The organism is Campylobacter concisus (assembly GCF_050447485.1).
In the GTDB taxonomy this organism is placed as follows: Bacteria; Campylobacterota; Campylobacteria; order Campylobacterales; family Campylobacteraceae; genus Campylobacter_A; species Campylobacter_A concisus_BQ.
The window spans coordinates 461,374-575,108 of record NZ_JALMFY010000001.1; the positions used below are offsets into that span (position 1 = coordinate 461,374).

114 protein-coding genes, 1 other RNA gene and 4 pseudogenes (2 of these 119 only partly in view) are annotated in these 113,735 nt (G+C 39.6%); 37 read left to right on the top strand and 82 right to left on the bottom strand.

The annotated features are described in order from the left end of the window. Positions 1–1,048: the 5' portion of a class II 3-deoxy-7-phosphoheptulonate synthase gene (locus tag MTT29_RS02355; protein WP_429799649.1), read on the bottom strand. 293 nt of this gene lie to the left of the window's left edge; the window shows 1,048 of its 1,341 coding nt (coding positions 1–1,048); it begins with the start codon at positions 1,046–1,048; the stop codon falls past the left edge of the window. Positions 1,049–1,191: 143 nt separating this feature from the next. On the opposite strand from MTT29_RS02355, the gene rarD (MTT29_RS02360) reads away from it, so the two are divergent. The 5 genes from rarD (MTT29_RS02360) (at position 1,192) to MTT29_RS02380 (ending at position 6,537) form a co-directional block, all read left to right on the top strand. Continuing rightward, positions 1,192–2,079 (top strand): EamA family transporter RarD, encoded by an 888-nt coding sequence (gene rarD / locus MTT29_RS02360; RefSeq protein ID WP_087583165.1) that lies wholly within the window; start codon positions 1,192–1,194, stop codon positions 2,077–2,079. A gap of 16 nt (positions 2,080–2,095) precedes the next feature. Continuing rightward, positions 2,096–2,950, top strand: a complete 855-nt coding sequence (gene rarD / locus MTT29_RS02365; RefSeq protein WP_429800446.1) for an EamA family transporter RarD — start codon at positions 2,096–2,098, stop codon at positions 2,948–2,950. Then, a complete protein-coding gene (locus MTT29_RS02370; RefSeq protein ID WP_429799650.1) occupies positions 2,943–3,395 on the top strand; it encodes a hypothetical protein in 453 nt (150 codons plus the stop codon). The genes rarD (MTT29_RS02365) and MTT29_RS02370 overlap by 8 nt, the downstream gene beginning before the upstream one ends. 96 nt (positions 3,396–3,491) lie before the next feature. Next, on the top strand, positions 3,492–4,754 hold the full coding sequence (locus MTT29_RS02375; RefSeq protein WP_429799651.1) for a DUF262 domain-containing protein: 1,263 nt from the start codon (positions 3,492–3,494) through the stop codon (positions 4,752–4,754). Continuing rightward, positions 4,747–6,537 carry a GmrSD restriction endonuclease domain-containing protein gene (locus MTT29_RS02380; RefSeq protein ID WP_429799652.1) on the top strand — a complete coding sequence of 597 codons (1,791 nt, stop codon included), beginning with the start codon at positions 4,747–4,749 and terminating at the stop codon, positions 6,535–6,537. The genes MTT29_RS02375 and MTT29_RS02380 overlap by 8 nt, the downstream gene beginning before the upstream one ends. Positions 6,538–6,611: 74 nt before the next feature. Here the strand turns inward: MTT29_RS02380 and MTT29_RS02385 are convergent, their stop codons facing one another. From MTT29_RS02385 to gatB, 3 genes are read right to left on the bottom strand one after another with little or no spacing between them, the layout of a single operon-like run. After that, positions 6,612–7,667 carry a glycoside hydrolase family 3 N-terminal domain-containing protein gene (locus tag MTT29_RS02385; RefSeq protein ID WP_429799653.1) on the bottom strand — a complete coding sequence of 352 codons (1,056 nt, stop codon included), beginning with the start codon at positions 7,665–7,667 and terminating at the stop codon, positions 6,612–6,614. After that, entirely contained in the window at positions 7,664–8,554 is an 891-nt protein-coding gene (locus tag MTT29_RS02390; protein ID WP_429799654.1) for an NAD(P)H-dependent glycerol-3-phosphate dehydrogenase, read from the bottom strand. The genes MTT29_RS02385 and MTT29_RS02390 overlap by 4 nt, the downstream gene beginning before the upstream one ends. A 22-nt stretch (positions 8,555–8,576) precedes the next feature. After that, the gene (gene gatB, locus MTT29_RS02395; protein WP_429799655.1) at positions 8,577–9,998 is read right to left on the bottom strand and encodes an Asp-tRNA(Asn)/Glu-tRNA(Gln) amidotransferase subunit GatB; all 1,422 of its coding nucleotides are present in this window, start codon (positions 9,996–9,998) and stop codon (positions 8,577–8,579) included. Between the two features lie 213 nt (positions 9,999–10,211). Between gatB and MTT29_RS02400 the strand changes: the two genes are divergently transcribed. Both MTT29_RS02400 and MTT29_RS02405 read left to right on the top strand, forming a co-directional pair. Then, on the top strand, positions 10,212–11,594 hold the full coding sequence (locus MTT29_RS02400; RefSeq protein WP_148785386.1) for a purine-cytosine permease family protein: 1,383 nt from the start codon (positions 10,212–10,214) through the stop codon (positions 11,592–11,594). After that, positions 11,591–12,364 carry a creatininase family protein gene (locus tag MTT29_RS02405; RefSeq protein WP_107850237.1) on the top strand — a complete coding sequence of 258 codons (774 nt, stop codon included), beginning with the start codon at positions 11,591–11,593 and terminating at the stop codon, positions 12,362–12,364. Before MTT29_RS02400 ends, MTT29_RS02405 begins: the two co-directional genes overlap by 4 nt. Positions 12,365–12,517: 153 nt before the next feature. Here the strand turns inward: MTT29_RS02405 and MTT29_RS02410 are convergent, their stop codons facing one another. The 11 genes from MTT29_RS02410 to MTT29_RS02460 form a co-directional block, all read right to left on the bottom strand. Beyond that, positions 12,518–13,201: a F0F1 ATP synthase subunit A gene (locus MTT29_RS02410; RefSeq protein ID WP_002942300.1), complete on the bottom strand. Its 684-nt coding sequence runs from the start codon at positions 13,199–13,201 to the stop codon at positions 12,518–12,520. A 65-nt stretch (positions 13,202–13,266) separates the two neighbouring features. Continuing rightward, positions 13,267–14,028 carry a TSUP family transporter gene (locus MTT29_RS02415; protein ID WP_429799656.1) on the bottom strand — a complete coding sequence of 254 codons (762 nt, stop codon included), beginning with the start codon at positions 14,026–14,028 and terminating at the stop codon, positions 13,267–13,269. Positions 14,029–14,173: 145 nt separating this feature from the next. After that, on the bottom strand, positions 14,174–14,710 hold the full coding sequence (locus MTT29_RS02420) for a superoxide dismutase family protein (RefSeq protein ID WP_002942317.1): 537 nt from the start codon (positions 14,708–14,710) through the stop codon (positions 14,174–14,176). A gap of 66 nt (positions 14,711–14,776) precedes the next feature. Continuing rightward, a complete protein-coding gene (locus MTT29_RS02425; RefSeq protein WP_107850239.1) occupies positions 14,777–15,544 on the bottom strand; it encodes a TIGR02757 family protein in 768 nt (255 codons plus the stop codon). Beyond that, entirely contained in the window at positions 15,541–17,412 is a 1,872-nt protein-coding gene (gene flgK / locus MTT29_RS02430) for a flagellar hook-associated protein FlgK (protein ID WP_107850240.1), read from the bottom strand. The genes MTT29_RS02425 and flgK overlap by 4 nt, the downstream gene beginning before the upstream one ends. Before the next feature lie 3 nt (positions 17,413–17,415). Then, positions 17,416–17,847, bottom strand: coding sequence for a flagellar export chaperone FlgN (locus MTT29_RS02435; RefSeq protein WP_012001657.1), 432 nt, complete (start codon positions 17,845–17,847; stop codon positions 17,416–17,418). A gap of 16 nt (positions 17,848–17,863) precedes the next feature. Next, complete coding sequence (locus tag MTT29_RS02440) at positions 17,864–18,067, bottom strand: flagellar biosynthesis anti-sigma factor FlgM (RefSeq protein ID WP_429799657.1); 204 nt, start codon at positions 18,065–18,067, stop codon at positions 17,864–17,866. A gap of 58 nt (positions 18,068–18,125) precedes the next feature. After that, positions 18,126–18,425: a rod-binding protein gene (locus tag MTT29_RS02445; protein WP_002942304.1), complete on the bottom strand. Its 300-nt coding sequence runs from the start codon at positions 18,423–18,425 to the stop codon at positions 18,126–18,128. Beyond that, positions 18,425–19,477: a flagellar basal body P-ring protein FlgI gene (locus tag MTT29_RS02450; RefSeq protein WP_429799658.1), complete on the bottom strand. Its 1,053-nt coding sequence runs from the start codon at positions 19,475–19,477 to the stop codon at positions 18,425–18,427. Before MTT29_RS02450 ends, MTT29_RS02445 begins: the two co-directional genes overlap by 1 nt. Positions 19,478–19,533: 56 nt before the next feature. Continuing rightward, positions 19,534–20,100: a 16S rRNA (guanine(966)-N(2))-methyltransferase RsmD gene (gene rsmD, locus MTT29_RS02455; protein WP_429799659.1), complete on the bottom strand. Its 567-nt coding sequence runs from the start codon at positions 20,098–20,100 to the stop codon at positions 19,534–19,536. Beyond that, a complete protein-coding gene (locus MTT29_RS02460) occupies positions 20,097–20,441 on the bottom strand; it encodes a hypothetical protein (protein WP_429799660.1) in 345 nt (114 codons plus the stop codon). Before MTT29_RS02460 ends, rsmD begins: the two co-directional genes overlap by 4 nt. 119 nt (positions 20,442–20,560) lie before the next feature. Between MTT29_RS02460 and MTT29_RS02465 the strand changes: the two genes are divergently transcribed. From MTT29_RS02465 to MTT29_RS02480, 4 genes are read left to right on the top strand one after another with little or no spacing between them, the layout of a single operon-like run. Then, a complete protein-coding gene (locus tag MTT29_RS02465; RefSeq protein WP_429799661.1) occupies positions 20,561–20,956 on the top strand; it encodes a FlaG family protein in 396 nt (131 codons plus the stop codon). Positions 20,957–20,958: 2 nt separating this feature from the next. Next, a complete protein-coding gene (fliD, locus tag MTT29_RS02470; RefSeq protein ID WP_429799662.1) occupies positions 20,959–22,719 on the top strand; it encodes a flagellar filament capping protein FliD in 1,761 nt (586 codons plus the stop codon). 9 nt (positions 22,720–22,728) lie between these two features. Then, a complete protein-coding gene (gene fliS, locus MTT29_RS02475; RefSeq protein ID WP_035143745.1) occupies positions 22,729–23,100 on the top strand; it encodes a flagellar export chaperone FliS in 372 nt (123 codons plus the stop codon). Continuing rightward, positions 23,093–23,320: a hypothetical protein gene (locus MTT29_RS02480; protein WP_012001652.1), complete on the top strand. Its 228-nt coding sequence runs from the start codon at positions 23,093–23,095 to the stop codon at positions 23,318–23,320. Before fliS ends, MTT29_RS02480 begins: the two co-directional genes overlap by 8 nt. 94 nt (positions 23,321–23,414) lie before the next feature. On the opposite strand, the gene rnpB is transcribed toward MTT29_RS02480, so the two are convergent. After that, an RNA gene (rnpB, locus tag MTT29_RS02485) (RNase P RNA component class A) lies at positions 23,415–23,741 on the bottom strand. Between the two features lie 570 nt (positions 23,742–24,311). Here rnpB and MTT29_RS02490 point away from each other — a divergent pair. Then, positions 24,312–25,139: pseudogene (locus MTT29_RS02490) on the top strand (Cache 3/Cache 2 fusion domain-containing protein); the annotation flags it as partial. Positions 25,140–25,166: 27 nt separating this feature from the next. Continuing rightward, positions 25,167–26,219 (top strand): annotated as a pseudogene (locus MTT29_RS02495) (methyl-accepting chemotaxis protein); the annotation flags it as partial. A 110-nt stretch (positions 26,220–26,329) separates the two neighbouring features. Here the strand turns inward: MTT29_RS02495 and truD are convergent. Both truD and MTT29_RS02505 read right to left on the bottom strand, forming a co-directional pair. Continuing rightward, positions 26,330–27,454, bottom strand: a complete 1,125-nt coding sequence (gene truD / locus MTT29_RS02500; protein ID WP_429799663.1) for a tRNA pseudouridine(13) synthase TruD — start codon at positions 27,452–27,454, stop codon at positions 26,330–26,332. After that, positions 27,432–28,253, bottom strand: a complete 822-nt coding sequence (locus MTT29_RS02505; RefSeq protein ID WP_429799664.1) for a thiamine-phosphate kinase — start codon at positions 28,251–28,253, stop codon at positions 27,432–27,434. The genes truD and MTT29_RS02505 overlap by 23 nt, the downstream gene beginning before the upstream one ends. 63 nt (positions 28,254–28,316) lie before the next feature. Here MTT29_RS02505 and MTT29_RS02510 point away from each other — a divergent pair, with 63 nt between their 5' ends. Continuing rightward, a complete protein-coding gene (locus tag MTT29_RS02510; RefSeq protein ID WP_429799665.1) occupies positions 28,317–29,336 on the top strand; it encodes a DUF5644 domain-containing protein in 1,020 nt (339 codons plus the stop codon). 1,478 nt (positions 29,337–30,814) lie between these two features. Here MTT29_RS02510 and MTT29_RS02515 read toward each other — a convergent pair. Next, the gene (locus MTT29_RS02515) at positions 30,815–32,623 is read right to left on the bottom strand and encodes a menaquinone biosynthesis decarboxylase (RefSeq protein WP_429799666.1); all 1,809 of its coding nucleotides are present in this window, start codon (positions 32,621–32,623) and stop codon (positions 30,815–30,817) included. 116 nt (positions 32,624–32,739) lie between these two features. Between MTT29_RS02515 and MTT29_RS02520 the strand changes: the two genes are divergently transcribed. Beyond that, the gene (locus tag MTT29_RS02520; protein WP_021085578.1) at positions 32,740–33,462 is read left to right on the top strand and encodes a lecithin retinol acyltransferase family protein; all 723 of its coding nucleotides are present in this window, start codon (positions 32,740–32,742) and stop codon (positions 33,460–33,462) included. A 180-nt stretch (positions 33,463–33,642) separates the two neighbouring features. Here MTT29_RS02520 and MTT29_RS02525 read toward each other — a convergent pair whose 3' ends face one another. Genes MTT29_RS02525 through MTT29_RS02570 form a run of 10 tightly spaced genes read right to left on the bottom strand, consistent with a single transcriptional unit; the run spans position 33,643 to position 40,933 of the window. Then, positions 33,643–34,008 carry an Imm10 family immunity protein gene (locus MTT29_RS02525; RefSeq protein WP_021085510.1) on the bottom strand — a complete coding sequence of 122 codons (366 nt, stop codon included), beginning with the start codon at positions 34,006–34,008 and terminating at the stop codon, positions 33,643–33,645. A 2-nt stretch (positions 34,009–34,010) separates the two neighbouring features. Next, on the bottom strand, positions 34,011–34,940 hold the full coding sequence (hemC, locus tag MTT29_RS02530; protein WP_103636772.1) for a hydroxymethylbilane synthase: 930 nt from the start codon (positions 34,938–34,940) through the stop codon (positions 34,011–34,013). 8 nt (positions 34,941–34,948) lie between these two features. Next, on the bottom strand, positions 34,949–35,380 hold the full coding sequence (locus tag MTT29_RS02535; protein ID WP_103636771.1) for an FxsA family protein: 432 nt from the start codon (positions 35,378–35,380) through the stop codon (positions 34,949–34,951). Next, a complete protein-coding gene (locus tag MTT29_RS02540) occupies positions 35,377–37,077 on the bottom strand; it encodes a proline--tRNA ligase (RefSeq protein ID WP_429799667.1) in 1,701 nt (566 codons plus the stop codon). The genes MTT29_RS02535 and MTT29_RS02540 overlap by 4 nt, the downstream gene beginning before the upstream one ends. After that, positions 37,067–38,350, bottom strand: a complete 1,284-nt coding sequence (gene hemA, locus MTT29_RS02545) for a glutamyl-tRNA reductase (RefSeq protein ID WP_429799668.1) — start codon at positions 38,348–38,350, stop codon at positions 37,067–37,069. Before hemA ends, MTT29_RS02540 begins: the two co-directional genes overlap by 11 nt. After that, positions 38,350–39,243 (bottom strand): polyprenyl synthetase family protein, encoded by an 894-nt coding sequence (locus MTT29_RS02550; RefSeq protein WP_429799669.1) that lies wholly within the window; start codon positions 39,241–39,243, stop codon positions 38,350–38,352. Before MTT29_RS02550 ends, hemA begins: the two co-directional genes overlap by 1 nt. Positions 39,244–39,253: 10 nt before the next feature. Continuing rightward, the gene (locus tag MTT29_RS02555; RefSeq protein ID WP_149715483.1) at positions 39,254–39,685 is read right to left on the bottom strand and encodes a hypothetical protein; all 432 of its coding nucleotides are present in this window, start codon (positions 39,683–39,685) and stop codon (positions 39,254–39,256) included. Further along, complete coding sequence (locus MTT29_RS02560; protein WP_429799670.1) at positions 39,678–39,932, bottom strand: DUF2018 family protein; 255 nt, start codon at positions 39,930–39,932, stop codon at positions 39,678–39,680. Before MTT29_RS02560 ends, MTT29_RS02555 begins: the two co-directional genes overlap by 8 nt. Before the next feature lie 48 nt (positions 39,933–39,980). Next, positions 39,981–40,604 (bottom strand): HAD family hydrolase, encoded by a 624-nt coding sequence (locus MTT29_RS02565; protein ID WP_429799671.1) that lies wholly within the window; start codon positions 40,602–40,604, stop codon positions 39,981–39,983. Continuing rightward, complete coding sequence (locus MTT29_RS02570; RefSeq protein ID WP_009293722.1) at positions 40,601–40,933, bottom strand: hypothetical protein; 333 nt, start codon at positions 40,931–40,933, stop codon at positions 40,601–40,603. Before MTT29_RS02570 ends, MTT29_RS02565 begins: the two co-directional genes overlap by 4 nt. A 107-nt stretch (positions 40,934–41,040) precedes the next feature. Between MTT29_RS02570 and MTT29_RS02575 the strand changes: the two genes are divergently transcribed. Beyond that, positions 41,041–42,312 (top strand): O-acetylhomoserine aminocarboxypropyltransferase/cysteine synthase family protein, encoded by a 1,272-nt coding sequence (locus tag MTT29_RS02575; RefSeq protein ID WP_429799672.1) that lies wholly within the window; start codon positions 41,041–41,043, stop codon positions 42,310–42,312. A 38-nt stretch (positions 42,313–42,350) separates the two neighbouring features. Here MTT29_RS02575 and MTT29_RS02580 read toward each other — a convergent pair whose 3' ends face one another. The 5 genes from MTT29_RS02580 to MTT29_RS02600 all read right to left on the bottom strand — a co-directional run bounded on the left by MTT29_RS02580 (position 42,351) and on the right by MTT29_RS02600 (position 46,811). Further along, entirely contained in the window at positions 42,351–42,530 is a 180-nt protein-coding gene (locus tag MTT29_RS02580; protein WP_429799673.1) for a hypothetical protein, read from the bottom strand. A gap of 394 nt (positions 42,531–42,924) precedes the next feature. Further along, positions 42,925–43,362, bottom strand: a complete 438-nt coding sequence (locus tag MTT29_RS02585; RefSeq protein WP_429799674.1) for a pyridoxal-5'-phosphate-dependent protein — start codon at positions 43,360–43,362, stop codon at positions 42,925–42,927. Between the two features lie 29 nt (positions 43,363–43,391). Beyond that, positions 43,392–44,633 (bottom strand): ArsS family sensor histidine kinase, encoded by a 1,242-nt coding sequence (locus MTT29_RS02590; protein WP_021093082.1) that lies wholly within the window; start codon positions 44,631–44,633, stop codon positions 43,392–43,394. After that, on the bottom strand, positions 44,633–45,310 hold the full coding sequence (locus MTT29_RS02595) for a response regulator transcription factor (RefSeq protein ID WP_002940190.1): 678 nt from the start codon (positions 45,308–45,310) through the stop codon (positions 44,633–44,635). Before MTT29_RS02595 ends, MTT29_RS02590 begins: the two co-directional genes overlap by 1 nt. Before the next feature lie 97 nt (positions 45,311–45,407). Next, positions 45,408–46,811 (bottom strand): Do family serine endopeptidase, encoded by a 1,404-nt coding sequence (locus tag MTT29_RS02600; RefSeq protein WP_103608857.1) that lies wholly within the window; start codon positions 46,809–46,811, stop codon positions 45,408–45,410. A gap of 155 nt (positions 46,812–46,966) precedes the next feature. Between MTT29_RS02600 and MTT29_RS02605 the strand changes: the two genes are divergently transcribed. The 6 genes from MTT29_RS02605 to MTT29_RS02630 all read left to right on the top strand — a co-directional run bounded on the left by MTT29_RS02605 (position 46,967) and on the right by MTT29_RS02630 (position 50,880). Next, positions 46,967–47,863 carry a DnaJ family protein gene (locus tag MTT29_RS02605; RefSeq protein ID WP_009293707.1) on the top strand — a complete coding sequence of 299 codons (897 nt, stop codon included), beginning with the start codon at positions 46,967–46,969 and terminating at the stop codon, positions 47,861–47,863. A 3-nt stretch (positions 47,864–47,866) separates the two neighbouring features. Continuing rightward, on the top strand, positions 47,867–48,241 hold the full coding sequence (locus tag MTT29_RS02610) for a heat shock protein transcriptional repressor HspR (protein ID WP_002940240.1): 375 nt from the start codon (positions 47,867–47,869) through the stop codon (positions 48,239–48,241). A gap of 3 nt (positions 48,242–48,244) precedes the next feature. After that, positions 48,245–49,870, top strand: a complete 1,626-nt coding sequence (locus MTT29_RS02615) for a cation:proton antiporter (protein WP_429799675.1) — start codon at positions 48,245–48,247, stop codon at positions 49,868–49,870. 80 nt (positions 49,871–49,950) lie between these two features. Then, complete coding sequence (locus MTT29_RS02620) at positions 49,951–50,205, top strand: type II toxin-antitoxin system RelB/DinJ family antitoxin (protein ID WP_087583131.1); 255 nt, start codon at positions 49,951–49,953, stop codon at positions 50,203–50,205. A gap of 2 nt (positions 50,206–50,207) precedes the next feature. Continuing rightward, the gene (locus MTT29_RS02625) at positions 50,208–50,471 is read left to right on the top strand and encodes a Txe/YoeB family addiction module toxin (protein ID WP_429799676.1); all 264 of its coding nucleotides are present in this window, start codon (positions 50,208–50,210) and stop codon (positions 50,469–50,471) included. 91 nt (positions 50,472–50,562) lie between these two features. Then, the gene (locus tag MTT29_RS02630) at positions 50,563–50,880 is read left to right on the top strand and encodes a hypothetical protein (protein ID WP_429799677.1); all 318 of its coding nucleotides are present in this window, start codon (positions 50,563–50,565) and stop codon (positions 50,878–50,880) included. A gap of 238 nt (positions 50,881–51,118) precedes the next feature. Here the strand turns inward: MTT29_RS02630 and MTT29_RS02635 are convergent, their stop codons facing one another. The 3 genes and pseudogenes from MTT29_RS02635 to secA all read right to left on the bottom strand — a co-directional run. Continuing rightward, on the bottom strand, positions 51,119–52,318 hold the full coding sequence (locus tag MTT29_RS02635; protein WP_429799678.1) for an ABC transporter permease: 1,200 nt from the start codon (positions 52,316–52,318) through the stop codon (positions 51,119–51,121). Between the two features lie 51 nt (positions 52,319–52,369). Further along, positions 52,370–52,471 (bottom strand): annotated as a pseudogene (locus tag MTT29_RS02640) (SEC-C metal-binding domain-containing protein); the annotation flags it as partial. A 108-nt stretch (positions 52,472–52,579) separates the two neighbouring features. Next, positions 52,580–54,976, bottom strand: a pseudogene (gene secA / locus MTT29_RS02645) (preprotein translocase subunit SecA); the annotation flags it as partial. Positions 54,977–55,073: 97 nt separating this feature from the next. Here secA and lolA point away from each other — a divergent pair. Next, on the top strand, positions 55,074–55,586 hold the full coding sequence (gene lolA / locus MTT29_RS02650; protein ID WP_012001621.1) for a LolA-like outer membrane lipoprotein chaperone: 513 nt from the start codon (positions 55,074–55,076) through the stop codon (positions 55,584–55,586). Between the two features lie 27 nt (positions 55,587–55,613). On the opposite strand, the gene MTT29_RS02655 is transcribed toward lolA, so the two are convergent. From MTT29_RS02655 to MTT29_RS02680, 6 genes are read right to left on the bottom strand one after another with little or no spacing between them, the layout of a single operon-like run. Then, a complete protein-coding gene (locus MTT29_RS02655) occupies positions 55,614–56,153 on the bottom strand; it encodes a hypothetical protein (protein WP_009293697.1) in 540 nt (179 codons plus the stop codon). Then, entirely contained in the window at positions 56,150–57,469 is a 1,320-nt protein-coding gene (locus tag MTT29_RS02660) for an ATP-dependent DNA helicase (RefSeq protein ID WP_103573359.1), read from the bottom strand. The genes MTT29_RS02655 and MTT29_RS02660 overlap by 4 nt, the downstream gene beginning before the upstream one ends. After that, complete coding sequence (locus MTT29_RS02665; RefSeq protein WP_429799679.1) at positions 57,470–59,485, bottom strand: SH3 domain-containing protein; 2,016 nt, start codon at positions 59,483–59,485, stop codon at positions 57,470–57,472. Continuing rightward, entirely contained in the window at positions 59,482–59,976 is a 495-nt protein-coding gene (locus MTT29_RS02670; protein WP_429799680.1) for a chemotaxis protein, read from the bottom strand. Before MTT29_RS02670 ends, MTT29_RS02665 begins: the two co-directional genes overlap by 4 nt. Further along, on the bottom strand, positions 59,969–60,412 hold the full coding sequence (locus tag MTT29_RS02675; RefSeq protein WP_002940361.1) for a DUF523 domain-containing protein: 444 nt from the start codon (positions 60,410–60,412) through the stop codon (positions 59,969–59,971). Before MTT29_RS02675 ends, MTT29_RS02670 begins: the two co-directional genes overlap by 8 nt. Then, a complete protein-coding gene (locus MTT29_RS02680; RefSeq protein WP_429799681.1) occupies positions 60,409–61,275 on the bottom strand; it encodes a D-amino acid aminotransferase in 867 nt (288 codons plus the stop codon). Before MTT29_RS02680 ends, MTT29_RS02675 begins: the two co-directional genes overlap by 4 nt. Before the next feature lie 104 nt (positions 61,276–61,379). Here MTT29_RS02680 and MTT29_RS02685 point away from each other — a divergent pair, with 104 nt between their 5' ends. Further along, positions 61,380–61,886, top strand: a complete 507-nt coding sequence (locus MTT29_RS02685) for a hypothetical protein (protein ID WP_002940170.1) — start codon at positions 61,380–61,382, stop codon at positions 61,884–61,886. Here MTT29_RS02685 and MTT29_RS02690 read toward each other — a convergent pair. Genes MTT29_RS02690 through rsmH form a run of 3 tightly spaced genes read right to left on the bottom strand, consistent with a single transcriptional unit; the run spans position 61,865 to position 65,024 of the window. Continuing rightward, positions 61,865–63,814 (bottom strand): FUSC family protein, encoded by a 1,950-nt coding sequence (locus MTT29_RS02690; protein ID WP_429799682.1) that lies wholly within the window; start codon positions 63,812–63,814, stop codon positions 61,865–61,867. The two genes, MTT29_RS02685 and MTT29_RS02690, sit on opposite strands and share 22 nt — an antisense overlap. Next, on the bottom strand, positions 63,805–64,098 hold the full coding sequence (locus MTT29_RS02695; RefSeq protein ID WP_002940285.1) for a hypothetical protein: 294 nt from the start codon (positions 64,096–64,098) through the stop codon (positions 63,805–63,807). The genes MTT29_RS02690 and MTT29_RS02695 overlap by 10 nt, the downstream gene beginning before the upstream one ends. Before the next feature lie 2 nt (positions 64,099–64,100). Next, on the bottom strand, positions 64,101–65,024 hold the full coding sequence (rsmH, locus tag MTT29_RS02700; protein WP_429799683.1) for a 16S rRNA (cytosine(1402)-N(4))-methyltransferase RsmH: 924 nt from the start codon (positions 65,022–65,024) through the stop codon (positions 64,101–64,103). Between the two features lie 126 nt (positions 65,025–65,150). Between rsmH and MTT29_RS02705 the strand changes: the two genes are divergently transcribed. From MTT29_RS02705 to ftsZ, 4 genes are all read left to right on the top strand, one after another. Further along, complete coding sequence (locus MTT29_RS02705) at positions 65,151–65,738, top strand: class II aldolase and adducin N-terminal domain-containing protein (protein ID WP_429799684.1); 588 nt, start codon at positions 65,151–65,153, stop codon at positions 65,736–65,738. A gap of 139 nt (positions 65,739–65,877) precedes the next feature. Further along, positions 65,878–67,335, top strand: coding sequence for a SurA N-terminal domain-containing protein (locus MTT29_RS02710; protein ID WP_429799685.1), 1,458 nt, complete (start codon positions 65,878–65,880; stop codon positions 67,333–67,335). 5 nt (positions 67,336–67,340) lie between these two features. Beyond that, complete coding sequence (gene ftsA, locus MTT29_RS02715; protein ID WP_429799686.1) at positions 67,341–68,759, top strand: cell division protein FtsA; 1,419 nt, start codon at positions 67,341–67,343, stop codon at positions 68,757–68,759. Positions 68,760–68,773: 14 nt separating this feature from the next. Beyond that, complete coding sequence (gene ftsZ, locus MTT29_RS02720) at positions 68,774–69,913, top strand: cell division protein FtsZ (RefSeq protein WP_148785420.1); 1,140 nt, start codon at positions 68,774–68,776, stop codon at positions 69,911–69,913. A 290-nt stretch (positions 69,914–70,203) separates the two neighbouring features. Here the strand turns inward: ftsZ and MTT29_RS02725 are convergent, their stop codons facing one another. The 17 genes from MTT29_RS02725 to rpmH all read right to left on the bottom strand — a co-directional run bounded on the left by MTT29_RS02725 (position 70,204) and on the right by rpmH (position 85,581). Next, entirely contained in the window at positions 70,204–70,500 is a 297-nt protein-coding gene (locus MTT29_RS02725) for a metal-sulfur cluster assembly factor (RefSeq protein ID WP_012001609.1), read from the bottom strand. Between the two features lie 4 nt (positions 70,501–70,504). Next, the gene (locus MTT29_RS02730; RefSeq protein WP_429799687.1) at positions 70,505–71,695 is read right to left on the bottom strand and encodes a peptidase M50; all 1,191 of its coding nucleotides are present in this window, start codon (positions 71,693–71,695) and stop codon (positions 70,505–70,507) included. A 1-nt stretch (position 71,696) separates the two neighbouring features. Beyond that, positions 71,697–72,035, bottom strand: a complete 339-nt coding sequence (locus MTT29_RS02735; RefSeq protein WP_429799688.1) for a hypothetical protein — start codon at positions 72,033–72,035, stop codon at positions 71,697–71,699. A 73-nt stretch (positions 72,036–72,108) separates the two neighbouring features. Continuing rightward, entirely contained in the window at positions 72,109–73,149 is a 1,041-nt protein-coding gene (gene msrB, locus MTT29_RS02740) for a peptide-methionine (R)-S-oxide reductase MsrB (protein WP_429799689.1), read from the bottom strand. 76 nt (positions 73,150–73,225) lie between these two features. Further along, the gene (gene purH / locus MTT29_RS02745) at positions 73,226–74,758 is read right to left on the bottom strand and encodes a bifunctional phosphoribosylaminoimidazolecarboxamide formyltransferase/IMP cyclohydrolase (RefSeq protein WP_103609624.1); all 1,533 of its coding nucleotides are present in this window, start codon (positions 74,756–74,758) and stop codon (positions 73,226–73,228) included. A gap of 30 nt (positions 74,759–74,788) precedes the next feature. Beyond that, a complete protein-coding gene (locus MTT29_RS02750) occupies positions 74,789–75,355 on the bottom strand; it encodes a hypothetical protein (protein ID WP_103609625.1) in 567 nt (188 codons plus the stop codon). Further along, positions 75,356–76,081: a TerB family tellurite resistance protein gene (locus MTT29_RS02755; RefSeq protein ID WP_103609626.1), complete on the bottom strand. Its 726-nt coding sequence runs from the start codon at positions 76,079–76,081 to the stop codon at positions 75,356–75,358. Between the two features lies 1 nt (position 76,082). Beyond that, positions 76,083–77,132, bottom strand: coding sequence for an SDH family Clp fold serine proteinase (locus MTT29_RS02760; protein ID WP_002940400.1), 1,050 nt, complete (start codon positions 77,130–77,132; stop codon positions 76,083–76,085). Positions 77,133–77,135: 3 nt separating this feature from the next. Beyond that, entirely contained in the window at positions 77,136–79,325 is a 2,190-nt protein-coding gene (gene purL / locus MTT29_RS02765; protein WP_429799690.1) for a phosphoribosylformylglycinamidine synthase subunit PurL, read from the bottom strand. Positions 79,326–79,381: 56 nt separating this feature from the next. Continuing rightward, complete coding sequence (locus MTT29_RS02770; protein WP_429799691.1) at positions 79,382–80,101, bottom strand: hypothetical protein; 720 nt, start codon at positions 80,099–80,101, stop codon at positions 79,382–79,384. A 74-nt stretch (positions 80,102–80,175) separates the two neighbouring features. Next, positions 80,176–80,757, bottom strand: a complete 582-nt coding sequence (locus MTT29_RS02775) for an NAD(P)H-dependent oxidoreductase (protein WP_429799692.1) — start codon at positions 80,755–80,757, stop codon at positions 80,176–80,178. Between the two features lie 43 nt (positions 80,758–80,800). Continuing rightward, positions 80,801–82,126, bottom strand: coding sequence for a tRNA uridine-5-carboxymethylaminomethyl(34) synthesis GTPase MnmE (gene mnmE / locus MTT29_RS02780; protein WP_429799693.1), 1,326 nt, complete (start codon positions 82,124–82,126; stop codon positions 80,801–80,803). Beyond that, complete coding sequence (locus MTT29_RS02785; protein WP_429799694.1) at positions 82,123–83,232, bottom strand: Jag N-terminal domain-containing protein; 1,110 nt, start codon at positions 83,230–83,232, stop codon at positions 82,123–82,125. Before MTT29_RS02785 ends, mnmE begins: the two co-directional genes overlap by 4 nt. Continuing rightward, positions 83,232–84,785 carry a membrane protein insertase YidC gene (yidC, locus tag MTT29_RS02790; RefSeq protein ID WP_429799695.1) on the bottom strand — a complete coding sequence of 518 codons (1,554 nt, stop codon included), beginning with the start codon at positions 84,783–84,785 and terminating at the stop codon, positions 83,232–83,234. The genes MTT29_RS02785 and yidC overlap by 1 nt, the downstream gene beginning before the upstream one ends. Next, positions 84,786–85,127: a membrane protein insertion efficiency factor YidD gene (yidD, locus tag MTT29_RS02795; protein WP_103651310.1), complete on the bottom strand. Its 342-nt coding sequence runs from the start codon at positions 85,125–85,127 to the stop codon at positions 84,786–84,788. Beyond that, positions 85,124–85,459, bottom strand: a complete 336-nt coding sequence (gene rnpA, locus MTT29_RS02800; protein ID WP_429800447.1) for a ribonuclease P protein component — start codon at positions 85,457–85,459, stop codon at positions 85,124–85,126. Before rnpA ends, yidD begins: the two co-directional genes overlap by 4 nt. Further along, entirely contained in the window at positions 85,447–85,581 is a 135-nt protein-coding gene (rpmH, locus tag MTT29_RS02805) for a 50S ribosomal protein L34 (RefSeq protein WP_002940373.1), read from the bottom strand. Before rpmH ends, rnpA begins: the two co-directional genes overlap by 13 nt. A gap of 285 nt (positions 85,582–85,866) precedes the next feature. Here rpmH and MTT29_RS02810 point away from each other — a divergent pair, with 285 nt between their 5' ends. Further along, positions 85,867–86,358 carry a uracil-DNA glycosylase family protein gene (locus MTT29_RS02810; RefSeq protein WP_242039145.1) on the top strand — a complete coding sequence of 164 codons (492 nt, stop codon included), beginning with the start codon at positions 85,867–85,869 and terminating at the stop codon, positions 86,356–86,358. Continuing rightward, positions 86,355–87,635, top strand: a complete 1,281-nt coding sequence (locus MTT29_RS02815; RefSeq protein WP_429799696.1) for a hypothetical protein — start codon at positions 86,355–86,357, stop codon at positions 87,633–87,635. Before MTT29_RS02810 ends, MTT29_RS02815 begins: the two co-directional genes overlap by 4 nt. 12 nt (positions 87,636–87,647) lie before the next feature. Here MTT29_RS02815 and MTT29_RS02820 read toward each other — a convergent pair whose 3' ends face one another. The 14 genes from MTT29_RS02820 to abc-f form a co-directional block, all read right to left on the bottom strand. Further along, complete coding sequence (locus tag MTT29_RS02820; protein WP_429799697.1) at positions 87,648–88,037, bottom strand: YbgC/FadM family acyl-CoA thioesterase; 390 nt, start codon at positions 88,035–88,037, stop codon at positions 87,648–87,650. Between the two features lie 20 nt (positions 88,038–88,057). Continuing rightward, positions 88,058–88,573, bottom strand: a complete 516-nt coding sequence (locus MTT29_RS02825) for a threonine/serine exporter family protein (RefSeq protein ID WP_021085587.1) — start codon at positions 88,571–88,573, stop codon at positions 88,058–88,060. Continuing rightward, on the bottom strand, positions 88,566–89,348 hold the full coding sequence (locus tag MTT29_RS02830; protein ID WP_103569774.1) for a threonine/serine exporter family protein: 783 nt from the start codon (positions 89,346–89,348) through the stop codon (positions 88,566–88,568). Before MTT29_RS02830 ends, MTT29_RS02825 begins: the two co-directional genes overlap by 8 nt. Next, a complete protein-coding gene (locus MTT29_RS02835; protein WP_103603479.1) occupies positions 89,332–89,811 on the bottom strand; it encodes a DUF4149 domain-containing protein in 480 nt (159 codons plus the stop codon). Before MTT29_RS02835 ends, MTT29_RS02830 begins: the two co-directional genes overlap by 17 nt. Positions 89,812–89,821: 10 nt before the next feature. Continuing rightward, a complete protein-coding gene (gene prmC, locus MTT29_RS02840) occupies positions 89,822–90,634 on the bottom strand; it encodes a peptide chain release factor N(5)-glutamine methyltransferase (RefSeq protein WP_429799698.1) in 813 nt (270 codons plus the stop codon). After that, positions 90,624–91,826: a M48 family metallopeptidase gene (locus tag MTT29_RS02845; RefSeq protein ID WP_429799699.1), complete on the bottom strand. Its 1,203-nt coding sequence runs from the start codon at positions 91,824–91,826 to the stop codon at positions 90,624–90,626. Before MTT29_RS02845 ends, prmC begins: the two co-directional genes overlap by 11 nt. 8 nt (positions 91,827–91,834) lie before the next feature. Next, on the bottom strand, positions 91,835–92,953 hold the full coding sequence (locus MTT29_RS02850; protein WP_429799700.1) for a hypothetical protein: 1,119 nt from the start codon (positions 92,951–92,953) through the stop codon (positions 91,835–91,837). 3 nt (positions 92,954–92,956) lie between these two features. Continuing rightward, positions 92,957–94,330: a sodium-dependent transporter gene (locus MTT29_RS02855; RefSeq protein WP_429799701.1), complete on the bottom strand. Its 1,374-nt coding sequence runs from the start codon at positions 94,328–94,330 to the stop codon at positions 92,957–92,959. Between the two features lie 155 nt (positions 94,331–94,485). Beyond that, entirely contained in the window at positions 94,486–94,926 is a 441-nt protein-coding gene (locus tag MTT29_RS02860; protein WP_429799702.1) for a hypothetical protein, read from the bottom strand. A gap of 652 nt (positions 94,927–95,578) precedes the next feature. Beyond that, on the bottom strand, positions 95,579–97,519 hold the full coding sequence (locus tag MTT29_RS02865; protein WP_021089316.1) for a BCCT family transporter: 1,941 nt from the start codon (positions 97,517–97,519) through the stop codon (positions 95,579–95,581). Positions 97,520–97,644: 125 nt separating this feature from the next. After that, entirely contained in the window at positions 97,645–99,090 is a 1,446-nt protein-coding gene (locus MTT29_RS02870; RefSeq protein WP_429799703.1) for a DKNYY domain-containing protein, read from the bottom strand. After that, on the bottom strand, positions 99,087–100,601 hold the full coding sequence (locus MTT29_RS02875; protein WP_429799704.1) for a DKNYY domain-containing protein: 1,515 nt from the start codon (positions 100,599–100,601) through the stop codon (positions 99,087–99,089). The genes MTT29_RS02870 and MTT29_RS02875 overlap by 4 nt, the downstream gene beginning before the upstream one ends. Before the next feature lie 181 nt (positions 100,602–100,782). Beyond that, a complete protein-coding gene (locus tag MTT29_RS02880) occupies positions 100,783–101,112 on the bottom strand; it encodes a hypothetical protein (RefSeq protein WP_180996248.1) in 330 nt (109 codons plus the stop codon). 1 nt (position 101,113) lies between these two features. Then, positions 101,114–103,045, bottom strand: coding sequence for a ribosomal protection-like ABC-F family protein (gene abc-f, locus MTT29_RS02885; protein ID WP_103599599.1), 1,932 nt, complete (start codon positions 103,043–103,045; stop codon positions 101,114–101,116). Between the two features lie 96 nt (positions 103,046–103,141). On the opposite strand from abc-f, the gene MTT29_RS02890 reads away from it, so the two are divergent. From MTT29_RS02890 to MTT29_RS02900, 3 genes are all read left to right on the top strand, one after another. Beyond that, positions 103,142–104,461, top strand: coding sequence for an MATE family efflux transporter (locus MTT29_RS02890; RefSeq protein WP_429799705.1), 1,320 nt, complete (start codon positions 103,142–103,144; stop codon positions 104,459–104,461). Continuing rightward, a complete protein-coding gene (locus MTT29_RS02895; protein ID WP_429799706.1) occupies positions 104,437–105,096 on the top strand; it encodes a M48 family metallopeptidase in 660 nt (219 codons plus the stop codon). Before MTT29_RS02890 ends, MTT29_RS02895 begins: the two co-directional genes overlap by 25 nt. A 73-nt stretch (positions 105,097–105,169) precedes the next feature. Continuing rightward, positions 105,170–105,655: a tetratricopeptide repeat protein gene (locus MTT29_RS02900; RefSeq protein WP_103573912.1), complete on the top strand. Its 486-nt coding sequence runs from the start codon at positions 105,170–105,172 to the stop codon at positions 105,653–105,655. A 98-nt stretch (positions 105,656–105,753) separates the two neighbouring features. On the opposite strand, the gene MTT29_RS02905 is transcribed toward MTT29_RS02900, so the two are convergent. Both MTT29_RS02905 and MTT29_RS02910 read right to left on the bottom strand, forming a co-directional pair. Beyond that, entirely contained in the window at positions 105,754–107,820 is a 2,067-nt protein-coding gene (locus MTT29_RS02905; RefSeq protein ID WP_429799707.1) for a TRAP transporter permease, read from the bottom strand. A gap of 89 nt (positions 107,821–107,909) precedes the next feature. Further along, a complete protein-coding gene (locus tag MTT29_RS02910) occupies positions 107,910–108,851 on the bottom strand; it encodes a TAXI family TRAP transporter solute-binding subunit (RefSeq protein ID WP_103647990.1) in 942 nt (313 codons plus the stop codon). A gap of 599 nt (positions 108,852–109,450) precedes the next feature. Between MTT29_RS02910 and MTT29_RS02915 the strand changes: the two genes are divergently transcribed. The 4 genes from MTT29_RS02915 (at position 109,451) to MTT29_RS02930 (ending at position 111,358) form a co-directional block, all read left to right on the top strand. Further along, on the top strand, positions 109,451–109,750 hold the full coding sequence (locus MTT29_RS02915; protein ID WP_429799708.1) for a DUF883 family protein: 300 nt from the start codon (positions 109,451–109,453) through the stop codon (positions 109,748–109,750). A gap of 258 nt (positions 109,751–110,008) precedes the next feature. After that, positions 110,009–110,245, top strand: coding sequence for a hypothetical protein (locus MTT29_RS02920; RefSeq protein WP_429799709.1), 237 nt, complete (start codon positions 110,009–110,011; stop codon positions 110,243–110,245). A gap of 183 nt (positions 110,246–110,428) precedes the next feature. Beyond that, on the top strand, positions 110,429–110,584 hold the full coding sequence (locus tag MTT29_RS02925) for a hypothetical protein (RefSeq protein ID WP_181001440.1): 156 nt from the start codon (positions 110,429–110,431) through the stop codon (positions 110,582–110,584). Positions 110,585–110,746: 162 nt separating this feature from the next. Next, the gene (locus MTT29_RS02930) at positions 110,747–111,358 is read left to right on the top strand and encodes a phosphate ABC transporter ATP-binding protein (RefSeq protein ID WP_429800448.1); all 612 of its coding nucleotides are present in this window, start codon (positions 110,747–110,749) and stop codon (positions 111,356–111,358) included. A 26-nt stretch (positions 111,359–111,384) separates the two neighbouring features. On the opposite strand, the gene MTT29_RS02935 is transcribed toward MTT29_RS02930, so the two are convergent. The 3 genes in view from MTT29_RS02935 to MTT29_RS02945 are tightly spaced (at most 2 nt apart) and all read right to left on the bottom strand, a layout consistent with a single transcriptional unit that may run on beyond the window. Continuing rightward, positions 111,385–112,257 (bottom strand): carbon-nitrogen hydrolase, encoded by an 873-nt coding sequence (locus tag MTT29_RS02935; protein ID WP_103567192.1) that lies wholly within the window; start codon positions 112,255–112,257, stop codon positions 111,385–111,387. A gap of 1 nt (position 112,258) precedes the next feature. Further along, positions 112,259–113,185, bottom strand: a complete 927-nt coding sequence (locus tag MTT29_RS02940) for a cation diffusion facilitator family transporter (protein ID WP_429799710.1) — start codon at positions 113,183–113,185, stop codon at positions 112,259–112,261. Between the two features lie 2 nt (positions 113,186–113,187). Then, on the bottom strand, positions 113,188–113,735 hold the 3' portion of the coding sequence (locus MTT29_RS02945; protein WP_429799711.1) for an agmatine deiminase family protein. The gene runs 421 nt beyond the window's last position; only the last 548 of its 969 coding nucleotides appear in the window; its start codon lies beyond the right edge, outside the window; its stop codon occupies positions 113,188–113,190.

Genomic DNA, 113,735 nt, shown 5'->3' on the forward strand with positions numbered 1-113,735 from the left:
GATCGATGCTATAAACGATATTTAGCCCCTCACGTTTTAGCTCTCTTAAAATTTTAGGTAAATTTTCGCCGATCTTGTCAGCGCCCATTCTGATTATCACATTTAGTCTGCCAGCTTCATTTTCTGGATTTAGCTTATTTGCAAGTGCAATGACATCTTCAGCTTTTGCGCTTGGTCCGATCTTTACGCCGATAGGATTTTTCACACCACTTAAAAAATGCACATGAGCGTCGTTTATGCCGCGCGTTCTCTCGCCTATCCAAAGCATGTGAGCTGAGCAGTCATACCACTCGCCACTAAGGCTATCAACCCTAGTTAGTGCCTCTTCATAAGGCAAAAGTAGCGCCTCGTGAGATGTATAGACTGCTGTTTGATTTATAGCTGGGGTATTTGCCGAAGTGATGCCACAAGCTGCCATGAAAGATAGAGTTTTTGTTAGATCATCAGCTAGTTTAGCGTATTTCTCACCGATCTCTGGCCTTTTAACAAAGCCTAAATTCCACTTATGCACCTGATGAAGATCAGCCAAACCTCCTCTTGAAAAGGCTCTTAATAGGTTCATCGTAGAAGCACTTTGATAGTAGGCCTCTATCATGCGTTTTGGGTCGGCAACTCTATCCTGCTCGTCAAATTCAAAGCCATTTATGATGTCACCTCTATAGCTTGGTAACTTAACGCCATTTACCTCTTCATAATCGCTACTTCTAGGCTTTGCAAACTGCCCTGCTACGCGACCTACTTTGACCACTGGACAGCCACCGCCAAAGGTTAAAACTATCGCCATTTGAAGTAAGACCTTAAACATATCTCTGATGTTGTTTGCGTTAAAATTTGTAAAGCTCTCAGCGCAGTCGCCACCTTGAAGCAAAAATGCCTCGCCGTTGCAAACTTTTGCAAGCTCATTTTTAAGACTTCTAGCCTCGCCAGCAAATACCAAAGGTGGAAGTGCTTTTAGTTTTTCTTCAGCCTCTTTTAGCTCTTTTAAATTTGGATAAGTTGGTTGTTGTAAGATGTTAAATTCTCTCCAACTATCTCTGTTCCAAGTCATAAATTTTTCCTATCTTTTTCCTTAATTTAGCGCTGATTATATCACGCAAAACTTAAAAAATAAAAGCCATTAATGGGTTATTAAAGATATTTTGCATACAATCGCTACATTAAATTTACCCAGAAAAAGAGAAGATTTTTTTCATGATAAAAGGCATTTTTTATTCGCTTTTGGCATCAGTTTTATTTAACTGCATCTACTACATGTCAGTGCTCATGAACCCCATCAGCACGCAAGCTCTTATTGGATACCGCATGATCTTTGCCATGCCTTTTGTCATCGCCGCCATTTTTTTGTTAAAACAGCAGCGAAATTTCAAATTTTTACTTCTAAAAATAAAGCTAAAACCTAAAATTTTACTAGTTTTGCTTGTTACCTCGCTCATCGTCTCATTTCAGATGTGGCTCTATCTCTGGGCTCCAAGTAACGGCGCAGCGCTAAAAGTCTCGATAGGCTACCTCATCATGCCAATAGTCATGGTCCTTTTTGGACGGATATTTTTCAAAGAGCACCTCTCAAAAACAAAGTTAGCATCGATATTTTTCGCTGCCATTGGCGTCTTTAGCACAGCAGTCATTAGTGGTGGCATCTCGTGGGAGAGCGCTGTAGTTTTTTGCCTTTATCCAGTCTATTTTACCATTAGAAAGTACTACAACCTTGCAAATTTCTCAAGCTTTGTTATAGAGATAATTTTTATGTTTTTATTCTCATTTTATTTTGCGCTCACAGCCGATATGGACTACGTAATGAGCCAAAATCCAAACATCTACTATCTGCTCATCTTGCTTGGTGCTATCAGCGGCATAGCCCTCATCGCCCAGATCCTCTCAAGCACGCTCGTGCCGATAAATGTACTAGGTTTGCTTACATATTTTGAGCCTATAATGATGCTCTTTGTCTCATTTGCCATCGGAGAGAGACTGGAGAAAAGCTCATACTTTTTGATGATCTGCCTAGCCATCTCTGTCACGCTTTTGATGATAGATAGTATAAATTCTATAAAAGGCGACAAAAATACCAAGACTAAATGAGAGCCAAAAAGGCGTTATTCTCGCGCTTAGCGCCTTTTTTATGTGGGGGTTTTTGGCGGTTTATTTCAACCTATTTAGTAAAGATGTCGATGCTTATGAAATTTTAGCCCACAGGATCATCTGGTCATTTTTCTTGATGGCGGCAGTGCTTTGCATTAATGGCAAAATGGGCGAAATTTTTGCGCTTCTTAAGGATATCCGCTCGCTAAAGGCTCTATTTTTAAGCGGTATTTTTATCACCATAAACTGGGGCGTTTATGTCTATGCGGTGGGTAGCGGCAAAATTTTAGACACGAGTTTGGGATATTTTATAAATCCCTTGATAAGCATGCTCCTTGGTGTCATCGTCTTTAAAGAGCGCCTGAGCAAAGCTAGCGCCATAGCCGTTTGCATCGTCATCGCAGCCGTCTGCGTGCAAATTTACGCCAAAGGTGGCCTGCCACTTGTCTCTATCATCTTGCCACTTTCGTTTGGATTTTACGCGATGGTTAGAAAGATGGCGAAGATTAGCGCATTTAATGGGCTTTTTATCGAAACATTTTTTATGTTTCCATTTGCGCTTGGCTACGTTTTATGGCTGGTTTTTCACTCGCAAAGCCACTTTGGACTAAACGAGGACTCACTTTTAATGATCGCTTCAAGCATCGTAACCATCGTGCCACTTGTCGCTTTTAACGCAGCTACAACAAGGATAAATTTAACGACGATTGGCTACTTGCAATACATCTCACCAACCATCGCGATCCTTTGTGCGGTCTTTATTTACGGCGAAATTTTAGATGGCTACAAAGTCATCTCATTTTGTATGATCTGGATGGCTTTAGCGATAATTAGCGTGGATAAATTTAGAAAAAGGAGTAAAAATGAATAGCGTTACGATTTATTTGCTGCTTGCGTTTTTTGCGGCGCTTATTTTATATTTTCAGATACAAAAACTAACCAAAAAGCTTGACGATGAGGGGGCGGTACCTGCCTATCAAAAGGCTGCGCAAGAGGTTTTAGAAAATTTAAGCAACGCAGAGAAATACCCTAAATTTTGCAATGTCATCTTAAAAAAGATAAATGCTCTAAGGCAGGACATTCTATTTGAAGATGCGCTAAATGAGGCTAGTGACAAAGACAAAGCTCTTGATCAGCTCGAGCAGATAAGAGATAAGCTAGAGGCGCTTTTGAAACAAGAAAACGCAAACTGGGAGAGTGAACTTGTTGAAATTTTAGACGAGATCGATGGCTTTGTAAAGGCAAATTTCAAAAACGGCGAAGATAGAGCCGAAGAGCTAAGGGACGAACTAAAAAAAGAATTTGATGGGTTGTGATGATTTTTGCTTAAATAGAATTATTTTTAAAAAGTTTTAAGACACAAATATAAAAATCAGTTGTGCTATAATGCAAAAAAATTGATAAGGGGAAGCATGGATGCCGGTATCAAAAATCTCTCTGAAATACTTTGTAAAAATTTAAAAATCCCAAACTATCAACGTCCATATACTTGGAGTACAAAATCAGCTCTTGCGCTTTTTAATGATATTTTTAGAGAGTACAAAAACAACAAAAACGAGTACCGCATAGGCTCTACCATACTGCACCAAGAAAGCGAAAATTATAATATTGTCGATGGGCAACAACGTCTCACTACGCTTACAATACTACTAAAATTACTAAGAGAAGAAAATTTGCCGTTATTGAAGCAAACTTTTAATCCTCTCTCTTACAACAGTATTACAAACAATCATAAAATTTTAAAGCAAAGAGTGGAGCTATTAAGCGATGACGCAAAGATAAAATTTAAAAATTTTATCTTAGAAAAATGCACCATGGTTGAAATAGTTGTGACTGACCAACAAGAAGCATTTAACTACTTTGACTCACAAAATACCAGAGGTAAAGCACTAGAAGTGCACGATCTACTAAAAGCATACCATCTAAGGCATATGGCAGATGATGACGAAGCCAAAAAAGTGCAGGTAATATCAAATTGGGAGGATAAAAATAGCGATGAAATAAAAGAAATTTTTAGCAATTTTTTGTTTCCTATTATTAGATGGCAACGTAGAGAAAGCGGATTATATTATTCCAAAGACCACATAGATATTTTTAAAGGCATAGACCATACTTCGCTATACAATGTGACTAAATTTAATAAAGCAGCAGTAACTTTTTTAGAAAAAAGTGATGATTTTGCTTATATTTTTAGCTCTAAAAATAGTAATAAATTTCTACTGACTCAAGATTTGTTAAGTGGAAAACACTTTTTTGATTTCACAGCTCACTATCTAAACCTTTGCCGTGAAATAAAGAAATTTATAGAAACAAAATATGACGATAACGCTATGCCTAGAAAAAAGAGAGGCGATAAATATATAGTAAGACTTTTTGAATGCCTTATAATGGCATTTGCTGATAGATTTGGCTTTGATGAGCTTAACGAAAATATTTGCGCATTTTTTTATAGATACGTTTATACTTTGCGTTTGGTAAAACAAGCCGTATATCTAGAGAGCATAAACAAATATGCACTTGGATATCAAGATGAAAATAACGGATTAAATTTATTCGAAAAAATATCTCATATGAGGTCGCCAGATGAAATTTACAGCGTTGAGCTTTGTGATATCAAGCCCACTGTTAATGGATACGACGATATAAAAATAGATTGGAGATTAAAAAATGAATAAAACTAGCAATCTAGAATTTAGCGTAAAAGCAATTTTTAACGATAAATATCTTATCCCCATATATCAGCGCAACTACGCTTGGGGTAAAGATGAGATAGAGACACTTTTGGATGATATAAGCAGTAATAATAATGAGTATTTTATAGGAAGCTTAGTCGTAAGAGAAAAAAATGGTGTTTTTGAAGTTATAGATGGACAACAAAGACTTACGACTATATATTTGACACTAAGATATCTTAAGCACAACATAAAAGGCGAACTTAAATTTGAAGCTAGGCAAAAGTCAAATGAAACACTAGAAAAAATTTACAATGTTGATAAATGGGCTGATTTACCATCTAGTGAAATAGTAGATGGGTTTAAAATTATAGAAAAATATTTTTCGGAAAATAAAAAAGACGAAAGTTTTAAAAGTAAAATTTTAAATGCCAAGCTTCTACGCGTGCCGGTCCCAAATGATGCCGATCTAAATCATTTTTTTGAGATAATGAACACAAGGGGCGAGCAGCTAGAAGCTCACCAGATCGCAAAGGCAAAAATTTTAAAAAACATAGAAAAAAAAGATAAAAAAATAGCTGCGCTAGTTTGGGATGCATGTGCGGATATGGATAGATACGTACAGATGAGTTTTGAAAAGAAGTTAAGAAAACAAATTTTTGGCGATGAGTGGGATAAAATTTGTGATGAAAATAAACTTTTTGAAATTCCTATAGAAGATAGTGACGGCGCTGAAATGCAGTCATTAAGCAAAATTTTAGAAAATGAAAGTTTAACTTCCAAAAAAATAATGCAAGATGAAGGTGAAAATATAAGATTTTCATCTATCATAAATTTCCCAAATTTCCTTTTACAGGTAAATGCGGCTATGAGCAATAATGCGAGCAGTACAAATGAACTACTTTATGATAAAAAATTGATTGATAATTTAAAAAAATACTTCGACAATAGTGAAAATGCCAAAAATTTTATCTACAACCTTTTAAAATTTAGATTTTTGTTTGATAAGTTTATTATAAAAACTGATGAAAATGATAAAAAAGAGGGCGAAAAGTGGTCGCTAAAAATGCTCAAAACATACCGCAGTAGCAACAAAGATACATTTAGCTATGTGGATACGCTTGATAACAATGGGTTAGTTGTCGCCTTGCAGTCTTGTTTGCGTATCACATACACTTCGCCTCGTACTATGGAGTGGATTTTTACGCTTCTTAAGGGACTTAACGAAAATATAACAGCCAATATGCAAGAAATTTTAGAAACGTATGCAAAAAAGAAGGTAAAAAATGCGCTAGAAAAAAGCATCTCTTATCCTATGTGTGAGAGAATAGTCCTTGCCTATCTTGATTATATTTTATACAGAGAGTGTATAGTTAGCACTAAAAATAGCGAACCAAAACAAAAACTACAAAATGCTTTTGAAGCGATTGGCAATGTAAATTTAAAAAATTTAAAAGAGTGGGAATTTAAATTTAGAGACTCTATCGAGCATTTTTACCCACAAAATCCATCTAGTGATAGTATAGGGCGCATGGATGATAAAATTTTAAACTCTTTTGGCAACTTAGCGCTTGTTACAACTTCTGGTAACTCTAAATTTTCAAATCTCGCCCCATCCGCAAAGCAGACTACATATCCAAACATAATAACGCAAAGCCTAAAACTGATACTAATGTCGGCGTGTGTAAATGGTAACAGCATAGATGAATATAAACAAGCGATTAGCGAACATGAAAAAGAAATGCGAGCTTTTTTACTAACAGATATAGAGTGTGATATTATATGAATACTTTTCTCCTAAAGTATTTTAGGAGATCAAAAATATCTGGTCTTATGCTACACAAAAAAGATCAGATATTTTTACAGCTTCGCTTTTAGAGCCATTATCCTCTTATATGATGCGTCGATTCGCTCTTTGCTGATCTTTTTCTCATTTACAGCATCCACTATGATCTGAGTTATTAGATCGGCCGTTCTTTGGTTATTTATCTTAAACTCACTAAAGAGCAAGATATCGCCACCAGCGTTTATAAATTTCACCACTTTTTGCGCTAAAGCTTCGTCGCCAACGCCTTTCATCAGCATATCATCACTAATGACCACACCGTTAAATTTAAGCTCATTGCGAAGCAGATCGGTTATTATTTTTTTAGAAAGTGTGGCTGGATTGTCCTCGTCGATACCCTTTACAAAAAGGTGCCCGACCATGATGATCTGCGCCCTACCGGTGCTTATGGCGTCTTTGTATGGCAGCAGCGCATCTTTACTTAGCGTGACCTCGCTCTTGTTTTTATGCGAGTCCTCTTTTGAGCTGCCATGCCCCGGAAAGTGCTTGATCGTAGTTATCATGCCCTGCTCTTTAAATGCGTCCATAAAGGCATCCGCGTAGATCACCACTTTGCTTGCATACTCGCTAAACGCCCTTTGCTTAGCGGCGATGATCGGCGAGTTTTCATCGTGCAGATCAACCACTGGGGCGAAATTTAAATTTATGCCGCACTCTTTTAAATTTATAGCCATTTTTGAGTAGAGACCATAGGCACTTTTGATATCAAGCGTGCTTGCGACCTCGTATGCGCTAGGATATGGGCCATCAAAGCTCTTGTCTTTCATGCGGCTTACGTTGCCGCCCTCTTCGTCGATAGCGATGAAAATTTTAGGGCTTTTCTCTTTGATCGCCTTTATGCTAGCTTTTAGCTGAGCCTTGTTGGTGACATTTCTGCCAAGTAGCATCACTCCGCCAAATCTCTCGTATCCAGCGTCGCTTAGCATAGCGCGAAACGCAGTATCTTTTGTGCTAGCTCCGTTAAAGCCAACCATTATCATCTGCGAGACCTTGGCTCTTAGGCTCACCTCTGCGCCGTTTAGCCCAAGAGTAAAAATAACCATAAAAAGTATAAATTTAAAAGCTCTCATCTTCTTCCTAAAAGCGATTTAACGCTCTCAAAAACGTCTTTGCCATTTAGCATATTTTCAACCTCGCTAGCTATGGGCACATATATGCTCTTTTCTTTAGCGATCTTGCTAATAGCCCTTGCGGTATCCACGCCCTCTGCCACCTCGCCAAGCTCATTTAAAATTTTCTCTAGTCTCTCGTGCCTTGCGATGCCAAGACCTACGCGGTAGTTGCGTGAAAGTATCGATGAAGCGGTTAAAAAAAGGTCCCCTGCGCCGCTAAGCCCCATAAATGTCTCATCTTTTGCGCCAAAAAATTTACCAAATCTAGCCATCTCAACAAGCCCACGTGAAATGAGGCTCGCCCTTGCGTTGTTGCCAAGGCCAAGGCCGTCGCAGATACCGCCAGCTATGGCTATCACGTTTTTATAGGCCCCGCACACCTCAGCTCCGATCACATCATCAGATGTGTATGCTTTCATATAGCTTGGGAAAAATGAGGCAAATTTTAAAGCTAAATTTTGATTTTTAGAATTTACCACCAAAGCGCAAGGTAGCTTTTGCATGATCTCTTTTGCAAATGTTGGCCCAGAGAGAAAAGCCAAATTTTCACTATCCACAAAATCCTCGTAAATTTCATTTAAAAATTTAAGATTTGCCGTGTCTATGCCCTTGCTGGCGACTAGGATCTTTTGATCTTTGTTTTTGTAGTTTTGCTTTAGCCATAAATTTGTAGCTTGCGTTGGGATAGTGCAGACTAGGTACTCGCACTCCAAAGCCTCCTCTAAACTCACAAAATTTGGCATCTCTCTTGGCGTTCTTGAACTAATGACGCACTCGTTATTTTCACTAAAAGCGTGAAATAGCGCACTGCCCCACTTGCCAGCTCCGATGACTGCTATGCTCATTTTAGCCCTTTTTTAGCCTATTTTAGCCTATTTTAGCCTTTAAAAGCTCATTGACCTTGCCTGGGTTAAAGGCACCTTTGCCCTCTTTCATCACCTGACCGACAAAGAAGCCAAACATCTTATCTTTACCGTTTTTATACTCTTCTACCTTATCGGCGTTTGCAGCTAAAATTTGATCTATAATGGCAACGATCGCTGAGTCGTCGCTCACTTGTTTTAAGCCAAGCTTTTCGATGACGCTATCAACGTCCGCGTCATTTTCCATTAGATAGTCTAGCACCTCTTTTGCAGCCTTGCCGCTTATCGTGCCATCTTCTATGCGTTTTAGTAAATTTATCATCTTAGCGCTGCTAACTGGGCTTGTCTCGATCGTCACGCCGTTATTTAAGCGGCCAAGAAGCTCAACTATGAGCCACGTAGTAGCAAGCTTTGGCTGAATTCCAGCAGCGATCAGCTCTTCAAAATATCTAGCCATCTCAACGCTTTGAGTTAAATTTAAGGCATTGCTCTCTTTTACACCTAGCTCGCTAACATATCTTGCGACCTTTTGCTCGGCAAGCTCTGGGATTTTGATCGCTTCGTTATACATCTCTTCTGGCACTTCAACAGGCAGCAAGTCAGGATCAGGAAAGTACCTATACTCCGCGCTATCCTCTTTGCCACGCATAGATCTTGTTACTAAATTTGTCGTGTCAAACAGCCTTGTCTCTTGATAGACCTCTTCGTCATATTTGCCATCTTCCCACGCTGCACTTTGGCGCTCTACCTCGTAGTCGATCGCTTTTTGGATAAATTTAAATGAATTTAGGTTTTTTATCTCGACCCTTGTGTAAAGCTTGGTGTCGCCTTTTGGACGGATAGAGACGTTTGCATCGCAGCGGAAGCTACCTTCTTGCATATTTGCGTCACTGATGTTTAAAAAGCGAAGAATCGAGTGCAATTTTTTAAGATAAGCCACCGCCTCGTCGCTACTTCTAAGGTCTGGCTCACTAACTATCTCAAGAAGCGGCGTGCCGGCTCTGTTTAGATCAACCAAACTCTCGTTTTCTTCGTGGATATTTTTGCCTGCGTCCTCTTCAAGGTGCGCTCTGGTTACGCCGATACGTTTTTTAGTGCCGTTTACGTCGATGATGAGCTCGCCACCTTCCACTATAGGAATTTCAAACTGTGAAATTTGATATGCCTTTGGAAGGTCTGGATAGAAGTAGTTTTTTCTATTAAAGACTGATTTTTTATTGATTTTAGCGTTTATCGCCGTGCCAAAGCTGATCGCCTTTTTGACCGCCTCTTTGTTTAGCACAGGCAAAGCCCCTGGTAGAGCTAGGCAGGTCGGACAAACGTGAGTGTTTGCCTCGTCGCCAAAGCTAGTCGAGCAAGAGCAGAAAATTTTAGTTTTTGTATTAAGCTGAGTATGAACTTCTAAACCGATAACGACTTCAAACATATTTTTACCTTTAAATTTATGCAAATTTTTAGTGCGTATTTTAGCGATACTTTCTTTTAAAATATCTAAAGGAGTGCTTTTAAGGAATTTTAAAAACACTAACAATTCGTAACACCAAAGATAAAAATTCAAATTTTAAATTAAATATTTTTCGTAAGAAAAAAATAATATAGCTATAATAAAAAAAGACAAAATTTTATGAAAGGAGCTTGTATGAGCGACAAAGAAAATGTTGTTTTAGAAGATGGCGAACGCATGCTGTCTCCAGTTCCGATGTCCGAGCGACGCCCAACATTTAACCAGATAATGGTTTGGGTTGGTTTTGGCTACGTCGTTACTGGACTTTTCATAGGTGGCGTTCTAGCCGGTTTTGGCGGAAAGCCTGGCGTCTCACCTCAAACCGCCATTTGGGCGATCATTTTAGGTATGGGCTCGCTAAGTATCATCACTGCGCTACTTGGCATAATGGCTCAAAAAACAGGCATGAGCCTAGCTCTAGTTTCTAGGTACTCTTACGGCATAAAAGGTGCAAATTTGCCAATGATCATCATGGCACTGCTCACACTTGGCTGGTTTGCCAGCATCACTGGCATGGTCGGTCAAATTTGGGGTTCATTTATAGGCAACCCAAGTGGCGTCATCGTCTTTGACCCAGCAAATTTTGGCTACAAAGATATCACACCTATCACGCTTGAGGTCTTTCTTGCTTGCTTTATCTTTGGCATCATCTTTACCATCACAGCATACGTAGGTATCAAAGCTATCGAGGCTATCGCGATCCCTATAAGCCCTGTTATCTTGATCATCGCAGTCTATGTTGGCTACGAGATGTTGGCAGAGGGTGGCGGAGCTGCGGCCTTTTTAGAAAAGACCAAAAATATACAAGGTCTTGGGCTTGGAAATGCGATCACAGCTGTCGTTGGTAGCTGGATAGCAGGAGCTGTTATGGGCGTTGATCTATTTAGATTTAACAAATCAGTAAAAGCAGTCATCGCTGGTGTCGTGGCTTGCTTTATACTAACAAACCCTCTTTTAAACATAGTTGGCTACATCGGCGCAGTAAGCGTTGGTCAGTTTAACTACGTAGAGTGGATGCTAACAAAATCAGCCCTTTTAGCTATCATTGGTGTCATCGCTTGGACAGCATCGCTTTGGACAACAAACAATGCCGAGCTCTACTGCAACTCGCTATATACTGGTCCGGTACTCTCAAGTATAAATTTAAATATCAATAGAAAAAAACTAGTACTAATCGCTGGCGTAGTAGGCACTGTGCTTGGCTCATTTGCCTTTTATCAAATGTTTTTTGCGTCGTTCATCACGATACTTGGTACATTTGCTCCGCCTCTTGCTGGTCCGTTAATAGCTGATTATTACATCATCAAAAAAGGAAAGTACGACATCGCTAAATTTAATAGCGAACCAGACTATCACATGGCTGGCGTTATTTCATTTGTCATAGGCGCTTTGCTTGGATTTATCTTCCAGTACTATTTGCCGCTTCCATTTGACCTACCATCAGGTCTTGTAGCGTTAGTTATTACGATTATTATCTATCCGATATTTTATAAAATTTTTAACAAGGAGATGAGATGAAAAAGGTAGTTTTGAACGAATTTAGCGCAAGAGAGCTAAAGCAAAAATTTGAGGCGCACGAGATAGATAGCGCTATCACAACCTTTGGTAGCTGCGAGAGCCATGGCTGGCACCTGCCGCTTGGCCCTGACCTTTTTGTGCCTGAAGAGATCGCAAAAAGAGCAGCTCTAAGACTTGAAAAGACTATCGTTGTGCCAGGCGTGCCTTTTGGTACTTCTATCCACTACAACCAATTTCCTATGTCAGTCACTCTTAGGTTTGAAACCACGATAGCGATCGCTGAAGACATTTTTGAGAGCCTTATAAATAACGGCATAAAACATATCATCATCCTAAATGGCCACGACGGCAACATCCCTGCCCTTGAGATCGCCGCTAGAAAGGTAAAAGATAGACATAAAGACGCTGTTTTGGTTTTTATTCCTGCTTGGTGGAACATCACAGGAGCTAGACTAAAAGGTACATTTGACGTCTGGGACGGACTTGGTCACGGCGGAGAGGGCGAGACTTCTATAACTATGGCGGTTAAACCTGAGCTTGTAAATTTAGAGTACGCAAAGTCACAAGTGCCTCATGATGTTATCGGTTTTGGCGAGTTTAGCACCATCATCTGGGATATAAAAGAGGTAACAGAGACAGGTGCTACTGGAGATAGCACAAAAGCTAGCCTAGAAAAAGGTCAAAAGATGCTTGATTGCGTGACTGACTACGTTGTCGAGATCATTGAAAAGCTTGAAAAAATGGGCTGGAAATACGACCACAGAAAATAAATTTATGTGTGCTAGAGATAGCACACATTTTTACTGCTTAATTCTTCACAAAATTTATAAAACAAAATTTGAAATACTGACTAAAAGTTAAATTTGATAGATAGTAGAAATTTAAAAAAAAAGAAAAGCCATATAAAAATATGGCTTTAAATTTTAATGCTCGTGCTCGCTAATAGCGACTGCACCAGCTAGATAAACGTAAGTTAGCATCATAAAGATAAATGTTTGCAAAACAGCCATAAGCGTTAGAAGCGCAAAGGCTGGAAGCGGCGCAAACCAAGGTGCAAGTGTAAGCATCGCAAGCAAAAATAAGTCATCGCCCTTAATGTTACCAAAAAGACGGAAAGATAGCGAAACTACACGTGAAAGATGTGAGATGACTTCGACTGGAAACATAATAGGAGCTAGAAATTTGTTTGGTCCCATAAAGTGTCCAAAGTATTTGAAAAAGCCATTTTCTCTAATGCCCTCAAAGTTGTAGTAAATAAATACAACCAAAGCCAAAACTAGAGTTAAATTTAAGCTTGAGCTTGGTGACTCAAAGCCAGGGATGATGCCAATGACGTTTGAGAAAAATACGATAAAACCGATAGTTGCAACAAGTGGGAGGTATTTTCTAGCTAGCTTTTCGCTACCTAAAGTATCTTTACCCATAGAGATAACGCCCTCTAAATAAGCCTCAACTATGTTTTGAAGGCCTCTTGGCACAAGCTGCATCTTGCTCCTTGCGATGTAGGCAACGATGAGGATGATCAAAGCTACAAGGCAAAAGTGAAACGCATAGACAAAGGCATGTGAATGGTTTAGCAAATTTGAGAATAGAAACAAATCTTTCATTGATTTACCTTAGATTTAGAATTTTGCGTGATTGTAACAAAATTATTGTTAAAACATTTTTAATTTTAAGCTTTGAAGTAGTCAAAAAGCAGTTTGCAAATGGTCGCTGCAACAACTATCAAAAACATCGTTCTAATAAATTTGACCTCTTTTTTGATGACTAAATTTGAGCCAAAATATGCTCCTAAAATTTGCCCTACAGCCATCAAAAAGCCAACTAGCCAAAGTATCTGCCCGCCTGCTATAAAAACGCCAAGCGCTACGATGTTGCTGGTGAAATTTAAAGCCTTTGTGTGAGCGACCGCCTTTTTTAAATTTAGCCCGATAAGTGCCACCATCGCAAACATCCAAAACGAGCCAGCTCCTGGGCCAAAAAAGCCGTCATAAAAGCCCAAAATGAGCCCAAAGATGACATAAAATAGCCTCTCATTCATCTTTGCAGCCCTATCGCTCTCGCCTATCTTTGGCATAAAAAGCGTGTAGATGAAGATGGCGATTAGTAAAAATGGAATGATGATCTTTAAGAAATTTGCATTTAAAAATAAGATGAGCGTTGCGCCGATGAGGGCTCCAATAAATGTAAAAACTATGCCAATAAAGCACTCTTTATAATCAATCAGCCCTTTTTTAGTGAAATTTAGCGTTGCCGTGAAGCTGCCAAATACGCCTTGAAGCTTGTTTGTGCCAAGGGCAAGATGAGGTGGCACGCCCATTGCCATGATAGCTGGCAAAGTGATAAGTCCGCCTCCTCCTGCGATTGCGTCGATAAAACCACCCAAAAATGCAGCCACAAAAAAGAGGGCGTAGCTAAGTAGGTCAAATTCCATTTTTACTCTTTTGTAAATTTAAGTTTAAAAGCGGATTGTAGTTTAAAGTTTTGAAATTTCATCTTAGAAATGGGAGTTAAATTTGAGCGAGAAATTTAAAAAAGCCTTTAAACGTTAAATTTAAAGGCTTTTTGTGGGGGCTTTATTACTTAATAACGCCGCAAAGCATTCTAGCGCCGCCGCCGCCAAGTGCTTTTGGTTGGTCACTGTGGTTATCGCCACCGACGTGAACCATTAGTGAGTGACCTTTTAGCTCGTCAAGATTTTTTATCTTTGGAGCTAGCACTGGGTAGTTTGCATTGCCCTCGGCATCTACGTAAAGTGCTGGTAGATCGCCTTTGTGACCCTTATCGTCCCATGCGAATGAGTGCATCTTTGTCTCAGCTGGATCCCAGTGACCACCTGCTTTCATGCCAAGGCCTTTCTCAGTCGCGCCACAATCAGCATTTTGGTGAACGTGAAAGCCGTGAAGTCCAGCAGGAAGACCTTTTAAATTTGGAAAAAACGCAACGCCGTAGTTTGTCTTAACAGCCACTACTTCGCCAACGCTCTTATCGCCCTTTTCGCTTAGCTCATTAACAGGTATGACTAGATGCTCGCCAGCCTTTGGATCAAAGTGATGACCCTCGTGAGCAAAAAGCAAAGTTCCTAAAACTGCACTTAGTAAAACGATTTTTTTCATACAAGCTCCTTATGGATAAAATTGTATGGCAAGTCTATCCTAAATTTAAAAATTTAGCAATAATTTTTATTTTTTGAGATTTTTTACGATGGTTTCTAGCTCTTTGCTCTGCCCTATCCTGTAAAGCGCAAAGTCGTATTTAATGGGATCAAGCTCGTCAAATTCTCTAAGTTTTTTTGTAAGCTCCATGACCGCTTTGAAGTCGTAGCTCTTTCTATTTATAAGTCCTAAATTTAGTGAAACCCTATGCGTGTGCACGTCAAGTGGCATCAAAAGCCTATCTTTTGGCAAATTTTTAAATAATCCAAGGTCGATGTCGCTATCTCGCACCATCCAGCGAAGATACATGTTATAGCGTTTATATGGACTTTGCGGCTCTTTGCTAAAACTCTTACCAAAGAAAAACTCATATCCGTCTGAGCGGTAAGAATTTAGCCCATATATAAATTTAATAAGCTCATTTACTGCTTCTATCATCTCGCCATTTTTTGCAAGCCCTTGGCGCAAAATTTCTTCTATGCCGCACTCTTTTTTCAGGCGTGAAAGTGTGATGAAAATTTCTTTTACGTCGTTTTCATTTTGAAAGCGGTATTTGAAATTTGATAGATTTTTCTTGATATTTTGCTCGCTCTCATCAAGCAAGCTAAAATCAAGCGAATTTAGAAATTTCACTATCATTTTTGCGTTGCCATAAGCAAATAACGCGCAAATGAGCGCTATGTTTGGCTCTTTAAATTTAGTAGCTACTTGAAGAGGATCTGGGGCGTCAAATAGCCCCTGGTTTGTATTTTTACTAAGTACGTGTGCGTCTAAAAGGCTCTTTAGTTCGCTCATTGTTTTAGTGAAAGAAGGGTGTCAAGCATCTGATCAACTGTCGTGATGATCTTTGCAGCTGCGCCGTAGCTTGCTTGAAAGCGGATTAAGTTTGTAAGCTCTTCGTTGGTATCTACGCCGCTTGTTGATTGAAATTCCTCTTCAGCAGTCCTTTGCAAAGATGTGTTTGTGTCGTGAATAGTGTTGTTCGCCTCAGTATCGCTCGCCATATCGGTCGTAAAATAGCGGTAATATCCCTCGATCGTCTCATCTCTGTCAAGCGCAGTGCCACTTGAGTAAAATGTCTGCTTTTGGTACTGAAGCTGGATCATCTTGTTTGCAACTTCGTTGTTTCCGACGATTGGCTTTGAGTAGGCACGAAGCTTTGTGTGATCTTGGGTAAAATTTTGATTTATGCCTATTGTATTTGAGTTTGTGCCAGAAAAAAATCTGTTGATGCCAACAACGCCTGGAAAATTTGTGCCGTGATCGACTATTGAGATGCTATAAAGCCCTTGAGCTTGCTTTGGTATGAGCGCAAATGTGCCTTGATGCGTGTTTTTATCATAAAAATACGACGCTTCAAAGAAATCATCGACGTCATTTAGCATGTTATTGTCATTGTTATCGTCTGAATTTGAGTTAAAATCCTGCACAACAGAGTTGCCGTATTTTGTATCATTCATCGTCGTAGTACCGTTTATCTCGATAGTTTTTTTAGCTACGACGTTGCCCTTGTTATCATAAACTATGGCTTCAAAACTGCCGTTTCTTATGCTGTTGTCGTGGTTCATCAGCGTCTTATCGTTTTCTAGGTAGCTGATCGGATCTGAGTTTGAAATTTCAACCGCAGACTCGGCATAGACGTTGTTTGTGCTAGTTATTAAAGTTTTTGAAAATGTATTTAGGTTATCGATATATTTTTGGATGATACCATCGCTAAATTTATCATTATCTGGCTCGTAGTTGCGGCCTCTAAGATCAAGCGCGGCGCCTATCTTGCCATTTGTGATCTTCTCCTCCATAGGGATACGTCTGCCATCTTCTCTTTCATAATAAATTTTAGTGTATTGCCCGCTCTCTGTTGAGCTCATAGAAATTTCATGAAAATTTACACCATCAACGATGCTCACACCGCCGATATTTAGGTTGTAGTATCTTCCTTGATCGCTTATGCCAGTATCTATCCTTGACTCGCTTTTTAGATCGCTTTTATAAACAGCCGTATTTACCAGCTTTGACATAGCAAGCTCTAGCTCATCGCGCTTGTCACGAAGGTCATTTGCATTTATCTTAATACCAGCATCTGCGCCTGATTCAACTCTTTGAATTTGTTTATTGATATTTGCTATTTGCTTACCAAGTGAGTTTATCTCGTTTATATTTATCTTTATAGTCTCATCTATCTGCGTGTGCATATCATAAAGCATCTTTGATGAGCGGTTGATGCTAGCTGTTAAAACGCTAGCTTTATTTATCAAATTTACCTTTTGAGCGCCCTCGTCTGGGTTTGAAGCAAAGTTATTCCACGCTGCAAAATACTCTTGGATATCTTTTACCATGCCGTTATCTTTTAGATCTGGGAAGTATTTTGTCGCCTCTTGTAAAATTCTTTGTTTATAGCCTGTATTTTCTAAATTTGATGATGAATATTTTAGTCTTGAGTAGGCAAACTCGTCATGAAGTCTTGTCACGGTATCTACTTGCGTGCCTGTGCCAACGCCACCAGGGACAGTGTTCATCGCTGGAGATGCAGACTGGACTACACGCTGCCTTGTGTAGTAGTTACTATCGGCGTTTGTGATGTTGTTTCCGGTTGTGCTTATTTGCACTTGGGCTGCATTTAGCCCTGAAACGCCTGTGCCTAATGACATAAAGATATTAGCCATTGTTTAAACCCTTGATTTGTAAAAATTATTATCTGTGCCGCTACCGTCTTGTCCGTATTCATTAGTCTGAGTACCAAAGACTTTTTTGCTAAGCGAGTCGAAAAACTCCTTAACAACAACGACGTGTCTTGCATATTCTTTATTTACTTTATGCAAAATTTCAAGCTTTGAACGCATAAGCACTAGCTTTGACTTCACTTCATCGTCTAAAACGTTTGCAAGTGTTGTAGTGCCACTCTCTTTTGAAACCCTTAGTAGCTCTTTATCCAAAGCTCTTTTGGTATCTTCAAAAGCACGCACAAGAGCATTTTTCTTCTTCACGCTCTCATCAACGCTTGAGTGCTTCGCCTCTTTTATATTGGCGATATCTTGCATCGTTAAATTTATAAGCTCGTCTAGCTCGCCTATGGCCTCGTCCAAAAGCTTCTTTATCATTTAAATTCCTTTAAATTTACAGCAACGCATCAGCCACAGCCTTAGCTGTTTTAGAGATATCCACCTGATAGGTGCCATTTGCTATTGCATCAGCTATCTCTTTTACTCTTGCGTTTTCGTTTGTTTTTACTTCTTTGCTTTCATTTTCAACTCTAGCATCGCTATTTTTATTTAGCATATTTGCCTGGTAGTTTGGTCTTTGGTTCAAAGGAGTTATCATATCCATACCTCTTAAAATAAAATGTTTATATCACTACATCGGCAAAATATAAATTTACTTAAGAGTCTCTCTTTAAAAAATCGTATAAAAGTTCTGAAAAACCTAAATTTCCACTCAAAGCTTTGCTCATAGCATCATTATACATAGACCTATAAATGTCGCTGCCAGCGGCTTTTGGATAGAGTGAGTTCTTATCATCTTCTTTTAAAGCGATATCAAGAACAGCTTTTACCATAAATGCTTCAAAAGCGTCAGTTTGCTCTTTTAAAAGTGCATCTTGTTTGGCATTTGCATTTTTTATCTTGTTTGCTGAGATGTCATTATACGAATTTAGTGCTAGGGTGTTGTCTATTTGCATTATATTATCTCCAGATCGACTTGTATCGCGCCAACTCGTTTTAAATTTTCAAGTATCGAGATGATATCGCTTGGTGTTGCTCCAAGTTTGTTTAGCGCTCTTGTTACGTTTGCAACGGTTGTTTTCTCGCCTGAAATTTTAAGTAGATTTTGACTAGGGGCTACTGAGGTGTCGCTACCTATATTTACATCATTTTGCGCTGCCTCTTCGTAGCTGTTTGGCTCTATCTTTATAGTTATAGCGCCGTGAGTTATCACGACTGGACTAACCACAGCGTTTATACCGCTAACTATCGTGCCAGTTCTCTCATCAACTACGATCTTCTCATCTGGCTTATACTCCACATCAAGATCAAGCACAGCGCTTGCAAGCTCGATGATACTAACGTCATCTGGCTTTTTAATAATGACCGTTCTTGGATCGATCGCCTTTGCAGTATCGTCTGAGATGTTTGCATTTATGGCGTTTTGGATATCAAGAGCGGTTTTAAAATTTGTATCTTTTAGGCTTAGCTTTATGCTATCTTGGTTGTAGATATCATAAGTTACTTCGCGCTCCACAAGGGCGCCATTTAAGATAGTGCCAACGGTTGGGTGGTTGCCGCCGCTTCTGCCTGCACTCTTGCCACCGATGCTTAGAGGGCCCTGAGCTAAAGCGTAGATATCACCATCAACGCCTTTTAGCGGGGTCATAAGAAGTGTGCCACCCTGCAAGCTCTTAGCGTCACCGATAGATGAGATCTCTATGTCAAGCTTGTCGCCATGCCTTGCAAATGCAGGCAATTTTGCTGTCACCATAACAGCAGCTGCGTTTTTTGACTTGATATCGTCTGGATTTATCTTGACATTTACGCCTTGAAGCATGTTTGATAGCGACTGGATCGTAAATTTTGACGTTGAGCCATCCCCTGTGCCGTTTAGCCCGACGACTAAACCGTAGCCTATTAGCTGATTATCCCTTACGCCAACGATATTTGCAAGCTCTTTTATCTGCGTAGCAAAGGCTGAAGTAGCTATCACTGAAGCTGCTACAAAAGATAAAAATTTTTTCATATTTTTTCCTAAAATTTAGCTATTTTAGGTTTTTAAAGCAAAAGATGTTCCAAATTTTACTGAAAATAAGAGAGCGAAGTGGCTCCAAATTTTTTAAATTTAATAAGCTTATACGCAGAAATTTCATCATTAAATTTAAAGTCGCTGTTATGCTCAAAAACTATCATATAAATTTTCTCTTTTTTTAGCTGCGAGATCAAATTTACAAGCTTTTCATAGATATCATCAAAGCCAGCCCTTATGTCAAATGGCGGATCAAGATAGAGTAAAACCTTGCCATTTTGCGAATTTATAAGATCAGGCAAGAGCGCAAAGCTATCGCCATTTATAGCTTTTAAATTTGAACTTTGCAGGCTTGCAAGGTTGCTTTGCGTTATCTTAAAAGCAGCCCTATCTTTTTCGATAGCGATAGCCTCACACGCTCCGTTGCTAACGGCCTCGCTTGCCATCACGCCGCTTCCACCAAAGCCCTCTATAAATGTAAGTGAGTAAATTTCATCTCTGATGACGTTAAAAAAGGACTCTTTTACGATGCTTTTTGTGCTTCTTGTCGTGCTTAGACTTGGTAGCTCAAGCCTTTTGCCTTTAAATTTACCACTTGAAATTTTGGTAAAAAGTTTCACTGATTTGCCCTTAAAATTTCGAGCAGATCGGCTTTAAATTTATCAATTAAGAGTGATACTTTTTGCTCCAAGCCCTTTTCATTTACTATCTGATCTGGCTCTTTTGCCTTTGAAATTTGCGTGGCTGAGTAAAACTCCTCTAGCGTATCAAGAAGAGTGGCTTTGTTAAACGGATGAGAAAGATGAGCGTTCTTACCTATTATAAATAGCGGTTTTTTTGTGACGATCTCGCGGTCACTTACTACAAAATCACAATCCTTATGATGAGCGGCTAAATTTCCACAAGAAAGCAGCAAGGTCTTTTGCAGCAAAATGCAGTCGCATTCAAATGAAATTTTCATATCCCGTCCTATAAATTTTGCTCGATTTTAACCTAAATAATCAAAAATTTATATAAATACTAAAGGAATTTAAAATTTTACCGATGTAGGAGCTAGCGTAAGTTTTAAGGAGTAAAACTATGGAAATTTTCAAAGCAGCGGCAAATCAAACACTTGATGCAAGCATGAGCACGTCGGCTCAGCGTCAAATCGATAGCAGACCTATCGAGCACTCTGATGTCAAAGTAAATGCCGACGAAAATAGTAAAGCAAAAGGTGCAGATGGGCTAGATGAACTTAGCACCGAGGATCTTGCTAGAAAAACAAGAGAGGTCACTGATAGGCTAAACTATCAGATGCAGCAGCTCGATACTAATGTAAGATTTGCTTACAACGAGAAGTTAAATTTAATGGTAGTGCAAGTAAAAGACGCCAAAACAGGCGAAGAGATAACACAGCTTCCAAGCAAAGAAGCTATAAAAATCAGCGAGTATTTCAAAGAAAGTATCGGAATACTTTTTGACAAGGAGAGTTAAAAATGGCAGTAGGTAACATAACAAATTTAGGCATCGGTACAAAAAATAGCGGCCTAAACGACGAGCTTATCAAGAAACTAAAAGAGGCTGATGAGGCTGGACAGATCAAACCACTTACAACAAGGCTGGAGAAAAATGAGCTTAAGCAAAAGGACCTTGCGGCTCTAAAAACTCTTGTTAGCAACGTAAATGTTAGTGGCAAAACACTTGGCGGCGAGGCACTTTATCTAAAAAGAAATACCAATAACGCTGGTAAAAGCGTCACAGCTTCAGCTGCAAACGGCGTTAGCGTGCAAAGCTTTAGTATCGACGTGCAAAAACTTGCTCAAAAAGATACATTTCAAAGCAAGAATTTCAAAAATTCTTCAAGCATGGTGGGTGCGACAAATACTGGCTCGTTTGATGTTGAGATCGATGGACAAAAATTCTCTATCGGTGTGACAAGATCGACAACCTATCAAGATATCGTTGATAAGATAAATGACGTAAGTGGCGGCAAGTTGCAAGCTAGAATTTTAAATGTTGGTGGCGACAAACCAAATCAAATAATGCTTCAATCAGGCAAAACTGGCGCTACGCAGACTATTAAATTTTCAAACGACACAGCTGGCGTTTTAGACAAGCTTGGCTGGGATGATACGCAGTTTCAAGACACAGATGAGAATGGCGCACTATTAACAAATCCTGATGGCACGCCAAAGATGACATCAAATTTGGAGAAAAATAGAATTTTAAAAGCACAAGATGCAGAATTTACATATAACGGCGTAAATATCAAAAGAGATAAAAATAGCTTTGATGATCTAAGACCGGGCGTAAATATCACTCTAAATGAGACTGGCAGGACAAATGTCAGCGTCTCTCAAAACACTGAAGAGGTTGTAAAAGCGGTTGAAGAGTTTATAAAAGACTACAACCTAATGACAATGAACCTTGAGATCGCTACAAAATATGACGAAGAAAAAGGCGCTGGTACTTTCCAAGGTGTAAGTGAAATTTCAAGCCTTAGATCAAACATCGGACGTCTAGTAAATGGTCAAGATAGCGAAGGCAAAGCGCTAAGTAAATTTGGCATAGTGCCAGATAAAGACGGTCAGCTTCAGCTTGATCTAAATAAATTTAATGCAGCTCTTAGCAAAGATCCAGAAGAAATTCAGAAATTTTTCATGGGTTCAAGCAAGACTGAGCCGATAAGCTATATGGGCAACTCAACCGTTAGCGCAGGTGCGTTAAATATCCAAGCTGGCGATCTAACAATAAATGGCAAGTCAGTTATATTTTCAACTGCAGCTGGTGGGACAGCTGAGGACAATGCTCTAAAACTTCAACAAGCTATCAATGACGCTGGCATCGAGGGAGTCACAGCTAGCCTTGATCAAAGCGGCAAGAGGATCATCTTAAAAAGAAGCGATGGCGAAAATATCGAGGTAAAAGGCAAAGCTTCTGCACTAGCAACTCTTGGTATGAGCGAAGCCACTATAAATCCAGTGACTAAAAAAACTGATGGACTTTTCACAAAGCTAGCTAAGATGCTTGATGGGGCTGTTGGCAAAAAAGGCACGATGATTGCTATGCAAAATCAGCTAAAAGATGAGAGTGAATCTATCACTAAAAACAAAGAGAGCACTCAAAAGCTTTTAGATGAGAAATATACAACGATGCAAGAGCGCTTCATCAAGTATAACTCTATCATTGCAAGTTTAGAAAATCAGTTCTCAACTCTAAAATCAATGATAGATGCTGAGATAAACAGTAGAAAATAAGAGAGAAAAATGAATCAAAGCGCATATAGTGCATACGCACAGTCGAGTTTCGGGGGCATCGAGTCCCCGACTAAATTAATAGAAATGCTTTATGACGGAATTTTGAAATTTATATTTCGCACAAAAAAAGCGATCGAAGCTGGAGATATAGAGAAAAAGGTCTATTATATAAACAGAGCAAACGCTATCTTTGTCGAGCTTTTAAACTCGCTTGATTATTCTCAAGGCGACGTGGCTCACTACCTTAGCGGACTTTATACAAGACAGATGCAGCTTCTTGCTATGGCAAATATCCAAAATGATATAGCAGCGCTAAATGAAGTAACAAATGTCGTAAAGCAGTTATCAGAAGCATGGAGGGAGGTAACATCAGGTGAATAGCTGGATCAATGAATTTAAGCTAGCGTTAATAAACGAAGATACAAGAAAGCTAGCTGCACTATCACAAAGCTTTAGCGAAGATATGTTTAAAAGCTTAGCTTCGGCAAAGGAAGCACAAGCGCTAATCGGCGGTGCGATAGAGCTTTTTAAAACTAAATCTTCACACATCCAAAACGAGCTTACAAAACTGCAAAAAGCTCAAAAATACGTAAAAAACTAATCTAATCTCAAACTTTCAAGGCACGGCAAATTTGCCGGTTTTGTCTTGAAAATCTTTTGAATTTACCAACTAATTAAAATTTACTCTAAATTTAAGCAAAGGCACGGCGTTAAGCCGAGTTCTGTCTTGAGCGATCATTTATCTACGCTTGCTTTTACAAACAAGCTCTAGCGAAGGGTTTTAATATAAGACCAAAACCATCCCTTCTTACTGCAAGTTGGGTTTATATGGCCACGCAAGTTACCAAGCGTGCCGGTGGGCTCTTACCCCGCCGTTTCACCTTTACCGCCAAGGCGGAAGTTTGCTTTCTGTTACACTATCCCTTAGGTTTCCCTAGCCATCCGTTAGATGGAACTTTGTCTTATCGCAGCTCGGACTTTCCTCTTTTGCAAGATGCAAAAGCGACCGCTTACCGTGCCAGAGAGTGATTATATTTAAAAATATATAAATTTACCCTGCGACCAAATTTTTCATTAAATTTTGCAAATTTATCTATGAATTTTTTTGATTTTTGAGCCTAAATTTTGTCACAACTTGGTATGAAATTAATTTTTTTATTTAATCTTTTTAAAATTTCTTTACAAAAACAAGAGTAAAACGCTCCAAATTTCACTTTTTTGTTATTTTGCTTTAAACCTTAAACCAATCTAATAAAATAGACTACAAATCAACAAAATGATATAAATTTAAATTTTAATCCCTCAAAAGCGCAAATTTCTAGCTTTTGCCAAACTATAAATTTTGCTTAAAAAGCTAAATTTAAATAGCAATTTTTTATAAATTTTTACTCCAGTTTCATAAAAGTTATAATTATAAATACAAAGCAAACAAAAATTTAAAATTCGTTATTTTTCCCTAAAATTCTATATGTTTTACGAGAAAAAATTTGTATAATAAACCCTTAAAATCTAAACCAAGGAGGATATAGATGAATTTGCGTAGCATCTTAGTCAAGGTCTCAGCGATCATCGCTTTAGTTCTTGCCATTTGTATGGCTTGCTTTGTATTTTTTATATCAAACGTTTTGGAGCGTGAGATCAAGGATGGAGTGGCAACTACAGTTAAACAAGACGTCGCACTTGCGATGGATACAGTTGAGCTATTTGATGAAGATAACGAAGATAATGCAAAACTATATATGCATGTCCTAAAAGAAGCTTTAGGCAATTTAAAGACCACTGGACAAACCATAAAGACAGAAAATGATGATGCTTTAGAACTTGTTTCGGATAAAATGGGTGTGTTAAACAACAACCACGAGATATCTGATAAGATCAAAAAGCTAACAAACGGAGGTATCCCAACCATCTTTGCAAAATCAGGCAATGAATTTGCTGCTGTCTCTACTTCACTTTTACTAGATGATGGCAGTAGAGCACTTGGTATGCTAAACAAAACGATATATCCAAAGATGATGAATAAAGAGACATATGTTGGACCTCTAAATATTTTTGGTAGAAACTATATGTGTGTCTATGAGCCAGTCGTTCAAAACGGCGAGGTTGTAGCAGTTTTATTTATAGGTTACGACTTTACTGAAGGCTTAGAAGATCTTCAAAAGACAATGTCACAAATGAAGTTAGGTGAGCGTGGCTACTTCTCTATCTTTAATACAAAAACTAACAAATTTGAAATCCACCCAACTCAAGCTGGCAAAGAGCTAAATAGTGATGTTAAAGCTGCTATGGAAAAAATAGCGAAACAAAAAGAAGGTGTTGAATTCGCTAATACTGGTGGTGTTGAACGAGTAGTTGCTTTTGAGCCATTTGACAAGCTAAACTGGATAGTGCTTGGCTCAGCTGTTACTGATGACTTCTTAACACCTCTAAAAGTGGTTAGCAAAAACTTCATCATAGCAAGCATTATAGTTACTTTGCTTCTTATCATAGTATCTATCTTTTTGCTTAAAAAGCTAGTTGCAAATCCTATCGATAGACTAGGAGCAAATTTAAATGCTATAACATCTGACTTTACTCTTAAAATCCCAATCTACGGCAAAGACGAGATAGCTAAAATAAGTAATGATATAAATAACTTCATAGAGCGCATAAGAGTGCTTATAAGCGACACTAAAAACCTTTCAAGCGAAAACAGCTCAGTTGCAAACGAGCTAAGCTCTACTTCACTTCAAACAGGCAAACGCGTGGAAGAATCAACCCAGATCGTTGAAGAGACAAATCAAAGATGCAAGTCTATGCAAGAAAGCATGAAAGAGTCACTAGCAGTTGCTCAAGCTGGCAAAGATGATCTTCAAAAGGCAAGCACTCATATAAAAACAGCAACTGACGCTATCAGAGCCCTATCATCTCAGATAGTTGATTCTGCTAATGTAGAAAATCAAATGGCAGGTAAGATCGAGCAGCTTAGCCGTGACGCTGAGCAGGTAAAATCAGTGCTTGTGGTTATCAATGACATAGCCGATCAGACAAACCTACTTGCTCTTAACGCAGCTATCGAAGCAGCACGCGCAGGTGAGCATGGACGTGGCTTTGCAGTCGTTGCTGACGAGGTTAGACAGCTAGCTGAGAGAACTCAAAAGAGCTTAACAGAGATAAATGCAACCATCAACGTTATCGTTCAAGCGATAAATGATAGCAGCGAGCAAATGGGCATCAACTCTAAACAAATTCAAGAGCTAACCCATGTGGCAAGCGACGTTGAAAAGACGATAAATGATATGAGCGCAACGATGAATAACGCCATAGCGATGTCTGACAAGACTATGCAAGACTACATCGTAACTGGTAAGAATGTAAATGAGATCATGGATGGCATCTCAGAGATCAATCAAATTTCATCTGAAAATGCTAGAAGTGTCGAAGAGATAGCTTCTGCAGCTGAACATCTAAATAAGATGACAGACGCGCTAAATACAAAACTAAGCGTCTTTAGAACTTAAGTTTTACCTCTTAAGCTAATATTTTTAGGTCTAGCTTTGGCTAGACCTTTTTAAATTTAAACTAGCTAAATTTAGCTAGGCACGCTTTTAAATCTATCTTTAAATTTAGCCTACTCAAATATATTTTTATGCAAAATTTCTTCTAACACAACTGTGGCATATGAGCCCTTTTGAAGTGTGAAATTTAGACTAAAGTGAGCGTTTTCTTCGTTGTATTTGTAGCTTGTATTTTCTAAATACGCCCAGTTAAAGCGCCTTGAGCCAGTTGTCTTTGAAGTAAGCAAAAACGCCTCAGCGAAAATTTCATCCTCAAGCCCTTTTGCCACGCCGCTTGCTTCATAGGCCTTTGCGCCGACAATGAGACCAAGGCTTGTTATATCACGCCTAGCAAATCTTTGCGCCTCTTGATCTAAATTTTCACACAAAAAGAGCTTGCCAAATGGATAGTGTCCCAAAACCTCTCCAGGAAGCAGCTTAAAAAAGCTCTCCTGCGCCTTCATTGCCTTTAGATCATCTTTGCTAAAGTTTTTGTAAATTTCACCTAGCTCATTTAGGCTAAAGTCGCTTACAAACCTTGAAATCTCAACCCTTTTGCTAAGATAGCGGTTAAAAAGATCACTTTGATAGGCTGAGATCAAAAAGTCATTTAGCTTTACATTTTTACTCTTTTTACCATTTATCGTGCCGTTTTTAAGTAGCTCCAGTCCAGTTGTAGCATTATCGCCAAATTTACCAAAGCGCTGATAGCCAAAGTAGTTTGCATAGCCCATTTTATCGATGCTGACAAAGGCTTGCTCAAGCTTTTTAGCGCTACTTGGCAGCACCTTTTTTAGGCGGATGAAAAAGCTATTGCCCTTTAGATGTCCGATGCGAAGCTTGTTTTTATGCACGTTTAAATTTAAAATTTTCATCTTTTCGTGGCTAAAGTTTGCAAGCGCGCTCTCAAATTTACGAGGCATAGAGATAAACTGCGTCGTCATGCCCTGCTTGTCCTTTAGCCCAGCATAGCCAAAGTCGCGCATTTTTGCCCCTGTAACCTCGCTTAAGGCGTGCAAAGCGTCGCTTGTCGTCATATCTTTTTTAGAAATTTCAACGATCAAATGCTCGCCGTCGCCGCTAAATTCATAAAGCGGTATCTCCCGCACGACAAAATCATCTGAATTTTTAGAAAAATATGCCTCAATGGGCGCATGAGTTAGCGCATAGAGCGGTTTAAAAGTGGTGGCTTCTTGCATTTTGTCTTAACCTTTTGTGTGAAATTTTTGCAAAGATGTTGATCTTTGTCCTAGTTTTTGCGGCGATCCTTTTAATGGCGCTTAAATTTTTAGGGCTAAAAGTAAATAAAACCTCGTACTCCTCGCCGCTACTAAGCTCAAATTTGCTTAGTTTTTTTGTAAATTTAGCGCCCTTTTTGCTAGCCTTTAAAAGCTTGCCAAGGTCGGTATTTAGCCCATCTGAGATATCCATGGCAGAATTTAGCAGATGAGCTGCTTTGTAAAAAAATTTATCTCTTAAAACAGGCTTTTTAAAGCGTGAGTTTTTTGAAATTTGAGCCAGTCTTAGAAGCGAATTTAGCCCCTTTTTGCTCCTGCCAAGCTTGCCAGTAAATGCGACTAGATCGCCAAATTTAGCATTTTTTCTTAGCACTGCCCTGCCCTTTAGCTCGCCGATCACGCTAACGCTTATGTTTAAAATGGGGCTACTTATCGTATCGCCGCCTATTATCTTTACGCCAAACTCCTCGCACGCCCTATTTATGCCGCTACTTAGCTCGCTGATCTGCCGAGGTGTGAAGCTCTTTGGCAGACTAAGCCCAAGAAGAGCAAATTTAGGCTTAGCATTCATCACGATCGTATCTGAAAAATTTACGATCATCGCCTTGTAGCCGATCTCTTCAAGGCTTAGCCAGCAAAGCTTAAAGTGCGAATTCTGCGCAAAAATGTCCTTGCTAAAGACCATTTTGCCGGCAACCGCCGCATCATCGCCGATATATTCGTTACTAAAGCATGCAATCGTAAAATTTTCTTTATCCATTGAGCTATTATAATGAAACTCCTTTTAAATTTAGGATAAAATAAGCCCAAAAAAAGGATATAGATGCAAAGAGTTGAGATTTTTAGATTTGACGCGAAAAGAGATGTTTTGGCATATTTTAAGCCCTATTTTTTAGAAATTTCAGACTTTACAAACTTAAACGAGCTTTTTGCCCACGTAAAGAGCATAGACCCTTACTTTAGCCCATTTGACGGCTTTGTCAAGGTAAATGGTGTCGTAGTTAACACCGCCCAACCACTTGCAAATTTAGCTCAAAAATTTAGAGACGAGCTTTGTATCGCCCCACTTAGCCAAAAAAGAGCGGTTTTAGACCTTGCTATAAATGATGATGATTTTTGGGCGAAATTTGAGTCATTTGCTAGCTTTTGCAAAAAGGCTGACAAAGAGCTTTACGCTAGCTTTAAACCCTATTTCTACGCTGATTTTGTGATAGAGTATGAGCCAAATTTCATAGGAGCTGCCGCGATAATGCTAGCTCATCATCTTTACAAAAATGAGAAAAACGATGAAATTTTAAAGCTTTTGAGCACTAAATATGGCGTTTTGATAGCCTGTGAGCTTGATGATTTGCTATTTGGTGGAAGTGAAATTTACAACGAAGCGATTAAATCTTTCAAAGAAATTTTAGGCGTAAAACCTGCTAAAAAGCACGAAAACGAGCTTGAAAAGATAGAAAAACTTAGCAAATTTAAAGAGTTTAAGATAGCCATAAAAGATAGACTGCCTGCAAATTTAAGCGATTTGAGAGCAAATTTCATAGAGCTAGATATAAAAATTCCTTGTGGATATGATCTTTTAAAGGTCGATGAAGAGCTAGCTTACAAGCTCGCTAGTAAGATCATTTTTTCTGCATTTGATAGTGGGGCTGATTTTCTACTAGCTAGCAACGAGGCTGAGTTTCATATCTTTGACACGCTAGCAAAAAAGCTTGAGAGGTCTGCTAACAGAAGCTTGCAAGACTTTTACGTCCTAAGAGCGAGCGAGCTAATGGCGCTTGAAAATGGCGAGATACCAAACAGCCTAAAAGAGCATGTTTTGAAGGTCGGTTTGGTAAATTTGTGAGCTACTTAAATTTGATCTAAAACGCAAGAGCAAGATAAAAGATGCTGTGAGTGCTAGGCTGGCAACAAAACGGACGACCGCGCGAACCTAACAAACAACCCAAAAGCACATTTAAAAAATTAAATAGCCAAGTTGCGACCTAACTATTAGATTTTTAAATTTAAGAGTCTTAAAACCAGCTGCAAGTCTATTAAATTTAAATTTTTTGCGCGATATTTTTTAAAGCTAGTAAAACTAACAAATTTTGATTTATAGCGAAGCTACAGCTCCAAAAGCAAGATGTCAGTGGTCAAAAAATGAGATTTATTAAATTTGTGGTCAGTTTTGACAATCCACTTCTAAAATTTATGCTTACATTTGCTTTGCAGTACAAAAATCAAAACAGCAGATGATCTTTAAAAAACTTGATTTAGTAAATTTTAACCAAATTTCGGCTACATCTAAATTTATAACACCGCAGCCTATCACACTACAATAGCGCACCAAAAAACAACCAAGCAGATCGCCACACAATGGCATTATCTAGCAAATTTATAAGCCAAATTTACTAGCATTATTTTAGGTTTTCTTATAAATTTGTTTTAAAGCAAAAGACCAGCAGGCAAGGTTTTATAGTTCAACACAAAACAGGTACACCGCCTGACTTAATAATTTGCTAGTTTTTTTTAAATTCCACAAGCTCACTATTTTAAATTTGATCCAATATGCTAACTTTAACTATTTAAATACTAAAAAAGTCGGCCGGCAATGCTTTATATCTACACCCAAATTTATCCAAAACAAACACAACACAGCTTTTAAAAACGCACCTGTAACCTGCTAACTTTATTAAATTTAAAAGTTTTCACACAGCTGGTTTTTTAAATTTAAAAATTTCTACACATATCGTAATAAATCAAATTTAAAATTTCTTAGCACACAACTCCAAATTTTACCTCTCATAAGGCAAAATCATATTATTTTACATAATTTTCTACATATTATTTTTAGTTTTTTTAAGAAAATTGAAGTGCTAAATTTAAAAATTTGCGTTTGCTAGTGTAAAATTTGGCGTAGTTTTTAAGCCAACCAAGCCAACCAAAATTAACTAGAAATTTTCATAAAAATAGTAAGAAATTTTATGTTGTAATATAAATTTTACCTTAAACTAAGCAATTTTTAAGTGTATAAACTAATCCATTTTAAATTTAAAAGCAATTTTATCAAGCCAAAACTACTGAATCAAATTTAAAGCCTAGGATTCAAAGGCTATCAATACGACTATAAGCGAGCTTGAGCGGTCACACTGGCTTTTACACGCCAGTTGAGCCATTTCCAGTGATGGAGGTCATGGCAATAACTAGCAAGCAAGCCCCCCCATCTTTTATACGACAGTACTTGGCAAGTAGGCATTTGGCATAAGTACATGGACTGAACTACGAAGCGCATTTTCTTGCCACTTTTGCGCACGAGCGTGTCAAAGTCACTAGGCTACAACACTACCCAAATATCTCAAATTTACTAAATAGCTCTGGCTCATCTTTTACTACGCCACGCCTCACAAGCTCAGCCACCACTTCGCGCTCACAGTCAGTTTGCATAGGCCAGCCACGAGTATAGCCCTCTAACTCGTCCTTGCTCGTAGCATCCACGCAGAAATTTTCGCCCTCGATATAAATATCACGCAAGGCATCTATATTGTTTGTCACACGCCAAAGCAGCATATATGGGTTTTCTAGGTAGTTTTGCATATCTAGGACAACCAAAAGCTTGAAAAATTCCTTAAATTCTAAAAGCTTACTAAATAGCTCTTTTACAGGGCGGTCTTTTTCAAATTTCACCACACAAATAGGCGTTTTACTCTGCTTTTTAAACTGCCTAAGCTCCTTAACATTTGGCGCAAGGCTTTGAAATTTAGCCAAAAGCTCATCATCACTTAAAACCGCAGGGCTAAATTTACAAAAGTTCTGCGTCGCATCGATGCCTAGCTTGCCGCCAAAGCACGAGTTTGGACTAGCGTGATCGAGCTGGTCGCACACGCCTTGGCTTATCAGCACACTCTCACTGCCAAATTTATCAAGCACAAAGTCCGCAAATTTGTCGTATTCTGCTAGCTCTGGTGCATCGCTACCCACAAAGATCGCATGCTTTACAAAGCTCATCTGTCCAACTCCCCAAAACGCGTGCATCGCCTGCTTTGCGTGGGCTGGATAAAGGGCGTTGATCTTGGCTAGGATAAGGTTGTGAAAGACTCCATTTTCAGGCATATTGTAGTCTAGTAGCTCTGGCACGGTCGTTCGCAAAAGTGGCAAGAAAATGCGCTCAGTCGCCCAGCCCATATACTTATCTTCAAGCGGCGGCTTGCCAACCACGGTCGCGTGAAATACGGGGTCTTGCTTGCTAGTTATCGCCGTGACCTCCATCACTGGAAACGGTTCAACTGGCGTATAAAAGCCAGTGTGATCGCCAAATGGCCCCTCAAGCTCGCTCTTAGCAGTATCGACAAAGCCCTCTATCACGTAGTCAGCGTCGTGCGGGACGTAAATTTCATTGGTTAGCGACTTTACAAGCTTGGCTGGCTCTTTGCGGATGAAGCCGTAAAGCAGCAGCTCAAAGACGCCCTTTGGCAGCGGCGCTTGGCCGCACCAGATGTAGAGTGGATCGCCGCCTATTGCCACAGAGACTGGCATCTTACGGCCAGCACGCTTATACTCGTGAAAGAAATTTGCGCCGTCTTTGTGAATCTGCCAGTGCATGCCAAGGCGATTTTTATCATAAATTTGCAGTCTATACATGCCTAAATTTTGCAGCGCACCATCTAGACTTTGCGTATAGACCTGCCCCATCGTGATAAAAGCACCTCCGTCATGCGGCCATGTTTTTAGCACAGGCAGGCTCAAAAGATCAGCCTGCTCGCCCATAAATTTGACCTGCTGGCACTCGCCCTCGCCCTTTAGCCTTTTGGTAAAAATCTTTCTCATGCTAAAAAGATAGGCCAAAAAGTCAAGCTTCTCTTTGAAATTTTCAGGTTTTTTGGGCTTTAAAAGCTTTTCTATCTCAGCCGCGATCTCATCAGGCTGCACGCCAAATATCAGCTCAAGCGCCCTTTTTGAGCCGTAGATATTTGTAAGCACTGGGGCAAATTTACGCCCAGTTTTTTTGCAGACTGGGTTTGTAAAAAGAAGTGCCTGTGGGCCATCGCGCTTGACCTCGATGTAGCTAGCGTGCGCGATCTCTAGGTCGATATCTACTGGCTCTTCGATCACTCTAAGTAGGCCATTATCTTTTAAAAGCTTGATGTAGTCCATATTTTTCCTTATAAATTTATACTTAGTTATCCAAATTTTAATAAAGTTAAATTTAGCAAATTTGGGCTAAATTTGTCGTTTTATTACGATTTTTAATAAATTTTATAGAGATAGATATGCAAAATTTACCAAAAATAGGCGATCACATCTTCGTAGACAGAAGTGTGCTTGGCGTAAAGCTTTATGAGCATCACGGCATCTACGTCGGAGATGATAAGGTCGTGCATTATAACGGCTTGGCGCGTGGGATCGTGCTTGAAAAAAGCTGTTTTGAGGAGATCTTAAGCAACGTCGTGCCGCTAGATAAACGCAACATCGCAAAGGTAGAGATGACTAGCCTCGAGGAGTTTGCTAGCGGCGATACTTGGCAGATAAAAGAGTATGCAAATGCGCCATTTAGCGGTCAGGAGGTGGCGCTTCGGGCTAAAGAGCGCATAGGCGAGCAAAAATACAACCTACTCATCAACAACTGCGAGCATTTTTGCAGCGAGTGCATATTTGGCGAGCATGTGAGCGAACAGGTGCAAAATGCGAAGCAAAATTCTGCCATTTTTAGCGAGATAGAGCCATATTTGGGGCAGATCATAGGTGAGCTTTTTAGTGCACAGACCAAAGATGAGATCAAAGAAACTCTCGTAAAATCATTTACCGCGCTTGCACAATTTACGAAAGATAGCGCGGAGAAAAAAGCTCGCGAGATGATAAAAGAAAACAGCGACAAGGCAAATTTGCAAATAGAGAAATTTATGGACAAAAATGCCAAAATGAACGCTATGTTTAAAAAGATCGGTGCGGACTTAAAAACAAAGATCGCAAAGGATTTTAATATAAAAATTTAGTCCGACTACGGTTTTGACGCTTGGTCAAATTTAAAAGGCGCTTTTAAATCGCGGCTTTATTTCTCGATATCTTATCCGCGTTTTGGCTTGCAGCATTTAGCACGCTAGGTAGCGTCACGTCTCCTGAAACGGCGGCAAATTTTAGAAAATTTCGTCTTTTTATCTCTAAATTTAAACAAATTATTTTGGTACGCTACACTCTAGCAGCTCGCCAAATATCTCTTTGCTATATCTCATAAAGTGCTCATTAAGCTTAACATCCTCGGTATCTACGCAAATGAGACTATCTTGTATCTCAAAAATGATAGTTTTTTCAGAGATCGCCACCCGCTTGCAGGCGTTATAACAAACATCGCCATTACACTCGGCATATAGGCCGTTTATCTCGGCGTTTTCGTCATCGTCCTTTTTTAGTTTGATCGGTCTTTGAAAGATTATGTAGTTTTTGTAGTCATATTTGTCGTCTGCAAGACCGATCATATAGTAGTTGTCTTTGCTATTTTTGGTGGCGCTTATGGCTTTTGCTTTAAAATTTATCTCAAACACGCTTACGCCATCTCTTCAGCGCGCTTTAAAAGCTCTTTCGCCCCTTTTTCTATAAATTCATGAGCTAGCTCTTTGCCGATGCTTTGAAATTTATCTTTGCTACTCTTTAAGCTATCTTTTATAAACTCGCTTCCATCAGGCAGGCCAACGATCGCATCGATAGAAATTTCATCGCCTTTTAGCCTTGCGCTTATGCCTATTGGCACTTGGCAGCCACCCTCCAAAACGCTTACAAAGTCACGCTCTATGGTCGTTTCTATGACTGCATTTTCATCATTTAAAAAAGAGATCTCATCTAAAATTTGCTTCTCATCTCTAGCCTCGACACCAAGAGCGCCCTGACCCATCGCAGGTATCATCTCGTCAAAGCCAAATGTGTAGATATGCGCCACTTCAGCCTTGATATTTAGGCGGTTTATGCCAGCCATCGCCAAAATGATCGCGTCAAATTCGCCCTCTTTTAGCTTTCTAAGTCTAGTTTGCACGTTTCCTCGAAGTGAGATGATCTCAAGATCAGGCCTCATGATAAGTAGCTGCATCTTACGGCGCAGGCTCGTTGTGCCAACTTTCGCGCCGTGCGGTAGGTCGCTAAATTTAGCAAATTTCTCACTTATCATCGCATCTCTTGTATCCTCACGTGAGCAAATGGCAGCTAGTTTAAGCCCTTCTGGAAAGACTACTGGCACGTCTTTTAGGCTATGCACGGCGATATCAGTCTCACCTTTTAGCATGCTATCTTCAAGCTCTTTTGTGAAAAGCCCCTTGCCTCCGATCTTTGCAAGTGGCGTGTCAAGTATCACGTCGCCTTTTGTCTTCATGCCCTCAAGCACGACCTTCACACCCTTGTGCTGCGCCTCGATCCTAGCCTTGATATGCTCGCTTTGCCAAAGTGCTAAGATGCTCTTTCTAGTTGCTATTTTTATCTCTTTCATCACCTCTCCTAATTTACTCTTTTTGGTTCTTCGATGACCTCAACGTCGATGATCTCGCCATCATCTTTTTTGGTACTTTGCTCGCTAAAATTTTGAAATTTAAACTCCTGATAACTCTCATTTTTCGCTGCATTTTTCTTAAATACTAAAGAAAAAATGACAACGGCGATACCAAAAATATCCGTTAAAATTCCTGGTAAAAAGAGCAGCGCTCCGCCAAAACTAAGCCCTAGCTGACTAAATAAATTTCCACCAAGAAAGCTCTTAAACGCCACTTGAGGCGAATTTAAACTAGAAAATCCAGCATTAAAAAGAAGTGCGATGCCAACAAATCCAGAAACCAGCACCTCAAGAAAGTAGTTCAAAAAGCCAAATTTATCTACAAAAAGATAGATAAATACCGCTTCTATCAAAAAAAACAAAAATGCAAAAAATCTCATAAGCTTTCTTTTATCTTTCTAAAGGCCTCGTCTGCGCCGATCGCCTCTTTGCTTAGCCCATCTCTTGTGATAAACTCAACCTTGCCATTTGCAAATTCTTTACCCACTAGCAGCGCATAAGGAAAGCCTATAAGCTCAAAGTCATTCATCTTAACGCCAAATCTCTCGTTTCTATCGTCGATGATGACGCTAACGCCAGCTTTTTTAAGGCTCTCATAAAGCTCAAATGCAAATTTCACACCTGCTTCATCTTTTAAATTTGAGATGATGATCTCCACATCAAACGGCGCACACTCTTTTTTCCAGATGCAGCCCTTCTCATCGTGGCTAGCCTCTATCATCACAGCGATAAGCCTGCTAATACCAATGCCGTAGCAGCCCATCAAAAATGGCTTTGCCTTGCCGTTTTCATCAAGATATGTCGCGTTCATCGCAGCTGAATATTTATCGCCTAGCTGAAAGATATGACCGACTTCTATACCTTTGCTAAGTTTTAAATTTCCGCCACAAACTGGGCATTTATCGCCCTCTTTTACCTTTACAAGGTCTTTAAATCTCTCCTCGTTAAATCCGCTAACACTAACGCCAACAAAGTGATAGTCCGTCTCGTTAGCGCCGCATATCATGTTATTTGCGCCCCTTAGCTCGTTATCTATAAAAAATTTCACATCTTTTAGCCCAACTGGCCCGCAAAATCCAGCAGATAATCCAGCTTTAGCCACGTCAGCCTCGCTAGCATCTACTAGCTCAAGCGCCTTGCAAGCATTTTGCGCCTTTGTCTCTTGAAGCTCGTCATCGCCCCTTACAAAAAAGACCACGACCTCTTCTTTATCCTCATAAATCGCCTTTTTGATAACAGCTTTTATGCAGTAAAACTCGCTAACCTTGAAAAACTCCGCCACATCTTTTATAGTTTTTGCATTTGGCGTTAGAAATTTAGCCGCGTCTGCCTCTGGTGCCTCAGCCTCGCTAACTCTTGGTTTGCGTCTTGCAGCCTCAACGTTTGCAGCGTATCTGCAAGCCTCACAGCAAAGTATGTCGTCCTCTCCGTTACTTGCAAGCACCATAAACTCTTTACTGCCACTTCCTCCTATGGCTCCGCTATCAGCCTCAACAGCTCTAAAATTTAGCCCCAAGCGAGTAAAAATCTTGCTATAAGTTGCCTCCATAAGGTCAAACTCACGTTTTAGATCCTCTTTGCTAGAGTGAAAGCTATAACCATCTTTCATCGTAAATTCGCGCCCTCTTAGCAGGCCAAAGCGTGGTCTTGCCTCGTCACGAAATTTAGTGTTTATCTGGTATAAATTTAGTGGTAGCTGCTTGTAGCTAGTCACCTTGCCACGCACCAAAGCAACGGCTGCCTCTTCGTTTGTCGGGCTTAGCACAAAGTCATTTTCTTTTCTATCTTTAAAGCGCAAAAGCTCCTTGCCAAAGACGTTGTAGCGGCCACTTTGCTTCCATAGCTCGCCTGAAGTGACTACGCTAAAGCTCACCTCTAGCGCTCCAGCCTCGTTCATCTCCTCTTTCACCACGCGTGAAATTTTATCGTGCATGATCTTTCCAAGCGGCAGATAGTTATAAAGCCCAGAGCCGATCTGCTCGACAAAGCCGCCTCTTATCAAAAACTGATGACTTGGTAAAGATGCATCTTTTGGCGCTTCTTTGGTCGTTGGGGCGTAAAATTTACTAAATTTCATCTATATCTCCTGCTTGAAAATTTTGTTCATCTTTTATGTCAAATAAAAATTTAACTCCGTTTGAAAGCTCGCTCGCTCTCTCCTCGTCTGCAAGCCCTTTTAGCTTCATCGTTGGCTGGTGCAAAAAGGCTTTAAAGACTTGATGAATGAGCTTTTGCGCCTCATCATAATCGCTATGTTTTAAATAGCCCTTTTTCATCGCCTTTTCTAGCTCATTTTTAGCGCAAATTTCAGCCTGCTTGCGGATTGATTTTATAAGAGGCACGCTCATATCTTCTTTTAAAGTCTTTAAAAACTCGCTCGTGTCTTGACCGACGATCGAGTAGGCCTTTTGCGCCTGCTCCTCTCTTAGGGCTAAATTTTTACGCACGATCTCCTCTAGACTATCGACCGTATAGACGCTGATAAGCTCTGTGTTTAAAAGATCGATATCTCTTGGCACGGCGATATCAAAAAAGTATCTGTGAAATTCTCTTGGCTCGATGATCTCGCCTGTGATGATAGCGTGCGGGGCCGCAGTGCTTGAAAAGATGAGATCGTAGTTATTTACGTATTCTTTTAATTTCAAAATGCTATCCCAGCTCGCGTTATCTCCTAGGCTATCAACTAGCTGCTCGACGCGCTCGGAGCTTCTGTTTATGATGATGACCTCTGCGCCGCTTGATATGAGGTGCTTTGCTGCTAGCTCGCCCATCTCTCCAGCGCCCACGACGATAGCCGTTTTACCCTCAAGCGTGCCAAAAATTTCTTTTGCTTTTGCCACGGCGACGCTTGAAACTGAGATCGGGTTTTTAGAAATTTGAGTTTCATTTCTAACCTTGGCAGCGCACTTACATGCGTAGTGTATGATCTTGCTGATATCTTCGCCACATGAGTTGTTGTCATAAGCAAATTTAAAGGCATTTTTTAGCTGGCCAACGATCTGCGTTTCGCCAACGACTAGGCTATCAAGCGAGCTTGCCACGGCAAATAGGTGGTGGGCTGCACCGCTGTTTTCATAGATGTCAGCTCTCTCATAAAGCTCATCTTCAAAAACGCCTGAAAATATCGACATACACCTGATTATGTGAGCAGTAGCGGTCTTTACATCCTCCACGCTTGCTATGATCTCGACGCGGTTGCAGGTGTTTAGCACCATGCTCTCTTTTATGTTTTTGTTTGAGTTTATCAGTTTTAAAATTTGCTCTTTTTTCTCGTCACTATCAAATGCAAGCTTTTCTCTGACTGAAATATCAGTATTTTTATATGTAAAACTTATGTCTAAATAGTGCATCAAAATTCCCTATCTATCATGCTTTTTATGATCCCTTCAAGCTCGGCGTTTTTATACTCTTTTATCGCTTCTATCGCTTCATTTCCAAGCCTTTTAGCTTCATTTATAGCCTTGCTAAGTGAGCTAGTTTTATCGAAATTTTCTTTTAGCCATGAAATTTCGTCCGCGTTTAGCTTCTTTGCCCAAAGTGATCTAAGCTTTACCCTGCCAGCCTCGTCTAGGCTCTTATAAAGATATATGTAAGGAAGCGTTGTTTTACCCTCGACAAAGTCGTTAAGCGCTGGTTTGCCAAGCGTTTTTTCATCTTGAGTTATGTCTAAGATATCATCAACGATCTGAAATGCAAGACCTAAATTTTTGCCATAAATTCCAAATTTCTCACTATCTTTGCCAGCTAGCTTTGCCCCACAAATAGCCGTAGCTTCTATCAAAACAGCTGTTTTATAATAAATCATCTTTAGATATTCTTGCTCGTTTTCATTAAAATTTTCAGCCATTTTCACATCCATCATCTCGCCGATGCTTAGTTTGCTGACCGCATCTGAGATGACAGCTGCGATGCTTGGATCAAATTTTGTAAGCTCAAAATAAGCCTTTGAGTAGAGGATGTCGCCTAGCATGACTGAGTTTTTACTGCCAAAAAGCGCGTTTATACTTGGCTTGCCGCGTCTTATATTTGCCTCGTCTATGACGTCGTCGTGCAATAAGCTTGCGAGGTGGATGAGCTCGATGATAGCGCAAAGCTTAAGTGAAATTTCACTTTCTCCTGCGATCTTTAAAAGAAGTTTTGAGCGCAGCTTCTTGCCTGAGCTTATCTTTAAAAACATCTCAAACGCCTCTTTGTAGCCAAGCTCGTTTATAAATTTGCTCATTATTTCATCGATTTTATCCATTTTTATCCTTCTATTTATCCTCGTGCGGATCTCTAAAACCCACATCCACACGCTTGCTCTCATCTAGCAGCGCCACCCTAAAATGCGCCTTTTTGTCCCTAAAATCAATAAATGATATATAAAGGCTCACGCTCTCGTTTGGCGGCATCATAAAATCAGGCAAAACTCGCTGCATGTAGGTGTTTTGTCCTTGTCTTAGCGAAAAGACCATCTGCCTTGGATAGCGCCTAAAAAAGCTTTGCACGGTGATATTTGTGCTATCAAACAGCGTCCAACGAAAGTCAAAAGTCTCAACTCTTTGAGTTTTTTTCTCGGTTATAAAGACCCTCGCCCACTCATCTTTTTTAAGTTCAAATGTATGCACCGAATTTGGGTCAAAATTTGGCTCTTTTGCAAAAAGAAGAGCGGCTAGCAAGGCTATGAGCGCAAAAATTCTACTCATTTTGGCTTAAAATTTCTCCGCTAAGCTCGATATATAGGTCATTTACTCCGTTATAAACTTTATCTTGCTCTGAGACTATAAAATTTCTGATCTCGTCTTCGCTAATGCCATGCTTCTCGCAAAGTTCACTCATAGCTACAAATTTCTCAAAGATTTTATCTATCTCGTTTTTAACCAAAACGGCATTTGCGTTAAACAAAATGTCATAAAATTTATCTCTCGCACTGCCCTCAAATATATCTATCATCGCTGTTTCTTTGAAAATTTCTTAAGATTATAGCCAATTAAAACTAAGTTAGAAATTTAATATTATCTCCCACGCCTCGCTGACATTTTTAGCATTATAAGTCGCTGTTTTACTCTCCTCGCCAAATCCCCAGCAAACTTGCACATAAGGCATATTTGCGTTTTTGGCTGCAAGCTCGTCTTTTAGGCTATCTCCGACAAAGATCGCCTTGCTGGCTCCAGTTTTTTTAACAGCTAGGTGAAGCATCGCAGGATCAGGCTTTTGCGGTATCTCCTTGCTAGCGCCGATGACCTCGTCAAATAGCTCATAAATTTCATTTTTCTTTAAAATTTTCTCTAGCGTATCATGCGGAGCGTTGCTTGCCAAAACGACCTTATAGTGAGCATCTCTACACTTTTGCAAAAGCTCTTTTACGCCATCATAGGTAGTCGCGCACTCATCATAAAATTTCTTAAATTTCTCTTCAAAGCCCTCTTTTAAGCTCTTGCTTGGCGTATCGATGCCGTAAAACTCAAGTGCCAAATTTCTACCTGGCTCGTTGATCGCTTTTATGATAAATTCTTTTTCAAGTGGCGGCAAATTTAGCTCATCTCTCACTTCATTTACTGTCTTATATATCGCCTCGCCGCTATCGATCACCGTGCCGTCCATATCAAAAATAACTACTTTCAATCCTCATCCTTAAATTTATTTTTATGCTTTTCTTTTTTATATGTCTTTTGATTTTTTAGCTTATCAAGGAGATTTGCCGCCTTTAAAAGCTCATCTTTTGGGGCATTTTTGATAAGCAAATTTATAAAATTTTCTAGCGCCTTTGAGTATGGTTGATCAAGATAAACAGCCTCGACTTTTTCGATGACTTTCGCGTTTTTCTCCACTCTTTGACGAAATTCAGTCTCGTCAAAGTCATCTCTTTTTAGCCCGTTTATCGCTGATTTTGCAAATTTCTCTAGCGCACGAAGATATTTTACACGCTTAAATTTGTCCGTGACTTGGTTCAAATTTTTCCTTTTTTTTGGCAAATTATATCAAAATTTGATTTTATCCCCTAAATTTTGGCTTTGCTAATGTATAATTTACGCCAAAATTACTTAAACAAGGAGCAAAAATGAAGCAAGAAACCGCTGCGATCCACGTAGGCTACGACACTCAAGGGGGCTTTGGCACGATGGCTGTGCCTATTTTTCAAAGCACGGCTTACGACTTTGGAAGTGCCGAGACAGCCGCTGCTAGATTTGATCTAAAAGATAACGGCCACATCTACACAAGACTTGGCAATCCAACGACAGATATCTTTGAAAAAAGGGTCGCCGCACTTGAATGCGGAGCTGCTGCGATAGCGACTGCAAGCGGTCAGTCAGCTTTGTTTTACAGCATCATAAATTTAGCCCAAGCTGGCGATAATATCATCATCGCTAAGAAAATTTATGGCGGCACGACGGTGCTTTTTACGCACACGCTAAAGAGATTTGGCATAGAAGCTAGAGTCTTTGACAGTGACACGGCTGATGATCTGGAGGGCTTGATAGACGATAAAACTAGGGCTATATTTTTTGAAACGCTTTCTAATCCGCAAATTTCTATCCCAAATATCGAAAAAATCGTAGAAATCGCAAACAAATATGGCATCATCAGCATCACCGATAACACCGTGCCAACGCCTATCATCTTTCAGCCACTTCGCCATGGCGTCGATGTTTGCGTGCATAGCGCTAGCAAATATATAAGCGGTCAAGGCCTTAGCCTAGCAGGTGTCGTTGTAAGTGCAAATCACCTAAATGAAAAGCTAAAAGGCAACAAGAGATATGAGCATTTTAACACGCCAGATGCGAGCTATCACGACATCGTCTATGCTGATATGACGGACAACTTCGACATCTACACGCTAAGAATGAGACTTGCTATCGTGCGTGACATCGGCGCTGTGATCTCTCCGTTTAACTCTTGGCAGCTTATACAAGGGCTTGAAACGCTTGCTGTTAGGGTTGAAAGACACTCGCAAAACGCGCTAAAAGTGGCTAAATTTCTAAAATCACACAAATATATAAAAAGCGTGGCATACCCAGGGCTAGCTGACAACGTTGGTCATGCAAAGGCGCAAAGATACTTTAAAGACGGCATGGCAAATGGACTATTTTGCTTTGAAACTGATAGCTTTGAACGCGCAAAAAAGATGCTAGAGCGCGTAAAACTCTTTAAGATCGTGGTAAATATCGGCGATACAAAGTCTCTCATCACGCATCCAGCCTCGACTACGCACCAGCAGCTAAGCAGCGAAGAGCTCATCAAAGCTGGCATCACAAAAGAGCTGATAAGAGTTAGCATAGGTCTTGAAAACGCCGAGGATCTGATAGCCGATCTGGCTCAAGCCTTAGAATAAACAAATTTCTAGCTCATTTTGGGCTAGAAATTTAAAATTTACTCAAGCTTGCCATGTATCCTCTCGCACTCTTTTACTTGCCTTATAAATTTTATAACGATGTAGATGACAAGTAGCGGCACGCTTATATACCAAAATGCAAAAAAGGCGAGTATAAAAAACATAAATAAAAATGTTGCAAAATATACTAAGACCGCAAGGATGATAACATCAAGCATTTTGCCTCCCATTTTGCTAGTGTTTTGGTGATTTTATAAAAAGCAAAATAAAATGAGACTGAACGGATTTGTTTTCGGCTCTAAAATTTGAGCTAAGCGATGAGCGAAGCCAAATTTTAGTAGTCAATTCTTAGGGGTGAGTGGAATTTTAAAATTTGCAAAGACAGCTTGATTAAATTTGTAAATTCTTTTTATTCAAAAGGGAGACAAGGGGACTCGAGTTACGAGGCCGTCCCCTTATCCCCCTTTTTAAATACCCTAAACCCCTCGCACGTTCAAAGTGGCATGCAATCGTGCTGGCGCACTGCATGTGGCTTAAAAACTCTAGTAAATTTTAATAAATGTTTAAAAGAAATGGTGCAAATTTATAGCAAAATCTCTTATTAAATTTATCTCAAACGATATCTTCAAAAACTTCAAATTTATCTTGATTTACAAGCATCTCAAGCAAGACGCCGTAGTTGTCTTTTATCTCATCTTGAAGTTTTATAGCAAGCTCTTTTGCGTCTTTTCCATCTTTTGGATAGGTAACTACTAGATCGATCGGCTCAGCGTTTAAAAACTCTTGTATGCCAGTTAGTAGCTCGCTAGCGCCTCTCTCGTTTGTGCCGTGAAGTACGACCACGTAGTGTTCGTTTTCTCTTATGACAACGTCTGTTTGTCTTAGGATTTTTTCAAAAATTTCGCCGTACTCTTTACTATTTGGCAAAGAAAAATATATCAAAGATAAATTTTTTGCATAGTCCTTTACGTTTTTGTATCGCTTTATAAAAGCTATCTCAAGATCAACTATTGATAAAATATCAACTGCCGAGAAGATTTTTGCCGCCATTTTTACACTCCTTTTTTGCGGTTTTGATTTTACGCCGCTATTATATCTTGTAAATTTTCAAAAATAAAGACATTCATTCCGTTTTTGTATTCATAGCCAAATTTTAGTCCATGAGCCTCAAGGATGTTGCTAACTATATATAAACCTAGACCAAAGCTCTTTTGCGCATCCTCACCTTTTATAAATGGCTGGATGTAAAAGTCAAGGTCGTTTTTTAGCTTCTCGCCTTGGGTTATAAATTTCATATGATCCTTGCTAACCATGATATTTACGTGCTTATCGGTTGAGTACTTTATGCCATTATCTATCATGTTTTTTATAGCGACTGAAAATAGCTTAAAATCAACCATCACCCTAACCTCATCAAGCTCGCTGATGCCAACGTGCTCTTTTTCGATCATCGCTATATCTATCGCCTCATCGATAAGGTCTCTCATAAGGCAAGGCGTTTTGTTTGTAAGGCCTATCTTTGAAGTGATCTGCTCGATCGCCGCAAGCTCGTTTATCAAATTTTCAAGCTTGTGAAAGACAGAGATTAGTCTCTCTTGATTTTTACTTTTTTCTATCATTTGAGCGGCGATCAGCCCCTTTGTGATAGGCGTTTTTAGCTCGTGCATGATATTTCTTAAGAAAAGATGTCTTGAGTCATTTAGTGCTTTGATCTGACAAACAGCCTCATAAAATGCCTCTGAAACTTCAGAAATTTCATCCTTGCCGTTGCCGACATTTTGCACGCCGTCAAGCTCGCCATTTGCAAATTTAACGATCTGGCGTTTTAGCTTTCTAAGCGGCTTTATCTTATAGATGACAAATATATAAGCAGCCAGCAAAATGACCGCAACTACGGCAAACACGGCCTTTATCACCTCATATCTGTAAGGCTGAAATTCTTTATCCATCAAAAGCTTTAGCTCGTCTAAATGCTCGATCTTTAGGTAGTGATGTTTATCATAAAGCAAGATAGCACTTGATCCTAGATCACTTGAAATTTCTTCTAAAACGGCTGCATTTTTTAAAATTTCTTCTTTTTCATTTTTGGCGGTGATCTCTGGCATGTCGATGTTTGAGAGCTGACGGTCATACTGGGCTTTGTTTATGATGCCACCCATGTAGAGCAAATTTGTCCTAGCAACGTTTGAGTATTTGTTATTTAGCTCTCTTGTGTAGTTTTGCTTGTCAAAGCCCATAAGCCACAAAAAGGCTAGAAATATCGAAACGAGCGCAAGTCCAAAGATAAACGTTATCGTGATAAATATAGAAGATCTTGGCATCAAAGAACCAACTTATAGCCGATGCCGCGGATCGCGTGGATGTATTTTGGCTCTTTTGGATTTTCATTTAGTTTTTGGCGAATTCTGCCGATGATGACGTCGATACTTTTGTTTGAACTATCTTCATTTATGCTCTCGCAGTTGTAGATGAGCTCCTCTCTAGTGACCGCCCCACCCTCTTTTTGAAGCAGATATTTTAAGATGTCATACTCCGCTGCGGTTAAATTTAAGACGCTGCCTTTAAATAAAATTTCTCTCTCAAATTCTTTTAAAACCAAGTCTTTGTTTAAATTTCTTGCCTCATTAGCTGGAGCTATGCTCTGCCTTCTTAGATGGCTTTTTATGCGAGCAAGAAGCTCTTGTGGGTCATAAGGCTTTGGTAGATAGTCATCCGCGCCGTTATCTAGGGCATTTACTTTGTCTGTTATATCGTGCCTTGCGCTTGAGATGATTATAGGGATATTGTGCTTTTTTCTTATCTCTTTGCACACCTCTAGTCCGTCCATGCCAGGGAGTGTAAGATCAAGGATAACTAGGTCAAATTCACTTGTATTTAAAGTAGATAGTCCGATATATGGCTCCTCAGCCGTCGTTACTTTTATGTCGTAGTTTTCTAGGTATTCAGTTAAAATTTCAGCAAGCTCCATATCATCTTCTATCATTAAAATTCTAGTCATGATCTTTCCTGATGTAAATTTATTTTTAAGGATTATAGCAGATAAAGGTTTTAAAAATTTAAAAGAGTTAAGAGCTGAAATTTCAGCTCTTAAGTGGTTATTTTATAACAAGGCCTTGCATGATGCCACCGCGGTTTATCCACACTAGCGTCTTTTTGCCTTTTGCATTTTTAACTGTGCTTGCAAATGTTTGAAGATCTTTTATGCTCTCTTCGCCAACTTGAACGATCACATCGCCTCTTTCAAAGCCAAAGTCTTCAGCTTTTGAGCCAGATTTTACGTCAGTTACAAGCACGCCTTGAGTGTCTGGGCTGATCTTATACTTAAATCTTATCTCATCGCTTAGATTACTAACGCTAAGACCTTCGATGATGACGCTTTTTGTCGCATCTTTTGCGTTGTGATCCATATTTACAAGCTTGATTTTTGTATTCATCACTTTATTTGATCGCTCGTAAGTTATATCAACGCTGCTATTTGGAGTTAGTGAGCCGATGAAATTTTTAAGATCATTTGCGTTTTTGATAGCTTTGCCGTTTGCTGAAATGACCAAGTCGCCTCTTTTTAGCCCTGCTTCATCTGCTGGCATGCCCTGCTCTACGCCGCTTATTAGCGCACCCTCTTTATTTGTGTAAAGCTCTTTTTGCTCATCAGTTAAATTTGCGATCGTAACGCCGATAAATCCGCGCTCGATCTTGCCGTCAGTTATCAGCTTTTTAGCGATATCTTTTACCATATTTGATGGTATGGCAAAGCCTATGCCGTTGTTACCGCCACTTTTTGAAAGTATGGCTGAGTTTATACCAACTAAATAGCCCCTGCTATCAACCAAAGCGCCACCTGAGTTGCCAGGGTTTATAGAGGCGTCTGTTTGGATGAAATTTTCATATTGATTAAGCCCGATATCATCTTTATTTAGCCCTGAAACGATACCTTGAGTGATACTTTCGCCCACACCAAATGGATTGCCTATGGCAAAGACAACATCCGCGTCAAGTAGCTTTGATGAATCAGCAAATGTTATCGCATTTAGCCCATTTGCCTCTATCTTTATGACGGCTAGATCGGTCTTTGGATCGCTGCCTATTAGCTTTGCTTTATACTCCTTGCCGCCCTTCGCCAAGGTCACAACGATCTGGTCGCTATCTTCGATGACGTGGTTATTTGTAACGATGTAGCCGTCATTTGAGATGATGACGCCAGAGCCAAGAGAGGTTGTCTTTTCTTTCTCTTTTGGTTTTGCAAAGTTAAATCCAAAAAATTCATTAAAAAACGGATCATTAAACATCTGCTCGATACCCGCGTTGCTTACTGTTTTTGTAGTCGAGATATTTACGACTGAAAGTTTTGCCTGAGCGATAGAGTCGTAGTATGAGAGCACGCTATTTTTATCGCTTAACGGCGAAACTCTAGTTACATCTTGGTTTGCTTCGTTAAATTTAATATCAGCTCCCATTAGCAAAGAAGCCGCTGCTAATGAAATTAGCATAAATTTTTTCATTTTTTTCCTTTAAATTGAAAATGTCTTGAAATTATAAATAGAGCTTAAAAATAAAATCTTAACGCTTTTTTCTCCTTTGTAAATAAAAATAAACTTGACTTGCATAGACTAAAGTTTTGTGATATAATCCGTGTCAAAAAACATAAGGAGAATATATGAGCGAAAGCTTATATGAAACTTTAGGAGTTTCAAAAGGCGCATCAAGCGACGAGATAAAAAAAGCTTATAGAAAACTTGCTAGAAAGTACCACCCAGACATCAACAAAGACCCTGGAGCAGAGGATAAATTTAAAGAGATAAACGCTGCTTATGAAATTTTAAGTGACGAGAAAAAACGTGCCCAGTATGATCAATATGGCGACAATATGTTTGGCGGTCAAAATTTCCACGACTTTGCCAGAGGCTCGGCCGATATGGGCGATCTAAACGATATCTTGAAAAATATCTTCTCAGGTGGATTTGGCGGAGGCGGCGCTAAATTTAGCGGTGGCTTTGGAGGAGGTTTTGAAGGATTTGAAGGCTTTGGTGGAGGCGGATTTGGCTTTGGAGGAGCTGATCTAGATGTAAATGCTAAAATTTCTATACCATTTGACGTGGCTGTAACTGGCGGCGAACACAAGATAAATTTTAATGGCGAAAGCATCAAGATAAAGATCCCAAGCGGCATAGAAGGCGGCGAAAAACTTCGCATAAAAGGCAAAGGCAAGAGTGCTGGCGGTCAAACTGGCGATCTTATACTTGCCATTAGCGTTGAGCCAAGCGACGAATATGAAAGAGTCGGCGACGATCTTTATAAAGACGTAGAAATTCCACTAAAAACTATGCTCTTTGGCGGCAAGATAAATGTGCATACATATAAAAAAGATGTAACCATTAAAATCGCTGAGAACTCAAAAACAGGCACGAAGATCCGTCTAAAAGGATACGGCGTGCAAAATAGAAAGAGCGGAATTTATGGCGATCTTTACTTAAAGGCCAGGGTAAAACTTCCAAATATCAGTGAGCTTGACGAGGGCTTAGTAAAAGAGTTAAAAGAAAAATTACCGGAGTAAAAAATGCAAAATTATGAAGAACCACTTTTTTTAATAAGCGTTGTAGCAAAGGTTTTAAGCATACATCCACAAACTTTAAGACAATACGAAAGAGAGGGACTAGTTGAACCCTCAAGAACAGATGGCAAGATGAGGCTCTACTCACAAAAAGACGTTGATCGCGTCAAAACGATACTAAATTTGACCCGCGAACTTGGCGTAAATTTAGCAGGTGTCGATGTGATACTTCAGCTAAAAGAGAAAATTGACGATTTAGAAGCAACTATTGATGATTTAAATAAAAAATTACACGAAGCTACCAGTCAAACTAGCACCAAAAGATCGCTTGTAAAGAGAAAAAGTAGCTTCGATCTTGTATTTTACGAAGGCAAAAAATAATTTATGGAACAAATTTTAGAAGGCTTCTTGCTTGTCGCTGCGATCTCAGTCGCGTTAAATGTCATTTTTAAGAAATTTCAGATACCAACTATCATCGGCTACATCGTAACCGGCACGCTTATATCTGAGTTTTTCAACCTCAAAAGCAACGATGAAATTTCTCATATAGCTGAATTTGGTATCGCATTTTTGATGTTTACGATCGGACTTGAGTTTAGCTTTAAACACCTGATGAGCATGAAAAAAGAGGTCTTTCTAAATGGCGGTCTGCAAGTTTGTTTAAGTGGCTTTGTGATGGGCGTGATGCTTTATTACGCGCTTCATCTAAAGGACGAGACAGCGCTTATCGCTGGTCTTGCCTTTGCTCTATCTTCAACTGCGATCGTGCTAAAAACGCTAAATGACAATGGCGATGTAAGTAAAATTTATGGTAGAAAGGCGCTTGGAATTTTACTATTTCAAGATATCGCCGTCATCCCTATTTTGCTTATGATAGATATGTTTAGCTCGCAAGATGCCTCGATAAATGAGCTTTTACTAAAGACATTTACAAGCGCGGGTATCCTTATCGTTGTGCTATTTTTGCTCGGCAAATACGTCATCAACTGGATATTTTACAAAGTCGTTCAGACAAACTCTCAAGAGGTCTTTATAGCTACGATCCTCTTTTTAGTAGTTGGCGCCAGCACGCTAGCTCACTTCTTTGGCTTCTCATACTCTCTTGGTGCATTTTTAGCTGGCATGATGATGGCAGAGACGCAGTATAAGCACCAGATCGAGGTCGATCTCATACCTTTTAGAGATCTGCTTCTTGGACTATTTTTCATAACCGTTGGCATGCAGATAAATTTTGTAGTCGTGCTCTCAAATATCTGGCTAGTTCTAGGTCTAGTCTTTAGCATAATGGTCGTAAAAGCTATCGTCGTTTTTGCCGTTTTAAATATCTACTTAAAACGCAGGGTCGCTGCTAAAACCGCACTTAGCGTCTGTCAGATCGGCGAATTTGCACTGGCTGTCTTTGGGCTGATGACTACTAGAAATCTTCTTGATGTCCAAACAGCTCAAATTTTCATCGCAGCCTCTGTTATATCGATGTTTGCAACACCTTTTATACTTAAAAAGCTTGACGTCATAGCTGATCTCGTCGAGCGCGAAATAGTGATCGAGTCAAATGACACCCTAAAGCCACAAAAACTAAAAAATCACATCGTGGTCTTTGGCTATGATAGGCTTGGTCAAGAGGTGGTTTTGAGACTAAAAGAGACAAAGCTTTTATACATCGTACTTGATAATGATATCAGCCTAGTTGAGCTTGGCAGAAGCCGCGGGGAAAATGTATTTTTAGGAAACGTGCTGCAAAGCGACACTCTTGAAAATGCCTGCCTAAACGACGCAGCAGCCGTTATCATAACAGTTAGCAACGAGCAAAGAGTTGAGCTCATCGCTCAAAAGATAAAAGACTACGGCGCAAATATCCAAACGATCATCAAGGCAAACGGCGAGGGCAACAAAGAGATCTTTGGCGAACTAGGCGCAAATTTCCACCTAATAAGCGAAGAGCGCGTCATGGCAAAAACCCTTGTTCACGAAGCACTTCAATGCAAGATCGACCACGACGTAAGAGCGTAGTAAATTTATATAAAAAACTATACATCGTAATTATTTATAAATACAATGTATGATATTATAATTGCAAAAAAGGATAAACAATGGCACAAATTTGCTTAAGAGTAGAAGATAATATTAAAAAATCAGCCGAGGCGATCTGCAAAGAGATGGGGCTTTCTATGTCATCAGCTGTTAATATTTTTCTTACAAAGCTAGTTTCTGAAAGGGCTATCCCTTTTGAAGTTTCAGCTCCAGATCCATTTTATAAAGACGAAAACATAGCCTATCTTGAGAAAAAGATGAAAGACTTTAAAGAAGGAAAACTAAATTTTAAAGAGCAGGAACTACTAAGCTAACAATGAGCAGAGATATAAAATGGGATTTTGACGCTTGGAAGGACTATCTATCTTGGCAAAACCATGATAAAAACACCTTAAAAAGGATAAATGAACTCATAAAGGATACGACTAGAGATCCTTTTGATGGCATAGGCAAGCCTGAAGCGCTAAAAGGAAATTTATCTGGTTTTTATAGCAGAAGGATAAACAGCGAACACCGCTTGGTTTACGCAGTAGATGAAACTACGATCTACATAATAGCCTGCAAAGGACATTATAATTAATATTTTTGCTCCTAATATCTCTTCATAAGTATTTTTAAAATACAACTTTATTATAATCACATTGTTTTATAAAATTTAAAAAGGATATATTATGAAAAAATCAATTTTAGTTGCAGCACTTTCTGCTTTATTGATTGGAGTTTTATCTGGATGCGGTGGCGAGGATAAAAAAGTTGAGGAACCTAAAACTGGCAAGTATTACAAAGAGCATATTGATGAAGCTATAAATACATTTTTGGATTGTATAAAAAATAATCAATACAGAGATGAGGGGGCAAATAATTATAAAGCTAAAAATTGTCTAACTGCAACGTCAACGCTTGATTTAATGAAAATATATAAGCCGTTAGAGGATACTTTAACCATAAATGGAAAAGATATAAAGATTGATGAGCTATTAAAAAAATAAAAATACTCACAAAAATTATGTGGACAAAACGTAAATGACACTCAAAGAGCTTTCACAAATAACTGGCATTCCATACGATACCTTGTTGCGTTGGAATACAACTAAAAAAGATAACTATCGGCGAGCCCTTGTAAGGCTCTTAAAAGAAGCCGATAGATCTATATTTTAAAACTATAAAATGCATATTAGATGTTAAATTTCTAATACACATTTCTAAAAACTAAATTTGACTTTACGATTACTCATTTCTCAAAGTTTGAAGGACATTTATCTGGGTTGCTTTTTTGGCTGGGTAAAATGACGAGATAGCGACGATAAAGACAGCTCCAACGATGATAAGCGCAAGATCGATGGTTGAGAGTTCAAGTGGTAGTTTGCTTGAGCCATAGACATCAGCTGGCAGGTCTATGATGTTGAAATTTCCAAGTAAAAATAGCCCCAAAAAGCCAAGCACTAAGCCAAATATAATGCCACCTCCGCCTATAACTAGCCCTTGATAAAAAAAGCTTCTTTTTATCTCGCTTTTACTAGCACCAAGCGCTAAAAGTAAGGCGATCTCCTGCCTGCGGTTCATCACGGTCATTAGTAGTGAGCTTATGATATTTAGCGACGCCACAAGGATAATGAGCATCAAAACAATAAAAAGTGCCCTTTTTTCAAGTGCTAGCGCTGAGAAAAAGTTGCCATTTTGCTCCCACCAGCCAATAGCAACTGTGCCAGCTGGAAGCCCCTCGCGCACCCTTTTTATATCATCAAATGGCTTACTTGAAAAGATGTGAATTCCATCATAAACGCCTTTTGGGTAGTCTAAAATTTTCCTTAATGCATCAACCGAAGTATATGAAAATGCCTTGTCATAGGCGATTAAACCAGACGTAAATGAGCCGCCGATATCAAAGCGCTTCATCTTTGGCGTTAGCGAAAAGCCAGCAGGATCAGCCTTTGTAAAGATAAGCGTTAGTTTTTCATCGTTTCTTAGCCTAAACTCACTCGTTATGCCACTTCCCACAAGTATCTCAAAGCCCTCTAGCTCTTTTTCTTTCAAAGCTTCATTTACAACTGAATTTATCTGCTTTTCATCTTTAAAATTTACGCCATAAATTAGCCCACCTTCAAGCGCATTTGCCGAGCGGTAAATGACCTGCGTGCTGATATATGGACTAAATTTAAGATCACTAAATTTAGCCTTTAGCTCATCTACAAAGCCATCATCGATCGATCCTTTAAAAGCGCTTTGAACAGTTATTGGATAGTTCATCGTAAAAAGTTTGCGCTCAAATTCTTTGTCAAATCCGTTCATAATAGCCATCGCAACTATTAAAACCATAAGACCGATGCTAACACCAAGAAAGGCAAGCAAGGCGCTTAGAGCGATAAATGGCTGAGTTTTATCAAATCTTAAATATTTAAAAAGTAGATACTTTGGTAAGCTTGTCATCAAATAGCCTTTAAAAGATTAAGGCGCTTTGGCGCCTTAAAAGTAGAAATTTTAAGCAAATATGCCTTTTTTAGGGCCACTTTTGCCGTGGCAATCTTTATATTTTTTACCGCTTCCGCAAGGGCATGGAGCGTTTCTTGGTATCTTTTTTTCTGACGTGAAATTTTCATCTTCGCCTTGGTTATTGTAGTTTAGAGGCTCATTTTCAGCATTTTGACTAGCTTCTAGCATCATCCTAGCTTGCTCTTCTTGCTCCTCACGGCTCTTAAATCTAACAATCTGAAGCGTCTTAACGCTCTCAGTTTTTAGTCTGCCAACTAGCTCCATAAAGAGGTTATAGCTCTCTTTTTTATATTCAACTAGCGGATCTTTTTGATTATACCCTCTTAGACCGATGCCCGTTTTTAGGATATCCATCTGATAAAGGTGCTCTCTCCACGCATTATCAAGCACTTGAAGGTATAAAATTTTCTCTATATCTTTTCTTTGCTCTTCATTTAGCACGCTCATTTTTTCGTTATATCTAACCTCTAAAATTTGCGCTATTTTTTCTACTAGTTCATTATACTCTAGCCCTTTTAGCTCGCTCTCGTCGATCTCTTCGCCGCAGTCCGCAAGGATGATAGAGCATAAATTTTTAATATCGTAGTCATCTTTCAAACCGCCATGGAAAATTTCAGCCGTATCAAGTAAATTTGTAGCGTATTCAACTCTATTTTGAGCTATTTTTTCGCTCATATCGTAGCTCTTATCAAGTAGCTCATCGCGGTATTTATAGATGGTCTTTCTTTGCTCATTTGCCACGTCATCATACTCAAGCAAGTGCTTTCTAGCCTCAAAGTGCAAGCTCTCGACTTTCTTTTGAGCATTTTCAACAGCTCTTGTCACCATGCGGCTCTCGATGCTTTCGCCCTCATCGATACCAAGCCTATCCATGATAGCTTTTATACGGTCGCTACCAAAAATTCTTAAAAGGTTGTCCTCTAAGCTTAGATAAAATCTACTCATACCAGGGTCGCCCTGACGTCCAGCACGGCCACGGAGCTGATTATCTATCCTTCTACTTTCGTGCCTTTCGGTGCCGATGATATATAGACCGCCAAGGTCTCTCACCTCGTCGTTTATCCTGATATCAACACCACGTCCAGCCATATTTGTAGCGATAGTCACAGCGCCTTTTACACCAGCTTGCGCGATGATCTCGGCCTCTTTTTCATGGTTTTTAGCATTTAGCACAGAGTGTGGGATGCCAGCTTTCTTAAGCATCTCGTGAAGCACCTCACTACGCTCGATACTTGCAGTTCCTACAAGCACTGGCTGACCTTTTTCGTGAGCCTTTTTAACTTCGTCGATGACAGCTTTAAATTTCTCGTTTTGAGTTTTATAGATAAGGTCGTTTTGATCGATCCTCTTAACTGGCACGTTTGTAGGTATCGAGATAACTTCAAGATTATAAATTTGAGAAAACTCAGTAGCCTCTGTCTGAGCCGTACCAGTCATACCGGCAAGCTTTTTATACATCCTAAAGTAGTTTTGATATGTTGTATCGGCTAGCGTTTGGCTCTCTTCTTGAATTTTCACGCCCTCTTTTGCCTCAAGCGCTTGGTGGAGCCCCTCGCTAAAACGCCTGCCCTCACTTAGACGTCCTGTAAATTCATCAACTATGACGACTTCTCCATCTTTTACGACATAATGAACGTCTTTTTCAAAGAGATTGTGAGCTTTTAGAGCTTGATCTAAGTGGTGGCTTAGCACGGCATTTTCAAGGTTGTATAAATTTTCAACTCCAAAGAGCTTTTCAGCCTTGCTTATGCCAGCCTCTGTGATCATTATCGTTCTATTTTTTTCATCTACTATAAAATCCCCCGTTGGCTTTGAGCCTGGCACGTTTGGATCGGCTGGAGTGCCTCTGGTAAGCTGTTTTGCGACTTGATCAGCTCTTATGTAGCCATCAAGCGTGCGGTTGGTTGGACCAGAGATTATAAGTGGCGTTCTAGCCTCATCTATCAAGATACTATCGACCTCATCGACGATAACAAAGTTATGGCCTCTTTGCACCTTTTGACCAGCTTCAAATTTCATATTATCACGCAGGTAGTCAAAGCCAAATTCTGAATTTGTGCCGTATGTTATGTCGGCGTTATAGGCAGCTTGCCTTACCTCATCGTCGTATCCGCCACTTAGTATCACATCGACGCTTAAGCCTAAAAAGTTATATAGCTCGCCCATTTGCGTCGCATCACGCTTTGCAAGGTAGTCATTTACTGTTACTACATGCACGCCCTTGCCACTCATCGCGTTTAAGATAACTGGCAAAGTCGCAACCAAGGTCTTACCCTCGCCTGTCTTCATCTCAGCGATCCTGCCCTCGTTTAGCACCATACCGCCTATTAGCTGCACGTCAAAATGGCGCATCTTAAGCACCCTTTTGCTAGCTTCTCTAACGATCGCAAAGACATCATTTAAAATTTGATCTAAAGTGACTTTCTCTTCTACGACTTGGGCTTTAAGCTCGTTAAATTTGATCTTAAGCTCATCGTCGCTCATCTTCTCATAAGTAGGCTCTAGCGCGTTTATCTGCGCCACACGTTTTATATATTTTTTGACTTCTCTATCGTTTTTCGTGCCAAAAATCTTTCTAAATACCGATGAAATCATTACTTTACCTTCCTAAATTTTTAAACTTTGGATCTTAGCATAGTTTAACTATTTATTTAATTAAACTGGGCTAGAATACGCCAAAAAAGGATAAAAAATGAGAAAATTTTTAGTTGCATCTCTTGTTGCAGTTTGCTCATTTGGCGCTGGCTTAAATTTTAAAAGCCTGCAAAGTGACTTTACTCAAACTGTCTTTAGCGAGGGCAAGAGTGTAAATTATAAGGGTAGATTTTACGCTAAAAGCGACAACACTGCGCTTTGGATATATGAAAGTCCAACACCAAAGAGGATTTACTTTGACAAAGACAAAGTGGTCGTGATCGAGGATGAGCTTGAGCAAGCCATCATCTCAAGGCTAGATGACACGCCAAATTTGACACAGGTCTTAGCTCACGCAGAGCAAATTCAGCCGACACTTTATAAGGCGATATATGACGGGGTTGAGTACTTTATAACGATCAAAAACACGCTTCCAACGACGATTGACTATAAAGACAAACTCTCAAATAAGATAAAAATCACTCTAAGCAACCCTGTAAAAGACGCGCTCATCCCAAAAGAGACGCTAACTCCGGTTATCCCACAAGGTTACGACATCGTAAATCAATAAATTTGGCTAGCTTTTAGCCAAATTTACTCACTTCTCTCCGAAGTCTTTTCCAAATTCTTGCACATTATTTAGATCGATCGGCTTTTGTACCACGTCATTTGGATCAGGTGCGACGATGATCTCATTGCCTTTTTTCTTTTTTTCTGGCTTTGTCATCACATCTTCATTTACGCTTGGATCAGAGCATAAATTTTGGCTTTTTATCGCTTTTATGATCTCGCTTAGCTCTAGATTATTTATCACTTTGATGTTTAAAATAAGCACGTCATCGATGTCAAGCGAGTGCTTTTTGGCTGCGTATTTCATAAAGAGCTCTTTAAATTTCTCCTTTCCCATTGAGGTTAGGATATCCTCTACGTAAAAGCTGCCAACCACGACGTTTAGTGCATCAAGCACGTATGCTTCGTTCTCCTCCACATCACGTCCGACAACTTCAAGGTTCATGCTTATCTTTTTTGTTAAATTTTGTCCAGCTTTTGAGTAGATATCTGTTTGAAAGTCACTCACTTTTAGCACGTCTGCGAATGCAAAAACGCCAAAAACAAGGCTTAGAAATAGCTTTTTCATAAACTCTCCTTAATATGCAAAAATACGTTTTCTTGGTAAAATTTCTTAACTTCGTCGTCAATTTTAACCACTTTTCTTAAATGCTGCCTAAAATCACTTTTCTTATCATAAAAAAGTTTTAAATTTTTAGGATTTACCGCGCGAGAAAGTGCGACGTAGAGCTGCCCTTTGGCAAAGATGTGGTTGATGTTGCAAATGAGCGAATTTATACTCATGCCTTGAGACTTATGGATAGTTAGCGCATAGGCAAGCTTAAATGGAAACTGATAAAGCGAAGCTTGCACGTTCTCCTCGATCTCGTCTTCGTTTAAATTTAGCGCGCAAAAGTTATAAGCGCACTTTTCTATCTCGCAGATCTCGCCGCTATCTTTTTGCACGATCACGCTTGATATGGCGCCATTTTCTTTTAAAATTTGCATGATCTTGCCTTGCTCGCCGTTATAGTACTCGCCCCATTTATTTGAAGTAAAGATGATTTTTGCCCCTATCTTCATCTCCAAATTTCGCGAGATATTTAGCGTATTTGCCCACTTTTCAAACTCTTTTTTATCTAAATTTTCATCCATAACAAGCACGTCCGAGTTTGAAATTTCAAGTGGTGCATTAAGCGCAAGAAGCCTCTTTTGATTTAGCATCTCAGCCTCTGCGTTTCTGCCAAAAAGCACGCTAGTCTCGCTATCTGGCTCGATAGCTCCCACTCGCAAGCTCTCGATGTAGGCCATCATCTCATCATCTAGCTCGCCAACTCTAAGACGAGAGAGAATTTCATAAAATTTAAGATCATTTGTGCGTTTTGAGACGAGCAGCTCAACGTTTGTAAATTTCATATCCTCCCACGCACTTGAGTTAAAAGCGTATAAAAAGTTAAAAAGTTTGCTCTCATTTTGCTCTTTTTGCACGGGTGGCAGCTGATAAAAGTCGCCCACTATAAGCACCCTACCCTTAAATTTAGAGGTGAGCAAGCGGTATCTTATCATCTCCATAACATTTGAGCTAACCATCGAAATTTCGTCTATTACAAGTAGATCGCAAGCATCTAGCATATTTCGTAGTTTGCTTAGCTTATCTTTTTGGCGGTAGTCAAGCCGTCTTAGCTCCTCGTAGTCCTTGCAGTAGCCAAATTTAAAAAAGCTATGCAAGCTCACTCCCCCAAGGCTAACAGCACTTATGCCAGTTGAGCCAAGGATGACGACATTTTTGAAATTTTCTTTGTAGTGTCTGATGATGGAGGCGGTTAGATAGCTCTTGCCAACACCGCCGCCGCCTGTTAAAAAGACGTTTGATCGAGATAAAATTTCTAAAATTTGATCTTTCATCTACTCAAACATCTCTGGGCGATACTCAAAATGCATCGTATCAAAGTGCTTCCAGCGTCCGCCCCAGATAAATTTATGCTTTTCAAATACTCGCACGATTTTTTCAGGGATCAAATTCTCATAGCCCTTACTCCACTGCCAGTAGTGGCTCTTTTTTACATTTATATCGATCGCGATGCCGTAGCTGTGCGCGCTTAGGCGGTTTGTGCCAGCGATGATGCGCCACTTAAATGTCCCGCCTGGATCTTTTAGGTACTCAAGTAAATTTGGATCGCTCTTTGCCATTTCGTTTAGCTCGTTGCTCACATCCTGTAAGGCAGCTGCGGCGCCATTTTTAGAGTTAAATTTTAAAGGCAAATTTAAAAAATCCTTTAGCCAGATAACATCAACCAAATTTGCTTTTACTGCGCTCTCGCTTGAGCCATAAATTTTACCTAAAAGCTCGTAGTTTCTGCATCTACCAGCATCACTTAGTGCTGTGCTAAGTGGTGAAAACGCAGCGTAATCAAGCGCGTTCATATCCTCTATATCAGCGCCAGTGCTGCACTCTTCATCTTTTTGTTTAAAATCATCATAGACTAAACTCGTGCCATCACTAAATTTAACCAAATTTTCTTCTATCTTTACGCCATAAGCTCGCTGCAAAGCTGAGATCTTTCTAGCCTTATCTAGCATCCCTTGCTCAGGCCTCATCACATTTATAGAATCAACCTTAGAGATAAGCAAATTTGCACTTTGTATGTCGCTTCTGTTTTGTCCGATATTTAGCGTAGTTATCGCGGTCGCTCCGATAAGCGCTCTACCGTTGTTTGTAGTCTTTAGCCCCCAAGCATCATGCACGACGTAGATATCATCGCCCTTGTATCCAGCGTAGAGCATGATGTGACCTGGCAGATGCACGAGCGTGAGATATGGCACGCCCTTTTCTTTTATCTCTTTGCTTTTTGCAGCGTTGCTAAGGCCTTTTAGATTGATCTTTTCTCCCATATTTGCCTGCGCCCTTGAGTTCCTAGGCAACCACACGCCAAAGCTTGCTAGCAAGTCTTTTGTAAAAAGCGAGCAGTCTCTTAGCTTATCCACCCCGCCCCAGCCATAAGGCTGAGTAAGAAGTGAGCTAAGAATAGTTTTTAAATTTGAGTCATTAAATTTAAGTGGAAAAAGGGCGCTAAAAGACTTTGGGAGGACAAACTCCCTAAGCATATTTCTTACATAAATTTTGCCGTAGTAGTTTTTGTCATCTTGCGCTAAAACTGGCAGTATCGCGCCGACACGTGAGTAAAATAAAAAGTTTCCGCCCTTGTCATAAACTGGCATCTTGTCGGTTTTTATCGTGACAAAGCTTGATTTTTGATAGGCAAGCGCCTCTTCATCGCTTATAAATTTGATATCTTCAACCTTCACCCAGCCCCAAACCGCATCATCACTCACAAACGCCCACGCCCTGTCTTTTGAGAGGTGCGATACAAAGAGCGGATGAGCGATGCTTAGGGTGGATTCTTGCAGATAGTCAAACGGATAGCCCTCACCTGGAGTTTGCGGGTTTAAAAATATCGGCTCGTCGGTTGGGAAATTTCTTACAGCTGTGTTTGCTGAAGTTAGAGCATAAGCTGAAATTTGCAAAAAGCCAGCGAAATTTGCATTCTCCTTTTGTGCGTCAAACCAGCTTTGAGGTATCTGCCTAAAATTTGAGCCAAAATACTTTCTTTTCTCGCTTGGTTTATATACATTAAACGCCCAAAAAGCGTCGTTTGGGTTAAATTTCACGCCTCTTAGAGTAAAAACCTTAAACCTTCTTTTTAAAATTTCATCTTGAGCAAAACTCGCACTTTGCATATTTTGAGGTAGCGACGAGGCGTCTTGTTTTACTTCAAATTCAAGCAAGCTGATGCGCTCATTTGGCTTATAGACATTTTCGTCTGGCAGGGCATTTTGCTGCTTGTTTGGCTCTGGTTTTGTTGTCTGCGAACAACCCAAAAACAAAGCAACACTAAGTGCTAAAAATATACCTTTTTTCAAATTTCTTCCTTATCCTTAAATATAGCTTCGACGATCAAAACAAAGATATAAAACATCTTTTCATCGTTGTTTTTGCAAATTTGCTTCATCGTCTCGTTTTGATCCTTGACCTTTATATCGTTTGATCTTAAAATTTCTACAACATCTGAGCCAAATTTCTTTGAAAGCTCGCCCACTTTGACATCATTTAGTGCGTTTAAAAACCTTGTCGTGTTGCAGTCCATCTGCACTGGCTTATGCTTTAAGATATTTTTAAACTCAAGACTTAGCTTTTTTAGTTTTTTCTTTTTGACGTAGCTGTGGATTATGGTGAGGACAACCAAGCTAAAGCCAAAGAAAATGTGCAAATTTAGCGAATTTTCGCTCATCTCTCCCTTTAAAAAGAGCACGCCACTTACAAAAAGCCCCACCACACAGGCAAAAAGTAGCAGCAAGATGATGTATTTAAAGATCACCTCGAGCATGACGTTATCTTTTAGCTTCTCAAACATCAAGCCGCCCTATCTCATCTTCGCTAAAAACTAAAATTTCATTTTCTTTTAGCAGCTTTGCCGCTACGCCGTCGCCAAAGATTAGCTTTTTACTAAAGCTTCCATCATAAATTTGCCCGCTGCCGCAGCTTGGGCTTCTAGCTTTTAAGATCGCCTTTTTGCAGCCATTTAGCTTAGCTATCTTTAGGCAAATCTCAGCCCCAAATTTAAAATTTTCGCTCACATCTTTAGCTGTTTTTGTAACGACCAAGCCATCTTTCATCTCAGCTGGCTCTCTTGGCGTGCTAAGTCCGCCAAAAACCTCTGGACAGACAAAAAGCAGATGATATTTTTTTGAAATTTCATCTAAAATGCCACTACCCAAAAGGTTGTTTTCGCCGTTAAATTTGCAGTTTATGCCAGCAAGACAAGCGCTTATTAAGACCTTTTCTCTCAAAGTCCGGCTTCTTTTAAAAGCTCGCTAGCATAAATTTCACGAAGTTTGCTTGAAATTTCTCCTACTTTTGCACCATTTATCGCATTGCCGTCAGCATAGATGACTGGCAAAAGTATAAGCGTAGCAGCCGAGATAAAGACCTCATCAGCCGCGTAAACCTCGTCCATGCTAAATTTACGCTCCTCTATCTTTAAACCGATATCTTTAGCTATCCTTAAAAGCCTCATACGGCGGATCCCTGGCAAAATTTCATTTGAAAGTGGCTTGGTGATGAGGGTTTTATCTTTGATGATAAAAGCGCTCGAGCTACAGCCCTCTGTGACAAAGCCGTTTTCTATCATAAAGCCCTCGTCCGCGCCCTTTTTGTGAGCCTCATTTTTAGCGTAGCACTGAGCCAGAAGCGAGATCGATTTGATATCGCGCCTCTTCCACCTTATGTCCTCGACGCTTACCACTTTTATGCCAGTTTTTGCAGCTGGGTTGTTTAAAATTTCACTCTCGTAGCAAAAGATAAAGACGCTTGGGGTTAAATTTTCCATAAAATAGAAATTTCTAAACGCCACGCCTCTTGTTACTTGCATGTAAATTCCACCCTCTTTTAAGGCGTTTTTTGCGATCATCTCATTTAAGATTGCTTCAAATTTGTCTTTTTCGTAAGGCAGGCTTATATCTATCTCGTTTAAGCTTCTCTCAAACCTCGCCCAAAAGCCCTCTTTATCAACCATTTTTGAATTTATCACAGGCACCACTTCATAAATTCCATCGCCAAATATAAATCCTCTATCAAATGCGCTAACTTTTGCCTCATCTTTTGGCAAAAACTCGCCATTTAAAAAGACCGTTTCTAAAGCTTTATCTGCCATTTTTAGCTCCTTAAATTTTAGGCAAATTGTATCTAATTTTGTTTGAATTTATAGATTTTTAGATACAATGAGCTGAAATTTTTAAGGTAAAAAGTCTATAAAAAATGAAAGAAAATCTAAGAAACACTATCATTAAAAATATTTTTTTCGTCTCAAAACAGCCAGTTTTATTTAGAGATTTACTTGAAGCAAATGCCCTTTTTAACGAAGGTATGCTAGTTGATGGCGCAAAGCTAAATTTTAGATTTAACCATGTGAAGCTCTATCAAATTTACGCGCTCATCTGCTTTGTAGTCTTGTTTCCGCTTCTCATCATCACGCACCACTTTTTAGCAAAGGCCGACGCTCACATCTCAATAATAGCAACCACCATCGTTACTTCAGCTGTTTTTATCGGATTTGATATGTTTAAGGTTTGGGCAAGAAGAGAGATAAGCTTGGATCTTATAAAAAAGGCTTGGAGTGTGCATTTTCCATATTTTGGATATGAAAAGTATTCAAGCAAGGTTGAAGAAATTTACAACACCGCTCTTAAAAATGACGTTTCAAAAAAAGATTTAGAACAATATATATATGAAAAGCTAATCTCTCAAAAAGAGAGCGCTGAGTAAATTTCATTTTGTTTTAAAGCAACTCGTAAAATTAGCTTTTTAACGTTTTCATCTTTGCAAAGTAGCTTCGCTTCTATATCACTTATGAAATAATATGGAAGTTTTTTGATCTTTTTATCTAGCATCAAAAACCTATCAGAGATGATTTTTATATCATTTTGCAAGGCGTTTTTCTCTTTTAACTCATCTAAATTTAGATAATTTTTAAGCTTAACTAGATCGCTATTTATATCATCAAGCTTGCTAGCTATAAATTTTGCATTTTTCATATTATCATCGTCTAAATTTCTACTAACTTTTATAGCGTAGTTTAGCTCATTTAGCGAGCCTAAAACCCTTTTTTCATCAGTACTAAAAGCATCTTTGTTTGACTCATTTAGAGAAATTTGCACTAAATTTCTAAAACCTATCAAGGCACTGCTTAAGCTATTTTTTATCATTGTATAGTCATTTTTCCTAGTTAGCAGATATGTGACAAAAACTATCAAAAAGCCAGCTGCCACATCAAGCAATCTATCGACCATAAGGGCTAAAAAGTCTCTTTTTATAAGCGAAAAAATAGCTGTAAATTCAAACATAAAAGCCGTTGCAAAGACGATTTGTTTGTAAGATTTTAGATAATAAACCAAAAACATACCGATAAAGACAACCACGTAAAATGCGTATGATTCACCCATAAATTTCACAAAAACAAGCGCGATAAAAAAGCCGATAACTCCGCCAAGAAGACTATCTCTGCCAGCATTTTTCAAAGCATCTTCGTCGCTTTTGTTTAGACTCATCACTGCTATGGCTATCCAAATTCCATGATTTATATGCATCGCCTGCGCTATAAAAATGGCTATCGACATGCAAATGGCAAGCCTTAAAGACTCTTTTAATACTTCATTTTTTAAATTTAGCTTTTTAAACGCCTCTTTTAGCGTGATCTTTTTTGTGTTGTTAAACGAGAGTTTGTCCTCGCCGCCCTCTTTTATAAGCAAAAATTTATCGTAAAGCACGCCAAGCGAGCTTGCAAAAATTTTAAAATTTGAGTTTTTAGCTAAATTTAGCGCATCAAATTTTAGCTTTGGAGTTTGATTTTTGAAAATTTTTTTAAGCTCAAAAAGGTTGTAAGCGATCTCGTTTTTTACCTCATTTAAAAGCGCTTTGTCCTCGATCCTTTCAAACGAAGCGCCCAATGTTCGAAGCAAAAAAGCGATCTCTTCAACTTTATAAAAATAAAATAGCGCCTTGGCTTGATTTCTAACTAGCTTAACATCTTTTATCTTTAGGCTTTTGTTTGCAAAAATTTCTTTTGATTTGTCAATCGAGCTCATCAAATCTGCGATACTTGCGTAAAAATGGCTCGTGCCAAGCGCCTTGCTCGATAAGATGGCGTTATCTAACAAGAAGCTGATGCTCTTTTTAGTAAATTTGCCGTATTTGCCAAAGTTTTCAAATTTTATGATGATGCTTAGCACGCCAGCAAGCACCAGACCACCGATGCTTTCAATCACATTTAGCCCAACTGCGGCCTTTGTCACAAAAGCAACTAGCCCTGTTGCATTTACGGCAAGCAAAATTTTGTTTAAATTTGAGCTATAAATTTGGCTAATACCTACCACAAATATCCAGACAAATACGATAAGCGAGAGCCAAACGCCAAGGCTAATAAATGGATCAACAAAGGGCATAAAAGCGCAAGAAAGTGCAATATAAAGTAGTAAAAAGGCAAATTTGCTCCTATCTTTGCACTCAAGCTCGCCAAGAAAGAAGATGCCCATCGTGATATTTACAGCCATGATGGCGCCGCTTAGATGAAAGAAATGAAAGCACAAAAAGCAGTTAAAGGCGATGGTCGTGGCAGCTTTTAGCGAGTAGATGAGCTGGAAATTTGCAGGGTCGTAGTAGTGAATAAAGCTTTTAAATTTCTTGATTATTTCCATTGACGCTCTTGCATATTGTTCAAAATTTGATTTTTATAGCGCAAATTTTCAAGCTTTATGCTAAGAGCTCTATTTTCTTCAAGGAGCATATCTCGTTTGCCGCTGATGTCGGCGATATCTCTACTTATATAATAAATTTGATTTGCTATGTAAATTTTTGGCAAAAATAGAGCTAGCGCTATAAAAACCGCCAGATAGACCATCACTAGCGTCTTAAAGCTTAAATTTACCTCACGTTTTTGCTCCTCATCGTGAAGTGTTAGCAGCTCTTCTTTTTCTTGCATCTTTATCCCTTTATCTTAAAAACACGCAGTTTTGCGCTCTTGCTTCGTGAGTTTTGCGCTAGCTCACTTTGGCTCGCTGTTAGTGGCTTTTTAGTTAAAATTTCGCCCAGTTCGTGGTTATTTCCGCACTCACATCTATAGACGCCAGGCGGGCAGATACAGCTATTTGCCCACTTTTTAAAGCGCTCTTTTACGATCCTATCTTCAAGCGAGTGAAATGTAATAATCGCCACCAAGCAATCCTTAAAACCGCCCTTTTCTATGCTATCAAGCAAATTTGCTAGCTCGTCTAGCTCGCCATTTACCTCTATCCTGATCGCTTGAAACGCCAGTATCGCAGGGCTAACACCGCGCCCTTTTATCTGAGCTGTGCCTATTATGTTTGCAAGCTCTTTTGCACTTGTTATCTTGTCTAAATTTCTAGCATTTATTATCTTGTTTGCGACCCCAGCGGCATTTTTTAGCTCACCGTAGTCCCTAAAAATCCTAACTAACTCATCAAACGAGTAGCCATTTACCACCTCATAGGCGCTAAAACTTCGCTCTTTATCCATACGCATATCAAGAGTGTTTGAGCCGATGCTAAAACCCCTATCATCTTTATCTATCTGAAGCGAACTAACGCCGATGTCGGCTAAAATTCCTCTAACATTTAAAATTTCATCGCTATTAAGCTTGCTAATAAGCTCAGAAAAATTGCTCTTATAAATTTTTACTCTACTGCCAAATGGCTCAAGTTTTTTGAGTGAGAAGTTTATAGCTTCGTTGTCTTTGTCGCAAGCGATCAAATTTAAATTTTCATTTTGAGACAAAATGGCACTAGAGTGTCCAGCATATCCAAGCGTGCAATCTATAAAATTTCCACGCAGATCTTTAAAAAAAGATAAAACTTCGTCAAGTAAAACGCTAATATGCGGACTTTGCAACACTGCCTCTTTAATGAAATTAGTGTGAAAATTTATCGAAATTTTACTTAAAAAGCTATCATTACATAAAATTTTACACAAATTTTAAGATAGCTTAAATATAATCATCCAAACATAGGAGAAAAAATGGACTTAATGCACTCAACAAATGAGATAAAAAAGATATCTCTTTCGATGTTTAGAAAGAATTTTTTTGGTGTTTTTCATGGTTCTATCTCTGCAAGAGTAGAAAAAAATCAATTTATCATCAACAAGCAAAATGCCATTTTTGACGACTTGCAAGATAGCGATCTAACGCTTCTTTCATCAAAAAAAGACTACCGCTGGAATGATGCGAGTTTGGATGCTGATATACACTTAAATATCTACAAAAACATAAATGAAGCAAAATTTGTCTGCTACGCCATGCCTCCATATGCGACAGCTTATGCAATGAAACATGAAAAAATAGCACCAAAAGACTATTTTGGGTGTATGAGATTTAATGAAATTTTAGTCTATGATCCAAAGCAGTTTGACGACTGGTATGAGCGTGCTGAGACAGAAATTTATAGAGCTATGATAGAGAAAAATACTAACGTCGTAGTGATCAAAGGATACGGCGTTTACGCGTATAGCAGGAGCCCTCAGCTACTTGCAAAAGATATAGCTTTGTTAGAAAATAGCTGCAAACTGCTTCATTTTACTGGTGATTACAGCGATTTTAGCATTTAAATTTTTGCTAACAAAGATAAAAAATGTTAGTAAAAATTTAGCAAGAAACGTTTTTATAAAGCCCCATTTTAAGCTTATTTAAGCCAAATTTCTATAAAATATCGCACAAGCTTTGTTAGTATTTTAAAGGAAGAACTTAATGTTATCTTGGATGCAAAAACATAAAAAATACCTAGTCGTGACAATTTGGGTAAGCACGATAGCCTTTGTCGGTGCTGGTTTTGTCGGCTGGGGCGCATACGATCTAAACAGCAACAGAGCTACTTCAGTAGCTAAAGTAGGACATAGAAACATAAGCGTTCAAGAGTTGCAACAAAAATACGATAGACTTTATCAGTACTACAATAACGTATTTGAAGGCAAACTAACTCAAGAGAAAGCTGAAGAACTAGGCTTAGAAAATGCTGCACTTCAGGCTACTATCCAAGAAAATTTATTGCTAAATTTTGCAGACGATATCGGTCTTAGTGTTAATAAAGATGACGTTTTAAAATATATAATCGTCGATCCAACATTTCAAAAAGATGGCGTTTTTGACAAAAATTTATACTACGATGTGCTTAGAAGAGCCAGGATAAACCCAACTGATTTTGAAGATAATCTAAAGCTAACTATTCTACTAGACAAACTTAGAACTATTTTAAATTTGCCTGCAAGTAAAGAAGATATTGCGATGATGGAAGCTAGCTTTTTCATGCAAGACAAATTGGCTGTGCAAGTAGTAAATGCTGATCAAAGCGAGATCAAAGTAGATGAGAAAGAGCTAAAAAATCTTTGGGAGATAAATAAAAATAACTATATGACAAAGACACTTTATGGCATAGATACATACTTTGTCAAGTCAGAAAAAAGTGATGCAAACGAGAGTGTTTTAAAGTCTTACTATAATGAAAACCAAGATAAATACAAGGGATCTGATGATAAGATAAAACCTTTTAGCGAGGTAAAAGCTGAGGTTAATAAAGACTATAACATAGAACAAAGCAAAACTAACGCTTTAGAAAAGTATGTCGCTGTCAAAAAAGCTGAACTTGCAACTAATGGTTTTATAAGCGTAAATGAGGACAACGCTACTTTTTCACTTGATGAGATCAAGGGTGCAAAAGTTGGCGAAGTGATAAAACCATTTATCTACAAAGATGGCTATTTAATAGCTAGAATAAAAAGTATAACTCCTCCACAACCTATGAGCTTTGAACAAGCAAGGGCTAATGTACTTGAAATTTACAAAAGCAAAAAAGAAAAAGAAATTTTAACAGCAAAAGCAAAAGAGGCCCTACAAAACTTTAAAGGCACAGATGTTGGCTTTGTTAGCAGAGAGGTAAATGGCTCTATTGCGGGCTTAAATGAGAGCGATACAAGAGCTTTTGTATCTCAACTTTTTGATACTAACAATACAAAAGGTTATGTTATATTAGATGACAAAGCCGTAGTGTACGATATTTTGGAACAAAGATTGCTTACTAACAATATAAATAACAACTATAAGCAAATAACACAACAAAATGTTGCAATGCTTAAAAACAATGAGTTGATAAAAGATTTAACAAACAAACTTCTAAAATATTATGAAGTTAAAGAATATGTCAAAAGGTAAAAATTTTGAGTACTAGAATTTTAGGCATAGATGTCGGATCATTTCAAATTTGTGCTGTGATAGCAGAACAAAATGATGATGGTATAAAGATAATAGGAATAGGCACAGAAAAAGCACAAGGCATAAAAAAGGGTGCTATAAATAACATTGAACTAGCTGCAAAGTCTATAAAAAATGCACTCATAGAAGCACAAAAAGTTGCAGGCACACACTATGAAAGAGTAGTGGTTTCAATATCCGGAAAATATACTAAAAGCGTAAATAGCAGTGGCGTAGTAAATATACCAAATCATGAAATAGGCATAAAAGAGATAGAGCGTGCTATGCAGATGGCAGATCACAATGCCGAGACTTCACCAGAATATGAAAAACTTCATGTCTTACCTTACAACTTTAAAGTAGATGGACAAGAATTTATAGAAGATCCTATCGGCATGAATGGCACTAGACTTGAAGTGCAAACACATATCATAAGCATTCAAAAATCACAACTTAGCAACCTAAGAAAAGCTATAAATTTAGCAGGCGTGCAGGTTGATAATGTAGTTCTTTCTGGTTATGCTTCAGCCATAGCAACACTAACAAAAGACGAAAAAGAACTTGGTGTTGCGCTTATAGATATGGGCGGCGAGACATGTAATATGGTAGTGCATGCTGGAAATTCACTAAGATACAACTCATATCTACACGTTGGCTCAGCAAATATAACCATAGATCTTTCAATGGCACTTCATACTCCTTTACCAAAAGCTGAAGAGATAAAACTAGAATATGGCAAGCTAGTAAATAAATCAGTTGATCTTATCGAGCTTCCTAGGCTTGGTGATGAGCAAAAAACTCACGAAGTTTCACTTGATGTTATATCAAATGTCATCTCAGCTAGAGCAGAAGAGACTGTGATGGTGCTTGCAAATATGCTTGAAGATAGTGGATACAAAGATCTTGTTGGTGCTGGCATAGTACTAACTGGCGGCATGACAAAACTTGATGGACTAAAAGACTTAGCTTCTGCGATATTTGACAACATGCCAGTTAGGATCGCTAGACCAAAAGAGATGAATGGTTTATATGAAATTTTAAGAGATCCGGCAAATTCTTGTGCCATAGGACTTTGTATGTATGGCGCTGGAGAATTTACACCTTATGAGATAGACTCAGAAAAAAAGATGAGATATAAAGGTGAATTAAGATCAAAGCCAAAAACAAATTTCAACATTTTTGAAGAAGAGAAAAAAGAGAAATTTGAAGCAAAAAAACAGGAAAAAGATGATTTTGAAGAGGGCATTGAGCTTGTAAATATGGATATAAATTTAGAGCAAACAAACAACAAAAACGAGCTTGCAAATATTGCTGATATAAGCAAGCAAGAAAAAAAACCAAGTGCTTTAAAGAAATTTTGGCACAGCATGACACAACTATTTTGAGGAGAATTTTTACTATGAGCAACAGTTTCACAATCGAAGAGAACAAGAGCCTATATAGCGCAAAGATAAAGGTAGTAGGCGTAGGTGGTGGTGGTGGTAATATGATAAACCACATCATCAGAGAGAATCCAAATTTAGACATCGATCTAATGATAGCAAACACAGATGCTAAGGCACTTGACAATTCTCCTGCACACACAAAGATACAGCTTGGTGAAAAAAAGACAAAAGGTCTTGGCGCTGGTATGAGACCAGAGATTGGCAAAGAAGCTGCACAAGAGAGCTACGAAGAGATAAAAAGCGCTCTTGAAACTTCTGATGTTGTGTTTATCGCTTCAGGTCTTGGCGGTGGTACAGGTACAGGTGCTGCTCCGGTTGTTGCACAAGCTGCAAAAGAGATAGGTGCGCTAACAGTTGCAGTTGTTACTATGCCTTTTTCATTTGAGGGTAAAAAACGTAGCAAGCTAGCAGATATAGGTCTAAGCGAGCTTAGAAAAGAGAGCGACTCTATCGTTATCATACCAAACGACAGACTTTTAACTTTGATAGATAAAAAATCAGGCATCAAAGAGAGCTTTAAAATGGTTGATGAAGTGCTTGCAAGAGCAGTAAATGGTATGTGCTCTATCGTGCTTGACTCTGGTGTTAGCGATATCAACCTTGACTTTGCTGACGTAAAAACAGTTATGAGCCACAGAGGTCATGCTTTGATGGGCGTTGGCGAGGCTTATGGCGAGGGTGCAGCTCAAGAAGCCATCAAAAATGCTATCCAATCACCACTACTTGACAACATGAACATAAACGGAGCACTTGGCGTTTTAGTTCATTTCAAAATGCATCCAAACTGCTCACTTGATGACCTTCATAGCGCTATGTCAATGATCGAAGAGGCATCTGATGATGATGCTGATGTGATCTTTGGTACAACAACTGATGAAAACATAGAAGACAATAAAGTCGAAGTTACTATCATCGCAACTGGATTTAAAGGTACTGAAAAAGAAAGCGAAGAAAAAAAAATAGCCCAAGAGCCTGAAAACGATCTTTTAAATAAAAATATTGTTTTAAAAAGAAGAGTAAGTGGCGGATATAACAGCGACGAGTACATCTCTCAGCTAGATATCCCATCATATCTTCGCCACCAAATGGACTAAGTCCTAACTAAAAATTCTCCTGTTAAATTGCAAGTTTATCTTGCAATTTACCTTTTAATATATTCAAAATTTTAACCATAATCCAGCAAACACTTAAAATTATATTCTAAAACTTGCATTATATTTTTTAGCTTTTACTTGCATAAATTTATTTGTAAATTTATTAAAGAGCTTAAGCATTACCAAAAAAATTTAACTACGCTTTTATGATATTTTTAAAATTTAAAGTAGAAATTTAAGTAGAAAAGCTAGAAATTTGCTAGCTAAGCTAAATTTCTAGCCAATAAATTTTAATTCACTCCAAGTTGTGCTTTTACAAAATCGCTTGCCATTTGGATATTCCACTCTGGCTCCCAAACTAGGTCTATCTCGCACTCTTTTACGCCCTCTACACCAAGCACAGCCGTTTCAACCCAGCCAAGTATCATCTCATGAAGCGGACAAGACTTGGTTGAAAGTGTCATCGTCACCTTTGCTTTGCCGTTTTCATCGCAGCTCGCATCATATATGAGCCCAAGCGAAACGATGTCAAAGCCAACCTCTGGATCGACGATATTTGACAGAGCATCATAAATTTTTTCTTTCATTTTTTTATCCTTTAAAACCAGTAAATTTAAAAACATTTATCATATTTACAGCAAGTAAAATGATGCTTAAAACCATAAAAATCATACTTGCATAGACCAAATTTCTCATCTCAAAGCTAACCGCCAAAGGATAGCACACAAGCGAAATGGTGTTAAAAGCTATGGCGTAATAAGCCGCCTTTTTTAATATCATCGCATCAAGCAGCGGCACTTTTGCCTTGCCAACAAATGGCGCCACATAGTGATACCAGATGAGAAATGGCGCGATCTTATAAAGATGAGCCACAATAAAGGCAAACAAAAAGCCATATATCATAAAAAATGCAGCCAAATTTAGCTTTTCAAAAACCATAAATATAGCAGCGCAAAGCAAGGCAAGCAGCGAAAGAGCAATATTTACATTCCAATAGTCATACGCCTTTCTCACGCGCTTTTTTAAGATATAAAACGCTTGAGCTATAAAAAGCAAAGCCGCCACAGCCACCGCAAAAATAGCTAAATTTTCATCTATTGCCAGCAAAACTCCAGCTAAAATATAGCAGGCAAGTGAAGCCTTACTAAGTGTAAATTTAAGATCATGCGCCAGCGCAAACATCGGTAAAAGCACGCTTGCAGCCCCAAGTATGACAAAAAATACAAAGCCCAGCACAAAATATACATGAAATTTTAGCGTCATCATAAAATCAAGCATAAGCGTGCCGCCAAGTATCATCACTAGGCAAAATCCAAGCGTTATGCCAACTAGCAAAAATATCGCCGAGGCAAAGAGTGCAAAGGCGGCAAAGCTTCTTTTTTGATTATTTAAAAAGCTTAGTGCATAAGTCGAGCCAAAAAATACGAGCGAGAAAAATAACAAAACTGCGCTGATTTGTAAAATTTGACCCTCGCCAAATATCATCGCATAGCTCATAGCAAGTAGCGACAGGCAAAAAATGGCTAAATTTAAAATAGCCCCTTTGACCGTGAAAAACGGCTTTTCTAAGATGACTGAGGTTAGCTGATAGAGCGCTCCGATGATGATGCTCATCACAAAACCCACGAAAAATATATGCAAAAAGCCAGCCGTATTTAGCGAGCTAATCGCCTCAAAATCAGCGTAAAAAAAGGCCGGGGCGCTAAGCGCTAAGAAAAAAATGCCAGCGATAAAGTAGCCGCCAACTAGCTTAAATGGCGGCGCATAAGTGTTTAAAAGCATATTAGTGGCAAAGGCTGTTGTCTATGTTTTCTATGCTCGCACCCTCTTTTAGGCTAAAAGTCATCTTCACAGCTCCGCCCTCAAGGTCCTCTCGCTTAATATCAAAGCTCTTTTCTATCTTAGGGATGAGCCCAGCTGGAAATTTGTGATTTACCATCACGATCTTTGTGTTTTTATCGGCAAATTTGATAGCTAAAAGCGCATTTACCATAGGCTCAGGCGGCACGCAAGGACGTGAGTCAAAGCCCACAAAGCTTACACCATTTTCACTAAATTTATAAAACGGCACCGTCGCACCATCGACGTTAAACTGCTCTGCATTTTTGAAAAATTCACTCATTTTTTCTCCTTTTGATTTTGGAGAATTATACTCTGATTAAACTTTTCAAACCATTGATTTGCTTCAACAAAAGCTACTTGACGTAAGGGATAAACTCCTCGTATCCAAGCCTAGCCATATCCTCAAGCGGTATAAATTTAAGGCTTGCGCCGTTTATACAATACCTTAGTCCGCCCTTGTCGCTTGGTCCGTCATCAAAGACATGCCCAAGGTGCGCATCGCTGTTTTGAGACCTCACCTCTACCCTTTTCATCATAAAAGAGTTGTCTTCTTTATACGCAAGCGCCGTTGTCGTTATAGGTTTTGTAAAACTTGGCCAGCCACACCCTGCGTCAAATTTATCAGCGCTTGAAAAGAGTGGCTTGCCACTGGTGATATCGACATAGATACCCTTTTTGTCAAATTTATCATACTCGCTGCTAAATGGCCTCTCAGTCGCCGCCTCCTGCGTCACGGCATACTGCTCGCTGCTTAAATTTCTCTTTAGCTCCTCTTTGCTAAGCGGCTTAAATTTAGCCTCATCATAAAGCGGCTTGCTCGCCAAATTTAGATCGATGTGGCAGTATCCAAAAGGGTTTTTGTCAAGATAGTCTTGGTGATACTCCTCGGCAATGACGAAATTTTTAAGAGGTGCTACCTCAACTACAATCTTATCTTTAAATTTCTTTTGCTCTATCTTAATAAAGCTCTCAATAACTGGCAGATCGTCCTTGCTAACATAGTAAATCCCGCTTCTATACTGCCTGCCGACGTCATTGCCCTGTTTATTTAGCGAGGTCGGGTCGATCACTCTAAAAAAATGAGCCAAAATTTCAGCCAAAGCGACCCTGTTTTCATCAAATTTCACATAAAGTGTCTCGGCATGGTCGCTCTCATGAAGCCCCTGGTAGCTCGTGCTCTCGCTCTTACCATTTGCGTAGCCCACCTTCGTATCCACCACGCCAAATATCTTTTTAAAATATCCCTGCATGCCCCAAAAGCAGCCACCTGCTAAATAAATTTCTTTTAAATTTTGCCCTGCCATCGTCTGCTCCTTTAAAAACTCATCTTTTGCAGTCAAATTTACACCCAAAAATACCGCCAAAACCAAGAGAAAATTTAATATCTTTTTCATGAGAGCTCCTTTTTTGAAGGATTATATAAAATTTAAAGTTATAAAGTGTGAAGTAAGGGGCAAACGCCCCTAAATTTTAGTGTAAAAAGTGTCTAACGCCAGTGAAATATAGCGACATGCCGTGTTCATCGGCAGCCTCTATCACCTCATCATCTCTGATGCTGCCGCCTGGCTCGATGACGCATTTTACGCCCACTTTGCTGGCGATGTCGATGCTATCTCTAAACGGAAAGAACGCCTCGCTTGCAAGCACGCAGCCACTTAGATCGATCTTTAGCTCTTTTGCCTTTGCCACGGCCGCACGAGCAGCATCCACGCGGCTAGTCATACCCATGCCAATAGCCACCATAGCGCCATCTTTTACATAAACTACGCAGTTACTCTTCGTTAGTGCAGCCACTTTCCACGCTATCTGAGCGTCTTTTAGCTCGCTACCAGTTGCAAATTTCTTGCTCATTTGCTTCATGTTTTCAAGCTCTTCGTCTTTTACGAAGTCTCTTTCTTGAAATACAAATCCACCATCGATGTGCTTAAAGTCAAATTTATCATTTGCGCGTACTAAAAATTTATTATCCTGAGTGAAAATTTTGATGCGCTTTTTGCTCTCAAACACCTTAAGCGCGGCATCATCGACATTTGCAGCGATGATTACTTCAACGTAAATTTCATTTATCTTTTTAGCAAGCTCCTCATCAAGTGTGCCATTTATCGCCACCACACCGCCGTATGCCGAGATCGGGTCGCACTTAAGCGCTGCTACGTAGCTCTCAAGCAACGTATCTTTTACCGCAAAACCGCAAGGATTAGCGTGCTTGATGATAGCCACTGCTGGCGCGTCATCAAAGCTAGTTGCAAGCATTAGCGCGCCATTTATATCGGTCATGTTATTGAAACTTGCCTCGCCTTTTAAGGCTCTAAAGTTGTTTGTGAAGAAATAATCAAACTCATAAAGCGCGCCTTTTTGGTGTGGATTTTCGCCGTATCTAGTGTCAAAAACCTTGCTTCCCACGATAAATCTAGCATCACCAAAACCGCCATTAAATCTATCATTCATATAGTTTGCTATCGTGCTGTCGTAGGCTGCTGTATGCTCGAACGCCTTTATCATCAGCGATCTTCTAAACTCATAATCATCGCTTTTCTCTTTTAGGCGCTTTAAAATTTCATCGTAGTCAAGCACGCTTGTGACTATGAGCACGTCTTTAAAGTTTTTAGCAGCGCTTCTTACCATGGCTGGGCCGCCGATGTCGATATTTTCGATGATCTCGGCAAAGTCATCGGTCCTGATGGTAGTCTCTTTAAAAGGATATAAATTTACGCAAACTAGGTCGATGCCCTCGATGCCATACTCCTTTGCCTGAGCCACGTGTGTAGCGTCATCGCGTTTGTGCAAGATGCCACCGTGTATCTTTGGATGAAGGGTCTTTACCCTGCCCTCAAACATCTCAGGCGACGCCGTAAATTCGCTAACCTCAGTGGCTTTGACGCCCTCGCTCTTTAAAAGTTTGTAGGTGCCACCAGTTGAAAGTATCTGCCAGCCAAGCTCTTCTAGCCCCTTTGCAAACTCTACAATGCCCTCTTTATCGCTAACGCTAAGCAACGCTCTCATTTTTTCTCCTTTAGATTGATTAAATTTATTTTATTTCTCCGCCAAACACATCGCTTTTTCAAGCACAAGTAGCCCCATGGCTGTGTCTTTTTTGATATTTTCTTCTGTTAAATTTTCTAGTTTTTCTAAACTTTTGCCGCTAGCATTTACTGCAAAGTGGCTCTTTTTAATCAAATTTCGAAACTCGCCGCCTGCGATATCCACACTAAAAGCATAGTTTGAAATTTGCTTGCCACTAAAATAACTTGAACTTAGCACGCTTAAATTTACAGGCTCTTTTTTACTAAATGCCTCGCAGATTGGGTTTTTAGCGCTAAATTTCACCACCTTTATGCCGCCCTCATCTGAAAATATATACTCTTTAAACTCATTTAAATTTTTAGCTCTAACTGCCTTAAAATCAGCCTCCGCACCATCACTACCAGCTAGGATGATGCTAGCAGCGCTTGTCTTATTGTATTCGCCGATCTTTTTGCCATTTTCATAAAGTGCGCTATCTTTTAGCTCAAATTTGATCTCATTTCCATCAAGATCGCTCACGTTTAGCTCTCTGCAAAAGCCAGCCACCGCTAACAGCAAAATCACAAATTTCTTCATCTAAACTCCAAATTTCTCTTTTAATCGCCCATAAGCCTCATTTATCTCCTGAAGCTTCTTAGTAGAGCGCTCTATCACCTCTTTGCTCTCGCCCCTGCCCATCAAAATGTCAGGGTGATACTGCCTCACAAGCTCTTTGTAGCGAGCCTTTACATCATCGAGGCTTGCATTTTTACTAAGTCCTAAAACCTCAAATGCATCGTTTTCTTGGCTTATCTCATCGTGATCCGCTCCAAATCTCGAGCCATAAAAGCTATCAAATTTAAAGATTATCTCATCAAGCGTCTCTTTGTCGATGCCAAATCCATAAGCGATATTTCTTATGACGTCTTGCTCGCTTTTGTTAAATTCTCCGTCTATATAGGCTAAATTTAGAAAAAAAGTGAGCCTAGCCACGCAGGTATCGTAGTTTAGATTAAACGCGCGCTTGTAGTTTCTGGCGGTTTCATAGGCGTTATCTACATTTTCTTTTTGGCTGTTATAGACCTCTTTTAGATACTCACGCACACCGCTAACTTTCTGGCTTAGATCATCAAGCACTTGAGTGATCAGCCTAGCCTCTAGCTCACTTACTCTGCCGTCACTTTTAGCAACTTTTGCAAGCAGTGAGACTAGAAATTTAGCCTCATTTACATTTGCTTGTTTCTTGCGGTTACTACCTATTTGGACATTCATAAATAAAAATATCGCACCGCCTAATATCAGTAAAAACAGGACTCCAGACATATTACCACAAGTGATAGATCGTATTTTTTATCTTGCCATTTACTAGCTCATTTTTGCGCCATGAGCTCTCATCGTTCATCACGTTCCAGCGGCGCTCCTCAGGACGATAAAACCAGTCTTTATCGATCTGATAGTAAATTTGCTTGCCGTTTGTCTCGATGATGTTTGCGATGTTATTATCGTGATAGCTGTTCTCATCGTAGTCGGTGAAGGCTCGCTGTCCCATCTCCGAGTAAAGCAGCGTTAGCTCCTGAAGCATCTCGTTTAGATCATCGTCCATTTTTTTGACATGCAGGCCGATCTCCTGCGCCTCGCGAAAGAGGATCGGATACTCGTGCGCTGGGTAGTCTGCGTTTAGTCGCTCTGAAATTTCAACGATCTTTTTGTCATCATCTATGTGATATCTAAGCAGCTCAGAGCAAATTTTAAGTGAGAGCGAGCTAGCACGATCAACCGCACCAAAAACTAGCGGATGGATATATTCATATAGCGAGTTATAGGGGTTTGTGTCGTTTGGTCTATCTTTATCCTGCTCTTTCCAAAGCTTCACCACACGGCTAAGCTCGTCCATTGAGACGCTAACAAGCTCGTTACCTTTGTTTGTAGGGCTTAGCTCGTGTTTTAAAGAGGTATCAACTGGCGTTAGATAGGCAAGCGGACCCATGACGATCTCGTTTGCTCCAAGCGCCATCATCGTAGCAGCTGAAGCGCAGTTTGATGGGATCAGTGCTATTAAATTTTTGCAGTAGTTTCTAAGGGTGCTAATGATCCTAAGTGCGGCTATACCGCTTCCACCATCACTTTTTATGAAAAGATAAGCAGTGTCTATCTTTTTACCCTTTAAAATTTCATACATTGCGCTTGCATCGTTGCCGCAGACATTACCAGCGTTTGAGTTGTAGTAGGTTATCAAAGGGGCATTTAGCCTTTTTTCGATCGTACTTATCAAATTTTGAGTATCGCTAAAGAGCACTGGCGGTTTTGCCACGCCCTTTTTCTCGTTTTGCTCTACTTCCTTTTCCCCGCTTACTTTTTCCTTTTTAGAAAACATCTCTTAGTCCTCCTTTTTTACGATTTTCGCAAACTCATTTAGATAAATTTCTCTTACGTCCTCTAAGCTCTCATCTATCTCATTTAGCTTAAATCTCTTGCCTCCGCTAACGCCGATCTTTTCAAATTTCACACCAAATTTAGCCGCAAGCGCTTCAAATTTAGCCTCATCTTTCACGCCCACAACCGCTCTTGAAAAGCTCTCATCAAAGATGAAATTTGGCTCGTTAAATTTAACTTCACAATTTACGCCGATGTTTGAGATGCTAGCCATTTTTGCCAGCGTGATAGCAAGACCGCCTACGCCTACGCTATTTGCAAACTCTAAAATTTGCTCTTTATTTGCCTCTATCACTAGGTCCCAAAGGGCTCGCTCAGCTTTATAATCAACCTCTTTTAGCTTACCGCCAACCACGTTAAATAGCGCCTTTGCGTAAAGAGAAGCTGCAAATTCTCCACTTGTCTCGCCAAGCAAGTAAATCGCCCTGCCCTCGCTTAAAAATGTGCTCTTTAGGTTTAAATTTGCATCTTCATTTACGCCAACCGTTACGATGGCTGGTGTTGGATAGACGCTAACGCCGTCGGTGTCGTTATAAAGGCTCACATTACCGCTAACAACTGGCGTATTTAGCTCACGGCAAGCCTCTTTTATGCCCTCGCAGCCCTCTTTAAACTGCCACATTACCTCTGGATTTTGCGGGTTGCCGTAGTTTAGGCAGTCGGTGATAGCAAGTGGCATAGCGCCGCTCATAGCTACCTTTCTACCAGCTGCAGCGACGGCTCTTGCAGCGCCTATTTTTGGATCAACAAAATTTGCTCTAGGATCGCACTGCGCAGCCATAGAGACGGCCTTTTTAGTACCTTTTACTCTGATACTTGCAGCGCCCAAGCAGCCAGGCTGTTTTATCGTGTTTGTCTGTATATTTGCGTCGTATTGGTCGTAGATAAAGCTTTTATTTAGCACTTCTGGCTCTTTTAAAAGCTTGAAAAATGCGCTTTTGTTATCAACATTATTTGGAATTTTTAAATTTGCTATCTCATCAAGATATTTTGGACGTGCGACTGGGCGGTCAAGCACCGGAGCTGCCTCGCTAAGTGGTCCGATAGGGATTTCGCCTGCAAGTTCATCATGCCAGTAAAGCTGCATCACGCCGCTACTTGTGACCTCGCCGATGATCTCAGCGTCAAGGTCCCACTTTCTAAAAATTTCAAGCACCTTTTGCTCAAAACCTTTTTTGGCGCATATTAGCATACGCTCTTGAGACTCGCTTAGCATTAGCTCATAAGGCGTCATGCCAACTTCGCGCATCGGTACGCGGTCTAGATACATCTTCATACCGCTGCCACTTCTACCAGCCATCTCAAAGCTAGAGCTTGTAAGCCCTGCTGCACCCATATCTTGGATGCCTATGATATAGTCTTTTTTAAAGAGCTCTAAGCAAGCTTCCATAAGCAGCTTCTCAGCAAATGGGTCGCCCACTTGCACAGTTGGGCGAAGTGATTTATTTTCATCGTTAAAGCTATCACTCGCCATCACAGCGCCACCAAGTCCGTCTCTGCCGGTCTTTGAGCCCACGTAAATGACTGGGTTGCCCACACCTTCAGCCTTGCCGTAGAAAATTTCATCACTCTTGCAAAGACCAAGCGCGAAGGCGTTGATTAGGATATTGCCATTAAAGCTAGGATCAAAGGTGGTTTCGCCGCCGATCGTTGGGATGCCCATGCAGTTGCCGTAGTGTCCTATGCCAGCTACACTTCCTTTTAACAAATATCTATGCTTTTTGGCTAGCTCACCCTCGCCTCTTATCTCGCCAAAACGAAGCGAGTTCATATTCGCAACAACTCTTGCGCCCATCGTAAAGACGTCTCTTAAAATTCCACCAACGCCAGTTGCAGCGCCCTGAAACGGCTCGATAAAGCTTGGGTGGTTGTGGCTCTCCATCTTAAATACAGCTGCTATCCCGTCGCCAACGTCGATGACGCCGGCATTTTCGCCAGGTCCTTGGATAACCCATGGTGCCTTTGTCGGAAAGCCGTTTAGGTATTTTTTGCTTGATTTGTAGCTGCAGTGCTCGCTCCACATCGCTGAAAATATGCCAAGCTCTAGTAAATTTGGCTCACGGCCTAAAATTTTTAAGATCTCCTCATACTCTTCATCGCTGATTTTATGTGCTTGTATGGTAGCTTTATCCATTGATGTAACCTTTTAAGAATTTTAAGCTATTTTACAACCTTGCTTATAAAAAGTTACTAAAAAGCCTTTTGAAATTTACTAAAACAAAGCACATTTGAGAGAATTTCACCTTGTCTCACGAGGTCACTTTCGATAAATGTTTTGTAAAAATTTTGCGTTAGCGTCTCAGCCTTAATCTTCTCTTCATCTTCGCTTGAAAGGTTAAAATAATACCTCGTCTCTCTTAGAAAAAAGCCTTGATCATTAGATATATCTGAGCTTAATATCACTGCAAAAAAGCCATTTTTCAAGGAATGATTTGTCACGCTTTTTACTTTTATCGCCTCTTTGCCGCTTATAAAAGCTTCGCAAACTGGCATGCTCTTTGTGCTATAAACCACGCTTTTTATAGCGCCATTTGAAATTTCATAAAATTTGATATTTTTTGCGTTTATTAGCCCATCTATATCGTTAGAATTTGATAGCACAGCGTCCTTGCTGGTGTCTAAGTTTTTAACGATCATAGTTTTATTTGCGTCGCCACTTTGCATTAGCTCGCCAAGAGCGCTAAATTTGCTATTTTCACTAGCCTCTTTTATCTCAGCCTTGCCGACAATGTTTGCAAATTTATTAAAGTCATCTAGGCTATTTTGAAACTTATTAATTTTCATCTCATGCAAGGTTTCGTTATTTTCAAGATAGAGTAAATTTGCCTTTTCGCTTGGCGCTAAAATTTGCTTGCCAGCGCACCCTGCAAATAATATAGCCGCAGCTAAAAATAGAAATTTTGTCCTCATTTTCCCCACACAAGATAGATATAAATTTAAATGCCCTCTAGCGCAAATGACTAGAGAGCGGCAGAAATTTGTTTTTACGCTTTGAAAACTTTTTCAAGATGCGCCTCATACTCTTTTAGATCTCTTGGCACATCTGGCATCTTGATGACATCGTAGCAGACAAAATATGGAAGTGGCTTCATACCCAAAAACTCATTTGCCTTTCTAAAATGAAAATAAACTCCATCAACGCTGCGCGCCTCAAAAAACTCATTTGGATCGCTAAATGCCTCGGCTGGGGCATTCCAAGTAAGGCTTAGCATAAATTTCTTGCCATTTAACAAGCCGCCTTTGCCGTAATTTTTCGCAGGATCTACCCTGTGCCTGCCATCACTCGTATAAAGCTTGCCGTGTCCTGCCGTAAAGACCTCGTCGATATATTTTTTCACTATCCAAGGCTCGCCCATCCACCAAGCTGGCATCTGCCAAACTACCGCATCCATCCAGAGAAATTTCTCAACTTCAGCCTCGATATCATAGCCTTGATCTATCACGGTTTGCTTTACCTCGTGACCCATTTTCGCTAATTTTTCGCACGCAAGATCGTGAAGTGTTTGATTGAGCCTGCCATCTGAATGGCCAAATTTTTTGCCACCATTTATAAGTAAAATTTTCATTTTTTTCTCCTTTAAGAAGCGCAGATTTTAGCCAAAAAAAGTATCATTTTCCTAAACAAAAATGACTAAACATCTCGTCTAAAATTTCACTTCTCTCAAATGGCTTTGTGATACTTGCAAGTGCCTTTACTGCACTATTTAGCTCATAAGCAAAAATTTCTAGTTCCTCTTCATTTAGTCTTAAAAACGCCCTTTTTAAAGCCTCGCTCGCCTCTTTGCAGCTTAAAATTTGGCGGTTTGAGCTTAGCATGATCTCGTCGGTGTCTTGCGTCTTGAGGTAGCCCTCAAGCTCTTTTAAAACTACGCTCGTATCATTTTTTGCTGAAATTTTGATAGCGCCATCCAAATTTATGTCAAATTTAAACGCCAGATCGCTTTTGTTTAGGACAAAAAAGGCTTTTTTATTTGAGCTAGACACAAGCCTAATTATCTCCTTATCTTGCTCGTCGCTTGGGCAAGAGCCGTCAAATACAGCTAGGATGATGTCGGCCTCGTTTATGGCTGAGATTGAGTAGTTTATGCCTATTTGCTCGATCTTCCCAGCATCTTTTCTGATACCTGCGGTATCTATTATGCGAACTAGATGCGAGCCGATCTTAAAATTTTCTTCTATCCTATCTCTAGTTGTGCCCGCTTCGTCGCTAACGATCGCCCTCTCGTATGCCAAAAATGAGTTTAAGATAGAGCTTTTGCCAACATTTGGCTTACCAACGATGGCGATCTTAAAGCCATCTATAAGCCCTCTTCTTTGCTCGCTAAGAGTTGCTATGCGCTCTAGCTTCTCGCTATTTTTTAAAAGCATCTGTTTAGTCTGCTCTAGCAAATTTGCAGGCAGATCATCATCAGCGTAGTCAATCATCGTCTCAACAAAAGCAAGAGTTTTGACCACTTCGCCTCTTATCTCGCCTACAAATTTACTAAGATCACCTTGCATTTGGCGGGTTAAAATTTTAGCAGCGATCTCGCTTTTTGAAGTGATGAGCCCTTGCATCGCCTCGGCCTTTGCTAGATCCATCTTGCCATTTAAAAATGCCCGCTTGCTAAACTCACCTGGCATAGCAAGCCTAGCACCAGCTCTTATTAGCTCATTTAAAATTCTCTCGCTCACCATAACGCCGCCATGAGTTTGAAACTCGACGATATCCTCACCAGTAAAGCTTGCTGGGGCTTTAAAATATATAACTATGCCCTCATCTAAAATTTCATCATCAAGGGAGTAAATTTTGGCTAGCTTTGCGTATCTTGGCTCTAAATTTGAAAGTTTAAGAAGTTTTAAAGAGGTGGCTAGGGCGTCCTTGCCGCTAAGCCTTACGATAGAAACTGAGCCGATGCCATAAGCTGTGGCAAGGGCTGCGATAGTTTCACTCATTTTTTGAAAAAGTCATTTACAACGACGAATTTGCCGTCATTGCCGCTTTTTATGCCGACATATTTATCTGGGAATTTCTCGCGAAGTTTCTCAAGCGCGATCTTAACCAAAACTCCGTCAAGTGGCTTTGTTTGGGCTCTACCGCTATTTTGCACACGCTCGATCACACCATTTAGATATTGATCCATCATCGCTTCTTGATTTTGTAAAAACTGCGCGATCTCTAGGCGGATAGCAAGATTGTATTTTGAATTTAGCCAGTTATAGAGCATATAAGAGATCGCTTTATATCTATAACCCTCTTTGCCGATAAGTAGCGCCGCGTCAGCACCGTCTAGCTCGATAAGCACGGTCTCATCGTTAAATTTACTAACTTCTACCTTGTCTATCTCAAAGCAGCTTGCTTTAAAAAGACGCGTCATGCCCTCTTTTATCTCAGGCAAAATTTTATCAAAGTCGATTACAACTTTTTCTTTTTTCTCTTTTGGCAAAGCTTGAGGCGCACTCTCTTCATCGCTTTGGTTGAAATTTTCGATGATTGAAGTATCTAGGATATTTTTAGGAGCACTTTTGATAGCTTGTGGCTCTTTTGCTTCTTTTTGCTCTCTTTGTTCTTTAGGCTCTTTTGGTTCTTTAGGCGCCTTTGGCTCATCAAGTCTTTTTATGACACATCCTGGCTCTTCAGCCTCTTTTTCGCCCTTTTCAGCAAAGGCATCTTTTGCAAGAGCTGAGTTTTTCTCACTTAAATTTTGCTTTTCATTTTTATGCTCTTTTTGCTCAGTCTTAGCCTCATTTTTCTCATCTTTATGCTTTTTAGGATTTCGCTTTTTATCATTATGATCGTGTTTTTTGCTCTGTTTTTTCTCTTCTTTTACAGGCTCGTTTTCATCGTTTTTTTTAGCAAAATTTCTATCATTTTTTGGTTTTTGCTGTGGTTTTGGCTGATTTTCTAAATTTGCCTCAATGATCGCTGTCTTTTTAAAAAATCCAAAAATTCCACCGCTTGGGTGTTGCAAGACCTTTATATCAAGCTCAGTAACCGAGCAGTTAAGCTGCTCGGCTGCCTTTTGAAATGCCTCTTGGAGAGTATTTGCTTCTATTCTCATTAAGCCTTTACCTCCGCAGCTTTTTTATGTTTTTCAAAAAGTTTATTTACAAAGACTTGTTGAACGACCGAACAAACGTTATTTACAAACCAGTAAAGCGTAAGACCTGCTGGGAATGTCACAAAGAAAAATGTGAAGATCAAAGGCAAGAATTTCATAACCTTTTCTTGCATAGGATCGGTAAATGTCGTTGGTGTAAGTTTTTGTTGTAAAAACATCGTTAGACCCATTAAGATAGGCAGCACAAAGTATGGATCCATCACTGAAAGATCGTGTATCCAAAGTATCCAAGGAGCGCCTTTTAACTCGATCGCATTTAGTAAAACACGATAGATCGCAAAAAATACCGGAATTTGAAGCAAGATCGGCAAGCAGCCACCCATCGGATTTGCGCCATGTTTTTTGTATAGCTCCATCATATGGACTTGCATCTTTTGCTTATCGTCTTTATATTTTGTTTGGATCTCTTTTACCTTTGGAGCAAGCTCTTTTAGCTTATTCATCGATAGCATACCCTTATATGTAAGCGGGAATAAAACTATCCTTATAACAAGCGTTAGCACGACTATCGCCCAGCCCCAGTTGCCGATGTAATTATGTAAGAAATTTAAGAATGCAAACATCGGCTTTGCTATAAATGTAAACCAACCATACTCGATAACGTCGTTTAGTCTCTCATCCATCGAGCTTAAAATTTTATGCTCTTTTGGTCCGATATAAGCGCCTAGTTTTAGACTATCGTTTGCCTTTACAAAGACGATAGGATTGTTTTTTGCATCTTTATCTACAACAGCTTCAAATGGTTTGTTAAATGAGTAAAATAGCGCTGTGTAGTATCTATCAGATGCAGCTGCTATAGTTGTATTTGCGTAGTTTTTAACCTCTTTTGCATCGCCATCTTCTATGATATTTAGGCTATCGTCCGTATTTCTAAGCATAACACCATGAACTGTGTAGCTATCTATCGCGATGTTTGGCCTAAAGCCAGGAGTGATGAAATAATCAACACTTTTACTTAAATTTACTTCAACTTCATAGCGACCATTTGGATAAAATTTGATATTTTTTGTGACTGTAACGCCATCTAAATTTTGAATGAGTTTTATGGTTTTAGGCTCGCTACTAGCATCTACCTCGCTAGCGTCACTACTATATGCAACCTTAAAAGCATCAGTATTTAAAGTGCTATCGTTAAATCTAAGCTCAAGCGGCAGTGGATTTTGTGAAACAAGCTCGATTTTGTTGCCATCTTCTGTTTTGTACTTATCTTCGGTAAGATAAAACTTCGCAATCCTACCTAGCTTATCTATCTTTGCTTCGTAGCTTTGACCTTTGATGGTAGCGATTATCTCGTTTGAAGCTAAATTTTCATTTGATTTTGGAGTATCGTTAGTAGAGGCCGGGGCTTTGCTTTGATCCATTGTTTGAGAGATCGTTGTCTGGTTTTGCTCTAGTGGAGCTCTTTTTGGCATAAAAAAGTCATATACTATGAAAAATACGATCGACAAAAGTGCTGCAAGAAGCAACCTTTTTTGCATAGACATCTGTTCCATTTAATTTTTTTCCTTTAATTTATCTAATACTTTTACGACATAAAATTTACTATTTTGGCAAGGGATAAACCAAAAATTTACATTTTTGGTATCGCTTTTTTGAAATATAAAACATGAGTTAAATTTTTTGCGGATGATTGGGTAGTTGATACCGCCTTTGAAAAGTTGATTGCATCTTAAAATTCGCATGAATGTTGCAAAAAAAGCAGAGAAAAAGCTGTTTGTTTGAAATTCCCAAATGGCATATTGTGAGCAAGTCGGATAGTAGCGACAGCTTTTTGGCAGAAGCATGGAAATATATTTTTGATAAAAAGCGATAAATTTAATCGCAAATTTTTTCATTTTAGACATCCCATTTTTTTTGTAGACCAGCTCAAATTTTTACAAATTTTGTCAAATGAAATTTCTGTAATTCCATTTTTTGCGACCATAATGTAAGTGCCATCTTTTAGATCATTAGAAATAGAAAAAAAAGCAGCCCTTAAAAGTCTCTTTGCTCTATTTCTAACTACTGCTTTTCCCACTTTTTTGCTAGCAACAACTGCTAATTTTTTTTCAATTGTAGGTTTATAAAAAACTACGCAAGCGTCGCAGTGCCATTTGCTGGCCTCTTTATAAACCTGAGAAAATTCTCTCGAGTCACTTAGTGACTCAAAACCAGCTAAGCAGCCAATCTTTTTCTACCTTTAGCACGTCTAGCGTTGATAACCTTGCGGCCATTTTTAGTTTTCATTCTTAAACGAAAGCCGTGAGTGCGTTTTTTAGGGGTTTTATGAGGTTGATAAGTCCTTTTCATTTCTATCCTTAAAGTTAATATAAAAAGTGGGATTTTATCAAAGCAATACTTAAATTCCTTTGAATAAATCAGCCCGACAAAACTATAATTTAAACTTTAAGTAAATCAAGTTATAATCCAAAAATGAAATTTCATAAGAATAAAGATCTCTTAGAAAAATTACTTTTTTTAAAAGCGATCGGTTACAATTTTATAGATGAAAATTTTCTTAATTTAAGTAAATATCAAGATTATAACAGTATAGACGAGCTAAATAGCGAGATAAAAAAGTGCTCTCTTTGCTTTTTGAGAAATAGCTCAAAGTGCGTTTTTACTGGCTTTGGCGATAAAAATAGCAAGATAATGTTTGTCTCGCTTTGCAAAAAAGATGATTATTTTGAAGGCGCAAGTGGCAAAATTTTAGAAAATGCTATAAATAATGGCTTAAATTTAGAAAAAGATAGTGTCTATATAAGCTTGCTTTTGCGCTGTGAAATTTCAAATAGTGACGCGAAAAATCCAGCGTTAAAGAGCTCATTTGAACTTTGTAGGCCATATCTTTTAGAAGAGATAAGGCTTATTAAGCCAAAAATTATCATCACTTTAGGAGAGGAAGCTTTTATGCACCTTTATCCAAATTTGCTCTCAAAGGGCGGATTTTCAAGTATAAGAGGGAGCATTTTAAAAGATGATGATAGGTTTATAATGCCAACTTTTTCACCAGAGTGGATCAGCAAAAATCCAAGTTTTGAAGAAAATTTTATAGATGATTTGAAAAAAATCAAGGGAGTGATATGAAAAGATTTTTTCTTTTTTTAGTTATATTTGTAAGCCTTTTTGCAGCGCAAAATGAAGTCTTAAGCGAGATGCAAGACGAGATCACTGAGGCAAAATTTGAAAGTAACATCACTAAAAATCAAAGCCTCTCAAGCATACCGCCAGCAAAGATCACTTACATAAATTTAGAGCCAGAATTTTGTGATAGCTCTTGCCTAAATGAGCTTGTAAAAAGCGATATGTTAGCTAGCTTTATGGCGAGATTTGAGCCAGCAAAGATAGATAATAAGGCACTTTTAGACCTTTACACTTCACTTGGCGGAGAGATGGTTTTAAAACTAGCTGTAAGTGATAAGATAGCAGTCATCATCCCTCAAAAGATTATAAAATCATACGCAAATGTCGTATCAAACGCGATCTTAAGTTATATCTTAAAACAAGACGCAAATGTCGAAGTGAAATTTATAAATAGCAGCGACGAGAGTTTGCCTAGCCTTCAAAATGCACTTCAAAACGCTAGAAACGAGGGCTTTATCTACTTCATAGCAGCCCTTACTCAAAATGGCGCAAACATAGTAAATTCTCTCATCCTGCCAAACGAACTCATCTACATCCCAAGCGTTCATAGCTCTTTTGTGACAGCTCCAAAGCCAAATTTGATCTTTGGCGGGGTTGATTATAAAGCGCAAATTTCAGCCCTGCTAGCTTTTGCCAACGAAAAGATAGTCGCCTTTGACGATGGCAGCGCTCTAGCACAAAAACTAAATGAGTATGTACGCATGCAAAGTAGCGACTACTACGAGAGCTCGATCACTGGCAAAGATATAAATTTAAACGATACTTTAAGCAAAAAGTCTAAATTTGATAACGCAAGCGTCTTTTTAAACATCCCTATCGTAAAAGCTTCTCTTGTGGCAACGCAGATGAGAGGCTTTGAGATAAAACCTTACGCGCTTTTAAGCACACAGATAAATTTCTTGCCAAATATCTTTAGCGCCATCACGCAAAGAGATAGGCAAAACCTCTTTGTGGCAAATTCGCTAAATTTGCTTGATGAGAGATTTTTAGGGCTTGGAGATCTTTTTGGAGTTGATTTTAGATACTCACAGATCGGCTACTCAAGTGCCTTGGGAGTGGAGTATATCTATACAAATTTCATAAACAAAAATGCCAGCAAAATTTTTGCTGAGAGGGTTGAGGGCTCACAAGTTTTATATGATGTGAAAATTTATGATACAAAAAGCGATCACTTTAATGAGGTAAATTCGCAGGAGCAAAATAGCACAAGCGGGATTTAGCAGTTTTACTTGCTAAAATTTAACCCCATTTATAAAAGTTTTCATGCTCTCATCTATCTTTGCTAGCCTGCTCTCTTTCATAAAAGCTAGCGTGATAGTCGCTTTAAAGAGCATTTTTTCTACATCTTTTTCATCAAATTTATAAATTTCTTGCTCTAAAACAAGACTTGCCTTTTTAAGCTCTATGAGTTTTGTTTTTACAAAAACCTCATCGCCAAGCACTGCTGAAGCGAGAAATTTAGCTTCAAGTGCCGAAACAACAAAGTATCCGCCCTCTTTTGTGAAATTTAGCCCAGCTTCAAAAAACGCTTCGCTTCTGGCTCGCTCGCAATATTTAATATAATTTGTATGATAGACGATGCCGCCTGCATCGGTATCTTCGTAATAAATTCTTATCTTCACTGCAAAGCTCCTTTAAATTTTCATTTGCTCTTGCTAGGCTCTCGTTTAGCGCCTCTAGTTATCGTAAGTGATTGATCATAAAACAAGGTAAGCACCACCGAAACGCCCACACCAAGCGCTAACGAAACCGTCGTAGTCGTGATAGCATTATCAAAAAATATGATCAAATACTCGTTTTTCTTAGCGATGCTTGTCTCATTTAAAAATGAAAACAGTGCCAAAATGCCTTTATATGCAAAAACTCCTGGCACCATCGGCAAAAGCGCTGGAAATGCGATGATCTCAGCTGGTACCTTTAGCCGTTTGGCAAAGAGCATGCCTAGAATTCCGCTCATAAAAGAGACGATGAGCGTTGCGACACTGATATTAAAAAATCCCATCTGCATGATCCAAAAGCGGCTAGCATGCGCAAATGCAGCAAGCAAGGCGCAAAATATGAGAGTTCTTTTTGGAGGCGAGCTAGCATAGGCAAAGCCAAGTCCAGCCACCGCAGCAAAGCCAGCATCTACAAGCGTTTCACTAAAAAGCTCAAACATTTAATATCTCCGCGCTGCTAAGCGTTAGTGTGATATAGACGCCAACAGCCATGCAAAGTATGAGGATGCCCGTGCTTATGGCTCTACTGATGCCAACAAGGGTGTTGTCATTTAAGATGTCAAAGACTGAATTTATGAGAAAAACGCCCGGCATCATAAAGAGCACAGACGAGCCTATCGCCACGTCGCTTGTGTGCGTAAGTCCGTAAGATACGCCAAGATAGGCGATAAATGAGACGACAAAGGATGTCAGGACGTATTGGATTTTTAAATTTACACCCATTTTTGCAAGGGCAAATTTAAGAGTGTAGCCAACAAGCGTTGCAAAAAATATGCAAACAACTGAGCCAGCATCGCCTCCAAAAAGTCTGCAAAATGCCGCATTTGCAAGGCTTATCAAGATAAGCGAGCTAGCAAATTTATTTGCACTGACACTCATCACGCCATCAAAGCTCTCTTTAGCTTCATCTAAACTTAAACCCTCATCTAAAATTTGCCAGCTGAGTGAGGATAGCTCAGAAATTCTGTTAAAACTAACCTGCCCTAGAGGGATCTTTCTCACATAAGTTCGGCGCAATGAGTTATCCTGCGAGTCCATCACGCTAATGGTAAAATACTTCACAAAAATGGTCACGCTAACGTCGTAGCCGTAGTGATTAGCTATGCGGTCGACGCACTTTTCTACGCGCGCAGTGTATGTGCCAGCGCTCACCATCGCGGTTGTGTATTCGGCGAGGAAATTTGTTAAGATTTGGATATCAGGCTTGGCGTTCATCTTGGCTGATCTTAAATTTCACAAAAAACAAAATGAACTGCAAAACAAGCATCACTTTCATCACATATTCGCTTGCGCTGTGCATCTTGGCAAACTCCGCTGTCTGCGTTGCACCAGCACCTAGGCTTTGAGCCTGCACGATAAAAGGCGTAAAGATAAAGACAAAGCTAAGCGCTAAGGCTAAGTTTAAAAACGAGAGCATAAATGTGCTAAATTTTAGTGAAAATGCAAGCTTTTTTCTTAGATCAAAGAGCTCGCTAACTGCCACAAATGCGCTTACAAATAGCAAAACATAGTTAAATTTTAAAAATATCTTTGTCATCATCTGTCCGCTCATAAAATGCGTGAGCACCCCCTCGCCTATGATACTTTGTGGGAAAAATATGACTGGTGCGACCAAAATTCCAAGCGTTAGCTCAGTGCCTATCACCGCTGCTAATAGTAAAAAATAGATACTTCTCAATCTCTCTCCTTTATAGTTTTAAACTCGCGCAAAAGCCCCTGTCAAAGCCCGCTAAGTCCTTGTAAAAAGCGCTTTTATAGCCATTAAATTTTAGCGCCATCTCCATGCTCGCTCTTTGATCATAGCCCATCTCGCAGGCGATATTTTTTATGCCGCGATTTCTAGCGATAAGGATGATGTTTTTTAAAATTTCATCTCCAACCTCGCCACCAAATAGCGCCTCATGCGGCTCGTTTATCACAAATTTATCAAGTTTATAATCCTGCGCGATATAAGGCGGGTTTGAGACCAAGATGTCGATATCGTCTGAAATTTCATCGATGTATGAGCACTTTACAAACTCTATTTTCTCGCTTACATTAAATTTTAGCGCATTTTTTTTGGCTAAATTTAGAGCCTTTTCATTTATATCGGTGGCTACTATTTTAGCGTTTGTTTTAAGGGCAAGCATGATGCTTATTATCCCGCTGCCAGTACCGATCTCAGCGATCTTTGGCGCTTTATAGCTACTTGCAATCTCTAGCACTTTATCAACTAAGATTTCAGTCTCAGGGCGCGGTATCAAAACGCCACTTTCTATCTCGAACTCCAGCCCATAAAAGCCAGCCTTGCCGGTGATGTACTCAAGCGGTTCGTAGTTTTCATAGCGCTTTACAAGGGCAAAGTAGCCGCTCTCATCAAATTCGCTCTTTTGGTTTAAAAATATCCACTCGATACTCACATCAAGGTAGCTCATGAGCAAAATTTTAGCCACCCTGCTTGGGTTTTCACAAAGTGGCTTTAGCCTTAAATTTGCTTCTTTTAGAGCCTCTTCAACTCTCATTTTCTAGCTCATTTATCCGCTCAAAAAGGCTTGGGTGCGAGTGATAGACAAATGAGTAAAGCCAGTGCGACTTTGGAAATGCTTTGTTTTCGCTGCCAAGCTTGGTTAGGGCGTTTATCATGTCGGTTTTGTTTGAAATTTCTTTTGAAAATCTATCTGCGCCAAATTCATTTTTGCGGCTAAAGTGCGAGATGATCGGCGAAAAAAGAAAACTAAAAATAGGCGAGAAAAGCACCAAAAAGATGATGATACTAGCGCCATTTTGCCCTAGCCCTATCGCCTCATAAGCGCTTGCGCCCACGTTTCCAAAGATGAAAAATAGACAAAATAGCATAACCGCACTTAGCGCTATCATTTTTAGAATATCTTTATGTTTAAAGTGCCCAAGCTCGTGACCCAAAACCGCCACGATCTCCTCGGTGCTTAGCTTTTTTATCAGCGTATCAAAAAGCACCACTCGCTTTGTCGCTCCAAGCCCGCCAAAATAGGCGTTTAAGCGGTTGTCACGCTTGCTAGCGTCTATCGTAAAGACGCCGCTACTTTTAAAGCCGCATTTTGCGAGAAGACCCTCTATCTTGCCCTTTAGTTCGCCATCTTCAAGCGGCGACATCTTATTAAAAATAGGCGCGATGAGCGTTGGGTATATCAAATTTATAATTAAAGCGACGCCAAAACTTAGCAAAAACGCCCAAAACCACCAAAAATCGCCAAGGAAATTTATACATAAAAGCACGAGCCAGACGAAGGCCGAGCCAAAAACTAGCATAAGAGCCAGCGACTTTATGGTATCAATCAAAAATATCTTTGCGCTCATATTTGAAAAGCCTAGTTTTTTATCTTTGACAAAGCTTTCATAGATGCTTAGCGGCAGATCAAGAAGCGACGAGATCAGCAAAAAGCTCATCACAAAAATGATATTTTCAAACGTAGTACCCTCTTTTAGGCAAGCGTCTGAGAGCATTTTTAGCCCAAAGCTTATCCACGCAAAGAAAATGACGGCATGGTAGATGAGGCTAAAAATTTCAAATTTTTGATTTGTCACGGCGGCAACTGCGGCGTTTTTGTATTCGCTCTCTTCAAGCACAACAGGCTCTTTTTTAGCTTCAGCTCTTACAAAGCTGATCTGTAAATTCGCCAAAAAAAGTTTAATAATCACATAAAAAATATAAATAGATAAAAGTGTATAAAACATATTCTCCCTTAAATTTCATAAAGACTAAAGCAACCATAGTCCGTTCTAACTGCGAGATTGCCATCTATAAATTTAGTCTCACAGCTCTTTACGACATGATCTAGCGTAAATTCCGCCATCACATCGCCACTTTGCAGATCGACGGCGTAGGCTCTGCTTTGATCTATCACCACAAGCTTGCCAGCTACAGCGTCAATGCAAAGCTCGCTCGCTCTTAGATACTCGTCCTTTATCCAAGGCTGCTTTGCCACTTTTGCGCTTTTGATATCTACGCAAAATAGCTTATTTTCAAGGTAGCGCCTAACTAAAAGTGTCTTTTCGTCTAAAAAGCAAATTTTATCAAGCGCGTCAAATTCAGCCCTTACTTCGCTTAAAATTTCGTCATTTTTTACGTTTAAAATTTGCACTTCGTTCTCTTTGGTGCAAAGCGCAAGCATGCTAGCATCCGCACTAAGAGCCGCACAAAGTATCGGCACGTGGCTTTTTTCGCTACATTTATACTCACCGATCTTTGAAATTTTACCCTCACAAAAAGTAAAAATCTGCCCAAACATGCCAAAAACTGCCACGCCGTTTGAAGCACAGATAAAGCTTGCTATCTCGCTATTTTTTTTAACATTTTGCTCGGCTGAAATTTCACGAAATTTAGCTCCATTTGGCTCAAAAATGTAAATTTCATGATCAAGGTCTAAGAGTAAATTTTCACCTACGCACTGGGCGTCCCACGCAAGTGGCTTTGGCAAGGCGATCTGCTCTTTTATAGCGCCGCTTCGATCAAGCTTCACCAAAATATCGCTAGGCTTGCCGCCATCTTTTTGACCAGCACTTTTATAAACGTAAATTTCATCTTTTATGCTGGCAAACGAAAGCGCTCCAGTGTATCCACCGCCGATATAAACGTGCAGGCTCGCTTCACCTACTTTTGCCTCACTATCTTGCAGGACAAAGCCCTTTTTTAGGCTCTCCCACTCTTTTTTGATGCAGGCTTTTTTGGCATCTTGCTCGTTTGCAAATTCTTTTTTACTCTGCTTTGTTTTAGCGCCTTTTTGGCTCACGCTTACTAAAGCATTACCCTCTACGCTAAGTCTTAGGCGATCACCACTATCAAAATTTACAAGCTCACGCATATTTCACTTCAAAAAGTTGTCGTAAAAGCTACTGATAAATAGCACCAAAATGACAAAAGGCACGATAAATTTGATGTAGAAAAACCAAATATTTATAAGCTTTGCGTATTTTTCGCTGCCTTGCAAGATCTCTTTTTTCGCTTCATCTTTTAGCACCCAGCCGACAAATATCGCGCACCCAAGCGAGGTCAGCACGAAAAATATCGTCGCACTTATCGCGTCGTATGCGTCAAAGATATTTTTACCAAAAACACTCACATGGCTTAGCAAATTTGTAGCCATAAGTGATGGCAAATTTCCTAGCACGAAAATGACGCTAAGAACTAAAAATATCGCTTTTTTGCGTTTTATCTTAAATTTCTCTTGTAGCGTAGTAATGATCACTTCATATATCGGTAACGACGTCGTAAGCGCAGCGATCATAAGAAGCGCAAAAAACGCCACCGCGAAAAATCCACCAAACGGCATGTGCGAAAAGACGATCGGAAGCGACTTGAAAACCAGGCTAGGACCGCTATCTGGCGAGACGCCGTAGCTAAAGAGTGACGGGAATATCATAAAGCCAGCAAGCACGGCTATGACGGTGTTTAAGATACCTGTGATGATAGAAATTTTAACTAGCCCTTCGTCCTTTTTAACAAAGCTTGAGAGCGTTATCATCACGCCAAATCCAAGCGAAAGTGCAAAGAAAACCTGCCCCAAAACCTCGACAAAAAGCTTTAAATTTATCTTTGAAAAATCAGGCGTTAGATAAAATTTCACGCCCTCCATAGCACCTTCAAGCGTGATGTTTTTAGCGATCATGACGAGCATCAAGATAAAAAGAAGCGGCATTAGATATTTTGCTGAGCGTTCGATGCCGCCAACTGCACCTTGCACCAAGATAGCGTAATTCACTAGAACAAAAACAAGGGTCGCAAAGCTTATGGCAAGCGGGTTGCTGACGATATTTTGCTCGTAAAATGCGCTAGTTTGCTCAAAGCTCACGATGTGCGAGAGATCAAGCAGTCCAAATGAAATTTGAGCGATATAGTTTAAGACCCAGCCTCCGATAACCATATAATAAGCCATGATGCCAAATGCGCCAACAAGCCCCATCCAGCCCACTATCTGCCACTTTTTGCTGATCTTTTTGCCATTTATCGTGCCGCCAAATGCATCAACGGCGTTGCATTTTAGACGCCTACCGATGGCGTTTTCAACCAAAATCATAGGAATACCAATGACTATCATCGCTATGCAAAACACGAGAACATAGGCCCCGCCGCCGTTTTGACCGACCAAGTAAGGAAACCGCCACGTCGCGCCAAAGCCGACCGTAGCCCCTGCAACAGCTAAAATGTAAGTAAGTCTTGAACTCCACGATTTTCTATCCATCTATCTACCTTTGTGAAAAATAGGGATTATATAAAAAAATTGATTAAATTTTGCTAGCGGCAGGCGATGCTTGCGTGTAAATTTGGCTTTTTGCTAAATTTAAGGACTTTTATGGGTAGAATTTATTTTTACTTTTGTGGGTAAATTTAACTCTGTTAATACAAAACACCAAATTCTACATACCCCTCCATCGCAATAAGCAATATCCAGCCCTCTTTGGGGCTGCAAAAATAGTGGTGTTGCGCGATATTTTCAACCATAAATTTTAAAAAATCATAAAAGTATTCAGGCACAAATTTAAGCTCAATGTTCGTTAAACCATCACCGACGTAGCCTATCTCACTGCTTAAAATTTTACTTTGAATGCTTGCGTCTAGGCTTAGGAAATTTTTAATATCAGCGAAATTTTCATAATCAGCTGTTTTATAATCTTTTAAATTTTGCAAAAGCGGTTTTGAGCCGACAAAGGTAAAATTTCGCTCTATAAAATTTGCTACATCATCGCTTTTATGCCATTTTTGACCCAAATTTGACAAAAAAGCAAGCATCTCATCATCGGCTGAGATGAAATTTGAAACTGGATTTTTCTCGCTCATTTACCTCCTTTTTGTAAAGTCGCTACATCTTTGTAAAGAGGGATTATATAAAATTTATGGTGGTTTTATATTTTTTAGTGGCAGTTAGCGAGCAAATTTTAAAATTTCATGAACGAGTAATTTCGGCTCTAAAATTTGAGCTAAGCGATAAGCGAAGCTAAATTTTAGTAGTCAATTCTTACGAGTGAATGGAATTTTGAAATTTGTAAAAATAGTAAATTTCTATTTTTTGAAATCACGACTTTAAATTTATAAACTCTTTTACTTAAAAAGGAGACAAGAGGGCTTGAATTACGGTCTGCTTGCAGTTGCGAGCTCGCGAAGCAAAGCCGTCCCCTTATCCCCCTTTTTAAATCCCTCGTCTGCTTGCAGTTACGAGACGAAGTCGAAGTAAAATCCCCTCGCACGTTAGAGGAGCATGCAAAGGTGCTACCGCACAGCATGCGGTTTATCATTGGGCAAGTGTCAGGCAAATTTTAAAATTCCATGAACGAGTAATTTCGGCTCTAAAATTTGAGCTAAGCTGTAGGCGAAGCCAAATTTTAGTAGTCAATTCTTAGGGGTGAGTGAAATTTTAAAATTTGCAAAAAGTTCAGTCAAATTTATAAATTTGCCTAGAAATTTTAAAATTCCAGGCAAATTTTACTCAAATTTACTCTCTTACAACATGCAAGAACTGCATATGTTTGCGGTATTGCTCGATGACGTCATTTATCAGCGTGGCTTCGCTCCAGCCAAGCACGTCGTAGTCCTGACCGCCCTCTTTTAGATAGACTTCAGCTCTGTAGTAAAGATCGTCGCCGTCAAGCTCTCTAGTGTAGTCTGGGCTCTGGCTCTTGGTGAGATAGACGCCATATCTAAAGTCCATCTCATCGCCAAGTCCAACGTTTAAATTTACAAAATTTTCGTTATTTGTGACCTTTGCTTCAAGGCCGTTTTTGGCAAATTCCTCTTTTAGCTCGTTAAACGCTTTTAGTACAACCTCGTTTAAAAATTTCTTGCCATCTTTCTTGCCTGGCAGCGTAATGATCGCACTTAGGCGCTCTTGCCACGGCTTTGAAAGATCACTAATGGGCATGTTGCTAAAGTTATTTGTCTCTTTTTTGGTTAGATCCACACGTAACGCCTTAAATAGCCCATAAATGGCGCCAAGTAGCACTATGGAAAATGGCAGTGCTGTGGTGATCGTAAGTGCCTGAAGTGAGCCAAGACCACCAGCTAGCATCAAAAATGCTGCCACGACGCCCACTGTAACGCCCCAAAAGACCTTTTGCCAAACCGGCGTATCGTCCTTGCCGTTTGAGCAAAGCATGTTCATAACGATCGCTGCTGAGTCAGCAGAAGTTACGAAAAATATGACGATCATAAAGACTGCAATCACGCTTAGCACGCCTGAGAAGCTAAATTTCTCCAAAAACATAAATAGCGCTGAGGCTGAGTCGGAATTTACAGTCGTTGCTAGCTCGCTAAAACCACTTTGCACCAAAGCGATCGCCGAGTTACCAAAAAAGCTCATCCAAGCAAAGGTAAAGCCAGTCGGCACTAAAAGCACGCCTATGACAAATTCTCTTATCGTTCTGCCTTTTGAAATTTTAGCGATAAAAAGCCCCACAAACGGCGACCAAGATAGCCACCAAGCCCAGTATAGCAGCGTCCAACCGCCAAGCCAGCTCTCGTTTTGCCTCTCATAGGCGTAGAGGTTAAAAGTGTTTGAGATGAGCGTAGAGATGTAGTCGCCGCTGTTTTGCACAAACGACTTTAGAAGCTGCGTCGTATCGCCTAAAAATAGTATCAAAAACATAAAACATATAGCTAGCGCAATATTTGCGTTTGACAAAATTTTTATCCCCTTATCCACGCCGCTTGCCGCTGAGATGGTAGCTGCAAAACAAAGCACTATTAGAAGCGTGATGTGCATAGTCGGCAGGCCAAAAACGTGCGTAAGGCCAGCATTTACCTGAAGCACGCCATATCCCAGCGAGGTCGCCACACCAAAAAGGGTCGCCACAACGGCAAATGTATCGATGGCGCTACCTATCTTGCCATAAATTTTATCGCCAATGATCGGATAAAATGCCGATCTAAGCGTGAGTGGCAAGCCGTGTCTATACGAGAAAAAGGCTAGAATTAGCGCTACGATAGCATAAACTGACCATGCGCTCATGCCCCAGTGAAAAAATGTGATATTCAACGCAAGCTTTTGCGCTGCGATAGTTTGCGCGTCGCCAACTGGTGGGTTTAGATAGTGCATGAGCGGCTCGGCCACACCAAAAAATACTAGACCTATGCCCATGCCAGCGGCAAAAAGCATAGAAAACCACGAGATATTTTTGTGCTCTGGCTTTACATGGTCAGCTCCAAGCTTGATCTCGCCAAGCTTACTAAAGCCAAGGATGATGACGCTTAGCAATATGACGGCAACGACTAGGATATAAAACCAGCCAAATTTTGCCGCGATGTAGTTTTGCATACCCTTAAAAAACTCATTTGAGAAATTTGGAAATATCGCTGCAAATGCCGCTATTAAAAATATGACAATAAGCGATGGGATAAATACTGAGTTGTTAAATTTTGACCTTTGAAATTTAAACATTTTTCTCCTTTTTATAAAATTCAGTCTCGCTTTAAAATAACAAAAAAAAGTAAATAGTCCAAATTTTCTCTTTAAATTTTTATGAAATTTTAAGCTCTAGCCACCAAAAATAGCCACTTCGAAATTTATCTCAAGTCTCTTTCATCTCTCTTTGGTTTTGCAAGAGTTGTTAGCACTATGACGACAAAAGCGATGCCAAATGTGATATACAAAATGATCTTTGGCGAGTCATACTCTATCCTCGATCTTGCGACCTCTTCGCCGCTTGCCTCCACTAGCTCGCCGCGCTTTATCATCTCGCTGATATCTTTTGCGCTAAGCTCTTTAGATGCTCTTGTTAAAATTTCTATGACGCCAAGGTCGACCACCTCATAAACGCTATGCTTTATGCCATAAAATGGCTTTATCTTGCTAAAAAAATAGACCTTATCGCCATTTGCATAAACTGCGCCATACTCGCCATCTTTTACCAGCCCTATCTCACGCCAAGAGGAGCTTGGGGCAAATTTATATAAAGAGACTGTTTGCGCCTCTAAGTGCCTGCCATGCTTTGAGCGCCGCCACTCTTCGCCTTGCTGTAAAAAATACGCCGAGCTCTCATCTACAAAAACGTCAGCATAGAGCCTTTTTAGCTCGCCTTTTAGCTGGTAGTCTGAAATTTTAGCTTGCTCGTTTTTCGTGCTATCCCAAAAGTAAATTCCATCTTTGCTGGCAAAAAGAGGCCAAAAGGAGTGCACGTTATCCACGCTATAAATGGCGCTATAAGGCATATTTTGGGCGCTAAATTTACGCTCATTTGCAAACACCGCCCCACTTTTTGGCTCAAAAAGATATTCTATATCATGCTTAGCATCGTAGCATATCTGGCGCACCTCATCTGAGTAGCTTGCATCAAGCTTATAAAAGCCTAAAAATAGGCTCTTGCCGTCTGTGTAATATCCGCTAGCAGCGCCGCTTTCTGCTGTGATGTATCTTAGCTCACTAGGCTGCGCGTCAAGCTTTTCGCCCTTGTAGTAAAGCGTAGCTCCGTCTCTTGCAAAGCCAGCGTCAAAGATAGGCTCTAAATTTGTGCTTTCAACCCTTTTTGTCCTGTAAAAATAAGGGCTATCATCGTAGCTTTTTATAAAAACGTGAACAAGGTTTTTCATAATGGCGCCAAATTCGCTAAATCCCGCCTCTTTCTCGCTTCTAGTGGCGCAATAATAGCTTATCTTGCCATCACTTATATAGCCATTGCCAAGCACTTTGGCGCTGTTTGGATCAAGACCAGGCAAAATTTCTCTAGCGCAATAGACATGATTTTTATCAGCCGCTACGTTTGAATAATCATACGCGTGTTTTAGCTTTAAGACCCTAAAACTAGCCTCATCGACGCCTTTTAGCTCATACTTGCCACTGCCTGAAATTTGAACATAAATTTTACCCTCAGGCGAGCGGTAAAACTCGCTACTATCAATGTTTGCAAAGCTTCTTTGATACTCTCCCTCACGCCACAGATAAAGCATAGCCAAAACAAAAAATAGCGTCAAAATGACAAAAAGATAAAGTATCTTAGTCGCAATTTTTCTCATAATCTATAATCATCTACCCTTTTTTTAAGCTCGCTTTTTTGCGTTTTATTTTTAAAAATAGCGCCAACCACCGAGGCCACAAATGCAATGGCAAGAAATATCCAGTAGGCATATTTTTGCGAGTAATCATCAAAGTCGCTTATCGCATCGATCACCACCTCGCCCTCAGCTGGCGTCATAGCGCCTTGATCTACCATTTTTACTATCTCATCTAGTTTTAAATTCTTAACATTTGGACCATAAGGACGAGTGAGAATTTCAACCACGCCAAGGTCGTTTATATCATAAACACTGCTGTTAAAACGCCAGCCGTAGCCGACGTTATCAAAATAATATGTCTTATCGCCGTTTGCATAAACCGCTCCGTAGCCATCGTTTCTTACAAGCCCTATCTTTCGCCACTGCTCTTTTGTATCAAGTCTTACGATAGACGTGTGGCGTGAGCTTAGGCTGTGATCATTTTTCGTGTTATGCCAAATTTCATAGGTTTTTAGAAAATATGTCTTGCCATCACTTATCACCACGTCGCCATATAACGGCGTTATCTCGCCTTTAAAAGGATCGTCTCCGTCTCTTACAAACTCGCCCTCATCTATGCTGTTATACCACTGCCACTTTCGCTCCCAGTGATAGATACCGCCTTTGCCACGAAAGAGCGCATGATAAGAGTGCTCATCTTTTAGGTTAAAAAGTGGCTCGTATGGGGCAAATTTTGGGTCAAATTCGTGATCGTTTGCATAGACCATGCCAGAATTTGGCTCATAAAGATAGTGAATGCGCCATATCTCGCCGATATCACGCATTTGCGGGCTAAATTTGATCCTTAGTTTTGTGCTGTCATAATAGACATTTTCTCCGTCAGTCGTAAAATGCATGCTCTTTCTGCCAGATGCCTGCTCGATGTAGCGCATTTTGCTGGCATTTGCGCCCTCTAGCTCTTTGCCCTCATGATAGACCTTTACTCCGTCGCTTGCATAGCCAAAGCCCAAGATCGCTGCTAAATTTACGTTATCAACCTGTCTAAATTTATAGATATGAGTTTGCGCTTTTGGGGTGTTAAACATTTTATGTGAGAAGATATCCCAAAACTCTTTAAGTGCGGATATTTCGAGGTTCGTCTCGCTTTCGCTATCACAAAAATATGTGATCTTGCCGTCACCAAAGTAGCCATTGCCAAGCGCTCTAACGCCATTTGGATCAAGCCCACTCATCACGAGGTTACCGCAATATACCGCCTTATCGCTAGCGCCAACATTTCTGTTGTCGTATTTGCCGGTGTCAATGTATCTAAATTTACTGGCTTTCACGCCTATTAACTCAAATTTACCGCCACTTGGCACCAAGGCATAGACCTTGTCATCTTTGACGTAAAAAAAGCTATTATTTAGCTCTTTACTATCGCCAATGTCGTCATCTAAAACAGAAACTAACCCAAAGATAAAAAAGTAGGTAGCAAAAAATATCACAACAATGGCGATTATTACTGAGATTAGCGGATGTTTTTTTAGCATTTTAGCCTCGTTTCAAATAAATTTAGCGACCTTATCATGGCGCAAAAACCTTTCATAAATTTAAATTTCAAAGTTCTATCCAAATATAAAATATCTAAAAATCAAAAACTTAAGATAAGCAAATTTACCCATCAAAAACAAAAAACAAGCAGCTACTAATGTAATAATAAGCCTAATAATATTAAATTCCAACGTAACCCCATAATAAATAAAAACTGACGCAATAAAGCAAAAAATAAAAACAACCAATCATGAAGATCAAATTTGTAATCCTTGCAAAAAGTCCCGACTCTTCGCTGCTTTTTGCGATTAGCCTAATAGTCTCTATCTTATTTAAAAATCCAACCTTTTTATATTTTATCTGGACTAGATCACCTACTTCATATTTATATATTTTAGGTGAAAATGTCTCACTAAATCTCATCTTATCAACGATAATGCTAAGGCTTACAACAGAATTTTGTCTAACAACTCTCGTATTTAGCGCGCTTATCCTACCGATCTTTTTCAAGCTACTCTAGCTCCTCGGCGATCTCTAAAACTTCAAAATACTCATTTTCTAGGTTTTCAAGCTCGGCTTTTGTGCTTTCTAGCTCTTCATAAAGCTTAGTTAGTCCTACTTCTTGATAAATTTTTGGATCACTAAGCCCCTCGTTTAGCTCGGCTACCCTTGCTTCAAGGGCTGAAATTTTATCTGGATATGTGTTTAAAATTTGCGTTTGCTTGTAGCTTAGTTTTGCGCCAGATTTACTCTTTTGCTTGGCTTCATTTTGGCTATTTGCTAGCTCTTTTTCAAATTTATCAAGCTCTTTCATCTCATCTTCAAGCTCCAAATAGACGCTATACTCTTCATGCAAGACATTTATCTTTGTGCCCTCAAACGCCCAGAGCTTATTTGCCATCTTATCGACAAAATATCTATCGTGGCTAACTAGCAAGATAGCCCCTTCAAAGCTTTGCAAGTAGTCTTCTAAGATGTTGATAGTTGCAATATCAAGATCGTTTGTCGGCTCGTCAAGCACCAGCACGTCGTAAGTTTTGGTAAAAAGCATCGCAAGCGCGACGCGGTTTTTCTCGCCGCCACTTAAAACGCCTATCTTTTTATCTAGAAATTCCTTTGGAAAGAGGAAATTTTTAAGATAGCCATAAACATGCATATTTCGCCCACGAACTAGCACGTGATCGCCGCCATTTGGGCAAAATGTCTCTATGAGGCTCTTGTCATCATCAAGGACATTTCTAGCTTGATCAAAGTAGCCGATGCTCACCTCGCCTCTTTTTATCTCGCCACTACTTGGTTTTTCAAGGCCTAGCAAAATTTTAAGCAAAGTGCTCTTTCCGCTGCCGTTTCGTCCGACTATGGCGATCCTCTCGCCCTGCAAGACTCTTGCGTCAAATTTTTCAAAAAGCACCTTACCGTCTATGCTTTTACCTAAATTTTTAAACTCAAAGAGCATTTTTTTGCGGTTTTGGCTCTGAACTTGGTTGAAATTTTTACTTGCACGCTCAAGCTCTAGCCTCACTCGCCTTATCACGCCTGGATTTTTTTTAGCCTCTTCGCGCATGGCGAGCACCCGCTCTTTTCTGCCCTCGTTTCGCTTTAGCCTAGCTTTTACGCCGCGCCTTAGCCACTCCTCTTCGGCCTTTAGTTGTTTTAGCAGTGTCTCATGCGACTTTGCAAGACTTGCTAAAATTTCCTCTTTTTTGGTTAGATAGTTTGCATATCCGCCCTCGAAATTTTTTAAGCTTGCATCCTCGACCTCAACGCACCTAGTTGCTAGCGAGTCTATAAAGTATCTATCGTGGCTTATAAAAACTATGCTTTGATTTGAGCTTTTAAGCATATCTTCAAGAAATTTGACCATATAGACATCAAGGTGGTTTGTAGGCTCATCAAGCAGCAGCACATCTGGCTTTTTAAGGATGAGCGCACCCAGTGCCACGCGCCTGATCTCACCGCCACTTAGCGAGCAAATGGGCCTGTTTTCATACTCTTTTAGCTTAAATTCTTGCAAAATTCGCTCGATCTTGTGCTCGATATTCCAGCCATCCTTTGCCTCTATAAATTTCAAAAGCCTCTCTTGCTCTTTTAAAATTTCCTTGTTTTCTGGGTCATTTGCTAGCAAAACTCCACTCTTTTCATACTCGCTTATCGCGTCAAATATCTCTTTTAGCTCGTTATTTAGCGCATCTCTTACGCTAAAAGTGGCGTTAAAATTTGGATTTTGCGCTAGCATCTCGACGCTTATTAGGTTTTGCACTATCCGTCTGCCGCTATCTGCTGCCACCTCACCAGAGATGATCTTCATAAGCGTGCTCTTGCCGCTACCGTTTTTGCCGATGATCGCTATCTTTTCATTTTCATTTACGCTAAGACTTACGCTGTTTAAAATTTCATTTGCGCCAAATTTTTTACTTACGTCTATTAGGTCGATTAATGCCATTTTTCTCTCAAATTTTAAATTTTTTGGATTATATCAAAAGGGAGCTAAAACCTAATTTGGCTATAATCGCCCCAAAATTTAAAAATGGAGAAATTTATGAATCTTTCTATGAAAAAACTGGTCGTCCCTATATTTTTAGATATGTTTTTGCACTTTATAACGCTCATCATAAACACCTACATGGTGACAAAAGTGAGTGTGCATCTAGTTGGCGCCATGGGTGCTGGCAATCAAGTGATGGATCTTTTTATGACCATTTTTAACTTTTTAAGCATGGGCTGCTCAGTCGTCGTCGCACAAGCACTTGGAGCAAAGCAAAACGAGCTAGCTTCAAGCGTCATACACGCAAGCATCACGTCAAATACGGTCTTTGGTATCTTCTCAGCCATCATCATCTACGTCTTTGGCTACAACATCTTAAATTTACTAAATGTGCCAAATGATCTCATAAACGATAGCTTCTCATACCTGCACATACTTGGCTTTGCCTTGCTATTTGATGGCATAGGCATGGTGCTAGCTGCGGTGCTTCGCGTCTATAATCTAGCAACCGCTGTGATGCTAACTTCAGTTTTGATGAACATTATCACCATTTTTGGCAATGCCATCGCCCTTTTTGGCTGGTTTGATCTACCAAATTTAGGCTTGCAAGGTGTTGCTATCTCGACATTTGTGGGTAGGCTTATTGGCGTTTTTGTCCTACTTTACATGCTCATACGCGTGGCAAAAGTTAAAATTTATCTTAGCAAACTACTTGTCGTACCGTTTGGAATTTTAAAGAAAATACTCTCAGTTGGTCTGCCAAGTGCTGGCGAAAATTTACTCTGGATGGCGCAATACATGGTCGCATTTGGCTTTATCGCGAGCATGGGCGAGGCAACTCTTAGCGTGCAAACGATCTACTTTCAAATCACTCTTCTCATCTTGCTTTGTGGCGCAAGTATCAGCGTGGCAAACGAGGTCATCGTGGGACATTTGGTTGGAGCAAGCGAGTTTAACGAGGCTTACACCAGAACCTTTAAAGCCTTGTGGCTTGGAATTTCTATCACGCTCATCGTCGTTTTGATCGCCTACGCCTTAAAGTATAAGATCATGGACACACTAAATTTAGATGAGAACTTGCGCAAGATAATGCTACCACTCTTTACGCTCTCGATCGTGCTAGAGGCTGGCAGAACCTTTAACATCGTCATCGTAAATGCCCTTCGCGCAAGCGGCGACGCGAAATTCCCACTTGCGACTGGGCTTATCTTTATGTGGGGGCTTTCGCTGCCGCTTGGATATTTCTTAGGCATACACCTTGGCTGGGGCATTGTTGGCGTTTGGATAGGATTTTGCGCTGATGAGTGGCTAAGAGGCCTTGCAAATACTTGGCGCTGGAGAAGCAAAAAGTGGCAAGAAAAACGCCTAGTTTAAGGCAAAAGAGCCTAAATTTAGACTTTTATGGTTTAAGCGTTTTAGTAAATTTTAAAGCAAATGTAAAAGCTATGCGATTAAGAGTTGGCAAGGATGCTAAGATCACGCTTTCTATGCCATTTTACAGCACGCAAAAGATGGCTCTTAGCTTTCTTGAGACGCACAGAATTTGGCTTGAAAACTCATATAAAAAAGCTCTTTTAAATTTGCCAAAAGATGATGAGATGAAATTTCTTGGGCAAATTTATAAGATCAAATTTGATGAGAGCGTAAATGTGCCATTTTTTGAAGATAAATTTATCATAACGCCAAATTTAAAGGCACTTGAACGCTTTAAAAAAGTAAGAGCAAAAGAGCTATTTTTAGAGCTTGCAAGCTACTATCAGCCTCATATCAACAAGCCAGTTAGTCGCATCGTCATAAGAGATAGCAAAACTCGCTGGGGCAGCTGCAACCACAAAAAAGGCTATATAAACTTAAGCCTAAGGCTTATAGAAAAGCCGCTCTCAGCCGTGCGATACGTCGTGCTTCACGAGCTTACTCACCTGCTCTATCCGCATCATCAAAGCAGCTTTTATAAATTTATAGAAACCATCATGCCTGATTACAAAGAGCAAGAGCAAATTTTAAAATAATAATTATTTTTCATCAAGTAAGTGTAAATTTAATATGTTAAAATTGCACATTACTTTACAAAAGGAAAATTTAATGAAAAAAATGATTTTTATCTCGCTTCTTGCAGCTTGCGCTCTAGCAGGCGACTTTGAAGATGGTTTGAAAGCTTATGCTGACTCAAATTTCACTGAGGCTTTGTCTAAATTTGAAGCAGGTTGCGCGGCAAATGACGCAAGATCATGTGCAAAAGCAGGTGCGATCTACCAGCTTGGAAAAACTGACGTGCCAGACAGTAACAAAGCGTTAGAGTTTTACAACAAAGCTTGCCAAGGTGGCGAAAAAGAGGGTTGCTCAGCAGCTGGTGGAATTTATCTAGATAACGATCCACAAAAGGCAAGAGAGCTTTTTAACAAAGCCTGCGAGCAAAATGACGGCTACTCTTGCGGAATGATAGGCTCGATACTAATAGAAGCTAAGAAATTTAAAGAGGCTTACACCTTCTTAGAAAAAGGCTGCAAACTAAGTGATAAGATGTCTTGCGAGTTTGCAGGTGATCTAAAACGCTCAAAACAACTTTGATCTTTAGAGTTTTAAAGCCTAAATTCTCACTTTTTGCAAAATCAATAGAAATTTATAAATAAATTTAAAAGTTTAGGCAAGAGAGCTCTTGCCTAATGTTAAATCGCTCTTATTTGATCAAGCGGTTTATCTTTTATGCCCCACTGAGTCATAAAGACAAAGCCATAAAGAGCAGCTGCTACGATGTAGGCTGTGTATTCGTTTGGCATTAGACCAAATTTCACGCAGATGTTTGGCACAAGTGCTAGAGGCACGACTGGGATAAGTAGCGCCCTCTCCCAAATCCTAAGCTTTGTGACGTAATATCCTTGAAGCAAGCTTGAAAAGGCAAACATACCCACGATCGCCATGCCAAAGACAAGTAAAATTTCAAGTGGATTGCTCATCCAGACTATCCCTTTTGAATCAAGCGGATCGCTCGTGTTTATGCTATCAATTAGCATAAGTTTGTTGTTAAAGAAAAAGGCAAATGGCAAGATCGCTGTTCTTAGATCGTAAAAAAATCCTTGAACGCCAACGGTTATTGGATTTGCTTTAGCGATGCCCGCTGCTGCGTAGGCTGCGATGCCAACTGGCGGCGTGTCATCGGCTAAAATTCCAAAGTAAAATACAAAAAGATGCACGGCGATAGCAGGGATCAAAAAGCCATTTTTATGCGCCAAAAACAAGATAACTGGCGCAACAAGGCTTGAGACGACGATATAGTTTGCTGTCGTTGGAAGGCCCATGCCAAGGATAAGCGACATAAGAGCTGTTAAAACTAGGATCATCATGATGTTATCGCCTGCTAAAAGCTCGACTAGATCAGAGAGTACCTGACCAAGGCCAGTTAGAGAGATAGAGCCCACGATGATGCCAGCAAGCGCTGTTGCGATGGCTATTGTGGTCATGCTCTTTGCAGCTGCGACCATCGCCCAAAATATATCTTCAAAGCCAAGTAACACGTCGCTTAGCCCTACTTTTTCGCCTGAAGCTAGCTTTTTAGTTGGCTCTTGAAAGATCATTATCAAAAATAAAAATCCAATCGCATTAAACGCTGCGGCTATGGCTGACTCTTTTGCGATTAAAAGCGTATAGAGCAAGATCAAAATAGGCGTTATATAATGAAGGCCACTTACAAAAATTTTAAATCTTGAGTGAAATTCGCTCTGATTTATGCCTTTTAGTCCAAGCTTGACGCTCTCTAGATGCACGATAAAAAATAGTGACAAATAACAAGCAAATGCTGGGATAACCGCTGCCATCATAACATTTGTATATGTCATACCCAAAAACTCAGCGATGATAAAAGCAGCCGCACCCATGATAGGTGGCATGAGCTGTCCATTTACACCAGCAGCGACCTCGATAGCACCAGCTTTTGTGCGTGAAAGACCAGCTTTTTTCATAAGCGGTATGGTAAATGTACCAACAGTTACGACGTTTGCTGTTGAGCTACCTGAAACCATGCCTGTTAGGCCACTTGCGATGACTGAAGCCTTAGCTGGGCCGCCTCTATATTTGCCAAGAAGTGAGAAGGCTAAATTTATAAAGTATTGTCCAGCACCTGCTCGCTCTAACAATGAGCCAAAAAGAACAAAAAGATAGATAAAACTAACGCTAACGCCGATAGGCACGCCAAAGATGCCCTCGGTTGTCAAAAACATGTGTCCTGCGATCTTTTCAAAACTAGCGCCTTGGTGAGCGATGATGTCTGGCATATAAGGACCAAAGTGATCATATATCAAAAATAATATACAAATGATAGGAAGCGCTGGTCCCATGACACGCCTGCCGGCTTCAAGCAAAACAATGATCGCTAAAAACGATATGACGATATCTTGAGTGATATAATCCCCTGTCCTATCAGCTAGCTCGTAAAAATAAACCGCTGGATAAAGCACGGCAACAACGCCTACCACGCAAAAAACTAGGTCGTAAAACGGCAAACTTGAGTGAGCCTTTTTATGAAAAGTGACTGGATAGAGCAAAAATACAAGCCCAACCGCAAAGGCTAGGTGCACTGAGCGTGAGATGTTAGTATTTAGCGGGAAATACGCTATATAAAGCTGAAAAACTGACCAAGAGAAACACGCAAATGCGATGAAATAGTTGTAAATATTGCTATTTATCTCTCTTGTCTTTACTTCGACAAATTGTTCTTCGTTGTCTTTGACTTCGTTCATCTTTCTCCTTTAAAATTTAAATATATAAATTTAGAAGAAATTTGCATATTTAAATTTTATCCAGAGGCAAAAGCCCCTGGAAATTTGAGTTATTTTAAGATACCAGCCTCTTTAAATGCAGCCTCTGCAGCTGGGTGAAGCGGAGCTGAAAGACCTTGAACAAGATCCTCTTTTTTAACTGATTTTAGTGCTGGGTGAAGAGTTTTATACTCATCAAAGTTATCCAAAATAGCTTTTATCACAGCTTTTACAGCCTCATCTTTTGTATCTTTGCTAGTTACTAAAACAGCTTTTACGCCGATAGTATTTACATCGTGATCGACGCCGTCATAAGAGCCTTTTGGGATCACGCCTTTTGCAAAGTATGGTTTTTCTTTAAGAAGGTTGTCGATCTCACTGCCTTCGATGTTTAAGATATCGATTGGTAAAGATGTTGCAGCATCAGTGATGTTTGCAGTTGGGTGACCAACGACAAAGCTATATCCATCTATCTTTTTATCTTTTAGTGCGTGTGGGCATTCGCCAACTGTTAAAACGCCGCGGTATCCTAGTTTTGAAACGTCAAAGCCTTTTGCTTTAAAGACCTCAAGTGTGCTAACTTCGTTGCCGCTGCCTGGGTTTCCGACGTTGTATTTTTTACCTGCAAAAGACTGGATATCACTTGTTAGACCGCTATCTTTTGCTACAACAAATGCAAGAAGCTCAGGATAGATAGCTACTACTGAGCGTAAATTTTCATCTTTTGCTCCGTCAAATTTGCCAGTGCCGTTATATTTATCATAGACGACGTCGCTTTGAACAAAGCCAAAAGTAAGCTCTTTTTTAAGGACGTTATTTACGTTATAAACTGAGCCGCCAGTTGATTGAACAGAGCATTTTACATCGGTGTTTTTGTTTGCCAAGCGGCAGATCGCTCCACCTATCGGATAGTAAGTACCTGTCATGCCGCCAGTGCCGATACTGATAAATTCTTTTGCTGAGAGAGTTGTTGCTAAAAGCAAGCCAGCAAGTGCCAAAGAAGTAGTTTTCATCTAAAATCCTTTCAAAAAATTTAAGGCTATTTTATTCTATAAATTTAGCTTTGTATCTTTTTGATATGATATTTTTATGCCATTTTGGTAAAGTTGCAACTATTCTACACAATCAAGGCTTAAAAAAATATTTTCTTAAGAATAAATTTATATTTCTTTATAGGGCGATTTGATTTTAATAAAGCCAGAGCCCAAATATTATTTTTATAGCATGTACGATAATAATTTATTTAGTAAACTCAAATTGAGTTTACTGTAAGGTCTTGGCAGACGGCCAATATTTTTATTCTCATAATAGAATAAAAATATAAAAGCTCAGACAAATCATTATCTCTAAAAACTAGCTTTTACAGATAAAATATCTAAATTTTGCATAGTAATTTAATAAAATATATTAAAAATAATTAAAGGTATAACACTAAGAATTTTGAAAGGATATCGGAATACCTTATGGTGACTTTTAGTTATTAACGGTACATAGAATAGCATCATACCATCAATGAGATTCTTTGAATTGCTAAATTTATTAACGATTAAGTAACATCATATATAATGATACGAGAACTTCAGCTCAAAATAATATTAATAAAGGAGTGCTAATGGCTACTCAAGAGGTAAATTTAGAGTCTTTAAAAAAAGACTTAGATTCTTTGAAAGCAGATTTTAAAGATGTTATAAAATCTATCAAAGATATGGGTACAGAGCGTGCGGAATCCGCTAAAGATAAAATTTTAGACCAACTAAATAGTGATGAGATCAAAAAATACATAGATGATCTAAAATCAAAAGGCAAAGACAGCATAGAAAACGTAAACGACGCAATAAAAGAAGATCCAATTAAAAGCATTGCTATTGCTGCGGGGGTTGGATTTTTAGCTGCCTGGTTATTAAAAAAATAATGGCGGGCATATCTGAATTTATAGTATCCGTTGTTGAGCTTATAGATGCTCAAGCTGACGATATTAGGTGTTCTTTTTTAAAGAGCGCCAATTCAGTTGTACTCAATATAATTGTGAGTGTGATTTGCACCATAGGCTTAGTATTCTTTTTACTAGGGTTGCACACGCTCCTTGAAAAAACTATTGGGGAAATTTGGGCGTATTTTGCCTGCTCTGCTGTGGCTTTTTTATCTTCAATTATCATATACAAGGTATTCCGTGCAAAGTGATATAACAAAAGAAAAGCTAAGAATAGTAGTATCGATGCTAGAGAACAAAAACACAGATAAAAAAAAGCTAAAACTCGAAGAGGCTAAGCTAAATTTATTACTAAATGATCCATTACCAAACTTTTCAACAGAACTCAGCCTAATCAATCGAGGCAATATTAAGCAGGCCTTGATATCCATAATAGATAAAAATTTTATAATACCTATCTTAAGCAAATTTCTATAAAAACTAATTTTTATACTCTTTTCTTACGTCAGGTAAAAAAATTAATAAATTTTTGAATATAATTGAAATATAATTTCAAGAGATGACCGTGCTGATAAAAGCGAAGATCTTGAAAACCCATTCAAGGCATAAAAGATTGCCGATTCAGTCCAAGCGCCATCTCTTAAAAACAAAGGAGTAAATATGCGTTGTTTTTTAACACTGTTGTGTGCTGCCTTTTTTATGGTCGGCTGTTCTAATACTTGGCATGGTGCCAAAGAAGATACTGGCAATGCAGTCGAGTGGTCAAAAGACAAAGTTAACAAAGGTGCTACCTACGTTAAAGACAAAACAGAATAATTTTTGTTTTTAATTTAAACGTAGATATTAATTCATTATCCAATGGGTTAAACTTCAATAGTTCGACCCATATAACTTTTCCTATTATATTTTATCTTTCTTTTATAGAATCATATTTATAGTTTTTCTTTAAAAGCCAAAAATTTACAACAAGAGAATGAAATTTTAAAAGATCTAAATTTAAACATCGCCCAAAACGAGATCATCTGCCTAATGGGTAGCTCAGGATGTGGCAAATCAACATTTCTTTCAGCGCTAAATGGCTTTTTGGAGCAAAAAGGCGGCAGATATAGCGGAGAAATTTTATTTAAAGGCCAAAATATCAAAGATAAGGGCGAAATTTGGCTAAGAAGAAAGCTAGCCATACTCTTTCAAGACGCCACGCTCTTTCCCTTTAGCGTAGAAAGAAATTTGACCTATGCGATGGAATTTTACGAGGGCAGCATAAAAGACAAGCAAAAAAGAGTAGAGGAGCTACTTAAAAGCGTAAATTTACTAGATGAGATAAATGACCTTGATATGCCAGCTAGCAAACTCTCAGGCGGTCAAAAGCAAAGACTTTGCATCGCAAGAATGCTAACTACAAAGCCTGAAGTACTTATGCTTGACGAGCCTTGCTCATCGCTTGATATGAAAAATGTCTTGATCGTAGAGGAGCTTTTAAAAAGCTTGTCGCAAAGATATACGATCATCATAACCACGCACAACGAAGAGCAGGCAAAAAGGCTTGGCGGCAGGATAGTCCGCATAGTGGATAAGAAATTTACATTTTAAAAGAGCTAGAAATTCTAGCTCTAAATTTAGTCGATAAATCTTTTTGTGATATTTGCGTAGGCATCGATCCTGCGGTCTCTTAAAAATGGCCAAATTCTGCGCACTTCTTCGCTTCTTTTCATATCTATCTCAACGATCTTACAAAGCTCATCTGTGCTATTTGCGCGGAAAAGCTGCTCCCCTTGTGGCCCGAAAACAAAGCTATTTCCCCAAAACTTGATCCCATCCATAACGCCGCTATCATCTTTTTCAAAGCCCACGCGATTTACTGCAACAACTGGCAGGCCGTTTGCCACGCTGTGACCTCTTTGCACTGCCACCCACGCTTCAAGCTGTCTTGACTTTTCATCGTCGCTATCGCCCTCAAACCAGCCAATAGCCGTTGGATAGATGAGAATTTTCGCCCCTTTTAGCGCCATTAGCCTTGCTGCTTCTGGATACCACTGATCCCAGCAAACCAAAACGCCAAGCTTACCAAGGCTAGTCTCAACTGGCTCAAAGCCAATGTCGCCAGGCGTGAAGTAAAATTTCTCGTAAAATCCAGGATCATCAGGGATGTGCATTTTTCGGTATTTGCCAGCCACGCTGCCGTCACGCTCGAAGACAAAGGCGGTGTTGTGATAAAGTCCGTCAGCCCTCTTTTCAAAGAGCGAAGTGACCAAAACTACGCCATTTTCTTTTGCTACCCTGCCCCAAAAAGCGACATCCTCTTGCCAATCATTTGCATGATCAAAGAAATTTGTATCCTCGCTTTGGCAAAAGTACTGCGTCTGGTGCAGCTCTTGACAGACGACTAGATCGGCACCGCCTTTTTTTGCCTCGGCGATTAGTTCAAGCGTCTTTGCGATAGTCGCCTCTTTTGTACCTTTAAATTCTTGTTGAAGTAGTGCTACTTTCATCTCATCTCCCTTCTTTGTCGTTATATGGGTCTAAATGCGTGGTTATCTGCCACGAAAATTCCTTAAATTTCTCTCTTATCTCAGCTTCAAGCGAGTCGGCCACCTCGTGCGCGTCGTAAAGCGAGATATCTTTGTCAAAAACTAAATGCAGCGTTAAAAATATGGTATTTGCGCTCTGTCTTGTATTTAGGTAGTGAAAGTCTGAAATCCTCTGCTTAGCCTTTATCATCTTGATGATCTCAGCTGTGACCTCAGGGCTTGCTGCGTGATCTAGCAAGACACCAAGGGCGTCTTTGCCAAGACTTATGGCGCTTTGAGCGATGTAGCCACTTATCACGATACCAAAGATCGCATCTATCATCACAAATCCGCTAAATTTAATGATAAGCAGCGAGATGATGACTGCTAGGTTGCTAAAAAGGTCGATCTTATAGTGCAGCGCGTCTGCTTTTATGATAAGGTTGCCACTTTTTTTAGAAATTTGGTTTAAAAATAGCACCAAACATAACGTCACCACAACCGAAAATACCATCACACCAAGGCTTAAGCCAAGGTCTATCTCTAAATTTGGCTCGCTAAATTTCTTAATGCTCTCATAAAAGATAAAACCTGCCGCTAACACGATGATAACACACTCAAATAGCGCTGCTAACGCCTCTAGCTTTGTGTAGCCAAAGTTAAATTTCTCATCGGCTTGCTTTCTTGACTTTCTAAGCGCAAATAAATTTAAAAGTGAGACAATAAAATCAAGCATCGAATCTATCGCCGAGCCAAGCACAGCGACCGAACCACTAAAAAGCCCAGCTGCAAATTTCACAAGTGCAAGCAAAAAGGCGCAAGCTCCCGCTGCGATGACGGCCTTATTTTCGCCCTGCGTGCACTCCTGCTTATTTATGCGGTTAAACTCATAATCAAACGGACTTGACAAGGCTAAGCCCTCTTGTATCTATTTTGGCTTGAGCAGTGAAGCGAGCCATTTTGACGAACAAAAACTAGCGAATTTACACCGATGATCTTTCTACCTGGCAGTGCTTGGGCAAGTAAATTTAGCACCTTTTCATCGTTCTCGTCGTTATATGTTGGCACGATTAGCGCACCATTTATAAAGATAAAGTTTGCATAGGTACAGCCAAGCCTTTTACCATCATAAAATTTAGGCTTAGGAAGTGGCAGAGCAAGTAGCTTAAAGCCAGTTTTTTTAAGCTCATCCTCCATCCTTTTTAGCTCATCAAAGTGCTCATCGCTCTTGTCATCGCAAGCTGCGTAAGCGATAGTATCAGGCGTGATAAAACGCGCTAAAGTATCGATGTGACTATCTGTGTCATCGCCTTTTATAAAGCCATTTTCAAGCCAGATGATACGCTTTAGACCAAATAAATTTTTAAGCTTCTCCTCAATCTGCTCTTTGCTAAGTGCTTTGTTTCTATTTTCATTTAGTAGGCATTTTGTGGTGGTTAAAAGCACGCTATCTCCGTTAA

Excerpts from the sequence above, each read along its gene's own strand:
- MTT29_RS02890 (WP_429799705.1), top strand. The coding sequence starts at position 103,142 with ATGAATCTTTCTATGAAAAAACTGGTCGTCCCTATATTTTTAGATATG.
- MTT29_RS02555 (WP_149715483.1), bottom strand. The coding sequence starts at position 39,685 with ATGAGTAGAATTTTTGCGCTCATAGCCTTGCTAGCCGCTCTTCTTTTT.
- MTT29_RS02860 (WP_429799702.1), bottom strand. The coding sequence starts at position 94,926 with ATGAGCGAGAAAAATCCAGTTTCAAATTTCATCTCAGCCGATGATGAG.
- MTT29_RS02900 (WP_103573912.1), top strand. The coding sequence starts at position 105,170 with ATGAAAAAAATGATTTTTATCTCGCTTCTTGCAGCTTGCGCTCTAGCA.
- MTT29_RS02815 (WP_429799696.1), top strand. The coding sequence starts at position 86,355 with ATGAAAAGATTTTTTCTTTTTTTAGTTATATTTGTAAGCCTTTTTGCA.
- MTT29_RS02755 (WP_103609626.1), bottom strand. The coding sequence starts at position 76,081 with ATGTCTGGAGTCCTGTTTTTACTGATATTAGGCGGTGCGATATTTTTA.
- yidD (WP_103651310.1), bottom strand. The coding sequence starts at position 85,127 with ATGAAAAAATTTGCGATTAAATTTATCGCTTTTTATCAAAAATATATT.
- MTT29_RS02830 (WP_103569774.1), bottom strand. The coding sequence starts at position 89,348 with ATGAACGCCAAGCCTGATATCCAAATCTTAACAAATTTCCTCGCCGAA.
- MTT29_RS02910 (WP_103647990.1), bottom strand. The coding sequence starts at position 108,851 with ATGAAAACTACTTCTTTGGCACTTGCTGGCTTGCTTTTAGCAACAACT.
- MTT29_RS02580 (WP_429799673.1), bottom strand. The coding sequence starts at position 42,530 with ATGCTTGATGTTATCATCCTTGCGGTCTTAGTATATTTTGCAACATTT.
- gatB (WP_429799655.1), bottom strand. The coding sequence starts at position 9,998 with ATGTTTGAAGTCGTTATCGGTTTAGAAGTTCATACTCAGCTTAATACA.
- MTT29_RS02865 (WP_021089316.1), bottom strand. The coding sequence starts at position 97,519 with ATGTTTAAATTTCAAAGGTCAAAATTTAACAACTCAGTATTTATCCCA.
- MTT29_RS02615 (WP_429799675.1), top strand. The coding sequence starts at position 48,245 with ATGGAACAAATTTTAGAAGGCTTCTTGCTTGTCGCTGCGATCTCAGTC.
- yidC (WP_429799695.1), bottom strand. The coding sequence starts at position 84,785 with ATGGAACAGATGTCTATGCAAAAAAGGTTGCTTCTTGCAGCACTTTTG.
- MTT29_RS02400 (WP_148785386.1), top strand. The coding sequence starts at position 10,212 with ATGAGCGACAAAGAAAATGTTGTTTTAGAAGATGGCGAACGCATGCTG.
- purH (WP_103609624.1), bottom strand. The coding sequence starts at position 74,758 with ATGAGAGCGTTGCTTAGCGTTAGCGATAAAGAGGGCATTGTAGAGTTT.
- MTT29_RS02450 (WP_429799658.1), bottom strand. The coding sequence starts at position 19,477 with ATGAAAAAATTTTTATCTTTTGTAGCAGCTTCAGTGATAGCTACTTCA.
- MTT29_RS02425 (WP_107850239.1), bottom strand. The coding sequence starts at position 15,544 with ATGAGCGAACTAAAGAGCCTTTTAGACGCACACGTACTTAGTAAAAAT.
- mnmE (WP_429799693.1), bottom strand. The coding sequence starts at position 82,126 with ATGAGTGAAACTATCGCAGCCCTTGCCACAGCTTATGGCATCGGCTCA.
- MTT29_RS02695 (WP_002940285.1), bottom strand. The coding sequence starts at position 64,098 with ATGCAAGAAAAAGAAGAGCTGCTAACACTTCACGATGAGGAGCAAAAA.
- MTT29_RS02685 (WP_002940170.1), top strand. The coding sequence starts at position 61,380 with ATGAAAGAAAATCTAAGAAACACTATCATTAAAAATATTTTTTTCGTC.
- MTT29_RS02785 (WP_429799694.1), bottom strand. The coding sequence starts at position 83,232 with ATGAGAATAGAAGCAAATACTCTCCAAGAGGCATTTCAAAAGGCAGCC.
- MTT29_RS02550 (WP_429799669.1), bottom strand. The coding sequence starts at position 39,243 with ATGGATAAAATCGATGAAATAATGAGCAAATTTATAAACGAGCTTGGC.
- MTT29_RS02510 (WP_429799665.1), top strand. The coding sequence starts at position 28,317 with ATGCAAAGAGTTGAGATTTTTAGATTTGACGCGAAAAGAGATGTTTTG.
- MTT29_RS02775 (WP_429799692.1), bottom strand. The coding sequence starts at position 80,757 with ATGAAAATTTTACTTATAAATGGTGGCAAAAAATTTGGCCATTCAGAT.
- hemC (WP_103636772.1), bottom strand. The coding sequence starts at position 34,940 with ATGAAAGAGATAAAAATAGCAACTAGAAAGAGCATCTTAGCACTTTGG.
- MTT29_RS02410 (WP_002942300.1), bottom strand. The coding sequence starts at position 13,201 with ATGAAAGATTTGTTTCTATTCTCAAATTTGCTAAACCATTCACATGCC.
- MTT29_RS02630 (WP_429799677.1), top strand. The coding sequence starts at position 50,563 with ATGAAAAAATCAATTTTAGTTGCAGCACTTTCTGCTTTATTGATTGGA.
- MTT29_RS02655 (WP_009293697.1), bottom strand. The coding sequence starts at position 56,153 with ATGAAAAAGCTATTTCTAAGCCTTGTTTTTGGCGTTTTTGCATTCGCA.
- MTT29_RS02905 (WP_429799707.1), bottom strand. The coding sequence starts at position 107,820 with ATGAACGAAGTCAAAGACAACGAAGAACAATTTGTCGAAGTAAAGACA.
- MTT29_RS02385 (WP_429799653.1), bottom strand. The coding sequence starts at position 7,667 with ATGAGAGCTTTTAAATTTATACTTTTTATGGTTATTTTTACTCTTGGG.
- MTT29_RS02560 (WP_429799670.1), bottom strand. The coding sequence starts at position 39,932 with ATGATAGATATATTTGAGGGCAGTGCGAGAGATAAATTTTATGACATT.
- MTT29_RS02925 (WP_181001440.1), top strand. The coding sequence starts at position 110,429 with ATGCGTTGTTTTTTAACACTGTTGTGTGCTGCCTTTTTTATGGTCGGC.
- rpmH (WP_002940373.1), bottom strand. The coding sequence starts at position 85,581 with ATGAAAAGGACTTATCAACCTCATAAAACCCCTAAAAAACGCACTCAC.
- prmC (WP_429799698.1), bottom strand. The coding sequence starts at position 90,634 with ATGAGAGTTGAAGAGGCTCTAAAAGAAGCAAATTTAAGGCTAAAGCCA.
- fliS (WP_035143745.1), top strand. The coding sequence starts at position 22,729 with ATGAATCAAAGCGCATATAGTGCATACGCACAGTCGAGTTTCGGGGGC.
- fliD (WP_429799662.1), top strand. The coding sequence starts at position 20,959 with ATGGCAGTAGGTAACATAACAAATTTAGGCATCGGTACAAAAAATAGC.
- MTT29_RS02870 (WP_429799703.1), bottom strand. The coding sequence starts at position 99,090 with ATGAGAAAAATTGCGACTAAGATACTTTATCTTTTTGTCATTTTGACG.
- purL (WP_429799690.1), bottom strand. The coding sequence starts at position 79,325 with ATGGATAAAGCTACCATACAAGCACATAAAATCAGCGATGAAGAGTAT.
- flgK (WP_107850240.1), bottom strand. The coding sequence starts at position 17,412 with ATGGCTAATATCTTTATGTCATTAGGCACAGGCGTTTCAGGGCTAAAT.
- hemA (WP_429799668.1), bottom strand. The coding sequence starts at position 38,350 with ATGCACTATTTAGACATAAGTTTTACATATAAAAATACTGATATTTCA.
- MTT29_RS02825 (WP_021085587.1), bottom strand. The coding sequence starts at position 88,573 with ATGTTTGAGCTTTTTAGTGAAACGCTTGTAGATGCTGGCTTTGCTGCG.
- MTT29_RS02505 (WP_429799664.1), bottom strand. The coding sequence starts at position 28,253 with ATGGATAAAGAAAATTTTACGATTGCATGCTTTAGTAACGAATATATC.
- MTT29_RS02575 (WP_429799672.1), top strand. The coding sequence starts at position 41,041 with ATGAAGCAAGAAACCGCTGCGATCCACGTAGGCTACGACACTCAAGGG.
- MTT29_RS02600 (WP_103608857.1), bottom strand. The coding sequence starts at position 46,811 with ATGAAAAAATTTATGCTAATTTCATTAGCAGCGGCTTCTTTGCTAATG.
- MTT29_RS02935 (WP_103567192.1), bottom strand. The coding sequence starts at position 112,257 with ATGAAAGTAGCACTACTTCAACAAGAATTTAAAGGTACAAAAGAGGCG.
- MTT29_RS02590 (WP_021093082.1), bottom strand. The coding sequence starts at position 44,633 with ATGCCAAGATCTTCTATATTTATCACGATAACGTTTATCTTTGGACTT.
- MTT29_RS02660 (WP_103573359.1), bottom strand. The coding sequence starts at position 57,469 with ATGAAAGATCAAATTTTAGAAATTTTATCTCGATCAAACGTCTTTTTA.
- MTT29_RS02405 (WP_107850237.1), top strand. The coding sequence starts at position 11,591 with ATGAAAAAGGTAGTTTTGAACGAATTTAGCGCAAGAGAGCTAAAGCAA.
- lolA (WP_012001621.1), top strand. The coding sequence starts at position 55,074 with ATGAGAAAATTTTTAGTTGCATCTCTTGTTGCAGTTTGCTCATTTGGC.
- MTT29_RS02595 (WP_002940190.1), bottom strand. The coding sequence starts at position 45,310 with ATGACTAGAATTTTAATGATAGAAGATGATATGGAGCTTGCTGAAATT.
- MTT29_RS02680 (WP_429799681.1), bottom strand. The coding sequence starts at position 61,275 with ATGGCAGATAAAGCTTTAGAAACGGTCTTTTTAAATGGCGAGTTTTTG.
- MTT29_RS02875 (WP_429799704.1), bottom strand. The coding sequence starts at position 100,601 with ATGCTAAAAAAACATCCGCTAATCTCAGTAATAATCGCCATTGTTGTG.
- MTT29_RS02440 (WP_429799657.1), bottom strand. The coding sequence starts at position 18,067 with ATGATAACTCCTTTGAACCAAAGACCAAACTACCAGGCAAATATGCTA.
- MTT29_RS02415 (WP_429799656.1), bottom strand. The coding sequence starts at position 14,028 with ATGGAATTTGACCTACTTAGCTACGCCCTCTTTTTTGTGGCTGCATTT.
- msrB (WP_429799689.1), bottom strand. The coding sequence starts at position 73,149 with ATGAAAAAGATATTAAATTTTCTCTTGGTTTTGGCGGTATTTTTGGGT.
- MTT29_RS02770 (WP_429799691.1), bottom strand. The coding sequence starts at position 80,101 with ATGAGGACAAAATTTCTATTTTTAGCTGCGGCTATATTATTTGCAGGG.
- MTT29_RS02435 (WP_012001657.1), bottom strand. The coding sequence starts at position 17,847 with ATGATAAAGAAGCTTTTGGACGAGGCCATAGGCGAGCTAGACGAGCTT.
- MTT29_RS02460 (WP_429799660.1), bottom strand. The coding sequence starts at position 20,441 with ATGAAAATTTCATTTGAATGCGACTGCATTTTGCTGCAAAAGACCTTG.
- MTT29_RS02620 (WP_087583131.1), top strand. The coding sequence starts at position 49,951 with ATGGCACAAATTTGCTTAAGAGTAGAAGATAATATTAAAAAATCAGCC.
- MTT29_RS02605 (WP_009293707.1), top strand. The coding sequence starts at position 46,967 with ATGAGCGAAAGCTTATATGAAACTTTAGGAGTTTCAAAAGGCGCATCA.
- rarD (WP_087583165.1), top strand. The coding sequence starts at position 1,192 with ATGATAAAAGGCATTTTTTATTCGCTTTTGGCATCAGTTTTATTTAAC.
- MTT29_RS02760 (WP_002940400.1), bottom strand. The coding sequence starts at position 77,132 with ATGTTTTCTAAAAAGGAAAAAGTAAGCGGGGAAAAGGAAGTAGAGCAA.
- MTT29_RS02540 (WP_429799667.1), bottom strand. The coding sequence starts at position 37,077 with ATGAAATTTAGTAAATTTTACGCCCCAACGACCAAAGAAGCGCCAAAA.
- MTT29_RS02730 (WP_429799687.1), bottom strand. The coding sequence starts at position 71,695 with ATGCTTTTAAACACTTATGCGCCGCCATTTAAGCTAGTTGGCGGCTAC.
- MTT29_RS02735 (WP_429799688.1), bottom strand. The coding sequence starts at position 72,035 with ATGAGTGAATTTTTCAAAAATGCAGAGCAGTTTAACGTCGATGGTGCG.
- MTT29_RS02850 (WP_429799700.1), bottom strand. The coding sequence starts at position 92,953 with ATGCGTGAGCTTGTAAATTTTGATAGTGGTGATCGCCTAAGACTTAGC.
- MTT29_RS02725 (WP_012001609.1), bottom strand. The coding sequence starts at position 70,500 with ATGAAAGAAAAAATTTATGATGCTCTGTCAAATATCGTCGATCCAGAG.
- MTT29_RS02750 (WP_103609625.1), bottom strand. The coding sequence starts at position 75,355 with ATGAAGAAATTTGTGATTTTGCTGTTAGCGGTGGCTGGCTTTTGCAGA.
- MTT29_RS02520 (WP_021085578.1), top strand. The coding sequence starts at position 32,740 with ATGCAAAATTTACCAAAAATAGGCGATCACATCTTCGTAGACAGAAGT.
- truD (WP_429799663.1), bottom strand. The coding sequence starts at position 27,454 with ATGCAAGAAGCCACCACTTTTAAACCGCTCTATGCGCTAACTCATGCG.
- MTT29_RS02380 (WP_429799652.1), top strand. The coding sequence starts at position 4,747 with ATGAATAAAACTAGCAATCTAGAATTTAGCGTAAAAGCAATTTTTAAC.
- MTT29_RS02625 (WP_429799676.1), top strand. The coding sequence starts at position 50,208 with ATGAGCAGAGATATAAAATGGGATTTTGACGCTTGGAAGGACTATCTA.
- MTT29_RS02670 (WP_429799680.1), bottom strand. The coding sequence starts at position 59,976 with ATGTTTGAGAAGCTAAAAGATAACGTCATGCTCGAGGTGATCTTTAAA.
- MTT29_RS02515 (WP_429799666.1), bottom strand. The coding sequence starts at position 32,623 with ATGGACTACATCAAGCTTTTAAAAGATAATGGCCTACTTAGAGTGATC.
- MTT29_RS02915 (WP_429799708.1), top strand. The coding sequence starts at position 109,451 with ATGGCTACTCAAGAGGTAAATTTAGAGTCTTTAAAAAAAGACTTAGAT.
- MTT29_RS02420 (WP_002942317.1), bottom strand. The coding sequence starts at position 14,710 with ATGAAAAAAATCGTTTTACTAAGTGCAGTTTTAGGAACTTTGCTTTTT.
- MTT29_RS02370 (WP_429799650.1), top strand. The coding sequence starts at position 2,943 with ATGAATAGCGTTACGATTTATTTGCTGCTTGCGTTTTTTGCGGCGCTT.
- MTT29_RS02465 (WP_429799661.1), top strand. The coding sequence starts at position 20,561 with ATGGAAATTTTCAAAGCAGCGGCAAATCAAACACTTGATGCAAGCATG.
- MTT29_RS02375 (WP_429799651.1), top strand. The coding sequence starts at position 3,492 with ATGGATGCCGGTATCAAAAATCTCTCTGAAATACTTTGTAAAAATTTA.
- MTT29_RS02390 (WP_429799654.1), bottom strand. The coding sequence starts at position 8,554 with ATGAGCATAGCAGTCATCGGAGCTGGCAAGTGGGGCAGTGCGCTATTT.
- ftsZ (WP_148785420.1), top strand. The coding sequence starts at position 68,774 with ATGAGCAACAGTTTCACAATCGAAGAGAACAAGAGCCTATATAGCGCA.
- MTT29_RS02445 (WP_002942304.1), bottom strand. The coding sequence starts at position 18,425 with ATGCAAATAGACAACACCCTAGCACTAAATTCGTATAATGACATCTCA.
- MTT29_RS02710 (WP_429799685.1), top strand. The coding sequence starts at position 65,878 with ATGTTATCTTGGATGCAAAAACATAAAAAATACCTAGTCGTGACAATT.
- MTT29_RS02855 (WP_429799701.1), bottom strand. The coding sequence starts at position 94,330 with ATGGATAGAAAATCGTGGAGTTCAAGACTTACTTACATTTTAGCTGTT.
- MTT29_RS02610 (WP_002940240.1), top strand. The coding sequence starts at position 47,867 with ATGCAAAATTATGAAGAACCACTTTTTTTAATAAGCGTTGTAGCAAAG.
- MTT29_RS02585 (WP_429799674.1), bottom strand. The coding sequence starts at position 43,362 with ATGGCGGCAAAAATCTTCTCGGCAGTTGATATTTTATCAATAGTTGAT.
- MTT29_RS02690 (WP_429799682.1), bottom strand. The coding sequence starts at position 63,814 with ATGGAAATAATCAAGAAATTTAAAAGCTTTATTCACTACTACGACCCT.
- MTT29_RS02635 (WP_429799678.1), bottom strand. The coding sequence starts at position 52,318 with ATGACAAGCTTACCAAAGTATCTACTTTTTAAATATTTAAGATTTGAT.
- abc-f (WP_103599599.1), bottom strand. The coding sequence starts at position 103,045 with ATGGCATTAATCGACCTAATAGACGTAAGTAAAAAATTTGGCGCAAAT.
- MTT29_RS02705 (WP_429799684.1), top strand. The coding sequence starts at position 65,151 with ATGGACTTAATGCACTCAACAAATGAGATAAAAAAGATATCTCTTTCG.
- MTT29_RS02535 (WP_103636771.1), bottom strand. The coding sequence starts at position 35,380 with ATGAGATTTTTTGCATTTTTGTTTTTTTTGATAGAAGCGGTATTTATC.
- MTT29_RS02845 (WP_429799699.1), bottom strand. The coding sequence starts at position 91,826 with ATGTTTTATACACTTTTATCTATTTATATTTTTTATGTGATTATTAAA.